Below are 110,543 nucleotides of genomic sequence, written 5' to 3'. Positions count from 1 at the left end.
ATCGCGCGGATGCGGTCGGCGACGACGTCGGCGCGCTCGCCGGTTCCCGGCACGAGGTCGTCGCGCCCGTGCTGCGACGTCCTTCTCATCTTCTGCGTGAGCCTGCCGACCGGAATGGAGCGCAGCACCGACGAGGTGATGCCCTCGGCCGTCCGGAACGGGTCGGCGCCCGGCCGGGGCCGGATCGTCAGCTCGGTCGGCCCGCCGCGTCCCGACCTGGGCCAGCGCAGCGCCACCCGCCACTCCCCGACCTCGAAGGCGGTGGTCAGGTCGGCCGGACGGCCGTCGCCGGCGGACCTCGGTGCCGGGTCGTCCGGCCGCCCCTGCGCGGGGCGGCCGGGCGACTGATGCTCGCGCATGTCGGCTTCACTTTGCTGAGAGGGTCATGTGTTGTCGAGGCGACGTTAACGCAAGTTGATCAAGGGTCAAGGCGGCGCCGAGGGGTCGCGTTCCGTAACGGATCGGCCGCGCTATTGGAGGACCGGGTAATGGCAGCTAGCGGCATTATCCGAACGGGATTACGGCGTCCAAGGTAAAGGTTCCTTTACCTTTGGTTCGAACCCCTCCTCCGCGGCCGGACGGGGCTCAGCGGCCGCCGCCGTGGGAGCAGCGCCCCGAGCCGCCGCACGTCCCGCAGGTGCGGCCGCCGGGGAGCGTGCCGCTCCCCCCGCAGGTCGGGCATCCCGGGCAATCGCACGCCGAGGCGGTGCAGCCGACGATGACGGGAGCGGCGCTGATCGCGATGTCGTCCATGGTGCTGTGGCCTCCTGCGGCGCATGTGCGGTGAACGGGGCGGCGGGGTCTGCCGGCGGCGCGGCCGCCCGCCGGTCGGCGGCGGCAGGCGGCCCCGCGGGGCAGGGCGGTACGCCCTCCCGACGCCATGACGCTCCGTCGATGACGCGCGACTGTCCGTTTATCACCGGGCCGTCACAGAACCTGCCCTCGCGGAAAGCGCCAAGCTGCGGCGGAGGTGGTTGACAAAGGCGGTCGGCGCCCTCGTCCGGTGCCCTGTGGAAGCATGGGCGGGTGGCCGCGGAGGGGACGACCGAGCGGGTGCTGCGGCTGCTGGCGCTGCTGCAGCGCCGGCCGTCCTGGACGGCCGGCGAGCTCGCCGCCGAACTCGGCGTCACGGACCGGTCGGTGCGCCGCGACGTGGAGCGGTTGCGGACGCTCGGCTACCCGGTGCACGCGGCGGCGGGCGTCGGCGGCGGTTACCGGCTCGGTGCGGGCACCCGGCTGCCGCCGCTGCTGCTGGACGACGAGGAGGCGATCGCCACCGCGGTCTCCCTGCGCCTTGCGGCGGGGGAGACGGTCGCGGGCGCGGGCGAGGCGGCGCTGCGGGCGCTGGCCAAGCTCGACCAGGTGATGCCGCCGCGGCTGCGCGCCGAGGTCCGGGCGGTGCACGGCGCCACCGAGACGCTCGTCGGCCCCGGCGTCCAGATCGACGCGGAGCTGCTGGTCACGCTCGCGCGGGCCTGCCGCGACGCCGTCCGGGTGCGGTTCCGCTACGCCCGCCGCGACGGCGCCGAACGCGAGCGGACGGTCGAGCCCGTGCGGATGGTCGCCACCGGCCGCCGCTGGTACCTGATGGCCCGCGACGTCGACCGCAGCGACTGGCGCACCTTCCGGCTGGACCGGATGCGCGACGTGACGGCGACGACCTGGCACTTCCCTCCGGGCGAGCACCCGGACCCGGTCGCCTACGTGCAGCGGGCGGTGGCCGAGGCGCCGTACCGGTATCTCGCGCGGGTGCGGCTGCACGCCCCGTCCGACCGGGTGCGGGAGCTGGTCCCGCCCCAGGTGGGACGCGTCGAGGACGATCGCGACGGGTGGTGCGTGCTCGCCGTCGCCGCCGACGACCTGGAATGGATCGCCGTCCACGTGTCGCGGCTCGGCTTCGAGACGCAGGTGCTGGAGCCGCCGGAGCTGCGCGACGCGGCCGCCCGCCTCGCCCGCCGCCTCGCGGCGATGGCCGAGGTCACCCCCGGCCGGTCCGGTACAGGTGCAGCAGACCGCGGGTGACGGCGCCCGGCGCCGGTCGAGCAGCAGATGGTCGTCCCACCACAGCGACGGGCTCACCGCCAGGAACCTGCGGAACCCCTCCGGCCGGCACACCAATGCCCAGCAGGTGAACAGCCCGCTCAGGGAGAACCCCGCGAGCCCGCGGTCGGACGGGTCGAGTCCGTGCGCCGCCTCAACGTGCGGTGCGATCACGTCGCGGATCAGGTCGAGCATCGCGCCGGCGCCGCCGGTCCCGAAGGGCGTTTCGCCGAGGTGGTAGCCGGGTGCCGCGCTGGTGGGCGTCAGGTCGCGCGGGCGCCGGGTGGCAAGAAGACCGCGGTCGCCGGCCGGGGGAACGACCACCGTGACGTCCCACCGGTCGGTGGGCTCGTCCACGGTGACCAGCGTGTATCGCACCGCGCCCGGCAGCTCCACAGGCGCGGCCGACCACCGCACACCCACGCGGCCACCTCCAGCCAGGGAGCCGTCGACGATATGGCCGTGAAGAGGACCCTGCCAAGGGATAGTGAAGAGCGAGGACGGCGCCCGGACGCCAGGCGATCTCGCAGGAGGACACATGGCAGCGACACGAGTGCTGGTGATCGGTGTCGATCCCGCCAAGCTCGAAGGCTGGGACCCGGAGCCGGTCCAGGCGGCGCTGGCGCGCGGCCGGGCCCGTTTCGAGGAGCGGGGCATCGAGGCCGACTGGTGCCTGGTGGACCTCGACGACGACCCCGAAGGCGCGATCACGGACGCGCTGACCCGCGCCGAGCACGCCTGCGTGGTGATCGGCGGCGGCATCCGCACCCACGAGCCCCTGCTCGACCTGTTCGAGAGGGTCGTCAATCTCGTCCGGCGGCACGCGCCCGGCGCGGCCATCGCCTTCAACACCACCCCCGAAGACTGCGCCGACGCGGCCCAACGCTGGCTCCCCTGACCCCGCCCGCCCGAGCGCGGGATCAAAGGCCGGCGCCGGACGGCCTCGACCCTGTGCCCGCGAACCGGCCCCGCCGAGGGGGCCGGGTTCGGGGAGGGGGTCACGCGCCGGCGGCGAGCTTGAGGGTGAGGACGCCGGCGATGATGGCGGCGAAGGACAGGAGCTTCGGCAGGGTGATCTTCTCCTGGTAGATGAGGGCGCCGAACAGGACGGTGCCGATGGAGCCGATGCCGGTCCAGACGGTGTAGCCGACGCCGACGTCGAGGCTGCGCAGGGCCAGGCTGAGGGTGAAGATGCCGCCGGCGGCGGCGAGCAGGGTCAGCACGGACGGCCACAGGCGGGTGAAGCCGCGGGTGGCGTTGGTGCCGAGCGCGAAGGCGATCTCGAAGACGACGGCGAGCGCGAGGTAGGCCCAGGCCATGGCGGTGTACTCCTTGCGTGAGGGGTGGTCGGGGACGGGTCAGGCGGTGGCGGCGGGGTCGCCGTCGCGGGCGAGCGGGGCGGCGGGGTCGCCGTCGCGGGCGAGCCGGTCGGCGAGCTTGAGGCCGAGGACGCCGCCGATGATCAGGACGAAGGCCAGCGCCTTCCAGACGGTCATGGCCTCGTCGAAGATGACGGTGCCGAGCACGACGGTGCCGACGGAGCCGATGCCGGTCCAGACGGTGTAGCCGACGCCGACGTCCAGGGTCTTGAGCGCCTGGCCGAGGAAGTAGATCCCGCCGGCGGCCGCGGCGGCGGTGAGCAGCGACGGGCCGAGCTCCGTGAAGCCGTGCGTGGCGTTGGTGGCCAGCGCGAAGACGACCTCGAAGACCGAGGCGACGAGCAGGTAGATCCAGGCCATGAGAGGAACCCTCCGATTTATTTGCATGTATATGCAAGTTCTGGCTGGGCAAGAGTATGTATGTACAAGTAAGCTTGCGTCAACCCCGGATCGCGGCGGGCGAGCGATGCCGCCACGATCCCTTGCGCGGAAAGGTGCGTCCCATGCCCGCCATGTCCCAGCCCTCTACGACCGATCTCGGAGCCTCGCCGGACGCGCGGATGTGGGGGCGGGTGCTGGCCCTGCACGCCCGGGTCGAGCAGCGGCTGGGCGCCGCGCTGCAACGCCGGCACGGCCTCGGCCTGTCGGAGTACCGCGCGCTGGCGCTGCTGGCGCAGGCACCCGACGGCGAGCTGCGCATGCAGGAGCTGGCCGGCGGGCTCGGGCTGAACCAGAGCTCGGTGACGCGGCTGGTCGGCCGGCTCGACAGCGCCGGGTTCGGCTACCGCGACCTGTGCCCCGACGACAAGCGCGGCGTGTACACCGTCATCACCGAGGCCGGACGCGCCCGCTACGAGCAGGCGCGCCCCACCTACGAGGAGACCCTCACCGAGGCGCTGGACGAGGACGCCGGCCTCGCCGCCGTCCTGCGCGGCATCACACGGGAGTGATGGGGAGCGAGCGGCGGGGCTGGAAGGCGAAGGCGGAGCCGGTGCTGAAGCGGACGACGGCGACCTCGTCGGGCTCGGGCATCGGCTCGTCGCGGCGGACGACGGTCAGCCGCCATCCGTCGCCGAGGCCGGTGACCTCGACGTCGAGGCACGGGTCCGCGGCGCGGACGACGGCCTGGAGCGGGGTCGTCCAGTCGGGGCCGCACAGGGAGATCCAGGCGCCGTCCTCGTGCGCGGCCGACGGGCGGACGGTCACGGTCGCGCCGTCAACGGAGGCGTCGACGTAGGCCGACGGGTTGAGGAGCGGGTGGACCGCCAGGAGGCGGGCCGCGCCCTCCGCGTCGCCCGGCAGGCCCAGGGCGCGGGCGAGCCGTTCGGCGGCGATGCCGGCGATGCCCACGAGCTGCTTGCGGCGGATCCGGAGCAGCGCGCCGGCGTCGGCGGCCCGCTCGGCGACGGCGAGCGCGAAGGCGTGGTCGAGCAGGTGCATCTGCAGGCACACCTCGTCGGCGATCCGGGCCAGCGCGGAGCGGGAGAACGCGGCGAAGTCCAGGTCGGACAGCAGCGGGCCGGAGTAGTCGGCGAGGCCCTCGTCGGACGGGTCGATCGGCGCGAGGCCGAGGGTCGCGGCGCGGGAGCGCTCGTTGACGGCGAGCAGCGGGGTGCCCTGCGCGTCCGGGTGGGAGTCGTCGATGGTGACCGTCCACGCGCAGTGCGGGTGCCGGTCGGCCGGCCGCCGCGGCGGGCGGTGGAGCGGGCGGACCTGCGCCTTCGGGTTGGTCGCGATCGCGGTCGCGTCGAAGGTCGGGTCCTCGATGTCGTGGCACATGGAGCGGACGTACTCCTCGCCCATCGGCTCGACGTCCATGAGCGCGCCGCAGTGGTCGAGGTGGAACTCGCCGTGCCACCGGTCGTGGACGGTGTAGCGGAAGTCCATGAACTGGGGCGGGGCACCGATGTCGAGCTGGAGGCCCTTGAAGATCGTGGGGATGTCGCCCTTGCCCGGGACCTCGGGGGCGTAGCCGAGCGCCCGCTGCATCCGCCGGGTGTAGATCGGGCTGGACGCCGCCCACTCGTCGATCGCGATCCGCGCCATCTCCTCGCGGCCGAACGCGGAGATGCACCACGCCATTCCGGAGCGGTCGATGAGCTGCCCGATGAGGAGCAACTCGGGGACGATGATCGCGAGTTCCTCCCGGGACAGCCCGGCGTAGCGGCTCGGCGGTATCGCTGACGGGTGGCTCATCTACCGGTCTCCTTGGTGCGCCGTCATGAACGGCGAAAGTGAAATGGGTTCTCGCGGGCGGCGTCAGGGCGCGGTGAGGCCGAGCCGGCCGGCGGTCCTGTCCAGGTACTTCAGCACCGTGCCCTCGTCGGCGTCCGGTACGCCCCAGATCAGTTCGGAGGCGCCGGCGGCGGACCACTCCTCGAGGTCGTCGGGGGTGGGCTTCTTGGCGACGAGGATCCGCACGTCGGGCTCGCCCGCGCGGCCGGCGTCGGCCCACTCCTTGCGCAGCAGCGCGGCCTTCGCGCCGATGCCGGTCTCGATCGGCGTGGTCATCCAGCCGTCGGCGTGGCGGGCGATCCAGGCCATGGTCTTCGGGCCGCCGCCCGCGCCGACGATCACCGGGATCCGTCCCTGCGGCGGCTTGGGGTAGGCCCAGCTCGGCCCGAACGACACGAACTCGCCGTCGTAGGACGCCTCCTCCTGCGTCCACAGGGCCCGCATCGCCTCCAGGTACTCCTTGAGGACGGTGCGGCGCCTGGCGGCGGGGACGTGGTGGTCGGCCAGCTCGTCGGTGTTCCAGCCGAAGCCGGCGCCGATCGTCAGCCGGCCGCCGGACAGGTGGTCGAGGGTCGCGAGCGTCTTGGCGAGCGTGATCGGGTCGGACTCGACCGGCAGCGCGACCGCGGTCGCCAGGCCGATCCGCCGCGTCACCGCGGCGGCGGTCGCCAGCGACACCCACGGGTCGAGGGTGCGCGTGTAGCGGTCGTCGGGCAGGTCCTCGCCGCCGGTCGGGTGCAGCGCGTCGCGGCGCACCGGGATGTGGGTGTGCTCGGGGACGTAGAAGGTGTCGAAGCCGCGCTCCTCGGCGGCCTTCGCGAGGGCCGCCGGGGTGATGCCGCGGTCGGAGGTGAAGAGCACGATTCCGTTGCGCATGGCGTCATGCTAGAACGTGTTCTAGCGATTCTGGAATAGTGACTGGACACATGTCCGCCGAACGGGAGGGGAATCTCGATGGCGGGGCGCCTCCCGGCGGAGAACCAAGAACTCGATCTGGATGCGGCTATTGCCCGGACGCTCGCCCGCGGTTACGGTGGACACATGTCCAGTCAGGTGACCAGTCCCGCGCTGCGGCAGGGTCTCAACGCGCGGCAGGCCGAGACGGTGGAGAACCTCATGGCCGCCGGGCTCGCCGAGCTGCGCGCCGTCGGGCACGAGGCGCTGACGATCCGGACCGTGGCCCAGCGCGCGGGCGTCTCGCCGGCGACCGCCTACACCTACCTCTCGTCCAAGAACCACCTCTTCGCCGAGCTGTTCTGGCGGCACCTCAACGAGGACGGCGGCGGCGCGCCCGCGGGGACCGGCGCGACCGGTCGCCTGCAGGCGACCGTCCGGGCGCTGACGGCCCGGATCGTCGCCGAACCGGAGCTGGCGGCGGCGGTGACCCCGGCGCTGCTCGGCGGCGACCCCGACGTCGCGCGGCTGCGGCTGCGCATCGGCGGGGAGTTCTACGCGCGCTTCGAGGCCGCCCTCGCCGGGCCCCGGACCTCCGGGACGCCCGCCGACCCGGCCGTGCTGGAGGTGCTCGTGCTCACCTTCACCGGCGCGCTGCTCCAGGCGGGCATGGGCCTGCTGACCTATGACCAGATCGCCGACCGGCTCGTCTCCGCCGTGGAAGTGATCATGAGAGGCAACGAATGAGCGCTCCGCGCGACACGGCGGCTCCCGCCGACCTGGTCTTCGACCCCTACGACTACGACTTCCACGAGGACCCGTACCCGCTCTACCGGCGGCTGCGCGAGGAGGCGCCGGTCTTCCACGCCGAGCGGGACGACCTGTGGGTGGTCTCGCGGCACGCCGACGTGTTCGAGGTGCTCCGCGACGACGCGCGGTTCTCCAACCGGATGGGCGTCTCCCTCGACGCGAGCGCGTGGAGCCCCGACGCGCACCGGGTGATGAGCTTCCTCGCCCTCGACGGGCAGCGGCAGACCCGGCTGCGCCGGCTGGTGTCGGCCGCGTTCACGCCGCGCCGGGTCAAGGAGCTCCAGCCGCAGATCCAGCGGCTCACCGAGCAGTACCTGGAGCGGGCCTTCGCGGCCAACGCCGAGCGCGGCGAGGCCGACTGGATCACCGACTTCGCCGGCAAGCTCCCCATGGACGTCATCTCGGAGATGATGGGGGTGCCGCGCGCCGACCGGGACGAGGTCCGCCGCCTGGCCGACCTGGTCGTGCACCGCGAGGACGGCGTCCGCGACGTCCCCCCGGCCGGCATGGAGGCGGCCGGGGAGCTGCTCACCTACTACGCGGCGATGGTGAAGGAGCGCCGGGCCGCGAGCGAGCCGGCCGGGGACCTCACCGCCGCGCTCACCGTCGCCGAGATCGACGGCGACCGGCTCACCGACGGCGAGATCATCGCGTTCCTGTTCCTCATGGTGGTCGCCGGCAACGAGACGACCACCAAGCTGCTCGGCAACGCGCTGTTCCACCTGTCGGCGCACCCCGCGCAGAAGGCCGAGGTGCTCGCCGCGGCCGACGACCCGGCGCCGCTGGTGACGGTGTGGATCGAGGAGACGCTGCGGCACGACACCTCCAGCCAGATGCTCGCCCGCTACGTCGTCGACGACGTGGAGATGCACGGCGTGACGATCCCCGCCGGGTCCAAGGCGCTGATCCTGCTCGGCTCGGCCAACCGCGACGACCGGGTCTTCGCCGACCCGACCGTGTACGACATCCACCGGCCCAAGGACGAGCTCGGCCAGATCCTCAGCTTCGGCTCCGGCAAGCACTTCTGCCTCGGCGCCAACCTCGCCCGGCTGGAGGCCCGCGTCGTGCTGAACGAGCTGGTCCGGCGGGTGGAGGACTTCCACGTGCACGCCGACCGCGCCGTCCGCGTGCACTCCACCAGCGTGCGCGGCTTCGCGCGGCTCCCCGTGAGCTTCACCGAGCGGAAGGGCTGACGGTGGCCAAGAAGTACGAGCATCCCGAACGGCGTCCCGCGGTGATCACGGGCGCGTCGTCGGGCATCGGCGCGGAGACGGCCAAGGCCCTCGCCGCGGCGGGGCACCCGGTCGCGCTCGGAGCGCGCCGGGTCGACGCCCTGGAGGAGATCGCCGCGGCCATCCGCGCCGACGGCGGCGAGGCGGTCGCGCACGCGCTCGACGTCACCGACGACGCCTCGGTGGCCGAGTTCGCCGCGAAGGCCGCCGCCGACCTCGGCGACATCGAGGTCGTGGTCAGCAACGCGGGCCTGGTCGCGCCGGGCGCGACCATCGAGGTCAGCTCCGAGCGCTTCGGACGGGAGATCGACCTCAACCTCGTCGGCGCCCACCGGGTCACGCGGGCGTTCGTGCCCGCGATGGTCGAACGGCGGCGCGGCGACATCGTGTTCGTCTCGTCGGACGTCGCCGTCAAGCCCCGGCCGTTCATGTCCGCCTACTCCGCCGGCAAGTGGGGCCTGGAAGGGATGGTCACCGCGCTGCAGATGGAGCTGGAGGGCACCGGCGTGCGGGCCTCCATCGTCCGCCCGGGGCCGACGTGGAGCGGCATGGGCACCGACTGGGACACCGACGAGGCCGCGTTCGTGCTCAACCAGTGGGTCCGCTTCGGACTCGCCCGCCACCCCCACTTCCTCAAGGCCAGGGCGCACGCGGACGCGATCGCCACGATCGTCGGCGCGCCGCGCGGCGTGCACCTGAGCCTGCTCGACGTCAATCCCGAAGCGCCCGTGGAGGAGAAGCCATGACCGCCACCGAGAGTCATCGGCTCGCCGGGATCCCCGAGGTGAGCACGGTCCTCGACGATCAGAGCCCCGAGGTGCCCGAGATCATCCGCGGCACCGGGCACCTGCCGGAGATGCGGGCCGACCCGATCGGCCTGTTCCACCGCGTCCGGGAGGAGTGCGGCGACGTCGGCCGGTTCCGGCTCGCCGACAAGGACGTCGTGCTGGTCAGCGGCGCCGAGGCGAACGAGATGTTCTTCCGCGCCCCGGACGAGCAGCTCGACCAGGCCGCCGCGTACCCGTTCATGACGCCGATCTTCGGCAAGGGCGTCGTCTTCGACGCCTCGCCGGAGGAGCGCCAGCAGATGCTGAAGAACCAGGCGCTGCGCGGCGACATGATGCGCGGGCACGCGCGGACGATCGAGGCGGAGATCCGCCGGATGGTCGCCGGCTGGGGCGACGAGGGCGAGATCGACCTCCTGGACTTCTTCGCCGAGCTGACCATCTACACCACGTCCGCGTGCCTGGTAGGCAAGCCGTTCCGCGACGAGCTGGACGGCTCGTTCGCGAAGCACTACCACGAGCTGGAGCGCGGCACCGACGCCATCGCCTACGTCGACCCGTACGCCGATATCGACAGCTTCCGGATGCGCGACGCCGCCCGCGAGAAGCTCGTCGCGCTGGTGCAGGGCATCATCGAGCGCCGCAAGGAGCGCGGCAAGGTCCCGCGCGAGGAGCGCGACCTGCTCGACGTCCTGATCTCGCTGGACATGAGCGCCGACCACATCACCGGCATCTTCATCTCGATGATGTTCGCCGGGCACCACACCTCCAGCGGCACCGCGTCGTGGGCGATGATCGAGCTGCTGCGCAACCCGAGGGTGCTCGCGGACGTGGTCGCCGAGCTGGACGCGCTGTACGCCGACGGCACCGAGGTGTCGTTCCAGGCGCTGCGGTCGATCCCGGTGCTGGAGTCGGCGCTGAAGGAGACGCTGCGGCTGCACCCGCCGCTGATCATCCTGATGCGGCTCGTCCGCGAGGACTTCGAGCTGCTCGGGAAGACGATCCCCGCCGGGACGATGCTCGCGGCGTCGCCGCGCGTGTCCAACCGGATCGAGGAGGACTTCCCGAAGGCGGGCGACTTCGATCCCGGCCGCTACATCGATCCCCGGCAGGAGGACCTGCAGAACCGCTGGACCTGGATCCCGTTCGGCGCCGGCCGGCACCGCTGCGTCGGCAACGCGTTCGCGATGATGCAGATGAAGGCGATCTTCTCCGTCGTCCTGCGCGACTTCACCTTCGAGGCCGTCCAGCCCCTGGACTCCTACCAGGACGACTTCACCAAGATGGTGATCCAGCTCAAGCAGCCCTGCCGGGTGAGGTACCGCCGGCGGGCGGGGCGGTGAGCGGCATGCGCGTCGTCGCCGACACCACCATCTGCCAAGGGCACCAGCTCTGCCAGGGAGAGGCGCCCGACGTGTTCGGGTTCGACGAGGAGAACGACGTGGTCGAGATCCTCGACGAGCACCCGGACGAGTCCCGCCGCAAGGACGTGGCCACGGCCGTGAAGTACTGCCCGGCCTTCGCGCTTTCGATCGAAGAGGACTGAGGGGACGACGTGAGTGATGACGGCGGGCTGACCCGCGCCGAGATCGAGGGGTTCTGGGACTCCTGGCTGGCGATCAACCGCGAGGCCGAGCGGACCGGCGACTGGCGGATGATGGCCGAGTGGTACGCCGAGGACGCGACCTACGGCTGGATGTACAGCCCCGACGAGCACTTCATGGCCGTCGGCCGCGACCAGATCCGGGACTGGGCGATCGGCATCGAGATGGACGGCCTCGACGGCTGGCACTACGACTACCAGGTCACGGTCATCGACGAGAAGAAGTCGATGATCGTCGGGTTCTGGAAGCAGCGGTCCGGGGTCACCGACGACGCGACCGGCCGGGAGTTCGAGATCCTCGGCATCGGCGGCTCGTGGTTCGGCGTCGAGCGGCAGACGGCCGGGGCGGACGCCGGCCAGATCAAGATCGCCTGGCAGCGGGACTGGTTCGACATGCCGTCGACCGTCCACACGTTCATGCAGATCATCAACTCCGGCAAGGCGCCCGAGACGCTGCAGAAGCGGATGAAGGTCGCCGGCCACGACGTCCCGGGCCACTACCACTACGACGAGATGCCCTCGACCCTGTGGCCGCCGCCCGTCGAGCGCGGCGACTACATCACGCAGGCGCCGAACGACGCACCGGAGGCGGCACAGTGACCGAGCGCGTTCCGGCCAACCCGCCGGCTCAGCAGTACGTCGACGGCAAGCTCGGCGGCGCGAGCGGCGGGGCGTCCTACCCGATCCTCAACCCGGCGACCGGGCAGGAGATCGGCCGCGCCCCCGACAGCACGGCCGCCGACGTGGACGGCGCGATCGGCGCCGCCCGCCGGGCGTTCGACGAGTCCGGCTGGGCGACCGACCGCGCGCTGCGGATCCGGGTGCTGCGCCAGTTCCACCAGGCGCTGCTCGACAACGCCGACGCGCTGCGGGCGCTCACCATCGCCGAGGCCGGCGCGCCCGCGTTCTTCGTCAACGGCCCGCAGTTCGACACCCCGGTCGAGAGCCTGAAGTGGACGATCGACCTGGCCGAGGGCTACGCGTGGGAGACCGACCTCGGCGTCGGCGTCACGATGGGCATCAAGTCGCGGCGCACCGTGCACCGCGAGGCGGTCGGGGTGGTCGCCGCGATCACGCCGTGGAACTTCCCGAACCAGATCAACCTCGCCAAGATCGGGCCGGCGCTCGCCGCCGGGAACACCGTGGTGCTCAAGCCCGCGCCCGACACCCCGTGGCTGGCGGCCGAGCTGGGACGGCTGTTCGCCGAGCGCACCGACATCCCGGCCGGCGTCTTCAACGTCGTCACGCCCCGCGACAACGAGGTGGCGGCGCTGCTGACCACCGACCCGCGCGTGGACATGGTGTCGTTCACCGGCTCCACCAACACCGGCCGCGCCATCGCCGCCGCCGCGGCGCCGACGCTCAAGCGGGTCTTCCTCGAACTCGGCGGCAAGTCCGCGGCGATCGTGCTGGACGACGCGAACCTGAAGGCCGTCGTCGGCAGCACCGCGTTCGCGGCGTCCGTGCACGCCGGGCAGGGCTGCGCCATCACCACCCGGCTGGTGGTGCCCCGGGCGCGCTACGACGAGGCGGTGGAGATCGCCGCGTCCACGATGGCCTCGCTCGGCGCCAAGGACCCCGCCGACCCCGGCACCATCTGCGGCCCGGTCATCTCGGCGGCGCAGCGCGACCGGGTGACGTCCTACCTCGGCCTGGCCGCCGAGGAGGGCGGACGGTTCGCCACCGGCGGCGGGCTCGCCGAACAGGACGGCGAGCTGGCCGGCGGGTTCTGGGTCCAGCCGACCGTCATCGCCGGGCTGGACAACACCGCCCGGGTCGCCCAGGAGGAGATCTTCGGGCCGGTGCTGACGGTCATCGCGCACGACGGCGACGACGACGCCGTCCGGATCGCCAACGAGTCGCCGTACGGCCTGTCCGGCTCGGTCGACTCCGGCGACCTGGAGCGGGCCAAGGCCGTCGCCGCCCGGATCCGCACCGGCACGGTCGGCGTCAACGGCGGGCTGTGGTTCGGCGCGGACGCGCCGTTCGGCGGCTACAAGCAGTCCGGAATCGGCCGCGAGATGGGCGTGGCCGGGTTCGAGGAGTACCTCGAGACCAAGACCACGGCCGTCCCGGCCTGACCGCCGGCCCACCCCCCACGGATACGGAGAGCAGCAGTGAGCAGGTTCCAGGACAAGGTCGTCATCGTCACCGGCGCGGCCCAGGGGATCGGCGAGGTCTACGCCAAGGGGCTGGCCGCGGAGGGCGCCTCGGTGGTCGTCGCCGACCTCAACGCCGAGGCCGGCGACCAGGTCGCCAAGCAGATCCGGGCCGACGGCGGCAAGGCGCTCTTCGTGCCGGTCGACGTGTCGTCGCCGGAGTCGGCCAAGGCCCTCGCGGACGCGACCGTCGCCGAGTTCGGCGGCATCGACGCGCTGGTCAACAACGCCGCCATCTACGGCGCGATGAAGTTCGACCTGCTGATCAGCGTCGACTGGGACTACTACCGCAAGTTCCTCGACGTGAACCTCAACGGCGCGCTCGTCATGACCCGCGCGGTGTACCGGGAGATGCGCAAGCGCGGCGGCGGCTCGATCGTCAACCAGTCCAGCACCGCCGCCTACCTCTACTCCGGCTTCTACGGGCTGGCGAAGGTCGGCGTGAACGGGCTGACCCAGCAGCTCGCGCACGAGCTCGGCGGGATGAACATCCGGGTCAACGCGGTCGCGCCCGGCCCGACCGACACCGAGGCCACCCGGGTGCAGGCCGGCGACGCGGCCAAGGACCTGGTGAAGAACATGGCGCTCAAGCGGTTCGGGCAGCCCGAGGACATGCTCGGCGCGGTGAAGTTCCTGCTCTCCGACGACGCCTCGTGGGTGACCGGCCAGATCATCGCCGTCGACGGCGGCCAGACCTTCCGGCTCTAGGCGCGGACGGGACGGACGGGAGAGGGAGGGCGAGATGAGCGGCATCGTCCGCGTCGGATTCGTCGGGCTCGGCGACATCGGCAAGCCGATGGCGACCCGGCTCGCCGCGCAGCAGGCGGAGGCCGGGCTCGCGCTCGGCGTGTTCGACCTGGCCACCGCGCCGGTCGAGGAGCTGGTCGCGGCCGGTGCGAAGGCGGCCGGCGGCGTCGGCGCCCTCGCGGCCGGCAGCGACGTGCTGTGCGTCATGGTCAACAACGACCGGCAGGTCCGCTCGGTGCTCGACGAGGTGCTGGCCGCCGACGGCGTGGGCGAGGGGCTCACCGTGGCCGTCCACTCCACCGTGGCGCCAGAGACGCCCGCCGAACTCGAAGAGCTCGCGGCGCGGCGCGGCGTCCGGCTGGTCGACGCGCCGGTCTCCGGCGGCGCGATGGGCGCGGGCACCGGCGAGCTGGCCGTCATGGTCGGCGGCTCGGAGGAGGCGTTCGCGGCGGTGCGTCCGGTGCTGGACGTCCTGGCGAAGAAGGTCGTGCACGCCGGGCCGATCGGCGCGGGCACCCGGTTCAAGCTCGCCCGCAACCTGATGCACTACGTCGCGTTCACCGCGGCGACCGAGGCGCAGCGGCTCGCCGAGGCGGCCGGGCTCGACATCGTCGCGCTGGGCGAGGTCGTCCGGCACACCGACGCGCTCACCGGCGGACCCGGAGCGATCATGTACCGGGACACGACCGCCGAGCTGGAACCGGGCTCGTTCTGGTACACCACGTTCGGCCACCTCCGGCAGCTCGCCGAGAAGGACCTCGACTTCGCGGTCGCGCTGGCCGACGAGCTCGGCGTCGACGTCCCGCTGGCCAGGATCGCGCGCGAACGGCTCGCGCCCGGGCTGGGCTTCTCCGAGGAGCAGGCATGACCGACGACAAGGCCGGCAAGTTCGACGACCTCCCCGAGCTGCGGGCCCGCGGCCTGCGCAAGATGGAGCAGGTCTACGGCTTCGACATGACCGACGGGACCGGCGACTTCTTCCGCTACACCGCCGACCACCTGTTCGGCGACGTCTGGCAGCGGCCCGGCCTGTCCGACCGCGACCGCCGCCTGCTGCTCATCGGCCTGCTCGCCGGGCAGGGCGCCGCCGACGTGCTCGGCATCCAGGTGCCCGCCGCGTACGCCGCCGGCGAGTTCGACGACGACGCGCTGCGCGAGATCGTGGTGTTCCTCTGCCACTACGCGGGCTGGCCGAACGGCGCGCGGCTCAACTCCATCGTCGAGGAGACGATCGCCAAGGCGGCGCGCGCCGCCGCCCGCGCCGCCCGCGCCGCCCGCGCCGCCGAGACGAGCGACTGACCGCGCCCGCCGGCACCCCCCACCCCCCGAGGAGCACCATGGCCATCCGCGTCCTGCACGTCGCGACCGGCAACGTCGGCCGCATCGCGCTGTCCCAGCTGATCGAGGATCCCCGCTTCGAGCTGGCCGGCCTCGTCGTGTCGAACCCGGACAAGGTCGGGCGGGACGCGGGCGAGCTCGCCGGCCTCGGCACGGTCACCGGCGTGGCGGCCACCGCCGACCTGGACGCGGCGCTGGAGGCGCGGCCCGACTGCACGGTCTACTGCGCGCTCGGGGAGACCCGGCTGTTCGAGGCGCTCGCCGACATCGGGACGATCCTCGCCTCGGGCAGCAACGTCGTCGCGTCCTCGCCGGTGCCGCTGATCTACCCCTGGGGGCTGCTGCCGGACCGGATGATCGACCCCGTCGAGGACGCCTGCCGCACCGGCGGGACGAGCCTGTTCGTCACCGGCGTCGACCCCGGCTGGGTCAACGACCTGCTGCCCTTCGCGATCGCCAGCACGTGCCAGCGGGTCGAGCGGGTGGTCTGCTCCGAGATCGCCGACTACGCGACCTACGACGGCGGCCCGGTCATGTTCGACTTCATGGGCTTCGGACGCCCGCTCGACGACCTGCCGCGGATGTTCAAGCCGGGGATCCTCGCGGCGTCCTGGGGCGTCAGCCTGCGGATGATGGCGCGCGGGTTCGGCTTCGAGCTCGACGACATCACCGAGTGGTACGAGCGGGAGCCGGCGCCGGAGGCGTTCGACGTCGCCGCCGGGCACATCCCCGCGGGCGGCGTGGCGGCGATGCGGCTGAAGATCTGCGGCGTCGCCCGGGGCAAAGAGGTGCTGGTCATCGACCACACGACCCGGCTGCGCGGCGACCTGCGCCCCGACTGGCCGCAGCCCGCGCAGGACGGCGGCTCCTACCGGCTGGAGATCACCGGCGAGCCCTCCTACCGCGTCGACGTCTGCCCGACCAGCGCGAAGGGCGACCACAACTACGCGGCGATCGCCGCGGGCGCGGGCCGCATCGTCAACGCGATCCCCGACGTCGTCGCGGCCCCGCCGGGCCTGCGGACCCCGCTCGACCTGCCCTTCAACACCGCCCGCGGCGTCTTCGCGACCGCCCTGGCCGGCTAGCACCCCGACGACAGGAGGACATCGAGATGGGACGTGTGGACGGGAAGATCGCCCTGATCAGCGGGGGCGCGCGCGGCATCGGCGCGGCGAGCGCCCGGGCGCTGGCGGCCGAGGGCGCGAAGGTCGTGCTCGGCGACCTCCTCGACGAGGAGGGCAAGGCCGTCGCCGACGAGCTGGGCGACGCGGCCCGCTACGTGCACCTCGACGTGACCAGCCCGGAGGACTGGACGGCCGCCGTCGAGACCACCGTCCGCGAGTTCGGCGGCCTGAACGTGCTGTTCAACAACGCGGGCATCGCCAACGGCGCGTCGATCAACCGGTTCTCGCTGGAGAAATGGCAGAAGATCATCGACATCAACCTGACCGGCCCGTTCCTCGGGATCCGCGCGGCCACCGACGCGCTGATCGCGGCCGGCGGCGGGTCGATCATCAACACCTCGTCCATCGAGGGGCTGCGCGGCACGTCCTGGGCGCACGGCTACGTGGCCTCCAAATGGGGGCTGCGCGGCCTGACCAAGTCGGTCGCCATGGAGCTCGCGCAGCACGGCGTCCGGGTCAACTCGCTGCACCCGGGCCTGATCCGCACGCCGCTCACCGAGGGCATCCCCGACGACATGATCCCAGTCCCGCTCGGGCGGCCCGGCCTGCCGGAGGACGTCGCGTCGTTCGTGGTCTTCCTCGCCAGCGACGAGTCGTCCTACGCCACCGGGACGGAGTTCGTCATCGACGGCGGCACCGTCAACCAGATCCCGCACAAGTGAACCCGGCGCCCCCGGACGCAGAGATTCGAGACAGGGACCGTTGACCTCCTCCATCCGCTTGGACGCGGGGGATTCCGACCCTCGCGGGTCGGGTTTCCTGCTTCATTGCCGTCTGCCCGCCGGGCTTTCGCCGTTCGGGTCCTACGTCGGCTCCACAGGCCGATACCGCCAGCCCGGCGGCCATGACGTTACGGGCTGCATTGACGTCGCGGTCGTGGACCACACCGCACCTGCACCGCCATTCCCTCACATTGAGGGGCATCGTCTCAGTGACGGTCCGGCAGTGCGAGCACATCTTGGAGGAGGGGAACCATCGGTCGATCACGACGAGTTCGCGGCCGTACCAGTCGGCCTTGTACTCCAGCATCGTCCGCAACTCCCGCCACGCCGCATCCGAGATCGCGCGGGCCAGCGAGTGGTTGCGGACCATGCCTGCGACGTTCAGGTCCTCGATCACGACCACTTGGTTCTCGCGGACGAGCCGAGACGTCAACTTGTGCAGGAAGTCCCGCCGACGGTCGGTGATCCGCGCGTGGATTCGCGCGAGTCTGCGGCGGGCCTTGGCGCGATTCTTCGAGCCCTTGGCCTTGCGGGCCAGGTCTTTCTGGGCCCTGGCGAGGCGTTCCCGATCCCGGCGCTCGTGTCGGGGATTGCTGACCTTTTCCCCGGTCGACAGCGTGACCAGCGACGAGATCCCGGCATCGACCCCCACGGCACGGTTGACAGGGGCGAGGCGTCCGATGGCGTCCTCGCACAGCAAGGACACGAACCACCGGCCCGCGCCATCGCGGGAGACAGTGACCGTGGACGGCACGGCCCCCTCCGGGAGCGGCCTCGACCAGACGATGTCCAGTGGCTCGGCCATCTTCGCCAGCGTCAACCGCCCGTCGCGCCATCGGAACGCCGAACGGGTGTACTCCGCCGAAGCTCGGGACTTCTTCCCCGATTTGAAACGCGGATAGGAGGCGCGTTTGGCGAAGTAGTTGGTGAACGCCGTCTGCAGATGCCGAAGCGCCTGCTGCAACGGCACCGAGGACACCTCGCCCAGGAACGCCAAGTCGACTGTGCGCTTCCAAGCGGTGAGCATCGCGGAGGTCTCCGCATAGGAGACATGGCGCTGCTCGCGGTGCCATGCGCGGGTGCGTTCCTCCAGCGCTCGGTTGTACACCAGTCGGACGCAGCCGAACGTGCGAGACAACTCTGCCACCTGCTGGTCAGTGGGATAGAAGCGGTATCGGAACGCCCGCCTCACCTCCCGCGCCATGAATCACACCCTACGGGTTCCATGTAAGAGAAGGGAGGGAGCGGCGTTTTGTCCCCACCTGAAGGTGGGGGTCTCCGCGCCGCGGCCCCGATGAACGCACATACCTCTCCCGGAACGGCCGTCCCGCAGGTGGTCCCGGCCGCGGACCTGCCCGCCGATGCCGAGCGGTTCGACGTCGTCGTGGTGGGCTTCGGCATCGCCGGCGGCTGCGCCGCGCTGGAGGCCGCGCGCTCCGGGGCGCGGGTGCTGCTGCTGGAGCGCGCCGCCGTGCACGGCGGCACGTCGAGCATGTCGGGCGGCCACTTCTACCTCGGCGGCGGCACCGCCGTGCAGAAGGCCACCGGCCACGACGACACGGCCGAGGCGATGGCGCGCTACCTCATGGCGAGCACGAAGGACCCGGACGAGGAGAAGATCCGGGCCTACTGCGAGGGGTCGGTCGAGCACTTCGACTGGCTGGAGGCGCTGGGCTTCGCGTTCGAGCGGTCCTACTTCCCGGGCAAGGCGGTGATCCAGCCCGGCACCGAGGGGCTGATGTTCACCGGCAACGAGAAGGTGTGGCCGTTCCGCGACGGAATCCCGCCCGCGCCGCGCGGCCACAAGGTGCCGGTGCCGGGCGACACCGAGGGCACCAAGATCGTGATGGACCTGCTGCGCGACCGGGTCGAGGAGGCCGGGGTCGAGGTCCGCTACGAGACCGGCGCGACCAACCTGGTGGTCGGCGAGGACGGCGCGGTCGCCGGCGTCGCCTGGCGCAACTTCGACCGGACGGGCGTGGTCGCCGCCGCCGGAGTCGTGATCGCGGCCGGCGGGTTCGTGATGAACGCGGACATGGTCGCCGCCCACACCCCGGCCCTCGGCGAGAAGCTGTTCACCCTCGGCAGCACCTACGACGACGGGCTCGGCATCCGGCTCGGCCAGTCGGCCGGCGCGGCGCTGGAGCACATGGACGAGCCGTTCATCACCGCGCCGTTCTATCCGCCGTCGTCGCTGGTGAAGGGGCTGATCGTCAACAGGCGCGGCGAGCGGTTCGTGGCCGAGGACAGCTACCACGCGCGCACGTCCTACTACGTGCTCAAGCAGCCGGGCGCGGCGGCGTACCTGATCGCCGACAGCGACCACATGGAAGAGCAGCGGATGCCGCTGGTGCCGTTGAAGGACGGCTACGAGACGATCGAGGAGATGGAGGCCGGCCTGGACCTGCCCGCCGGCTCGCTCGTCCGGACCATGGCGCGCTACAACGAGCACGCCGCACGCGGCGAGGATCCCGATTTCCACAAGCACCCCGACTGGCTGGCGCCGCAGACCAACGGTCCGTGGGGCGTCTACGACCTCACCCTCGGCACCGCCCTGTACGCCGGCTTCACGCTCGGCGGCATGGCCACCACGGTCGACGGCGAGGTGCGGCGGCCCGACGGGTCGGTCATCGCGGGCCTCTACGCGGCCGGGGCGTGCGCGTCCAACATCGCCCAGGACGGCGCAGGCTACTGCTCGGGCACCCAGCTCGGCGAGGGCTCCTTCTTCGGCCGCCGCGCCGGCGTCGCCGCCGCGACGCGCGCCCGCGCCACCTCCCGCTAGGCGCGGCCGCCGGGCCATCGGCGCGCCGGCGGGGTGGCGCGCCGCGGCCCGGGGGAGGGTGCGGCAAGATGAGCGGCATGGGACAAGTCGTGGCGACTGCGGAGAAGACGCTGAACGCGAGCCCGGAACGGGTGCTCGAAGCACTCGGGGACTACACCGGCGTGCGCTCCAGGATGCTGACCGAGCACTACAGCGAGTACGACGTGCGCGAAGGCGGCCAGGGCGCCGGAACGGTGGTGCACTGGAAGCTGGCCGCCACCAGCAAGCGCGTCCGGGACTGCCTGCTCTCGGTGAGCGCCCCCGCCGCGGACACGCTGGTGGAGAAGGACGCCAACTCCTCCATGGTCACGACCTGGACCGTCTCGCCTGCGGGCGGCGGAGCGCGCGTCCAGGTCAGGACGACCTGGGACGGCGCCGGCGGCGTCGGCGGGTTCTTCGAGCGCACCTTCGCCCCGAAGGGCCTGCGCGCCATCTACGACGCGCAGCTGGCGAAGCTGGACGCCGAGCTGGGCGCCTGACGGCCCGCCCCGCGCGGGGCCGCCCGCAGCACGATCATCGGTCTGGACAAACAGCGCCGCCGGTTCTACTTTTATGGCGAATCGCTCTGCGTGACCGATGATGGAGCGGAGGTTCACGGTGTGCTGACGTAATGCCGCCACCCCGGTGGTGGACGTTTCCGGTCCGCAGAAAGCACCCAGACCTCGGGCTCCCACAATGGCTGATGAATCGGCGAATGAACGGCGCTCAACCGTTATCGCTCGCATGCGTGAACTCGCAAGTGCGGTACTTGCAAGGGCGATGCCCGCGAGGGTGAGAACGGCCGGGTGGTCGCATGGCGCGTCGTGAACGCCCGCTGGACCCGGCGGACGGCCCCCTGGAGGCGTTCGCGCACGATCTCCGCGAACTGCGGGCGGCCGCGGGCGAGCCGACGTACCGGCAACTGGCGCAACTGGCGGGCTACAGCGCGTCGACGCTGTCGGAGGCCGCCAGCGGCGCCAGGCTCCCCACCCTCGCGGTCACGCTGGCCTTCGTGGGCGCCTGCTCCGGCGACACCGAGGCGTGGGAGCACCGGTGGAAGGAAGTCCACGACGCCCTGCAGTCCATGGACGACGCGCCGCCGCCCGGCGCGCCGGACGAGGGCGCCGGCAGCCTGGCCACGCAGGAGATCATGCGGGCCGACCTGCCGGACGGAGGCCCGGCCGCTCCCCATCGCGTCCGCCCGGTCGTCATCGGCCCGGTCGCGACCGGGGGCCGGGCCAAGCGGAATATCGCCGCGATCACGGCCGGCTGCCTTCTCGTGGCCGGTTTACTCGTCGTCGGCCTGAACGGTCCCTGGCGCGGAGGTGAAGCAAAGGAATCCTCCGGCTGCCCGTCAATGCCGAAGAATCCGAAGTTCACCGCCACCGCCTACGGTGATGGCGTGCCCGTCCGGTCCGGGGCCGCTCTCGCCCATCCGCCATTGGCCACTTATCCGGCCGGGTGCGTGCTCGGGTTCACGGGTTTCTGCATAGGGCAGAAGGTCACCGACCGGACCGCGGGAATTCCCGACAGCCGCTGGTTCGTCCTGCCCGACGGCCACGTCGTCCCGTCGGCCCTGGTGCACGGCAATCCGCCCACGCAACTGGCCCCCGCCTCCTGCGCCGACGCCCGCCCGGCGCCGAAGCGGATCTCGCTGAAGGCCGTCGGGCCGCCTTCGCCCGACCCGCGCGTGGTCCTCAGCGCGTCGGGACCGCAGGTGCAGATCGCCGGGTTCGCCGCGTACTACGCCGCCGACCCCGGCAGCCCGGACCTGCGCCTGTGGCACCAGATCGGGCTGACCGGGGACTCCGACCCCGCCCTGTCGGTCGCCTGGCGCCCCGACAAGCTCCCCGCCCCCGTCCACGCCGGCGACACCGTCCTCGTCGTGGCCGTGGCCTGCCTCGGCGGCGGCGACTCGGGCCGCGCGGCGTCCCTCGCCTCGCTGAAACTGCCCGGCAAGCGCGACCGCGCCTCGCTGACGCCGCGGTCCGCGACGGTCGACCAGGCCGCGCGCCGCGCCGCCTGCCAATACCCGAGCGCCTCCTGACCGAGCGGCGACCGGCCCGTTGCCGCCGCACCCCGATTCATTGATCCCGGAATCGCGCCCGGTGCGCCGTCCGGCCGCGCCGCCCGTGCACCCCGATCGCCGTCCCGTCCCGCCCGCCGTCCGGTGCCGCCGTCGCGCCCCGGACGAGCGCGGACGCCGCCCGCAGCGCCGATCCCGGAACATGCCTGGCCAGCGCCCGTGTCCGGGCCTGATTGATCCCCGTTCGCGGGTGTGTCGATCAATCAACGGGGCCGGTAGCAAGAGGAACGGCGAGCCGACCGACGGAAGGAAGCACAGCATGAAGATGACGAGGACCCGGGCCGCCATCACGGGGCTGCTCGCGGCCTTCACGGTCTCCGGCGGCCTGGCGTCGGGCGCGGTGCAGGCGTCCGCCACGGTGCAGGCGTCCGCCGCGACGTCCGCCGCCGCCCTGCCGGCCGTGGACATGGAGGCCACCGTCCTGGCCGCCCAGATCGACCCGCGCCGCGCCGACGACACGCTGACCCCCGGCGCGAAGGCGTCCGTCCTGGCCGTCGAACGGGCGCTCCAGGCCCGCAACCTGTTGGACGCCCGCTGGGTCGACGGCTACTTCGGCACCGAGACCGTCTCGGCATACGCGGCCTACCAGCGCTCCCTCGGCTACACCGGGCTGGCCGCGAACGGGATGCCCGGCACGACGTCGCTGACGAAACTCGGGCAGAACCGGTTCACCGTCGCCCACAAGATCGGGCCCGGCGCGAAGGTGCAGCGCAACGGATACACCGTCGACGCCCGCACCCAGGCGATGCTCACGGAGGCCGAGCGCCTGCTCGGCTTCAAGCTCGTCCTGTCGCAGGGCTCCTACAACCCCGGCGGCGACTCGAGCTCCGCGGGCACGCACGACGGCGGCGGCGTCGTCGACATCAGCGTCACCGGGATGTCCGCCGCCACCCGCACCTCCGTCGCCCGCGCGCTGCGCCAGGTCGGCTTCGCCGCCTGGGTCCGCAACCCGAACCAGGGCGACTGGCCGTGGCACGTCCACGCCGCGGCGATCAGCGACACCGACCTGTCCACCCAGGCCCAGCACCAGACCGGCGACTACTACCTCGGCCTGAACGGCCTGGCGAACCGGGGCCCCGACGACGGCCCCCGCATCGCGATCCACACCTGGGAGGAGTACCAGCGCACGCACTGACCGGACGCCCGGACGGCGTCCACCCCCTCGATCAGTGACCCCCACTCCCCGAAAGAGGAGACCATGCAGCTACGCAGGACACTCACCCTCGCCGGCGCCGCGCTGGCCCTCACCGCCCCCTTCCTCGCCACCGGTTCGCCCGCGTCCGCGGCGGCCCGCGACGGAGCCTGCGACAGCGGTGAGTTCTGCTACTACTACAACAGCAACCAGGCCGGTTCGCTCTCCGACTTCACCGGCTCGATCGGCGACTACGGCGCCACCCAGCCGTCCTGCTACGAATTCAAGGGCGCGGGCACCGGCAAGGGCGTCTGCGTGAAGAACAACGCGGCGTCGGTGTGGAACCGCACCAAGTACACGGTGCGGGTCTACTTCAACAGCAACTACGGCGGCTCCCACCAGGACTTCGCGGCCGGGGCGAAGGGCAACCTCAACTCCACGCTGAAGAACAACAACGCCTCGCACATGATCCTCAACGGGTCGGGGCAGGCGCCGACCAACGACTACGACGGCAACGCGCGCGGCTTCGCGCAGAACAACTGCACGGCCTTCGCGGCCTGGCGGATCGCGAGCCGGCTCGGCGTCCCGAACTTCAGCAACTCCTGGAAGACGACCTGGGGCAACGCCGGGACCTGGGACGACGCCGCCCGCCGGGTCGGCGTGACGGTCAACAAGACGCCGTCCGTCGGCGCGATCGCCGTCAACGACGTCCACAAGGTCGGGCACGTCGCCTACGTCAACCGCGTCTACTCCGACGGCTCGTTCGACGTCGAGGAATACAACTGGAACAACCCGCTGCACTACGGCACCCGTTCGCACGTGCACGTGAGCAGCGCCCAGGCCGACTTCCAGTGGATGCTCCACTTCTGAAAGGCGGCCGGACATGACCATCCGCACAAGGGCGATCGGCGCTCTGGCCGCCGCCGCGACGGTGTTCGCGGGAGCGGTGGCGGTGGCGGGCCCGGCGTCCGCAGCCGGCCGTGACGGAGTCTGCGACAGCGGCGAGTTCTGTTACTACTTCAACAGCAACGAAGCCGGTTCGATCTCCGACTTCACCTCGTCCATGGACGACTACGGGACGACCCAGCCGACGTGCTACGAATTCAAGGGCGCGGGCACCGGCAAGGGCGTCTGCGTGAAGAACAACGCGGCCTCGGTGTGGAACCGCACCAAGTACACGGTGCGGGTCTACTTCAACAGCAATTACGCCGGAGCCCACCAGGACTTCGCGGCCGGGGCGAAGGGCAACCTCAACTCCACGCTGAAGAACAACAACGCCTCGCACCAGCTGCTGGTGGCGCAGCCCGGAGGCTGCAAGACCGACGGCACCAACAGCAAGCTGCCGACCTCGATCCTGGTGTACCGGGTCGGCCTCGGACGGGTCGACCGGGTCGATTTCAAGACCTACGTCAAGAACGTCCTGCCCAACGAGTGGGTCTCCAGCTGGCCGAGCGCCTCGCTGGACGCCGGCGCGATGGCCGTCAAGAGCTACGGCTGGTACTGGGCGCTGCACTCGACCCGCAAGACCTCGGGCGGGGCGTGCTACGACGTCCGGGACGACACGGGCGACCAGGTGTACCGCCCGTCGTCGGCCACGTCGTCGACGTCCGCCGCGGTCGACCGCACCTGGTCGACCCGGATGACGCGCAGCGGCAACATCCTGCTGGCGCACTACTGCTCGACCACCACCGCCTGCGGCGCGTGGGTGGACGGGAACTGGATGTCGCAGTACGGCTCGCGTGACCTCGCGAACGCCGGCCAGGACTTCCGGACGATCCTGCGCCACTACTACCGGGACATCGCCCTGTCCTGATCATCGCCCGTCCCGACAGGGGTGCCGGTACGACCTACCGGCACCCCTCCGGCGTCTCCTCGGCCTCCGCCGCGGCCGCGTTGGCGCGGTCGACCTCGGCCATGTGCTCCTCGGCCCAGGCGCGCACGACGGCGAGCGCGCCTTCGAGGGACAGGCCGAGGCCGGTGAGGCGGTAGTGGACGCGCGGCGGCACGGTCGCCTCCACCCGCCGGGCGACCAGGCCGTCGCGCGCCAGGCCCTGCAGGGTCGCCGACAGCATCTTCTGCGAGACGCCCGGCATCCGCCGCCGCAGCTCGGCGAAGCGCACCTCGTCCGGCGCGGCTTCGGCGAGGACCTTGACCGCCATGGACGTCCACTTCGTGCCGATCCGGTCGAGCAGCCGCCGGGTGGGGCAGCCGGGGTCGAACAGGTCGCCGCGCGCCCCTTTCCCGGTTCCGGCCGGTGCCGTGGTCACCTGCGGCTCACCACCTGTCGTCGAAGTGCCGTCTTCCGGCGCGAATCGGAGTCACTTACGCTCCCCAGGTAACCAATGGTAACCATCTTCGGGGGAGACGTCATGTCGCCTGTGTCCGCCCTCTCGCCGCGGCGGGTCGCCGCCAACGGCATCGAGATCAACGTGGCCGTCGGCGGGAGCGGGCCCGCCGTCCTGCTGCTCCACGGTTTCCCGCACACCTGGCGGGTGTGGTCGCGTGTCGTCCCGGACCTCCTGCGGGACCACCGGGTCATCGCCCCCGACCTGCGAGGGCTCGGCGACAGCGACCGGGCGCCCGGCGGGTACGACGCCGCGAACCTCGCCGCCGACGCCGAACGGATCCTGGACGCCCTCGGAGAGGCGTCCGCGGCGGTGGTCGCCATCGACGCCGGCGTCCCGCCCGCCTTCCTGCTGGCGCTGCGGCGGCCCGACCGCGTCCGGCGGCTCGTGCTCATGGAGGCGACGCTCGGGCCGCTGCCCGGCGCCGAGGACTTCTTCGCGGACGGCCCGCCGTGGTGGTTCGGGTTCCACCGTGTCCCCGACCTCGCCGAGACCGTCCTGGCCGGAAATGAGGCCGATTACATCGGCTGGTTCCTCCAGACCGGCACGCGCGGCCGCGGAGTCCCGCGCGATGTCCACGACGACTTCGTCCGCGCCTACACCGGGCGCGACTCGCTGCGCTGCGCGTTCTCCCACTACCGCGCCGCGCCCGACAGCGCGCGGCAGCTCCGGGAGGCCGCCGCCGCGAGCCGGCTCGCGATGCCGGTGATGGCGATCGGCGCGCATCCCGTCGGGGACGCCCTGGAACGGCAACTGCGCCCCGTCGCCGACGACCTGACCGGCCACCTCATCGAGGACTGCGGCCACATCATCCCGCTCGACCGCCCCGAGGAACTGCTCGCCCTCCTGACGCCCTTCCTGGGTGCGCCGCACCCAGTCGGAACGCACCCTGCTCCATGCCCGCCGACCCCCTACACTTCCGTGGGTGGCCGGCTATGACGATCATGACGTGTTCGAGGGCCTGGACGCCTCGGCCCTGCCCGAGCGCCAGCAGCGGATCCTGGCCGCGATCCGGGACTGGGTCGTCCGGCACGGGTACCCGCCGAGCACCCGGCAGCTCGGCGACGCCGTCGGCCTGAGGTCGGCGTCGTCGGTGTCGCGGCACCTGGCGAGCCTGGAGGAGAAGGGCTTCCTGCGCCGGGGCGCCGCCGTGGCCCGCCCGATCGACGTGCGGTCCTTCCTGCGGGACGGCGCGCCGCAGGAGCCCGCCGCCGGCTCGGTGACCGTGCCCGTGGTCGGCGACATCGCCGCCGGCACCCCCATCACGGCCGAGCAGCACGCCGACGACACCCTCGCGCTGCCGCGCGAACTCGTCGGGCGCGGCACCGTCTTCGCGCTGCGGGTCCGCGGCGACTCGATGATCGAGGCCGCGATCTGCGACGGCGACACCGTCGTCGTCCGGCAGCAGCCCGAGGCGCACTCGGGGCAGATCGTCGCCGCGATGATCGACGGAGAGGCCACCGTCAAGGTGTACCGGCGCCGCGGCGGCCACGTCCTCCTCGAGCCCCGCAACCCCGCCTACGAGGTCATCGACGGGGACGACGCCACCGTGCTCGGCATCGTCGTCTCGGTCCTGCGCAGCGTCTGACCCCGCGCGGCCGATCCGCCGCCGCCCGACCGGTTCCTTCCGCCGTGCCGCCGGGTCGGTAGGAGTGACGGAACTCCGACGACCGAAAGCGGGCGATCATGGCGGACACGATGAACGCGACGGACATCCGGCTCGGCGGCCTGGTGCTGGGCAGCGACGACCCGGAACGGCTCAGCGCCTGGTACCGCGAGGCGTTCGCGCCGGACGCCGAGCCGGGCATCGTCCTGATGGTGGGTGGCGGGCGGCTGGTCTTCGACCGCCGCGACGACCTCGAGCCGGCCACGCGGGAGCCCGGCCGGATCCTGATCAACTTCTACGTCGAGGACATCGAGGCGGTCGCGTCCCACCTGAAGTCCATCGGCGTCGAGCGGTGGATCCGGCCGGTCGAGGACTTCGGCCCCGGCCGCGTCGCGACGGTGGAGGACCCGGTCGGCAACTACGTGCAGATCGTCCAGCTCGCCGCCGGGCACTGACGGGCCGGGGAAGAAAGGAAGTCGCCACCATGGCGAGAATCGAGGACAGCTCCCTTCTGATCACCGGGGCCAATCGCGGCATCGGCCGGGCACTGGTCAAGGAGGCCCTGAGAAGGGGCGCTCGGCGGGTCTATGCCGGGACGCGCGTGCCCCTTTCCCATTCCGACGGGCGCGTCATACCCCTGACCCTTGACGTGACCGATGCCGCGCAGATCCAGAAGGCCGCCGAGGAGGTCGAGTCGCTCGACGTCCTCGTCAACAACGCCGGCCTGGCGCTCTACGACGACCTCAGCGACCGCACCGCGCTCGAACGCAGCCTCGCCGTCAACCTCTTCGGCACCCACGGCGTGACGCAGGCGTTCCTGCCGCTGCTGGCCCGCTCCGGCGGAGCCGTCGTCAACAACCTGTCGGTGAACGCGTTCGCGCCTTTGCCGCTCATCCCGGCCTACTCGATCTCGAAGGCGGCCGCGTTCTCCATGACGCAGTCGCTGCGCACCCTCCTGGCCGGACGGGGCGTGAGCGTCCACGCCGTTCTGACCGGGATCGTGGACACCGACATGAGCCGGGGCGTCGAGATCCCGAAGGCGTCCGCGGAATCGGTCGCGGAGGCCATCTTCGACGGACTGGAAAAGGAAGAGGAGGACATCTTCCCCGACCCGATGGCGCAGGCGATGGCCGACAGCTGGCGCAACGGCGCGGCCAAGGCCCTCGAACGCCAGTACGCCGACCTGGCGAAAGCGGAACTCGCCAAGCAATAGGAAGGCGATCGCGTCTCCACGCGCCGATCCTCTGAAGAAAAGCGGGTGACCGCTGTCAGGGGGTCGGCGTGGCCAGGTAGTCGCCGTGCTCCACGTCGTCGAGCAGCGTCGGGTGCGTGGGGGACCAGCCGAGCAGCGCTCGGGTGCGGGCGCTGGAGACGGGGGCGTCGAACCCGTAGACGACGGCCATGAACGGGCTCGGGAAGTGCGCGGCGGCCTCCTCGGGGGTCAGCGAGACCGCGGGCAGGCCGAGCCCGCGGGCGATCGTCTCCGCGATGCTCTTCATCGTGACGCCGCTCTCGGCCGCTCCGTGCAGCACGCTGCCCGCCGGAGCCTTCTCCAGCGCCAGGCGGAACAGGACCGCCGCGTCGCGCCGGTGCACCGCGGGCCACCGGTTGGCGCCGTCGCCGACGTAGGCCGACACGCCGGTCTTGCGGGCGGTGGCGACGAGCATGCCGATGAAGCCGTAGTCGCCGGGGCCGTGGACGGTGGGGGCGAGCCGGACCACGCTCGCGCGCACTCCCCGGCCGGCGAAGTCCAGGCAGGCCCGCTCGCCCGGGATCCGGAAGCCGGCGATCCCGGCCGGGTCGGGCTCGTCGGTCTCGCTGGTCTCCCGGCCGGCCGGCATGACCAGCGTCCCCGAGGTGCTGACGAACGGCCCGCCCGAGCCCGCCAACGCCGCGCCGAGCGTCCCGATCGCGGACGTATCGCGCCTCATCATGTCGTCGGGGTCGGAGAAGTCGCCGCCGAAGGCCATGTGCAGGACGCCGTCGGCGGCCTCGGCGCCGCGGCGCAGGCTGTCGAGGTCGTCCAGGGAACCGCGGTGCGGTGCGGCGCCCAGCGACTCCAGCCGGGCTGCGGCGGCGTCCGAGCGCGCCAGGCCGGTGACGGTGTGGCCGGCCGCGACGAGCTCGGCGACGACGGCGGGGCCGGTTAGGCCGGAACCGCCGGTGACGAAGACGTGCATGGAACTCTCCCGACGTAAGGTCAGTGACTGGCACTACTTAGCGCCAGTCACTGACCTTACACGTAGTGCCAGTCACTGGCGCAACATAACGCCAGTGACTGGCGCGTGCGGTAGCCTCGGGGCGTGCCACGGAGCGGAGCGGAAGCGCGGCGCCGCCTTCAGCAGGCGGCCCTGGAGCTGTACCGGGAACGCGGATTCGACCGGACCACCACGGCCGAGATCGCCGCCAGGGCCGGCGTCAACGAGCGCACGTTCTTCCGTCACTTCCCGGACAAGCGCGAGGTGCTGTTCCACGGCGAAGCCGACCTGCGGGCCGCGCTCATGCAGGCGGTCGCCGAGGCGCCCGACGGCCTTGAGCCACTGGAGGCACTGCTGAGCGCGTTCCAGAAGGCCGGGCGCATCCTCGAGGAGAACCGCCCGTTCTCCGAACCCCGGCTGCAGGTCATCGCCGCGACGCCGGCGCTCCGCGAACGCGAGCTGGCCAAGGCCGCGTCGATGACCGAGGCCGTCGCCGAGGCACTGCGGAAGCGCGGCGTCGCCGACCGCCTGGCCGACTTGGCCGCGCAGACCGGGTGGGCCACCTTCCACCATGGCGTCCAGGCCTGGATCGACGACCCCTCACAGGGCCTGGACGAACATCTCCGCCAAGCCTTCGACGATCTGCGCGCGCTCTCCGCGTCCGCCCCGCCGGCCCGGGAACGTCCCGAAGGCTGACGCCCCGCCCGCGGAACGGATCATGGGGCGGCGGCATGGGCGAGGTGGCCGGGGGTAGCCCCGGCGATGTGGAGTTGCTGCAGGAAGGGCCCTACCGGTTCGAGATCGAGCCGACCGGGGACATGCGCGTCCCGGGCGTGCTGTTCGCCTCGCGGGAGCTGCTGAAGACGGCCGGCAACGCGATCGACCAGGTCGCCAACGTGGCGCAGCTGCCGGGAGTGGTGGACGCCTCGTACGCCATGCCGGACATCCACTGGGGCTACGGCTTCGCCATCGGCGGCGTCGCCGCCACCGACCCGGCGCAGGGAGGGGTCGTCTCGCCCGGCGGAGTCGGGTTCGACATCTCCTGCGGCGTCCGGCTGATGGCCGCCGACCTCGACGCCGCCGACCTGGAACCCGTCCTGGAGAAGCTGATGGACGGGCTCGACCCGGTGATCCCGCGCGGCATGGGCAAGGGCGCGGTCTGGCGGCTGCCCGGACGCCGCGAGCTGGCCGGCATCCTCACCGGCGGATCGCGGTACGCCGTCGAGCAGGGCCACGGGACCGAGCGGGACCTTTTGCGCTGCGAGGACGCCGGCGCGGTCGCCGACGCCGACCCGGACCAGGTCGGCGACCGGGCGCTGGAGCGGGGCGCCGGCCAGGTGGGGAGCCTCGGGTCCGGCAACCACTTCCTGGAGGTGCAGCGGGTCGGCGAGGTCTACGACCCGGAGGCGGCCGAGGCGTTCGGGCTGCGCGCCGGGCAGGTCTGCGTCATGATCCACTGCGGTTCGCGGGGGCTGGGGCACCAGATCTGCACCGACCACGTCCGCGCGATGGAGCGGCAGATGCCGCGGCACGGGATCCGGGTGCCCGACCGGCAGCTCGCCTGCGCGCCGGTCGACTCCGCCGAAGGCCGCGCCTACCTGGGCGCGATGGCCGCGGCCGCCAACTACGGCCGCGCCAACCGGCAGCTGCTCGCCGAGGCCGCCCGCCGCGTGTTCCAGAGGGTCGCCGGCGCCCGGCTCGACCTCGTCTACGACGTCTCCCACAACCTGGCCAAGCTCGAAGAGCACGGCGTGGACGGCGAGCGGCGGACGTTGTGCGTGCACCGCAAGGGCGCCACCCGCGCGCTGCCGCCCGGGCACCCCGACCTTCCGCCCGACCTGCGCGACGCCGGGCAGCCGGTGCTGATCCCCGGCACCATGGGCACCTCGTCCTACGTCCTGGCCGGCATGCCGGGCGGGCCCGCGTTCGCCTCCACCTGCCACGGCGCCGGACGGGTGCAGAGCCGCCACCAGGCCGCCCGCGGCGTCGACGGCAGGCAGCTGCGCGCGTCGATGGAGCGGCAGGGCATCGCGGTGCGGCCGTCGTCGTGGCGCGGGCTGGCGGAGGAGGCGCCGGACGCCTACAAGGACGTGTCCGCCGTCATCGAGGCCAGCGAGGGCGCGGGACTGTGCCGCAAGGTCGCCCGGCTCCTGCCCGTGGGCGTCGTCAAGGGGTGACCCCGGGCCGGTCACACGTCGATCGTCACCGCGCAGAACCAGCCGTCCTCGCCCCGCTCGAAGCACAAATCGTGCAGCGACACCGCCTTGGGCACCGCACCCACGGCCGTCGCCTGCTCGACGTCGCCGACCGTCATTTCGGCAATGAGGCCCGCGTCCGGCGCGCGGGTGATCTCGGCGCCGAGGACGAGGTCTCCGTCCACCTCGAGCCGGTAGATCACCTCGTCCAGGACGGTCACGAGCGCGTCGCCGTCCGGTCCCGGCGGCACCGTCACCCGGACGCGGCGCGACGGCCGGACCCCGGCGGTGTCGGCGAACGACCCCACGAGCCCGGCCACGGCCTCGGCGACGCACCGCTCGCGCGTCGGAGCCCACGCCTCGATCCGCAGGTCGGCGGTGTGCGGCACACCCCGATGTCCCGCCGCGTCCGATGACTCCACCCTGCGCGCCTACCCGCCGCCCCCGGCGGCAACCGCCCGGCGCCCCTCAGCGGTGCCGCGGCATGTACATGATGACGGCCACCCCGGCCAGGCAGACCAGCGCGCCGAGGACGTCCCACCGATCCGGGCGGAACCGGTCCATGACCACGGCCCAGACCAGCGACCCGGCGACGAAGACCCCGCCGTAGGCGGCGAGGATGCGGCCGAAATGCGCGTCGGGCTGGAGCGTCGCGACGAACCCGTAGGCGCCCAGCGCGATGATCCCGGCGCCGGCCCAGCCGAGGCCGCGATGCTCCCGCACGCCCTGCCAGACCAGCCAGGCGCCGCCGATCTCCAGCAGCGCGGCCAGCACGAACAGGGCGAGGGAGCGGACGATGAGCACGGTGAGGAGATCCTTGTCGAAGTCAGGCGAACAGCACTTCGGCCGCGCGGGCGCGGGCGTCGGCGAGACGGGCGGCGAGACGCGGCCGCAGATCGGTCCTGACCTGCGCGCACGCGCCCGACTCCCACACGCCCACGTCTTCGACGGTAGACCTTGGATCCGGCTCGAAGGTCAAGGGCCGCCCGCGAGCCGTTCCGGCCGCCGGGCCTTCGCCGACCGATCTCGGAAATCGGGGATGTCCGAAACAGGGCATCCCGGCCGGGTTCCCCTGGAATTCCTATGATCGGCATGGGGGATCGCCGTGGTCGCCCCGCGACGAGGGAGATCGCCGATGAGCCATCCGCGGATCGACTTCGACCCCTTCGGCGAGCCCCGTCCGGCCGGCACCACCCACGCGATGCTGGACGAACTCCGCGAGCAGTGCCCGGCCTTCCATAGCCCGGCCGCGCACGGATTCTGGGTGCTGACCCGGTACGCCGACATCCTCGCCGCCTATCAGGACACCGCGTCCCACTCCAGCCGGGCCATCGCCGTCATCGACCAGAACCCGTCCTACCAGTGGATCCCGGTCATGCTGGATCCGCCCGAGCACACCACCTGGCGGCGGCTGCTGCGCCCGCTGTTCACCCCGGCCCGCGCCGCCGCGATGGAGGACGCCATCCGGCGGCGGTGCGTCGAACTGATCGACGCCCTGGCGGCCCGGGGCTCGTGCGACTTCGTCACCGACTTCGCCCGCCGCTACCCCACGGCCGTCTTCCTGGAGTTCATGGGGCTGCCGGTCGGCAGGCTGGAGGAGTTCCTGGAGTGGGAGTACGCGATCCTGCACGCGCGCTCGTCGGCGGGGGCCGGACGCGCCGAGGCCATGGGCAAGGTGACCGCCCTGTTCGAGGAGCTGATCGCCGAGCGGCGCCGGGACCCGAGCGACGACGTCGTCAGCGCCGCGATCGCCTTCGAGCCGGACGGCAGGCCCGTCACCGACGGCGAGCTGCTGCAACTGTGCACCCTGCTGTTCCTGGCCGGCCTCGACACCGTCGCCGCGCAGCTGTCGTACTCGTTCTGGCACCTGGCCCGCCATGACGCCGACCGGGCCCGGATCTCGGCGGATCCGGCCGTCATCCCCGACGCCGTCGAGGAACTGCTGCGCGCCTACTCGCTGGTGCTGCCCGCCCGCAAGCTCACCGCGGACGCCACGACCCACGGCTGCCCGATGCACGCGGGCGACATGGTCATGCTGCCGCTCGCGATGGCCAACCGCGATCCCCGCGTTTTCGCCGACCCCCAGACCGTCGACTTCGACCGGACGTCCAACCGGCACATCGCGTTCGGCGCCGGCCCGCACCGCTGCCTCGGCTCCCACCTGGCCCGCCTGGAACTGCGCGTCGCGCTGGAGGAGTGGCACCGCCGCGTCCCCGACTACCGGATCCCCGACGGCGCCCGTCCCACTGAGCACGCCAGCCTCGTCCTCGGCCTGGACACCCTCCCCCTCACCTGGCGGCCGCTCACGGGATGAGGAGGTCGTCCAGTTCGGCCGCGAACAGCCGGGCGGGGTCGAACCTCATCCCGGCGAAGTGGCCGGCGAGTTCCAGGGACAGGACGCCGTGGATCCGGGTCCAGAAGCTCAACGCCCGGTGCACGGCGGCGGGCGGGGCGGGGTGGTCGCCGGCCCACTCCCGGTGCTCGTCCAGGTACGTCTCGAACGGTGTGGCGCGGCCTTCCGGCTCCAGCGCCGTGCAGGCGTCGAGCAGGACCGCCATGATCTCGGACGAGATGGCGGTGGTGTCGTCAGGCGCGTGGTAGCCGGGGACGGGCGTGCCGTAGATGAGGAAGTACCGCTGAGGGTCGTCCAGCGCCCAGGCGCGGATGGCGTGCGCCAGCGCGGCCAGATCGGCGCCCGCGCCGCTGAAGACCGTCTGGAGGTTGCAGACCGACGTGGCGCGCTGGCCGTCCTGGCAGGCTCACGTCGAGACGGCGAAACGCCTCGACAACGGCGCCTTCCGCAAGGGCTCGGTGTTCCGGTGGACGACCCCGGCGCCGCCCACCCCGACCACGCCCGCCACCACCCTGGAGATCACCTCGACCGTCAACCAGCTCAAGCACGAGTCGTGCATCCGCTGGACCGGCCCCGCGATCGGTGACGGACTGCGCATCAACGGCGTGCACGTATGGAACTTCACCAAGGTGAAAGGCGGCGTTCTGGTACGCACCGAAGAGACCCACACCGGTGAACAGGTCGACGCGAACGTGCCACTCGCGACCGAAATCCTCGCCCAGGGGCTCAACACATGGCTGGATGAGTTGAAGATCACCGCGGAGGCGCGCACCTCCGACCGGCCTCGCTGACACGATGGAACGCCGACGCGTCACTCACAGGAGCCTTTTGCAATGCACAAATATGACGTCACCGTGACCACCGCCGCCTCGCCGGAAACCGTCTGGAGGCTGCTGGTCGACGCCACGACCTGGCCGCTGTGGTCCAAGGTGGACGCCCTGGACACGGCACGCTCGGTCGGCCTCGACCCGGGCGGCGACGACGGTGTCGGCGCCGTCCGCGCCTTCCGGACGGGCCGCACCGTGACCGGAGAACGGCTGACGGAAAAGGTCGAGCCACGCCTCCTGGCCTACGAAGACGCGTTCAATTCGTCAATGCGCAACTATCAAGCGCGCATCGAGCTTGAACCGGCACCCAATTCGGGCACGGTCATTCACTGGCACGGCGAGTACGAGACGAGTTGGCTGCTGCGCTGGTTCATGCCGCGCTACCTCCAGAAATTCATGCAGGGCATGGCGGAAGGCCTGGCCCGCTACGCCGAGAACCGCGAGTCGGCGTAGCGGGGGAGTTCGCCCGGCGCGGACGGCCTCGTCGAAGCGGTCGGTGAAGGCGTCGACGTTGGCGTTGCGGATGTCGCGCAGGAACGCCTCGAAGTCGGTGTCCTTGGGGGTGACGTTGGTGGCCGACCGCATGATGAGGCAGCCCGCCGGGTGGGCCGGCACGGTGACGCGGCGGCGCTGTGGGAGGCGTTCGACGAGACGCCCGCATCGACATCATCGTCAACAACGCCGGCATCGGCCGCAGCGCGGACCTGGCCGGACTCACCGAGGAAGGGCACCGGCGGTTCCGCCCTCTGACCGCCGCCCGTGCCCGCGGCCGCCCGGATTCTCGAGCCTCGGGCGCGACTCGGTCCTGGGAGCCGGTGGTCGCCGATGGTTCTGTCAGGCGCGGTCGTGGAGGGTGATCTGGTAGCCGTCGGGGTCGGCGAAGGTGAACGTCCGGCCGAAGGGGCCGTCGATCGGTGCGGAGACGATGGTGTGGCCGTCGGCGGCCAGAGCGTCGTGGATGGCCTGGACGTCGGTGGCGTGGAGCCAGATCGCGGCACCGATGCCCGGCCGGGCGGCGGATGCGAGATCGGTGCCGGGAACGATGTCGCGGAGCGCGAACGCGATCGGCTTGGTCTCGAAGACGACGGCGTGCGGCGGTCCGTTCTGCGAGCGGACGAGGCCGAGGTACCGCTCGTAGAACGCCTGCGAGGCGTCGAGGTCGCGCGCTTGGAGCGAGATGAAGTCGGGGCCGGTGACGGGCATGGCGAAGCTCCTTCGAATATGTGTCAGTTTTCTGACACAGCTCACGGTATGTCAGAATACTGACATGAGTCAAGACGGTGCCGGCGTCGACCTGCGGACGTCCCTGGGCTACCTGCTGAAAGAGGCGTCGAGCGCCCTGCGCGCGGCCATGGAGGAGGTGCTGCGGCCGCTCGGGATGAGCGTGACGCACTACGCCTGCCTCGAGCTGCTGGCCCAGCGGCCGGGCCTGTCGAACTCCGAGCTCGCGCGGGGCGCGTTCGTCACCCGGCAGACGATGAACGTGCTGCTCCAGGCCCTGGAACGGGACGGCTACGTGACCCGGCCAGCGGAGGCGCCGCGCGGGAAGGCCCTTCCCGCGCGGCTCACGCCGCGCGGACGGCGGAGCCTGGAGAAGGCGACCGCGGCGGTCCGGTCCGTCGAGGTCAGGATGCTGTCCGGCATGACCGAGGCCGAGCGGGCGGACGCGTTCCGGATCCTGCAGAGCATGATCCGTTCCCTGCGCGACGGCGACGGCGGCGCCTAGCTCGTCCCGCGGCGTCCCTCACCACGGGACGGTCTCGCCGTGGCGGTCCAGGAAGCGCAGGCTGGGCGCGCCGGCCTGCGCTTCGAGGACGTCGACGACGGCCGGGACGCTCTCCTGCGGGATCAGGGCAGGAGGGCGAGTTTGCCCGTGGTGGCTCGGGCTTCCAGTTCCGCCAGTGCTTTCGGTCCTTCGGCCAGTTCGCAGGTGGTGGGACGGCCGGGGCCGAGCACGCCGTCCGCGAGAAGGCCGGACATCTCGCCCATGACCGCGCCGAAGATCCGCGGTGCGGCCTGGGCCAGAACGCCGATGTTCAGGCCGATGAGGTGCACCTGGTGCTGGTAGACCAGATCCCAGTTGGTGATCGCGGCTTCGCCGCCGGCCAGGCCGTAGACGACCACCCGTCCGGTGACCCGCTTGGCCGCGGCCAGGCTGGCGCCGAGCGTGGCGCCACCGGCCGACTCCAGCACCAGGTCGGCGCCCGCACCGCCGGTCAGCCGCAGGACTTCGGCGGCGAGATCGGGGCTGCTGGAGTCGAGGACGTGGTCGGCGCCCAGTGCCCGGACCACCTCGTGCTTGCCCGGTGAGGCAGCGGCGATCACCGTCGCGCCGTAGTGCTTGGCCATCGTCACCGCGGCCTGCCCGGTCCCGCCGGCCGCGGCGTGGATCAGCACGGTCTGCCCGGCGGTGACACCGCCGAGCGGCTTGAGCGCCGCCAGCGCGGTCGGGCAGTTCACGACCAGGCCCAGCGCCTGCTCGTCGGCCCAGCCGGCGGGCACCGGCATCGCGGCGGCCGCCGGCAGCACCATGTACTCGGCGAACGCGCCGCCTCCGATGCCGACGCCGACGACATGGGCGCCGGGCGCCGGTGCGGTCACTCCCTCGCCGACCGCGACGACTTCACCGGCGCCCTCGATGCCGGCCGTGTACGGCGGCTGCGGGCCGCCCGCGAACGTGCCGCGGGCCTGCGAGATGTCGACGAAGTTGACGCCGGCGGCGACGACCCGGATCAGCACCTCGCCCGGTCCCGGCGCCGGGACCGGCGCGTCGGTGATCAGGCGCAGGTCCCGCGGACCGTCCAGGGACGTCTGCCGCAGGGCGCGCATGGCGGGCGGAGGGCTCATGGCGGTCGGCTCCTCTTTGTTTATCGAACGACAAACAAACCGTCCCATGGCCGTCCGACCCGGGTCAAGGTAAAGTTGATCGAACGACAAACAATTACGGAGACACACCCGGATGGCTACTCGCGGCAGGCCGCGCACCTTCGACCCGGACACCGCGCTGCGCCAGGCGCTGGACGTGTTCTGGGAGCGCGGCTACGAGGGGACCTCCCTCAGCGACCTGGCCCGCGCCATGGGCATCGCCTCGGCCAGCATCTACGCCTGCTTCGGCAGCAAGGAGGAGCTGTTCCGCAAGGTCATGGCGCTGTACGGCGCGACGTCGGGCGAGCCGCCCCGGCGCGCGCTGGGCGAGCAGCCCACCGCGCGCGCCGCGATCCACGCGATGCTGCGCGCCACCGCCGACGAGATCACCCGTTCCGACGCCCCGCACTACTGCATGCTCATCCTTGCCGCGCCGACCGGCGCCGTGGAGAACCACGAGGTCCGGGAGTTCCTGGCCGGTCTGCGGCACGACATGCTCGCCGCCATCAAGGACCGGCTCGCCCGCGGTGTCACGGACGGCGACCTCACCGCGTCCCCCGCCAACCTCGACGCCGTCGCCCGCTACTACACCACCGTGGTGCAGGGCCTCTCCATACAGGCCCGCGACGGCGCCGACCGCGCAGAGCTGGAAGCGGTCATCACCTGCGCGATGGCCGCCTGGGACGCGCTCACGTCGCCGCCGTTACTGCGAGACGTCCACTAGGACCTTGCCGACCGCGCCATTCTCCACCGCCCGGTGCGCGTCGGCGGTGCGGGCGAGCGGAAAGCGGATCAGCGGCAGGCCGTGCTCCTCGCCGACCGGCAGGGCGCCGTCGCGGACGGCGGCGGCGACGTCCTCGGCGGCCGCCGCGCGCACCTGCGGACCGGCGGTGTAAAGGACGAGGAACTGCAAGCGCGTGTTGAGGACCATGTTCTGCAGGACGTCCAGTTCGACCGGCTTGCCACCGTCGTTGGCGTAGGTCGCGATCGTGCCGCGAGTCCGCAGGACGGCCAGGTCCAGGGCCAGGTTCGCGCCGAGCGCCACTTCGGCGACGATGTCGACGCCGTCCGGCGCGATCTCGCGGATCTCGGCGGCCGGATCGCCCTCGCGGTAGTTGACGACGTGGTGGGCGCCGGCGGCGGTGGCCAGCCGGGCCTTGTCCGGGCCGCTGACCGTGCCGATCACGGTGGCGCCGGCCCACCGGGCGAGCTGGATCACCGCATGCCCGACCGCCCCGGCCCCGCCCGCGGCGAGCACCACCCGGCCGTCGAGCGCGCCGGGCCGCAGGCGGCGCGGGCCGTCCTCGGCGACGGTGAGCGCGCGGTGCGCGGTGAGCGCGGGGACGCCGAGCGAGGCGCCGACCTCGAAACCGGCCTCGTCGGGCAGCGGCACGGCCCGGTCGGCGGGCACGACGGTGAACTCGGCGGCGGTGCCGGTGGGACGTCCGGCGGCGGCCATGAACAGCCAGACCCGCTGCCCGACCCGGCTGCGGTCGACCCCCTCGCCGACGGCGTCGATCACGCCGGCGCCGTCCAGGTGCGGGGTGATCTCCGGGAACGCCAGGGGAGCGTCGGCGCGGGCCTGCCGATCGGCCGGGTTGACTCCGGACACGGCGACCCGCACCCGAACCTCGCCGGGGCCGGGTACGGGCGGGTCGCGCTCGACGAGCTGAAGAACGTCGGGGCCGCCGTTGCCGCGATAGACGATCGCTTTCATGATTCCTTCCGATCGGCAGAACAGGGCTTCGATCTCGGCTAACCGATCGGGACATCGTTCGAACGGGACTCGACCGCGTCGAGCGCGGTGCGGTCGGCGTCGCCGAACGTGATCTCGCCCGCCGCCATGTTGGCCTCCAGGTGGGCGGCGTCGGCGGTGCCGGGTATGAGCAGCACGTTCGGGGCGTGGTGCAGCAGCCAGGCGAGGCCGACCTGCGAGGGCGTGGCGCCCAGCGACTCGGCGACGGCATGGACGGTCGGCTCCTCGGTGACCTTCGGGAGCCCGGGGAAGGCCCCGCCAAGCGGGAAGAACGGCACCCAGGCGATGCCCTCGGACGCGCACAACCGCAGCATGTCCTCGTCGTCGCGGGAGACGAGGCTGTAGGCGTTCTGGACGCAGACGACGCCGGCCGGCAGGGCGCGGCGCAGGCCGTCGAGGGTGACGCTGCTCAGGCCGATCGCGCCGATCTTGCCCTCGTCGCGCAGGGCCGTCATCACCGCGAGCTGGTCGTCGAGGTCGACCACCTGGTCGCCCTCGGGACGCAGGCCGGGGCCGCTGTCCAGACGGCGGAGGTTGACGACCGCCAGCCGATCGACGCCGAGGCTGCGCAGGTTGGCCTCGACGCTGGCCCGCAGTTGCTCGGGCCGCTGCGCGATCCGCAACGGGAGGCGCCCGCCCGGATCGGGGTCGGCGCCGACCTTGGTGACGATGAGGACATCGTCTTCGGGACGCACGGCCTTGCGGATCACGGCGTTGGCGAAGCCGAAGCCGTAGAACTCGGCGGTGTCCACATGGTCCACGCCCAGTTCGATCGCGCGGCGCAGCGGCGCGACGGCCTCGTCGCGGCGGTCGTGCAGGCGGGGGAGCTGGGCGGCGCCGTAGCCGATCCGGGACACGGCGCGGCCGGCGAACGCGGCGGTTGAGGTGCTGATGGGAGGGCCTCCTCGATCGGGTGGCACGCCGTCCGTCCGGCGCGCCCGCGGCCACACCGTACAAGCAATGGATGACAGATTTCAATATTTGTCATCGCGATGGCAGCTGACGAACGTACATGGTTTGGGTTCCGTCAGCCGCTGGCGTACGTTCCTCGCTGGGAACGTCCAGCGGCCGGGCACGACGGCTGCGTGCCGCACCGAGGAGGAGGCCTGATGCGCGGGGAGCCGCTCGACGCGGAGACGATCGTGTCGGCGACCGAAGAGGTGCTGCGCCGCCACGGACCGGAGAAGACCACGGTGCTCGACGTCGCGCGGCTGCTGGGAGTGAGCCACGGGAGCGTGTACCGGCACTTCCCGTCCAAGGCCGCGTTGCGCGAGGCCGTGATCCTGTGCTGGCTCGACAGGGTGAGGGAAGAGTTCGTCACCGCGGCGCAAGATTCCGCCCTGCCTCCGCCCGACCGGCTGCGCGGCCTGCTCACCACGATGTTCGCGGTGAAATGGGCGAAGGCGAAGGAGGACCCGGAGCTGTTCGCCACCTTCCGGGTGCTGGCGGCGGAGCACAGCAGCGTGTCGTCCGCCCACGTCGAGTTCCTGCTCGCCCAGGTTCGCGCGATCGTCGCCGACGGCATCGCCGGCGGCGACTTCGAGCCCGGCGACCCGGAGGCGATCGCGCGGGCCGTCTTCAACGCGACCAACCGCTTCCACGACCCGATGCACGCGGCGGAATGGCAGTCCCCAGAGGCCGAAGCCGAGGCCGAGGGGGTCGTCTCGCTCATCCTCGACGGCATCCGGGCCCGGTAGAGACGCCGCAGGCGCGCGTCCGGGGTTCGTCGTCGACGACGAAGGCGTGCCCGGTGGGTTGTCACTCGGGTGCGCAGCCGGACAGCTCTCAAATAGATACCGTTGTTCTTATGAGGTTCCCCGGGAAGCCCGCCGCGCGCCGCCGCCTCGCGGCCGCGCTGGCGGCCTGCACCGTCATGACCGCCCCCGGGCTCGCGCCCGCCCCCGCCGCCGCCGCGCAGACCGCCTACCCGGTGGGCGACCTGGCGACCTCGATCGGCAACTTCCTCTTCAGCCCGGACGCGGCGCCCGGCGCCAACGTCTGGTCGTGCCGCCCGTCCGCCGACCACCCCTACCCGGTGGTGATCGTCCACGGCACGACGTCCAACCTCGGCTCGGCCGGCGCCATGATCGCCCCCACCCTGGCCAACGCGGGGTACTGCGTCTACGGGTTCAACTACGGCGAGACGTCCTCCAGCCTCGGCCACATCTACGGACTCGGCGAGATCGCGGAGTCGGCCCGCACGATGAGCGCGTTCGTCGACCGGGTGCTGGCCGCGACGGGCGCCGCCAAGGTCGACGTGGTCGGCGCCTCGCAGGGCGGGATGATGCCGAACTACTACATCAAGCGGCTCGGCGGCGCGGCCAGGGTGCGCACGATGATCGGCCTCGTCCCGACCAACCACGGCACGACCATGCAGGGCCTGGTCGACATCGGACGCTCATTGCACGTCCTCGGGCTGGTCAACGACGCGTACCGCTTCATCGGCGCCCCCGCCTACCCCGAGCAGGAGGACGGCTCCGACTTCCAGAAGGCGCTGTTCGCCGACGGCGACACCGTCCCCGGCGTCCGCTACCTGACGATCGCGACCTCGCACGACACCACCGTGACCCCGCTGACGAACTCGTTCCTGCACGGCGGCGACTCCACCAACATCCTGCTGCAGGACCTGTGTCCCGACGACCCCGTCAGCCACTCCGGGATCACGCTCGACGGCCCGGTCATGCAGATCATCCTCAACGCCATCGGGCCCGACGAACCGGGCTTCACGCCGACGTGCACCGGCTACGGCCCGAACATCTAGACCGCCACGCCGCGAAGCCGAGCGCGGTGCGCATCAACGGTCACGCCCGCGGTCAGGCGGCGCCGAGGTGGTACCCGGTCGCGTAGGAGCGGTCCTGATCTACGGCGCTCACGTTGTCGGCGCGCCGGCCCTCGGCCGCGTCGCGGGTGGCGAGCAGCACGGTCGTGCCGGCCGCGGAGACGCGCCGCAGCGTCGCCCAGATCCGGTGGATCGTTCCATCGTCCAGGCCGGACGTGGGCTCGTCGAGGAACAGCACGTCCGAGCGGGCCACCATCGCCAGCGACAGGTCGAGCAGCCGCCGCTCGCCGGCCGCCAGCCGCTCGAACCGCACCCCGGCGACCCTCTCCAGGCCGGTCAGCGCGAGCGCCTCGTCCACCGTCAGCGGGTCCAGCGTCCAGCGGCGCCAGCCTTCGACGATCTCGGTGACGGTGAGGCCGGGGAAGAGCCCGCCGTCCCGCCACACCGTGCCGATCCGGAGCGCGCCCCGCTCGGCATAGGGGTCGGCGCCCCGGAGCCGAACCCGTCCGCCGGAGGGTCGGCGTAGGCCGGCCAATGCCTCCAGCAGCAGCGTCTTGCCCGCTCCCTGGCGGCCGAGCAGCGCGTGAACCCCGCCTTCCGGCACCGCCAGCGAGAAGCCCCCGACCGGCCGGCCACCGCCGCTGCTGACGCGCAGGTCGCGTGCCTCGACGACGATTGTGCTCATCCTCGTTCCCCTCGCACCGTGCGGAGTCCGGCCGTCCCGGAGCGCCCGCGTGATACGAGGCTATGGAGGTGACTCGCCAGTAGCCGCCTGAGCTGGGCGGACGTTTGCATTCCGTAAGATCGTCCGGCCGTCCGCGAGCCGACCTAATTGGAAAGACTCTTGACAGTAGTGGCGCGAGCCGTGACCGTGACTAGTGCACGCATCCGCTCCTGATACGCGCGTGCCACGACAACGGCGAACCGAACCCCCCCCACCCCCCGCAGGAGGTTTCCGTTGGTCACCCGCAGATCGTTCCTCGCAGCGGCCGGAACGGCCGCGCTCGCCGTCCCGTTCGGACGCGGCCTGCTCGGCAGCCCGGCGTTGGCGGCCCCGTCGACGTGCGCGCTCACGCTGGCCAATGACGGCTCCGCTCCCGTGAAGGCCTACATCACCGGCCGTGAACAGGGCACCGACCGGCTGATGCTGCTCCGCGCCGACAGCACGCCGTACTACCCGGCATCGCCCTCGGCGCCGCAGACCCCGCTGCCCGTGGACTGCTCGATCCCGGTCGGCGCCGGCGGCGAGACGAACCTCACCCTCGGGCAGATGTACGCCGCGCGCATCTACTTCGTGAAGAACGACTCGCTCGACTTCTACGTCAACCCCGGCCCCGCGCTCGTCGAGCCGGCGTTCGCCAACCCGTCCGACTCCAACTACCTGAAGACCTGGTCGTTCTGCGAGTTCACCTTCAACGCGGCGCAGCTGTTCGCGAACATCTCCTACGTCGACCTGCTCACCGCGCTGCCGATCGGGCTGAACCTCGTCGGCGACTCCGCGCACACGGTCGCGCCTGCGCCCGCCGGCGCGGTGAACGCGGTCGCGGACGCCCTCGTCGCCCAGAGGAACGCGGACGGGCAGCCCTGGGACCAGCTCGTCATCCGCAACAACGGCAGTGTTCTGCGGACGATCGCGCCGCAGGGCTACATGGCGAACAACCCCGGCGCCTTCTCCTCGTACTGGGACGGCTACGTCAACCAGGTCTGGGGCAAGTACGCCGGAACCGACCTCAAGGTAGACATCCAGGGCGGGCGCGGCGTCTTCACCGGACGCGTCAACGGCGGGGTGCTCGCCTTCAACGACGGGAGCACGTTCGCGCGGCCCGCGTCCAAGGACGTCTTCACCTGCAACGACGGGCCGTTCGCCAACAACCCCGGTGACTCCGACATCAGGAAGGGACTGCTCGCGCGCATCGCCGCCGCGTTCAACCGCAGCACCATCCTGAGCAGCGCCGACCAGCCGAACGGCACCCGGGAGTCGGACTACTACAAGGACCCGACCACCAACCACTGGGCGCGGATCGTGCACGCCAACACCCCGATCGGGTACGCCTTCCCGTACGACGACGTCTGTCCCGACGGGCAGCCGGACGTCTCCGGCGCCGCCAGCGACGGCAACCCGCAACACCTCACAGTGACCGTCGGCTAGGACCTGCCTCGCGAGGGGCGGGGAGTGTCCAATTTTAGACAACTTCGAACTTGTGTTCGATATCTTCGTCGCGTCGCTGGGTACTTCTCCGGCAGAGAGTGCGGATCGGTAGACGCAACGCGCTTCTCCGGGCCTGCGGGGCGCGGAAGGCCGTTCCCCATGGCGAACGGTGCGCTCGCGTTGAGCGCCTGCCCGGGTCTTCCTGCCCTCCGGCAGGTTCCCCGGTGCCAGGCGAGAGAGGGAAGGTGATCCGGATGGGCAAGCCTCGGCGTGGTTGGAACTGGCGGAAGGTCGCGGCCTTCGCCGCCCTCGGGCGCTTCGCGCTGGAAGCCGCCCGCATCGCATGGGACTGGCTGAACGAAGAAGACCCCGGCCCGTACCTCTGACGGGGGCGGTCGCCGCCCTGGTCAGAGGTGGCCGGTCGCGTGGGGGCTCGGACCGGTTGCGGACGGAATAACGCTGCCGCGGCGCCCGCTGTAATCATCGACAAAGGACACGAGGGAGAGAACATGGCAACCGAGAGGGCACTGCTCGCGGGCGGCTGTTTCTGGGGGATGGAAGAGCTGTTCCGCCGCCAGCCCGGAGTGGTCTCCACGCGGGTCGGTTACAGCGGCGGTGACGTGCCGAACGCCACCTACCGCAACCACGGGTCCCACGCCGAGACCATCGAGGTCGTCTACGACCCCGACCAGACCGACTTCCGGGCGCTGCTGGAGTTCTTCTTCCAGATCCACGACCCCACGACCGTGAACCGGCAGGGCAACGACATCGGCACGAGCTACCGCTCCGCGATCTTCTACACCTCGGACGAGCAGCGGAAGGTCGCCGAGGACACCATCGCCGACGTCGACGCCTCCGGCCTGTGGCCGGGCAAGGTCGTCACCGAGGTGACCGCCGCCGGCGACTTCTGGGAAGCCGAGCCGGAGCACCAGGACTACCTGCAGAAGTACCCGAACGGGTACACCTGCCACTTCCCCCGCCCCGGCTGGAGGCTGCCCAAGCGGACCGCCGAAGCCTGACACTGCGGGACGGCGCGGGACGGCGCGGGCGTCAGCGCGCGCCGTTCCCGGCGGTGCGCCGGGCGACCTCCTTGGCTAGGAAGGATTCCAGCGGCTCGCCGACGCCGGGATTACCCGCGAGCAGCAGCGGAGTGCCGTCCGCGCCCCTGCCGAAGCAGCCGACGCGACCGGTTTCGACGCCCGTGGCCGGGTCGATGGGGAGCGGGTCGCGCAGGGGCGAGCCTCCTCCCGTCCACATCACCTCCTGGTCGGGGGCCAGTCCCGTCCGGAGCCGCGCCTTGCGGAGCTTCTTGTTGAGCGGCGGGGACTCCGACAAGGGGTACGGGGGAATCAGCGGCTCCTTGCGGCCCATCGGGTACGCGACGCCCTCGGCGTTCAAAGCGAAGGGCCCGAGCGGCCAGCGCCGGTCGATGATCGAGACGCGGCCGGCGAGGACCATCCCCCACAGTTCCAGCCGCTGGTTCACCTTGCCCATTTCCAGGACGGGAACGGACGGGACGCCGGCGTCCCGTAGGTGGCGCGCCGAGGCCGCCAGCAGTTCCCGGATGCGCGCGACGACCTGCTGCCACTCGGGCAGTTCGCCGTACCGCCGCGTGCTCTCGCTCGCTGCACGCGCCGCCGCCTGCTGGTCGAGCCGGCGGCGCTCGGCGGACACCAGATCATCGAAGTCGGACACGTCGCCGTCCTTCCACTGCGCCGGCCTGGGAGCACCGCGCGCACGGCGGCAGGCCCCTAGACGTTCGCACACGCCGTGCGCGCAGGCCAAGACCGGGCTTCCCCGGGAAATACCGGGTTGCGGGGCCGGGTAGGGCGCGGCCCTCGGTGGCCGTCCGGCCGGGAGTGCGAACGAGATCGCTTCCGCGTGCGTCGAAGCGGGTGCCGGGGCTCCCCCTCGCACGAAGGACACTGATGTCGCAGCGGAGATTGAGCCCTGCCGGCGCCCTCGTCACGATCGTGGTCTGGCTCGCCGTCGCCCTCCTCCCCCTGCTCTTCGGCCTCTCGGACGCCCGCCTGGCGTTCGGCCTCACCGGCACGCCCGGCACGGCGACGGTGGAGAGCTGCGCCGAGTACGGCTCGGGAGAGGACGCGCAGACCGAGTGCCGCGGACGCTTCGTCCCGGACGACCGCGGGACGGCCGCCCGCACCGTCGGGCTGCCACCCGAGTCGGACGAGGGCGAGACGTTCCGGGCCCGGCTCCAGCCCGATGGGGAGCGGGCGCGGCCCGCGGACCTCAAGGGCCGCCTGTCCGCGCTGATCCTGCCCGCCCTGGGGCTGCTCTTCCTGGTCCCCATGCCCCTCGGACTGGGCTACCTGCTCACCGACCGCCGGCCGGGGCGAATCCTGCGCTACCTGACGGCGGGCGCGGCGGCGGTGCTGGGCGCCGTCTGCCTCGCGGGCCTGGTCGCCTCCAACCTCTGAAGGCGACCAGGTGACCGTCCGATGGGATGACACGCCTTTTTGCCATGATCGGGCCCGCCTATCTCCATAAGTAAGGCAATATGCGGCTTCCCGGGCGAATTCGTGATCATATGGCTGTGGCGAGCGGCGGCCAGAACTCGCGCAGGGGAGTCGGCGATATGAGGAACAGGGCGCTTCGCGCCGCCGCGGCGATCGCGGTCGCCGCGGCCACAACGGCCGCCGCGTCGACCGGGCACCGCCCGGGGCAGCACCGCGAACCGGGACCGCTCCTGGTGGGCGAGCCGTTCACCGGCGCGAGCGCCGACTCGCGCTTCGTCGGGTACGGATCCGCCTGCCTGACGGGCGCGCCGCGCGGAGCGCCCCCGGCCGAGGCCACGAGCCATCCCCTGGGAGGGTGCCGCCGGGATCCGGCCGGCCCCGTGCCCCCGGGCGACGCGGCGATGCGCGGATATCTGCAGCTCACCGATGCCCACGTCGAAGAGACCGGCGCAGTGCTGTTCGACTCGCCGATCCCCGCCGGGGAAGGGCTGGAGGCCACCTTCGAGCAGTGGCAGTACGGGAACACCACGCCCGCGCCCGCGGACGGGATCTCGTTCTTCCTCACCGACGGAGCCGAACGGCTCACCACGCCGGGCGCCTTCGGCGGGAGCCTCGGCTACGCCCAGAAACTGCCGGACGGCAGCACCGACGGCCAGTTCGTCCCAGGGATCAGCGGTGGATATCTCGGCATCGGGCTCGACGTGCTGGGAGATTACTTCGGCGATGGGGAAAGGCGCGGAAACGGATGCGAACGGCGTTCTCCGGCCGGAACGGTTTTCCGGCGACCCGCTCCGGGCCCCAATGTCGTGAGCGCCCGCGGCCCTGGCAACGGAAATGACGGTTACTGCCTGCTCGCCGCCACGACCGGGAACGCGACGGCCAGAGGCCTCTGGCCGTCGACACTTCCCGGTCGGCTCCATGGCGATTTGAAGACCATGCCTTCCGGTGCGACACCCGAGCGGGCCGAAGAATTGCTGGAGCCGATGAAAAGGACCGTCCGTGTGACGGTGTCGTCCCCGCCGGAGCCGATGGCGACGGTCGGCATCGACTTCCAGGACGGGCGAGGCTTCCGGCAGGTGCTCCGATTCCACGCGCCCGAGCCGGTCCCGGACACTCTCAAGCTCGGCTTCGCCGCGTCCACGGGACCGCTCACCGACGTCCAGCTCATCCGGCACCTCACCGTCCGCGCGGGCGACAGCTGACTGCTCAGCTGACGACCGCGCCGCTGGTCAGGACAGTCGGCGGAGCCGGTAGAAGCAGAGGCCGGTGAGGCCGAGGGTGAGGAGGGCGTAGAGGCCCGCCTCGCACCACTGGAGAGGCCAGAAGCGACCGGGCGGCTGGTAGGTCATCGCCTGCCGGTAGCCGAGCCGGTTGATCTCGGCCGTGCAGGCATCGCGGGTCGGTGCGCCCCCGGACGGCGCGCACGCTCCGGAGGTCAGCGAGACCTTGACGTCGCCGACGGTGCGTCCGGACGCGTCGATGGTGCGCTGCGACAGGATCCACGCGCCGGTCTCGGGCGGCTTGATCCGCAGGCGCACCGAGCCGTCGGCGGTGTCGGCCATGAGCGATTTCAGGTTCGCGCCGGTGATCGCGGTGGTGGTGCGGGTGGGCGGCAGCAGATGGGGCCTGACCAGGAGCGGCACCGCGACCTGGACGGCTGCGAACACGGCCAGGGTCAGGACCATCGCGGGCACCGTCCGGCGGACGAGCATCCCGACCACCACGCCGAGGACGAACGCGAAGGCGGCGTAGCCGACGGGGACGATGTACCGCGCGCCGAACACCAGGGGCGACAGGCGCGGCAGCTCGTCCGCCGCGCTCCTGTCGATGGGGGCCGACCACCAGGTGATCGCCGCGCTGCCCAGCGCGGCGACGGCGGTGGTGGCCAGCCCGACGAGCGCGAGCTTGACGGCGAGCCAGCGGGTGCGCGTGACGCTCTGGTTCCACACCAGCCGGTAGGTGCCGCTCTCCAGTTCGCGGCTGATCAGGGGCGCTCCCCAGAACAGCCCGACCAGGCCGGGCAGCAGCAGCACGACGGCGATGAGCGCGAGGAAGACCGTCTGGTGGTCGTCGAAGAACTGCCCGGTGAACGTCGAGCAGTCGCGTGCGGCCGTGCAGGCGGACCGTCCGGAGGCGTAGTCGTCGGCGAGGCCGGGACCGGTGGCGGCCAGGACGGCCGCCAGCGCGGCGAGCGCGGCGAAGCCCGCCGCCGCCTGGGTACGGAACTGGCGCAGCGTCAACCAGATCATCGCTGGACCTCCAGGGCCGGCCGGGCGCCCGCGTCGCCATCGGGGTTCAGGTAGGCGAGGACGAGGTCTTCGAGGCCGAGGCCGCTGACCGTCCAGGCCGGGTCGTGGATCGGGCCGCGGGACCGGACGATGAGGGTCGTCTGGCGGCCGGTGTGGCTCGCCGAGACGACGTGCTGGTCACCGGGCAGCCGGACCGGGTCGCGGCGCGGGCCGGTGAGGCGGTGGTGGGAGGCCAGCAGCTCGTCGACCTCGCCCGCGATCCGGACCTGGGACGCCACCAGCACGACCAGGTGGTCGCAGGCCCGTTCCAGGTCGGAGACCAGGTGGGAGGAGAGCACGACGCCGAGCCCGTGCTCGGCGACGGCCTCCATCAGGCCCCGCAGGAAGTCGCGGCGGGCGAGCGGGTCGAGCGCGGCGACCGGCTCGTCCAGGATCAGCAGCTCGGGGCGCTTGGCGATGCCGAGGGTGAGGGCGAGCTGGGCGCGCTGGCCGCCCGACAGCCGCCCGGCCCGTTGCGCGGGGTCCAGGCCGAGCCGCTTGATCCGCTCGCGCGCCAGGGCGTCGTCCCATCCGGGGTTGAGGCGGGCGCCCAGGCGCAGGTGCTCCTCGACGCTCAGCCCCGCGTAGACGGGGGTGTCCTGGGCGACGAAACCGACCTTGGCGAGCTGCTCGGGCCCGGTGCCCGGACGGCCGCCGCACACCTCGATCGTGCCCGAGGTCGGGGCGAGCATCCCGGCGGCCAGGTTCAGCAGCGTGCTCTTGCCGGCGCCGTTGGGGCCGACCAGGCCGACCACGCGCCCGGCGGGGATGTCCAGGGTGCAGTCCGACAGCGCCCGGCGGCGCCCGTAGGTCTTGGTGAGCGCGCGGGCGCGCAGGGCGGCGGTCACGCGGTCTCCTCCTGTCCGGCGGCGCGGAACGTCGACATGAACAGGGCCTCGATGCTCTCGTCGTCCAGGCCGGCCCGGCGGGCCTTGGCCAGCCAGCGCCGCAGCTCGGTGCGCAGCGGGCCGTGCGCGGCCAGCGAGGTGTCGGCGAGGGTCGCCGTCACGAACGTGCCGACCCCGGGACGGGCGGCGACCAGGCCCTCGTGCTCCAGCTCGCGGTAGGCCTTCAGCACCGTGTTGGGGTTGATCGCCAGCTGCGCCACGACCTCCTTGACCGTGGGAAGCCGGTCGCGCTCCTTCAGCAGCCCGAGCCGCAGCGCGTGCCGGACCTGCCGGACGAGCTGCTGGTACGGCGGCAGCCCCGAGCCCGGATCCAGATGGAACTCGATCACCATTCCTCCATTTAACTAGTTGCCTAGTACTTTAGAGGTGTGGTGCAGCGCCCTGTCAATCCCGCAGGCACGAAGCTCAGCTGGACAGCCGATCCAGCCATTCCGCCAGTAGCTGCTGTTCACCGGGGCTGAGGGCGTCCTGGTCGGGCAGCGAGGCGCGCAGGGCGCGGGCGGCTCCGGCCGGTCCCACCTACCACCGCCACGTCGCACGCACCGCGACCTCGCTGGCGTCCAGGGCCTGAGCGAGGTCGCGGTGCTTGCCGTCGCGGCGGGGTCAGGGGTGCTCCGGGGCCCGGCGGGGCATCAGGGCGACGAGCGGGATGCTGAGGACGACCAGGCCCAGGACGACGATCAGGCTGATCTCCATGGCGTGGCCGAGTCCCGAGTCCGCGCCATGGAAGAAGATCGAGGTGACCGCGGCCGATCCCAGGCCGGAGGCGAGCTGCTGTATCGAGCTCAGCGAGCCGCTGGCGCTGCCGGCCTCGTCGGGGGTGATGTCGCCCATCGCGACGTCGAAGATCGCGCTGGAGCAGCAGCCGAGCCCGAGACCGATCACGAAGAACGCCGGGGTGAGCGTCCACACGCCGAGGCCGGTGCCCGAGGCGACGACCAGGCCGAGGACCCAGCCGCAGCCGGCCAGCACGATGGCCAGCCCGACGAAGATCAGGGTGCGGCCCAGCTTGGCGAGCAGGCCGCCCATGGCGGCGAACGCGGAGCCGATGATGCCCACGGTCAGCGGCAGCAGCGCCAGCGCCGCGCCGCGCGGCGAGGCGTGCAGGCCCTCCTGAAGGAACAGCGACAGCACGTAGAGCAGGCCGATCGTGGCGGCGAAGATCGCGAGCCCGACGAGCATGCCGGAGGTGAAGCCTCGGTTGCGCAGCAGCGACGGCTTGAGCAGCGGGTCGGCGGCGGTCGTCTGGCGGTGGGCGAACGCGGCGAAGAACGCCACGCCGGCGGCGATCGAGGCGATCGGGACCGTGGTCCAGCCGTTCGTGGAGCCCTCGATCAGGCCGTACAGCAGGCCGAACATCGCGCCGGCGAGCAGGCCCGAGCCCCAGCCGTCGACGACCGCGGAGCGGTCGCCGTCGTCGTGGGGGAGGATCCTGGCGGCCACCGCCAGGCCGATCACGCCCAGCACCACGTTGATCAGGAAGATCGGGCGCCAGGACAGGCCGAACAGGTCGGCGCTGATGATGAACCCGGCCAGTACCGGGCCGCCGATGGTGGCCGTTCCCAGCAGCGGGCCGAACAGGCCGAACGCCTTGGTCAGCATCTCCGGCGAGAACGTCCTGGTCATGATCGCCATGCCCTGGGGGATCAGCAGGGCGCCGAAGGCCCCCTGCGCCACCCGGGCCGCGATCAGCAATGCCGGGTCGGGGGACAGGCCCGCCACCGCCGAGGCGACCGTGAAGCCGGCCATCCCGACGAGGAAGAGCCTGCGCTGGCCGTACTTGTCGCCCAGCCGGCCGCCGACCATGAGCAGCACGCCCATGGCGAGCATGTACGCCGTGCCCAGCCATTTGATCAGGCCCTGGCCGCCATGCAGTTCCGTGGCGATGGTGGGCGCGGCGATGTTGGTGACGGTCGCGTCGATCACGTCCAGGGCGTCGGCGAGCAGCACCAGCGCCAGGATCGCCCACATCAGCCGGGAGGACCTCGGACGGGCCGTCGTCGTCACGGGCGTCGTCATGGTCGTCATCGCGGCACCCGCTTCATGGTCGTCAGGTTCATGTCCTGGTTCCCTGCTCTTCAGGACCGGCCCCTCGTGGGCGGCCTCACACCACTGCTACGAACACCGCCGCCCCGATCCGACACCGCCTCACAACTTTTTTGTTGGAGTCGTCGGCGCCGCCGTCGTACCGCAGGTCAGGAGACGTCCTTTGCCTTCGGAGCCCGGACGAAGCGAGACCCGTCGCCGGCGCGACGGGTCTCGGAGGAATCGGCAGGGCGGTCCGGGGGCGGCGCCGCCGCTGCGGGCGCGGGATGTAGATCGGGAGTTGCGGGCGCTATCGCAGTTGGTCGCGGCGGCGGGTCAGGTAGGCGGTCTCGGCGGTGTTGCCCGCCAGTTCGATGGCCTTGTCGTAGGCCGCGCGTGACTCCCGGCTCTGGCCCAGCCGGCGCAGCAGGTCGGCGCGGGTGGCGTGGTAGGCGTGGTAGTCCGCCAGCTTGTCGTGGAGACGGTCGACGGCTGCCAGCGCCACCTGCGGGCCGTCGAGTTCGGCGACCGCGATGGCCCGGTTGAGGGCGATGATCGGCGAGGGGTCGAGGCGGACGAGCTGGTCGTAGAGGGCGAGGATCTGCGACCAGTCGGTGTCGCGCGCGTCGCGGGCGGAGGTGTGCACGGCGTTGATCGCGGCGAGGATCTGGTAGCGGCCCGGAGCCGTCCCGGCGGCGGCAGCGGCCAGGCGCTCGCGCACCAGCCGGTGGCCTTCGGCGATCAGCGCCGCGTCCCAGGCCCCGCGGTCCTGCTCGACGAGCGTGACCAGCTCGCCGCCGGACGAGACGCGGGCGGTGCGGCGGGCCTCGGTGAGCAGCATCAGCGCCAGCAGCCCGGCCACCTCGCCGTCGTCCGGCAGGAGGGCGCGGATCAGGCGGGTGAGCCGGATCGCCTCGGCGGTCAGGTCGTGCCGGAGGGGATCGGTGTCGGGGCCGGTCGCCAGGTAGCCCTCGTTGAACACCAGGTACAGGACGGCGAGCACGCCGGACACGCGCGCCGGCAGATCCTCGGCGGACGGCACGCGGTAGGGGATGCGGGCCGCCTTGATCTTGGCCTTGGCGCGGGTGATCCGCTGACCCATGGCGCTCTCGGCCACCAGGAAGGCGCGGGAGATCTCCGGCACGGTCAGCCCGCCGACCATCCGCAGCGTCAGCGCCACCCGGGTGTCCATCGCCAGTGCCGGATGGCAGCAGGTGAAGATCAGCCGGAGCCGGTCGTCGTCGATGGCGCCGACGGGCTCGGGCGGGGCGTCGTCGTACACCGTCTGAGCCTCCTTGTGCTTGTCGTCGCGCTTGTTCTCGCGCCGGATCCGGTCGATGGCCTTGCGGTTGGCGGTGGTGGTCAGCCAGGCGCCGGGGTTCGGCGGCACGCCGTCGGCCGGCCACCGCTCGACGGCGGTCGCGAACGCCTCGGCGGCCGCCTCCTCGGCGATGTCGAGGTCACCGAAGCGCCTGGTCAGGGACGCGACCACCCGGGCCCACTCCTCGCGATGGGTCCGGATGACCGCCTCGCGGGCGTCGACGTCGCTCACAGGAACGGTCGCACCTCGATCTTCCGATCGCAGACCTTCGACGCCTCGGTGGCGAGCTTGAGCGCCACGTCCAGATCGGGGGCCTCCCACACCCAGACGCCGGCGAGGTACTCCTTGGACTCCACGAAGGGCCCGTCGCTGAACACCGCCTGCTCGCCCCGGTTGTCGACGACCGTGGCGGCGCCGGTGTCGGCGAGCCCGCCCGCGAAGACCCAGTGGCCCTCGGCCATCAGCCGTTCGTTGAACTCGCTGATGGCGGGCTCCCTGTCGGTGCGGCCGGGATTGCTCTTGTCGTCGATCACGGAAACCAGGTACCGCATCTGAAGATCATCTCCTGTGGTGTCGGGACAGCGTGGTCCGGTGGTCGGGGACGTCAGGCCGCCGGCGCGTACTGCGGGCGCCCGGCCGGCCGGTAGACGTGGATCGCCACGCCCTTGGAGTCGACGCGCGACTCGACCAGGTCGAGCGCGAGATCCCGGCCCGCGTCGGGGAACAGCCGCGCGCCCTGGCCGACGACCACCGGGACGGTGATCAGGACCATCTCGTCGACCAGATCGTTCTCCAGCAGCCATCGGGTCAGGATGCCACTGCCGTGCACCTGGAGCTCGCCGTCCGGCCGGGCCTTCAGCTCTCGGACGGCGGCCGCGACATCTCCGGACAGAACGGTCGTGCCCGACCATCCCGGATCGGTGAGCGTGCTCGACGCCACGTACTTGGGCCGTGCGTTCAGCGCTTCCACGACGCCCTCCCAGCCAGGCGCGTCCTGGACGGTCATGGTCCCCCACGAGCCGGCGAACAGCTCGTAGGTCCGCCGGCCGAACAGGAACGCGTCGGCGCGCCGGTAGGTCTGGTTGATGAACGCCACGGTCTCGCCGTCGCCCTTCCTCCGGGCCCACCCGCCGCGCTGGAACCCGTTCCTGCGGTCCTCGTCCGACGCGTGGCCGTTTCCCTGCATCACTCCGTCGATGGTGACCTGAGTGACGGTCGTCAGCTTCATGATCGCGGTCCCTCTGCTTCGGCGCCGCCCACTGGCAGGCGGCCTCACCTCCGCTACGAACACCCCGGCCCCGATCCGACACCGCCGCCCCAGATTCTTTTGAGAATTTTCCGGGACGCCGGCTGCTGCCCCTACCCCGGCGCCTGCCCGCACCGTCCGGGCCGTCCACGACTCGTGAGCTATCGGGCGGGTGTGTCGGCCGATGGGGCGAGGCCGGTGAATGCGAGGTCGACGATGGCGTTGACGTGCTCGGCGTCGGCTATGCGCGGGGTGAGCAGCCGGCGGTAGTAGGCGGCGCCATAGAGCAGTTCGGTGACGAGGACCGGGTCGGCGTCGGAACGGACCTGTCCCTCGCGCTGCGCCGTTCTTATGCGTTCGGCGGCGGCGCCCGCCAGGTGACCGATGAAGGTGTCCCACAGGGCCCGGTGGAGGTCGGGGTCGTGCTGGGCTTCGCCGATCAGCGCGCGGTAATGCGGAAAGACGCCCGGGTCGCCGAGGATGCGGGAGGCCGCCGCCATCTGCGTCTTGATATCGGCGACGAAGTCACCGGTATCAGGGAAGGACGCGTCCATTTTCCAAGTGGACAGCAGGCCGTCCAACAGCACCGCGGCCTTGGACGGCCACCAGCGGTAGATCGTGTTCTTGCCGACGCCGGCGCGGGCGGCGATGCCCTCGATGCTCAGTTTGCGGTACCCGACCTCCTGGCACAGGTCCATGGCGGCCTTGATGACGGCGTTGGCGGCCTCTTCGCTGCGGCGCTCGGGACGTCTAGGTGACATGCGGACAGCATAGCCCTCAGGCGGCACGGAACGTTCCGTATTGACTGGGCGGTCGGCGGGGTGCATGCTGAGGCGGCACGGAACGATCCGTGCCGCCAGCGAGGGACGAGCCCCATGAAAGTTGAGTTCACCCACGACATCACCTGTGTCTGGTCGGCGCTCGGCTACGCCCGCTTCCGGCGGGCCGCCGAGGAGCACCGGGCGGCCGGCGGCGAACTGGAGGTCGTCTTCAGGCCGTACCGGCCCGCGGTCTCGTCGCCGAGTCGTGGCCATCTCCAGCTCGACCCCGCCGCGCGGGCCGAGCAGATCGCACGGGCAGCGGCGGCGGACGGCCTGGTGGTGAACCTCGGCCGGATCGTCCCCGCCCCTACCGCCCGCGCCCACAGGCTCATCGCGCTGGCGGCCGCGCACGGCACCGCCGAGGACATGGCCGCCCGCCTGTACCGCGCCTACTTCACCGAAGGGCTGGACATCGCCGACGCCGACGTGCTGCGGGGCCTGGCGTCCACGATCGGCGTCCGGTGGGGCAGCGGGATGGACGGCGAGCGGCTCCGCGTGGAATCTGCGCAGCCCGTCCGCGCGTCCGGCCCACAAGTGCCGGTCTTCCGGTTCCCGGACGGAACCGTCCTGGTCGGAGCCGTGTCCCTCGCCGCGCTGCGGAGCGAGCTGAGGCGCGCCGACTCAACGCGCCGCCTTTGCTGGCCAGCACCCGACCGCGCGCCCACCGCAGAACCAGCGCTCTGACCGCCGCCACGCTCCAAGACGAGAGCAGACCCGGTGCCGGCGCCATGTACGCTGGACAGGCCCACGGCGAGACCGGCCATGGCGGCCACGGGGGCCCGGTCTCGTGGGGGATGGCGGCGCGGACGACCCTGCATTGCCTGACCGGTTGCGCCATCGGCGAGGTGCTCGGAATGGTGATCGGGACGGCCTTCGGCTGGTCGAACGCGGCCACGATCGTCGCGGCGGTCGTCCTGGCCTTCGTGTTCGGGTACGCGTTGACGATGCGCGGCGTCCTCAAGGCCGGGCTGTCGGTGCGGGCGGCGTTCGGTGTGGCGCTGGCCGCCGACACGGTGTCGATCCTGGCCATGGAGATCCTGGACAACGCGACCGTGATGGTGATCCCCGGAGCGAGGCCACCGCCCGAGACGTCCTGTTCCCGCCATGAGTCGGTTCTCCTGCACAATGTGGAGAGGACGGAGGTGGCCGTGTGGCCGGATTGGCTGGATCGCTCGAGCGCTCCATCATGGACGTGCTCTGGGCGGCGCCCGGCCCCCTGCGGGTCCGTGAGCTGCTGACCAGGCTGAACGAGAACGCCGACAAGGCGCTCGCCTACAACACCGTGCAGACGGTGGCCGAACGCCTGGCGCAGAAGGGGCTGCTGCAGCGCACGCCGGACGGTCTGGCCTTCCGCTACAGCCCCACCAGGCCCCGCGAGGAGTACGCGGTCGAGCTGATGCTCGACGTGCTCACCGACGCCCCCGACCACGGCGCGATCCTGGCGAGGTTCGCCGAGAGCGTCCCGCCCGAGGACGCCCGGCACCTGCTGGACGTCCTGCGCCGGCGGACCTCCGGTGACAAGACCTGAGGCCGGACCGCATGCTCTTCTCGGTGCTCGCGCTGATCGCGTCGGCGGTCCTGCTGGGCTTCCTCGCCGGGCCGGTGCTCGACCGGCTGCGCCGGCCGGCCGTCGGCCCGGGGACCGCCATCGCCTGCTGGGTTGCGGCCCTGGCGGGAACCTTCATCGCCAACACGGCCGTCCTGGTGGTGGCGCTCATCTCGCCGCCGGGGCCCGGACACGGCCTTTTGGAATGGTTGCGCGACTGCCTGCCCCACCACGGGTATCTGGCCGTCATCATGGCGGCGGCCGCGACTCTCGTCCTGATGACGGCCTGCTGCTCACGGCTGGCGCGGAGCCTTCCGCGGCTCGGCCGTGCCGTGCGCCACCGCCGCCGGCATCGGGAGATGCTGCGCCTGGTCGCCCGGGAGCACAGCCGGCACGCCGACGTCCTGGTGCTCGATCACCCCGTCCCCGTGGCGTACTCCCTTCCCGCGCGCCAGCGCTCGATCGTGGTGAGCACGGGCGCCCAGGAATCGCTCACTGAAGCGGAGCTCGGCGCGGTTCTGGCGCATGAGCGCGCCCACCTGCGCCAGCGTCACCACGCGCTGCTGCTCATGCTCGACCTCGTCCATGCGCTGCTGCCGTGGCTGCCGACGGTCCGGCGCGCGAAGTCGAGGCTGCCGATCCTGCTGGAGATGGCCGCAGACGACGCCGCGGCGAGCGCCTACGGCAGGCGGACGCTGGTGGACGCCTTGTGCCGGCTCTCCGCCGCCCCCGGAGTGGCGGGCGCGCTGGGCGCGGCGGGGGAGTCCGGGCCGGCTGCGCTGGTCGAGCGGGTGCTGCGCCTGGAGGGTTCCGGACCGGTGAAGGCGTCTCGTTCCGCTCGGGTCGCGGCCTGCGCCTTCGCGGCGGCGGCCATCGCAGCGCCGCTCCTCGTGGGTGCCGTGGCGATCGCGGAGCTGTCCACCACCTGCTGAGCGGCTTGTCGGGCTATTGCGTGAAATGTGTGACTTGAGTGGCGCATGAGCGCGCTATCTCCTACGCTCCGTAGGAGGTCATGGTGACGCGCCCCCGCCGGGGGCCGCCGATGGCCGCGCCGAATCCCGCGGACGCCGTCCCGGGAACCGGGGACCCGATCTTCAGGGGTGAATCCGTCCGGCCAGGACGGTAGGGCGACTCCGGCCCGAACCCGTCAGCTGACCCGGTAGGCGGTACTGGAGAGGACGACGCATGCAGCGACGAGCTGCCGGTATCTTGACGTCAGCGCGCCGCCGGATCATCACGAGCACAGCTTGGGCGGCCTCGGTCGTGCTGTCCGTCGGGCTGCTGGCGCCGGCGCCCGCCGAGGCGAAGCCCAAGCCGTCGCGCAAGGAGCTGACGGCCCAGCAGAAGAAGCTCGCCGATGAGGCCGAGAAGCTCAGCGAGCAGTACAACGGGCTGCGGGAACGCCTGCGGCAGGCCCAGAAGGCCGCCTCGGTCGCCAAGGCCAGCGCCGACCGTCAGAAGAAGACGCTGGACGAGGCGCGCGACCGGATGGCGAAGCTCGCCGCGGACGCCTACAAGAACGGCCCGGTCGACCCCGCGATCAGCTTCGTCTCGGCCGGCGATCCGCAGGCCGTGCTCGACCGGTCGGCCGCGCTCAACTACTTCGCCAGCCAGGACAACACGCGCATCGTCCAGCTGCTACAGACCATGCAGGGCGCCGAGCGCGCCCGGAAGGCCGCCGAGGCCCGCGCGAGCCAGGTCCGGCGGCTGACCGACGAGGCGAAGAAGAAGCGCCAGGAACTGCAGACCAAGCTCAAGAAGGTCGAGCGTCAGCTCGGGACCTACACCAGCACCGGCTCACGTCCCGGCTCCATCCCCAACGTCAGCTCCGGAGGCGCTTCGGCCAAGGCGATGGGAGCCGTCAAGGCCGCGCTGAGCCAGCTGGGCGTCCCCTACTCCTGGGGCGGCGGAACCGCGTCCGGCCCGAGCTACGGCACCGCCCAGGGCGCCAACATCAAGGGCTTCGACTGCTCCGGCCTGACCCTCTACGCCTACGCGCAGGTCGGCATCGGCCTCGGCCACTACACCGGCAGCCAGTACAGCGCCGGGACCCACGTGAGCCAGAGCCAGCTCAAGCCCGGTGACCTGGTCTTCTTCTACAGCGACCTGCACCACATGGGCATGTACATCGGCAACGGCAAGATGGTCCACGCCCCGCAGACCGGCGACGTCGTCAAGATCGCTCCGATCGCCGGCCGCCCGTTCGCCGGAGGAGTCCGCGTCGCCTGACCGCCGCGATCAGTCGGTGTCCTGCGGCCGCACCACCTTGAGCGCCGTCCGAAGGGCCTCCCTCTCCTCCGGCGACAGGTCCGACAGGAAGTGCACGAGGGCGGCGGCCTGGTTGTTGCTGGTCGCCAGCGCTTCCCGGCGCGCGTAGGACCACATCCGGTTCATGATCGCGGCTTCCAGGTCACCGAAGCGCGCCATGATCCACCAAGCCTTCCGAGATTCCGCGAGCCGGGCAGCTCGTACTACCGCCGATAGTAGTTGCCGGGCAGGCGCCTACACCGACGGAGGACGCCGGCCCGGATCACGGTTCTGGTCGTGGAAGCCGACGCTCCGTGTACCGGTCGGTCACGGCCTTCCGCGTGCCGGAGCGGGCGGAGCCCGATGGCCCCGCCCGCTCCCCTCTGCGCTACTACTTCTTGAGCATGCTCCGCATCTTCGCGATCTCCGCGGACTGCGACGACACGATCCCCGCGGCCATGCTCTTGGCCTCGGAGGACTGGCCGGCGGACTGCTCGGTCTTGGCCATGGCCACGGCGCCCTCGTGATGCTTGATCATCATTCCCAGGAACGCCTTGTCGAAGGCCGCGCCCTTGGCCGCCTCCAGCCCCTTCATGTCCTTTTCGCTCATCATCCCGTCCATGCCGTGCTGCATGCCGTCCATGCCGCTCATGCCGGGGGAGGGGGCCGAGGCGCCCCAGCCCTTCAGCCAGCCGGACAGCCGCTGGATCTCGGGAGTCTGCGCCTTCTTGATGTCCGCGGCGAGGCTCTTCACCTCGGGCGAGGCCGCGCGGGCGGCCGCGAGATCGGCCATCTCGATCGCCTGCCGGTGGTGCGGGATCATCATCTGCGCGAACATCACGTCCTGGTCGTTGTGCCGGGCCGCCTGACCGCCGCCGGTGGACGGCGATGCGCTCGAGGACATCGAGTGCCCGGCCATCGAGTCGCCGGAGTCGTCGCCGCCTCCGCATGCCGCGAGGGAGACGGCCAGCGCGGCCGGTACGGCGACGAGCGCCAGTGCACGCTTCATGGTGATGGAACCTTTCGTGTTGAGGTCTGTGTCATTGCAGGTCGTGGCGCCGCGTAGGCGTCGGCGACCTGTCACAGCCTCAGCACGGACAGGTAGTGGAGGGACGGCCTTGGCGGCGGCCGTCCGACCGGAAGGACGTGCATTCTGGCGAGCGCGAACGCGAGCGCGGCCACTGCCGGCGCCGAACGCCGGAACAGGACGCTGACGAGCCCGAGCAGCAGGAGCATCGCCAGGAACGCCAGGCAGACCTGCCCGCCAGGATGGTCCTGATGGTGATCATCCGGCTGGTTCGTGCCGGGCGGGTGGTGCGGCGCCATCGAATGCGAGGGTGCGGCGTCGTGGACGGTAGCCGCCGACGTCAGCGGCAGGCCGGTCATCTGGCTCGGGTTCGGGGAGGCTTGCAGCCCGTGCATCGCCAGCACGCCGAGAAGCAGGAGCAGGGCGAAGGACAGCAGGAACAACCGTCCCGGCCGGAACCGCCGGGACGGCACGAGGCGCCGCACCCTTCTTCTCACCATGGCCTGCCTACCCCAAGGTCGCCGACCGTTCCTCGGGCTCCCGGTTGTGAGTCCCAGGGAATGAGGGACGGCCGGCGACCGGCTTGGACGTGGCCCCTACCGTCGCCCGGCCATGGTGCGGCCGGCGGCGTCGGACCAGATCGGTGCCAGTTCGGCGTGCAACGTGTCCCAGAAAGCCAGCTCCTTGTCCTCTTGGAGAGTCGAGACCCTGCTCCAGAACTCGCGCTCCTCGGCCTCGGCGGCGACCGCGGCGGAGATCGCCGGCATGAGGGCGGTCCCGGCCTCGGCGGCGTCCAGGTCGGCGGGCGTGAGGTCGGCGGGCAGCGCGACCGGCCTCTTGTGGTGCCTGCCGCGCCTGCGCACGCGGACGGGAGCCTCGGTCGGGACTCTGGCGGCCATCGCCTTCCCGGTCGTCAGGGCGGCGGTCCCGCACACCGCGACGGCCAGAAGCCCGCCCAGCAGCGCCTCGGGCTGGACGACCTGATGATCTCCAGCCGCCTTCGGAGCGGTGTGCTGGGAGGTGACGGCGTCGCCGGGCCGGGGCCCTTCGGCCGCGTTGGCCGCGGTCACGGGCGCCGCGTGCTTGGCGACGTAGGTCTTCTCGCCGCCCCCGGTAATGGTGTCGGGAAGCGACTTGCCGGCGACCTTCACCTTGCCGGGGTATCCGTAGCCGACGACGTCGCCGAGGTCGCGGGTCTGCCGCTTGAGGTAGACGCCGTCGGTGTTGGCCTCGATCGTGTGGAGCTTGGAGCCCTTGACGCTCTCCACCAGCCCGACATGCTCGATGGAGCCGATGTCCTTGGAGCCGGACCAGGAGAAGAAGACCAGCGCGCCCGGCTCGGGCTTGGTTCCCCAGGCGTCGTGCTTCTCGAACCACGTGGCGTGGTCGACGGTGGAGGCGAACTCGCCCACCCAGTCCTGGACGCCGAGCTCGGCGGCGGCCCAGGTGAGGAACATGTCGCACCACGGGGCGGTGGAGTAGTAGCCGTCACCGTCCTCGTAGGTCTTGCCGTACCAGCTGCCGTACTTGGTATAGCCGCCCGCTTTCTCGCGGTAGCCGAGCTCCTTCTCGGCCACGTCGAGCAGCTTCGCACCTACGGGATCCATCGGTTCTCCTTGACTCCGCCTGCCGGGTTAGCTGACGGGTTCGGGCCAGGAGCAGCCCTACCGCGCGTGGCGGATTCACCCCAGGAACCTGGGTCCCCGGCTCCCTCGGTGCTGGCACTGGCGCGCCGCGCGGGATTCGGCGGTCGGGGCAACGGCACGATACGGCGGACACCGTCACCTCCGACGCGTCGTAGGAGATGATAGGCGATCCTGGACGCAGCCCGGCATCGAGGCTGCGAAAGGAGAAACAGACGCATCATCCGCCGTGGCCGGCTTCTCTCCGGGGCTTCGGTCGCGCCGGTCTTCTTGCGTCATGCGTTCGGGGGGAAGTGCCTGGTGGTGACGGCGGCTGCGGCGAGGAGCGCGGCCATGACCGTCGCGGCGCACGTCACGGCGAACGCGGCGGACGGGCCGTGCGCGCCGGCCAGCCGGCCCGCGAGGACGGTGCCGATCGCCTGCGGGACGATGATCCCGGCCACCAGGACGGACATCGCCTCCCCCATGCGGCTGCGGGGCACCGTCCGTTCGGCGAGGCCGAACAGGGTGACGACGTACGGGGCGATCGGCAGCCCGATCAGCGCCATCGCCAGGGTGAGGCCGGGCATGCCGTGCACCGCGAGCAGCGGCACCGTCGCCGCGACCAGGCCGAGAGCGGTCAGTTTGAGCCGCGCTGTGAGGTCGATCCGTCCCGGGAAGACCGTCACGGCCAGGCCTGCCGCCGCGCTCACCCCGCCCATCAGCCCGTACAGCAGCCCGGCCCCCTCCGGGTGCCCGAGTTGCTCGGTCAACGCGGCCAGCCCGATCTGCACCGACCCGTAGAAGACGCCCTGTGCGGCCATCCCGGCGCACAAGATCACCAGCCCGCCCGACAGCAGCGGCGTCCGGTCGCGGGTGAGGCCCCCGCCCGCCCTCCCCGACGCCACTGGACGGCCGGCGGGATGCAGCGCGAACGGGACGCCGCACCCGGCGACCAGCACGGCCGCCAGCAGCATCCCCGCCGCCGGATCGACGAGCGCGGCCAGCACGCCCGCGATCGCCGGTCCCACGGTGAAGGAGATCTCGTCGAGAGTGCCGTCCCCCGACAGCGCGGCCGCGACCAGCCGCCGCTCGTCGCGATGCCCGCGGATCAGCGTGAGCCACCGCGTCCGCGACAGCGGCCCGATCTGCGGCGTCACGGCCCCCGCGCATCCGGCGCACGCGGCCTGGACGGCGAGCGGCCGGTCCGACAGCGCGGCGGCGACGAGCAGGACGATGGCCACCGCATTGAGCACCGAGGCGATGGAGACGACGAGACGCTGCCCCCGCCGGTCGGACAGCCGGCCGACCACGGGACCGCCCACCGCCTGGCCCAGCGCGAGCACGCCCGACACCGTCCCCGCCGCCGTGACGCTGCCGCTGTTCTCGCTGACCAGCATCAGGGTGCCGATCGGGCAGATCGCGGCGGGGAGCCGTCCCAGCACCGACAACACGGGCAACCGGACACCCGAAAGCGCCAGCAGATCACCGAAGCGCGTCCCGAAGACCACGAACCCCTCCGCCGCCGGTGGGGAACCGACGTCACCCGTCCGGCCCGGAGCCCGGACCGACGCAATTCACCGAATCACCGCCTCGCCGAACGCCAATTCGGAATGATCAACACGGTATAAAGCGCACGCGAGCATCGGCAATTGTTGCAACCGCAGATATCTCAGGTCCTTATCGGAAAGCGAGTAGGAGCATCCTCCAAGCGCTGCCGGTGGCGGCCGGCCGATGAGTTTCCGCCTGCGGCAAGGTCTACCGGACATGATGACAACGAGAGTGTTGAGCGTGTCGGTGCCCGTGGCCGACCAGGACGCCGCGTTGAAGTTCTACACCGAGGTGCTGGGGTGTGAGCTTCGCACTGACATGGAGGTCTGGCCGGGGGCGCGGATGGTCGAGGTCGTCCCGCCGGGGTCGAGCGTCTCCCTGCTGTTGCTGCCACCCGACAGCCAGATTCCGGTCGCGATCCGATTGGGCACCTCCGATGCCCAGCAGGCCCACGTCAAGATCGGTGAAAGCGGTGCGACCCTGCACAACGACGAAGTGGTCCGGATGCAGGGCGTGCCGCCGATGTTCTCCTTCGCCGACCCCGACGGCAACGGCCTCGTCTACATCGAGGACGCCGACGAAAGCCAAGGGCGCTGAGCCCGGCAACGCGAAAGGAGCAGGACATGGCAGAGCCCCGGCCCTTGGACATCACCTTCACCGCTCAGCTGGGAAAGGTTCGCCCAGGGGACACCTGGATCTGCGTCCAACTGCCGGGCTCGGCGGAGATCTTTCACACCCGCGGCCTGGTCAAGGTGGCCGGCACCGTCGATGGGCAGGCCTTCACCGGGGCTTTCATGGCCCTGGGAGACGGTACGCACAAACTCCCGGTCGCCGCGTCCATCCGCAAGGCCATCGGCAAGAACGAGGGCGATGAGGTCGAAGTCCATCTCACCGAAAGGTTGAACTGACACCGCCTCGGGTCATTTCGCCAGGCGGGTGCCGCGGCGCCAGATGGTGCGGGTGTTGAGGGTGTCGCTGATGTCGCTGGTCGGGTCGCCGTCGACCAGCAGGAGGTCGGCGCGGAGCCCCTCGGCGACGCGGCCCCGGTCGCTGAGGCGGAAGCGGCGGGCCGTGGTCGCCGTGGCCGCTCGCAAGGCTCGCGAGGGGGTGAGGCCGGCGGCCACGAGGTACTGCAGTTCGTGGTGCAGGCTCGCTCCGTGCGCCAGACCCCCGAAGAACGTCTCGGGCATGGAGACGTCGGTGCCGGCCAGCACGTCGACACCGGCGGCGTCCAGGGCGCGCACGGTGTCGTACACGTCGTCGAGCTTGCCCTGCGGGTAGCGGTTGTAGCTGGAGCGCAGGGTCTTGTCCCACTTGTCGTCGAGGCGGGCGGCGACCCGGGGGTCGTCGGCGAGTGCGCTGCCGGTGATCCCCATCATCGAGGCGTTGAGGCTGATGCAGGGAATGACGAACATGCCCGCGCCCTTGATGAGGTCGATGATCTCGGCGGTGTGCGGCTGGTCCATGAACACATGGGTGAGGCCGTCGACGCCCGCTTCGGCGGCCATCCTGGTGGCCTCCACGGTCAGCGCGTGGGCCACGGTGAGGGCACCGTACTTCTTGGCCTCCGCCACACCGGCGTTCACGGTGGCCTGGTCGAGCGACGGCAGCCCGGGATGTCCCTCCACGCTGCCGTCGTCGATCATGAACTTGATGAAGTCGGAACCCCGGGCGAGGAGCTGGGGGACGAAGGCGGCCGCCTCCTCCGGAGTGGTGGAGAACGGCATCAGGGGCATCACCGGCGGAAGGCCCCACTTCGGCCGGAATCCTTCGGGCATCAGCTCGCTCGGGTGACCGCCGGGCGGGGTGATGGCGAAGCCGGAGGAACGCACGTCGGCCACGGTGTCGTCGTCGGTGATGAGCCCCCGGTTCTCCCGGGTGTTCATTCCCTGCATCTCCAGCTCGGTCGTCACCCCGAACCGCAGGGCGAGCGCCAGGGAGCCTGGGGCGGAGTGGACGTGGGCGTCGATGAGCCCCGGCAGCAGCGTGGCGCCCCTGCCGTCGACCATCTCGGCGTCCGGGGGAGCATCGCCGCCGACCTGGACGATCCGTGCGCCGTCGATGACCACGGTCTGCACGCCGAGGGCCTTCTCCCCGTCGAAGACCCGGGCGTCGGTGATCGCGGTGAGTGTCATGGCAGTCCGCCTCGTTCCCTCGCTCGTGGCATTTACATACCTAATGCTATGTACTTGCATGCGGGTATGCAAATGGGCGGGTGCGGCCTACACTCAGGCGCATGAGCAGCGCGACCTCCTCTGAGCGGCCCCCCGACGACCTGGTGCTGGACCAGATCGGCCCGGCGCTGTCACGTCTGCGACGACGCGCACCGGCTTCGAGCAAGGACCTCTCCCGCAATCTCGTCCTCAACGTGATCGCCGATGCACCGGGCGAGACGACCGTCGGTGGCCTCGCTGCCGAGATGGGCGTCGCCCAGCCGGTGGCCAGCCGGACCGTCGCCGCCTGCATAGAGGAGGGGCTGCTGCGCCGTGCGGCGTCCCAGTCCGACGGACGCCGCACCGTGCTCGAACTCACCGAGCGCGGCGAGGCCGAACGCAAGCGCTTCGCCGCCGAACAGCGAAAAGCGTTCCAGGAGATCACCGCTGCCTGGTCGCCGGAGGAACAGATCCAGTTCGCGCGCCTCCTGGTCCGCTACGGCGCCGACGCCTCCGCATGGTCCAGGAAGCAGACCGCAAGACACGACTGAACAAGCCGAAAGCAGACCAAGCCCACCGCGCTCGTCATCCACCGATTGAGCTCGCGGCGTGACGTCTCTACGGAGTGACCGCGCCGGTTGTCACCGAGTTGCCTACCGGCACCGCGGAATTTGCGGTCGGCCACCTATCTGAAGATCTGGAATACAGGACACAGTTCGGGACATCGATTCTGCCTTCCACCCCCCCCGGAGAGCCGATGCATCCCGTCTCGTCCGCCGCCAGGAGAGCGCTCGTCGCCGCCTCGACGCTGCCTCTGGCCTCCGCATTCGCCGCCGCCGTGCTCGCCGCGCCCGCCCACGCCGCCGATCCGGCGCCGGGGTCCGTCCCGCCCGACCAGGACCCGTTCTACGCCGCGCCCGCGAACATCGGCACGTACGCGCCGGGCCAGGTCGTCGGCACCCGCAAGATCACGCCGAAGATCGCCGACCTGGACGGCAAGGCCGACGCGTGGCAGGTGTCCTACCGGAGCAACGACTCGCACATGGCGCCGCAACTGGACGTCACCAGCCTGATCGTCCCGAAGAAGGCGTGGACGGGGACGGGCGCCCGGCCGATCGTGTCGGTGCAGGCCCCCGAGGACTCCACCGGGACGCAGTGCAGCCCCTCCTACGGCCTGGCCTCCGGGGACGCCGTCGCCGGCATGGGCGCCCTGCTGTCCGGATCGATGCTCGACAAGGGCTGGGCGGTCGCCATGCCCGACCACGAAGGCCCCAAGTCGGTGTTCATGGCCGGCCCGCAGACCGCGTACGCCGTGCTCGACGGCATCCGCGCGGTGAAGAGCCTCACCAATATCTCCGGTCTCGGCAAGGACAATCCGTGGGCGCTGAACGGCTATTCCGGCGGCGCGCAGGCCACCGGTTGGGCCGCGCAGATGCAACCGTCCTACGCACCGGAGATAGAACTGAAGGGCGCCGCAATGGGCGGCACCCCGGCAGACCCGGAGGCGGTGGCGCGGTCCCTTGATGGCGGAGTTTTCTCGGGCTTCGAAGCCGCTGCCGCCACGAGCCTCGCGACCGAATACCCGGAGATGGACATCGGCCCGCTGATGAACGATGAGGGACGCAAAGCGCTTCAGGAAGCCAAGGGAAAGTGCCTGACGGATCTGCTGACCCGATTCGCGTTCAAGAAGCTGTCGCAGTACAGCACGGTGCCGGACCCGCTGTCCGTGCCGCGCGTCCAAGCCGTCCTGAAGGCCAACACAATGGGCGGTGCCGCGCCGAAGACGCCGGTCTTCAACTACCACGCGAACACCGACGAGATCGTCCCGGTCGGGCAGGCCGACAAACTCACCAAGGACTGGTGCGCCAAGGGCGCCACCGTGCAGACCGTCCGCGACTGGGTCGGCGAGCACGCCCTGGAGATGGTGACCAGGAACGGTGACGTCATGACCTTCCTGACGGACCGCTTCGCCGGCCAGCCCCCCAAGAACACCTGCTGAACCCCGGCCACCACCGCGGTGCGCGAAGCCTGCCACGGCCACCTGAAAGACGACGCCACCATCCGTGCCGGCCTCCACCACGCCAAAGCGGGAGCCGACACGTGATCTTCCGCGCCCGACAAGGACTTTGTAACCGCTGAGCAGGAAGGAAGAACGGCATCGGATCGCGTGAGGTTAGGCGGCAGGCCGCCGGGTATGCGCCGGTGACGGGTCAGGATGTTGCCCGGGGGAGGCGGCCGATCCCGGCCCGCAACCGTGGTCATCGACCGCATTCTGGCTCGGCGTTTCCGGGCAGTCCGGAGCGATCACGGTGCCATACCAGCAGGCAGGACGCAGACCCAGCTGATCACCAGAAGAAGGGCAGCACGATGGCGAGCGACGAGACCGGGCAGGTCACCGGAACCAAGGACAAGGACTACAACATCATCTGGTTCGCCGAGGCGTGCCTGAGTAACGCGCTGCGCCTGGAGACCTACATCGCCGACGCCGAACGCGACGGCGACCAGGAACTGGCCGACTTCTTCCGCCGCGCGCAAAACGAAAGCCGAAAGGGCGCCGAGCAGGCCAAGGGCCTTCTCCGGCAACGCCTGACCAGCTGAACCGGCAGGCCCACCGCCGGCCCTGACCACCTCCCGAAGACGACCGGCAGGGCCGGCATTCGCCCGTAAAAAGCGGCCTCTCAGCGCAGATCGTCCCGGTAACGCGGGGATGGGATGCACCCGCCATCGGGTTGAGCCGCACACGCGGTAAACCTGACGCCCGGCCAGGGCTGCACTCTGAACGTCATTCCATGCCGAGTTGTCCGCATGAAACCCCGTTCCCGTGCAGCCCCATGGCGCCGTGTGTGGCGGCGGAAATTCTAAGCTCGGGCCCGGCGGAACGGGAGGCGCGCTGCCGCATTCGGCGGCGCTGAGCCGGGAAGGACGGGTCCGCCGGTTTGATCGGTGAGCAGGGCGTGACTGGGTGTGGCCGGAATCGATGTTCCAGCGCTACCCAGCGGCGCGATACGTTGCCACTCGGGCGCTGAGAGGTCGGGATACGCCGGGTGGGCTGGGCGCGACGCATCAGACGGGGCGCAGCGCCGGCGGCTTTTCCATCGAAAGTACGCGGCTCTTCTCGACGCGTTTCTGGTAGGTCACCGCCGTGAGTGCCGCGGTAATGACCGCCGTGCCGACCTGTCTTCATCGCGATGGCGCCGGTCCGCTGTCGTTGCATCTGGCCGCCAGCGTCTGGCTGTCGGGCGTGACTGCATTGATTGGTTCGTCCGCGTCTAGCGGCAACGTTTGTCGATGAGTTTGGGGCAACACCTCTGTTCGTCCGGTTGCCGTGTTCATGAGTTCTGGCAACACCTCAAGGCTTGCGGTGGGGTGGCGGGCCGCCGTTGAGGTGGCCTCGGCCTCAGCGCAGGAGGCGGTTCACCATCTGCTCGATGAGGTCGTCGATCGGGTAGGGCTCCAGGAGGGCGGGGGCGGTGAGGTCGTCCACGAGCAGTCCGGACATGGCGAAGTAGAGCAGGGCGACGCCGGTGCGGTCGCCGGGCAGTCCGGCGTTGACGTGGTAGTCGACGATCTCCCGGTTCTCCGCGGTGAGAAAGCCGCTGAGCTCGGCGTTCAGGTCGGCGCGGCGGGTGGCCTCAAGGCGCAGTTCCAGCATGGCGAGGTTGCCGGCGCGGTCGTTGCGCATCCGGGTCAGCAGCTGGCGCATGAGTTCGGCGACCAGCTCGTGCGACGGTGCCTGCTTCATCGTCTCGGCGAGCGCCTCGGGATCGGGCGTGAGGCGCTCGCGGGTGCGGCGCATCACCTGGGCCAGCAGCTCGTCCCGGTTGGCGAAGTAGTTGGAGGCGGTGCCGGTGGGTACGCCCGCCTGCTTGTCGATCGCGCGCAGCGTCAGGCCGCGTGAGCCCTCCCGGGCCAGGACGTCGATGGCGGCGTCCAGGAGCGCGGTGCGCCGGGCCGGGTTCTGCCGCATGGGAAACCTCCACGAAGAACACTTGACACCACTGCAAGTGAAGTACTAACTTCAAATCACTCCATGCACAGTACTACGATTGCAGTCTTCCGAAGGGCGTCTTCTTGCGAAAGCTCGTGTACTACATCGCCACCACCCTCGACGGCTTCATCGCCGGCCCGGACGGCGCCGACCCCAGCGGCCCGGACGGCTTCTGGCCCATCCCCGCCGACTACATCGAGCACCTCGTCGCCCACTATCCCGAGACCTTGCCCGGACCGGCCCGCACGGCGCTGTCGGTCACGGCCGAGGGCACCCACTTCGACACCGTCGTGGAAGGACGCCGGTGCTATGAGATCGGGCTGAAGGCCGGGCTCACCAACGCCTATCCGCATCTGCGGCACCTGGTCTTCTCCCGGACCCTCACCGAGAGCCCGGACCCTGCCGTCGAACTTCTCTCCACCGATCCCACCGAGAAGGTCCGGGAACTCAAGCGCGAGGACGGCAAGGACATCTGGCTGGTCGGCGGTGGCGAACTCGCCGGCGCCCTGTACGGCGAGATCGACCGGCTCATTCTGAAGATGGGCCCGCTGACCATCGGCACCGGCATCCCGCTGTTCTCCCGCACGGCCGCCTTCGACCCGCGCACCTGGGAACTGACCGACCACACCGTGCTCGCCAGCGGCGCCGCCTTCCTCACCTACGACCGGCTCGCCGACCTCAGCGAAACCGGCCGCGACACCGGCCAGTGAGGTCCCCTGGGGGCAAACCGACGCCGGCTCCGACAGAACCGACATTCAACTCATCTGTCCCTGATGCAACCGCCGCCGCGCAACGAACCGAAGGACCAACGTTCATGATCTTCACCCAGGCGGAGCTCGACTACCTGGCCACGCAGCACATCGGACGGCTGGCCACCGTCTCGCCCGACGGGCAGGTGCAGAACAACCCGACCAACTTCTTCGTCGACGCCGACACCGGCACGGTCGTCATCGGCGGCGGCGCGCTGGGCGCGTCCAAGAAGTTCCGGAACGTCCAGCGGGGCAGCACGGTCGCCTTCGTCGTGGACGACCTGGCGACGGTCGACCCGTGGGCGCCCCGGGGCATCGAGATCCGAGGCACCGCGGTGGCGCTGACCGACCAGGACCCGCCCCGGCCCGGCCTATCCCGAGAAATCATCAAGATCAACCCGACCAAGATCGTCACCTGGGGGCTGGACGGACCCCGCACGAGCCGCGCCGTGTGAAGTCCCGCGCCGGGGGAGCTGCCGTCCGAACCGCACCCCAGCCCGCCCTTCACTCATGGCCCTTGACATCACCACCCCGACGATCCCGCGGCAGTCACTCAAACCGGTGAACAAACGGTCCTGCTTCTCACGGTCGCGATCACATTGATGATGCTGGACGCCTTACGGGCCGAGCCGGTCCCTGAACATGCTCGCCTGATCCATGGCTCCCGTCATCGTGGTGGTGCAACTCGTCGCGTTCGGGACTGACCCACGCCGATGGGACCTCCTGTGGGCTCCTGCCTCAGTTCTCACGGTCGCCGGGTGGTCAATGGCCGAGGGCCTGTCCAAGCGGGTTCACCGGACCTTGCGACGTCTATGCGATCGTGTCGTCCTGACGGGCGCGCCAGGCATCGACGAGTTGTCGGGGAACTCGATCGTCTGGCTCGCCATTGGGCAAGGGCTCCGGGGCGGGGGCCCTGGTGGCGTTCATAGCGACGGGACCGTGGGTCGAGTGGACGTCGGCGTCCAGGCCCGCGAAGACACGGAAAAACAGCTCAACGCGCTGATCCAGTGGGTCGAGACCCTGGAGCGCACCCATATCCGCCCGACCTTTCCCGAGTACTCCGGGGACCCCTGATGGTCGCGCACGCGATCGCGGTGCACCGCTGCGCCGAACTGGTTGATCGTTGACCGGGTACGCCATGCGTGGCGTACTGAGGCGTGCCGCCACCGCGGTCGAGCGGGTCAACCTGCGGATCCGGACCCTACTCACACTCGCGCATATGGTGCGCTGCGACGAGATCTCGATCCGCCTCGGACCCCGCCACGACGAGCGCCAGAGCAAAGAGTGCCTGCTGGTCGCCTGCCTGGACGCACTCACCTGGCGCGCGAGATCGCGTTGCGGGCCAACGCGGGGATGGTCGTCGGGTCAGGCTGTCGCTGGGTTGGGCGGCATCCAGGGCCCCGAACTCGGACCCCAACGCGCTTGAGCTGGACGTCTACTTCTGAAGCGGTGCAACCCGGCTGGATCCGGTGTCCAGACGTCGGTTAGATGACACACCTGGCCGACTTGCTTAACTATGCACGATCTTGTCGTTACTGTCGTACCCCAGGGTCGGCGACGCGGTCACCGGAGGTAACGATGCGGTCCGGACGATGGATGCTCGTCGCCTGGCTGATCATCGGAGCGCTCGCTGCGGGACAGCGCCACTACTACACCCAATACGACGGCAGCTGCGCCAAATCCGCCACCATCGGAATCACCCTGGTCTCCGGTCCGCTCAACTACATCGGTCTCAACCCCACCGCTTCCTGCAAGGCTCCCGAACCGAGCAAGTGACGCGTCGGGCTCCCCGACCGTGTCATCGTGAGGCCTTCTAACGGCATCAATGAGGCCGTCGATCCGTACGACCAGGCACTGACATGGCGCTGTGTCTGCCGAAAACTACGTCCATGCAGGTGGGACGTGCAGGGAGTGGGCTCCGGCGCGGGGTTTGATCAGTCGCAGGGATGTGCCGCGACGAGGCGGTCGTCGCGCGATGATGTGCGGCTGTGCTCCGCTCGGCGCAAGGATGCTGAGAGTTGGTGTTGCGGCATGAGATCGCTGCGCTGAAGCGTCAGCTGGGCGGGAAGAGGGTGCGGTTCACTGCGGCGGATGCGGTTGGTGGTGCGGCCGGACATGGGCTTGCGCCGGCACCGCCCGGGCCGGGTTGCTGCGTTCCCAGGCCGGGGCGCTTCTGGCGTGTGACTTCCTAAAGACCCTCTCCGGCGTCCGCATGTACGTGTCGGCGGTCATCGGGCACCGCACCCGTCGTGTCCGCGTTCTGGGCACTACCGCCTACCCGACCGCCTCACGAGTGACGCAGGCGGTGCGGAACCTGGTCATGGACATGGAGGACCCTGCGCGGACGTAGTTTCGGCAACTTCCGCGATCGCAGCGAGAAGCGCGCATGGCCCGATGTCGAGTCCGCGCGCCCTACGGCGAGGTCAGGGTGGCCATTACGCGATCCGGTTCCCAGTGGGCGCGGAACGAGGTGATCAGGCCATCGTCATCGACCGTGTAGACGGTCAGGCAGTCGATCGTCATGGTGGTCCCACCGTCCAGCGTCGCGGTGATGGTGACGACGTTGGCGCAGGCGGAACCGTTGGCGAACGAGTCGCTCACCCGGAAGTGAAACTTCCGCACGCGGGCGATGTTCTCGTCCCAGAACCGCTCGATACCGTCCGGCCCCCGGCGCCCCTTGCCCTCGGGATCGAGCATCGAGGGGCCGACGGGGTCCTCGATGACGGCGTCCGGGGCGAACAGCGCGAGCCATTCCTGCTTGCGCCCGCCGGCGGCCGCGGCCATCGCCGCGCGCACCGCCCGGCGCGCGGGGTGGTCGCCGTCCGGCGCGTCCCAAGTGACTGCGGTCATGACGCAAACTGTAACGTGTTCTCGTTTCCGGTCAACGGCCTCCACCGTTCCGTCAGGCAGCTGCCCTGACGCACCGGCCGCTGCGCCCGCGCCCTGGGGCGGCAGCGTCGCAGCCGCCCGCGTACGCGCCGACCATCACGTCTGCGCGGAAGACGAACGCCGGGGGCTGCGCGTGAGCTTGTGGCTTCCTCCTCGTCGACGGTTCGCCTGACCTGGGCGAACCGCGTTTCAGCGTGTGCGGTGCCGGCGCCGCCGTGGTGGTTGTCCCCCGTCCGAGCTACCCGTGAATGTCCACCATGCGGGGATGATGCCCGACCAGCCGGATCCATAGCGTTCTCTCCGTGGCCGCGCCATTCCGGTCGGCGCGAAATCTTCACTGGAGGACATCGTGTTTCGCATGCTCAAGAAGACCGTTGTGGCCGCCGTTTGCTGCGCGGTGGCGGGGGCGGGCCTCACCGGCTGCGACGACGACTCCGGCGCATTCCACAACGGCCTGCTCGCCGGGACCAAGAAGATCAACGTCGCGGGCTATTCGGTGAACGTGTCCTGCACGGGGGACGCGATGGAGGGCAAGCCGGTCATCATGCTGATGCCCGGCCTGGGCGACGGAATGGACAAGATGGCCGCTCTCCAGAAAACGCTGAGCGAGAAGAACTGGGTCTGCATCTACGACCGGCTCGGCGAGGGCAAGAGCGACAAGCCGAGGGGACCGCAGACCATCGCCGACTCGGGGAAGGTCCTGACCGCGGTGCTCGCCCGGGTCACCGCCGGCCGTCCGGTCGTCCTGGCCGGGCACTCGCTCGGCGGGATGATCGCCGCCAGGTACGCGCCCGATCATCGCGACATGGTCAAGGGACTTGTCCTGATGGACGCGACGACGCCGAACTCGGTCGCCGACGTCACGAAGGGGATCCCCGCGTCCGCGACCGGCCCCGCAGCCCAGCTGCGCGCGCAGACTCTGGCGGTCGACGCGGGGAACAACCCGGAAAAGCTCGCCATCGCCGATGGGCAGGTCCGCTCCGCCGGGAACATTCCGGTGGAGGTCATCCAGCACGGGAAGAAGTATCTCGCGGCGGTTTCCGGGTACGGGCCGCGTCTGGAGCGGGACTGGTCGGCGGGCCAGCGCAAGTGGCTCGCGATCTCCAGCCGCAGCAAGCTGAGTACCGCAACGAACAGCCAGCACTACATCTACGTCGACCAGCCCGCGATCGCCGTCCAGGCCATCCAGCGCGTCGCCGCGCAGGTCAAGTGACCGGGAGGGCGGCGCCCCCAGGCCGGGCGCCGCCCGACTCCGCGTGGGAGACCACCATCTGCCAGCTAGAGGACGTCGCGTACGCGGCGTCCAAGGGGCGTTGCCCCAGCTCGCCAAGGTCCTCGCCGTCGAGGGCGGCCCGCCGGGCATCGTCCCGCTCCAGCTTTGTGACCGGTGCCGACAGAGGCTTCATCGCCGCCTGAGCCCACGTACGGAAGTCCGGTCGAACCCACGAGATTAGCCACTCCGACGTCGGTTGGGTTCAGCCGGATACGACGGCCAGGTTGAGGACGTGAAGTGGTTCACTCATTTTCCAGCCCGGACCTGGGCGCCGACATCACCGCGATGGTCGACTGGCTGCGCGTCGACCTGCGTCTGTGCGTCGAGCCCATCGTCGGCGACGACACCTGGCTGCGTGGACTTATCGCCTGGTACGAGCGGCATGGGTTCCGGTCGGAGCCGGTCATCGGCAAACGGTATGAGTTTCATTTAACGCAGCACGGTGTAGCGGTGCTGTATCGCGTTGATCATTCCGCGTGCCCGACCGGGCCACCGTCCGCGGCTGGCACAAAGCGGGGGAGACGGGTCGGGTTGATGTTGGCGGGTTCGTCGAAGGTGGCCCGTTCGTAGGATTTGGCCCAGGTCAGGTCCGCATCGGACAGTTGTCCGGTGGCCAGGCCGGTGATCAACCGCTAGCCGTATGCGGTGTTGTCGTGCGAGGTCAGGATGTCTTGAGCTGCCGAGCGTCCGACCGCTCCATCGCCCAGCCCGAAAAAGGTTTGAATACGCCCAGACCTGAAAACGCTCGAACCGTCGCCCTTAATGTCATCGTCACCAGAGGCATCCCTAAGGCTAACCGTGTGCCACTATCTCACTCGCGAATGGACCGGCCCCGCCGAATGGTGTCCATTCTACGCGGGTGTCAGCGTCTGGTCCTACTAGCTCAGAGCCTAGACGGCCGATTGACGGGTCCTCGCCGCGCACTGCGGAGAGGACTCGTCAATCGGTTGCCGACTTACACGGTCACCTTCGTGTTCGAAGGGCCTGGTTCTGCTTCAGGAATTTCAGGGCGACGGGATCGATTTCTCCTGGCTTCTTCGGAACGGGCAGGGTCCAGCGTTGAGCGGCGGACCCGTTGCACGTGTACAGTTGCAATTTGGTCCACTCCACAGTTGAGCTACCGGGAATGTCGAGGCACTTGCCCGAAATCGGGTTGAGCAGGGAACCGTTGGCTCCGCGCTTCCAGACCTGATTGGCTGCACCCGTGCACTTGTACAGGATTATCTTGGCCTTGTCGGCGGTCGAGGCTCCCTGAATGTCGAGACAGCCGTTTTCGAATACCCCGTGTATGGGACCGTCGGGCTCAATTGTCCACGGGTCCGGAGGGCCGACCTGGCCGCAGTCACCGGTTGACACGATCCAGGTCGTTGACACTTCCGGGTCGGTGGTGATGCACCTCTGGGCTGTGAGGTTGGCGCGGATCACTCCCGTGGGCCGACTGTTGGTGTCCCACAGTTTCGCGGTTCCGTCGACGATGGCGATGTTTCCGTCGTCTTGACAGCGGAGGAAGGCGTTGGGGTGTCCTGCCGTTTTCGAGGCCCATTTTATGGCGCCGGTCTTGTCGCGCATCACCAGATTTCCGTCGGACTGGAACCACGTCTCCCAGCCTTCCGCGGCACCTTCTGAGCCGCTACGCCATCCGTCGGAGGCCATGAACTCGCCGGTGTACCAGTACATCTTGGTTCTGGTATCAGGGCTGACGCAGGCGTAGCCAAGGGTGTTGCCGAGATGGAAGTTCGCCTTCGCAGCGATCTGCGCTGAGGTGCCGGAGCGCCACAGCATCGTGTTTCCGTCGCGGATGAGCACGTCACCGTCGTTCTGACAGAACAGTTGGGCGTTCGAGTGGCCGTTGGTCTGCGAATACCATGTTTGTTGGTTGCCATTCCAGACAACCAGGTTTCCGTCGCCGTGGAAGTGAACCCTGTCTCCGGCCGAGTACCAGTTCAGAGTCCTGCCGCGTGGTTTGCCGTTGATGTCATAGACGCCCAGATAACCACCGCTCCACATCAACCGCATCTGGTTGTCGATGGACGTGCACAGCGGCGTGGGCTGAGCCTTGCTGCGGTACTCCAATTCTGTTTGCGCGTGAATGACAGGACCGGTGCCGGACTGCCACAGGAACTTGCCGTCGCTGTCGACGATCGACACGCCCCAGTCGTCATCGCACACCAGCCGTGCACCCGGATGGCCGCTGGTATTGCTTGCCCATTGTGCCTGGTCGCCCTTCCAGACGACGAGATTGCCGTCGTGGTGGAAGTGCAGGTACTCGCTGCCCGGGTTGTCGGTGATGGGGGCGCCGCGGGTGTGGCCGCCCCGGTCCAGGACCGACAGGTACCGTCCGTCCCAGCGCAGTCGGCCGCCATTCTTGTTGGTGCACATGTATCCGGTCGGCTTGATCCAGCGGTCGGCCGAGGCGGGAAGAGATGTGCGGTCGGTGGAGGAGGCGATCCAGGAGGCCAGGTCGTCGACGCGGGTCTCGGTGGCTCCTGCCGTGGCGGTTTCGGGCGCGCCGACACAGCCGCGCAGTCCGGTGGTGCGGTGAACGGCGACGAGTTCGGGCTTGCCGTCGCGTTCCCGGAACGTCGGGCCGCCCGCGTCGCCCTTGCAGACTGGGGCCCTGTCACCGTCTCCGGTCACAGCGAACGTGTCGGCGGTGGGCGTTCCAGCGGTGACGGCGGTGGTGTGCGCGGTGTCGGGAACCCACGTGTCGGTCGTACGGCCGTAGCCGGTGGCGCTGAGCTTCTCGCCGGCCGTGGGTGCGGCGCCGATCGCGATCGGCGGGATGTTGTAGATCCAGGCGTCGAACTCGAGGAGGACAAGGTCTCGGTCGGGGTGTTCCACCATGTCAGTGACCTGGGCGCGGACACCACCGGTCTGGGTGAGATCTACGGCTCCAACGGTCACTACGGTCTTGTCGGACGGCAGCTTCTGGGGGCCGGCGGCGCTCAGCTTGACGCGAGGCGCCTTGAGGCCGTTCGACTTTGCGCGGACGCCCGGTGCGGGGAAGCAGGACTTGGCGGTCAGCACCCAGTTGGCGGCGACCAGCGCCCCAGAACAGGAACGTTGTGAGCCGACCTGTACGCGGGCGACGAAGGTCTGGCTGCCCGAGGGGACGGCATCGCCGTTGACGGCCTGGGCCGGAGCGGTGGTCAGCGCACCGGCCGCGACGGCGGCAGCGGCCGTGGCGGCGGCGGTGGCGAGAGCGAGGCGACCTGCGGCACGAGACAGGATTCTCATGCCTTGGCCCGCAGTTCGATAAGGGTCTCGGGGGGAAGGTTGGGGTCGCTTCCTTCGCCGACCGGGGTCCACTCGTTCTTGGTGATGTCGTAGGTCTTGGTCTCACCCTGTTCAGTGGTGAGCTTGGCCTTGACCTGGTGTTCGTCGCCCTTGATGAGGTACGCCTCGGGGATCTTCACGGTGACGAACGCCTCCGTGCCCGGCCAGGTGCGGGCCTTGAAACAGATGAGACCTTGGGTGTTGCTGCGGACCTGGATCAGGCCGTCCGGGCCGCAGTCGGTAAGGACGATCAGGCCGTTCCCGGCGATGACGGTGATCCCTCGGTCTTGTTCGATCTTGTCGGCGTCGGGGTAGGCGCCGTCCTCCACGGCGGGGACCTCTTCACCGGCTTGGAGCGCACCAGGTGCCGTCCGGGGAGTCGGCGCAGCCGTAGCCGCGGCGGCGTGCACCGCCCAACCGCCGGCCAAAACGAGGGTTGCCACGAGGGCCGTCAACCAGGGCATTGCCGATCTGAGGCAAAATCGACTGCTCACAGATAGCCTTCCGGGATTTTGATATCGAACATTGCGAGATTCTTTGCATCGCTCACTGTAGAAGTCAAGATCAGTAACTATGGCCAGATACGGCCAGTGGCGGATGACGGCGATTAACGAACTCGAGTAGCTCGAGGTCAGTCGCCGGAAGATCATCAATCCGTGATCCCCTGAACGCTTTCAGGTGTGGGTGCCCCTCTTGAATCGCGATCATCGCGGGGTTTCACTCTGGGCATCGGAGCAGCTTTCCCATCGCGCCCCGAGCGTGGCTCCAGTCAGGTCCCCCCTGCGTTCCCCACGCTTGGAGCACCCTGTGACGCCCATCCGCTCCCGTCTGCTCATCCATCCGCTGACTTGCCGAGCGGTCCGGCTGGTCGCCGCGATCCTCGCGGTGACGTTGCTCATCGGACTGTCGCCTGCCGTTCCGGCGACCGCGTCTCGGCGCGACGACCCGCCCATTACCGAGCAGCGTGCCCAGATTGTCGCGTTGCTCAAGGACGGCGGACCGAACGTTTCCCGGCAGGCCGAGGCAGCCCTGCTCGGCACCGATGGCGACGTCCGGGAGTTCGTTGCGACAGGTGCCAAGGCCGCGACCGACGAGGATATGCGCGCCAGCACCGAGCAGATCCTGGCGGCCGGTGGCCGCAATGTGCGGCGTGCCGCCCAAGCCGCGCTGGACGGCGGCCCGGACCAGGTCAAGGCGTTCCTGGCAGGCGGTTGGAAAGCGCCGTGGGAAGAGGACATCCGAGTCAAGATCAGCCAAGTCCTCGCGGCGGCGACCGGCCGCAACGTTCACGACGCCGCGAGCAAGGCATTGGACGGCACCGCCGACGACCAGGAGAAGTTCCTGGACACCGGCTACCAGGAAGCCCAGGACAAGGACGACCGGCTGAAGGTCGCCCAGCTCTCGGCCTCTGGCGGCCCGACTGTCAAGTTGACGGCCAGCCGCGCGCTGGACGGCACCATCGAGGACGTCCGCGAGTACCTGCGCCAGGGCTACGAGGTCGCCGCCGCCCGGGACGCCGAGACCGACGCGGTCTCGCAGCTGGCAGCACTCGCCGACGATGCGGGCAAACGCGCGGCGCTGCAGACCCAGGCCGCGCAGGAAGCCTCCGACCGGGCCGTTCAGGCCGCGGACCTAGCCAAGAAGGCCGCCGACCAGGCCGCTCAGGAGACCAAGGCCGCCAAGAACTCCGGTGTCAAGGCCGCCGCCGCTGCCGGCCGGGCGGCCGCTGCTGCGCGGCGTGCCGCCGAGGCCTCCAAGGTGGCGCTCGACGCAGCCGACGACGCCAACCGTGCCGCCCGGATCGCCTCGAGCGCGGCGTCACGTGCCGCGACCGCCGCTTCCCTTGCCGGACAGGCCGCAGCCAAGGCCAATCAGGCCGCCCAAGCCGCGCACGCCGATGCCGGCCAAGCAGCCAGCGCCCGCAAAGCCGCCGAGAACGCCCGCAACGTCGCCGCCGGAGCTCGCACCGCAGCCAAGGCCGCCGCCGCGGCCGCCGCGGCGGCGACCGCGGCGGGGGACGCCGCCGTCGCCGCCGCCAACGCCGGTGCGCACGCCAACGAGGCCGCCGGATACGCCAACCAGGCCGGCTCGTATGCCAATGAAGCCGGAGCCAGCGCCACCGAAGCTCAGCAGGCTGCCGCCTACGCCCAGCGCCGCGCGCAAGTGGCCATCCGGGCGGCCAACAAGGTGGTGACCCTGGCGAACGACTCGGCCAACGCCGCCCGCCAAGCGGAGAAGTACGCCAACGACTCGGCCGACCATGCCGAACGGGCCGCAGCCGCCGCCGAGGATGCGGCCGCGCATGCCGGGGCGGCCAAGGGCAACGCTCAGATCGCCACGCAGCACGCCAACGCGGCCAGTGAGGCGGCGACCCAGGCGAACAACGCCGCCGTCCAGGCCCAGAAGATCCACGAGATCGCCACCGCCGCCGACGCCGCCCGGCTCGCTTCCTGGCAGGACCAGAACGTCGCCGACGCCGAAGACGCCCTGGCCGCCGACAACGAACGCAAGGCCAACGAGAAATGGCGGGCCGGCCTGCAAGAGCAGTTCCAGGCCGAGACCAACCGCCTGATCACCGAGGCCCGCGCGACCGGCACCCCCCGCGGCACCGTCGTTCTCGACGGCCGCAAGATCGCGCTCCGGCTGATCGGCACCGGCGGCTCGTTCGTGCAGGCGGCGTCCGAGGACGCGCTGTCCGGCACCGACGACGACGTGATCGAGTTCGTCACCGCCGGCCTGGAGACCGCCACCGACCAGGACGACCGCGCCAGCCTCGACCACATCGCCGCCCTCGCCGACGCCGACGGTAAAACCGCGCTGCGCGACGCTGCCCACCAGGCCGCCACCGGCGACCACACCCAGGTGGTCGCGTTCTTGACCACGGGCCAGTACGCGCTCCAAATCGACGACTACCGGGCACAGACCAGGCAGCTCGCTGCCGACGGCGGCCCGAAGGTCAAGAAGGCCGCTGAAGACGCACTGGCAGCCGATACCCCTCAGGCGCTGCACGACTTCCTCCAAACCGATCAGTACACCGCCCGCGAGAACGATGACCGCCTCGCCATCGCGCAGATGCAGACCGGAGCGGGCCCCGAATTCAAGGCCGCGTCCCAGGCCGCCCTGTCCGGCCCCGCCACCTACGTCCGGAACTTCGTCGAAGTCGGGCAGTACCAGGCGCGCCAACGTGATGCGGACGCCGCCACCCACGAAGCGGAAATCAGCACCTACATCGCCAACGCGCGTCGTACCGCCGCCACGGCCGGACAGAACGCCGCCGAAGCACAAGCGGTCGCCGCCAAGGCCCGCGGAGCGGCTGCTGAGGCCGACGCCCAATCCAAAAGGGCCATAGCATTCGCGGCGCAGGCCGCCGGCTACGCCGCCGACGCTCGCGTCTCCGCAGCGGACGCCGACACGGCGGCCGCTCGCGCCGCGCAGTCGGCCAAGTCCGCCGCTGCCGCAGCCGACCGCGCCAGCGCAGCCGCCCGATCGGCCGCCAAGTCCGCCGCCCGCGCCGCAGTCTCCGCTGACCAGGCCCGCGCCTACGCCGACGAGGCCTACCAGGCGGCCATGCGAGCGCGCGCCGACGCCATCCAAGCCGGAAAAGACGCCGCGGCCGCAGCCCGCGCCGCCACCGACGCCGCCCGCATCGCCGAAGAAAAGAGACGCCAAGAGGAAGCGCAGCACAGAAACGATTACAGCGGGGGCCTGCCCGTCGGCGAGGGCGTCGACCCCGACATCGACTACAGCGATATTCGCAACGACGAAGACGTTCTCAGCGCTGAAAACGAATCCCTCGTCGCCCCGTATCGCGAGGCGAACATCAACGCCAACCGCAGCGTCATGGACCTCGTCGTCTCAATGGGCGGTCAATTCCTTCTTGACGTGATCGGGTGGACCGACGCGGAGGCATGCTTCACCAAGGGCGACATTGCCGGATGCCTGTTCACCGCCCTCAACGCCCTGGGACCACTCAAGCTGCTTGCCCTGGGCGGCAAGCTTCCCCGGCTCGGTAAGACGATCTGGCGGATCGCCGAGGGCGTACGAGGTTTCCAGAGCACGGTGCGCGCCGCACGGGACATCCTGCGGCGCTCAAGGACGGTCATCGACGAGATCCTCCGCTATCTGCGAAACCCCTGCGGCCCCAACAGCTTCACCGCCGGGACCAAAGTCCTGATGGCCGACGGCACGGGTAAACCCATCGAAGCAGTCAACGTTGGAGATCGGGTCCAATCCACCGATCCGGCAACAGGGCGGACAGGCCCGCAACCGGTGACCGCGCTGATCACCGGCAGCGGTCTCAAGTCCTTCACCGGCGTCACCGTACGGAGCAACGGTCTACCGGGGGCAATCGGCCTGACCGGAACCGTCCAAGCCACGAGCGGACACCCATTCTGGATTGATAAGCCCGGTCACTGGCGCGATGCCAGGGAACTGCGGCCAGGCGACCAGGTGCGACGCCCCGACGGACATTACGTCACCATCACCGCAACTCACCCTTGGACAGCGAAACGGAACGTCTACAACCTCTCCATCCGTGGCTACCACACCTTCTATGTCCTCGCCGGTGGCGTCGCCATCCTCGTCCACAACTCCGGTGGCGCCAAGTTCTGCAAGCTCGGGCAGGCGGGCGAGGCAGCCGTCAGCCGGCACATGGGCGGTGTCGCCAAAAACACCACAGTGTACCGTGTCGTCGGCCGGGACCGTATCCCGGACTTCGTAACCCCGACGATCATCGGCGAATCGAAGAACGTCGCCTGGCTCGGCGGTCGCCGCCTGGAGACCCAGCTGGAAGACTATCTGGAGCTGGCGAGGCAACAGGGCAAGGAGCTCCACATCTTCGTCCGGGCGAACGGGGGCACCAAACTGAGCGAGAGAATGTCATGGTTCATTCATGACGCCTACCCCGAGGTCAAGATCTTCGAGATCATCGTCTAGGTTCACAGGTTGATGTCCCCGCAGAGAAGGGCGGCCGGTGAGTCCGCGAGAAGAGGGCTCCGCGCGCGAGAGCCACAAGCAGACGGTCGAACGGATCCTCAACGCACCGGGCGTTCTCGGCGCGCTTGAAGCCGAGGCGGCGAAGAACCCCAGGGTCATGGAGGCTCGGCGGCTGTACATGGCGGCCGCCCGTGAACTGCTCGCCGAGATCCAACCACTGGTTCCCGACCTCCAGAAGATGGGGTACCAGCTCGAGAGCGTCGGAGACCTCTACCAACGTGTCGTTTTCACCCTGGACGAGCAAGGGAACGTAGTGTCCCGGCGTCGCATCGACTACCGGGCAGCCGTCCCGGTCCTCGTGGAATGGCTGCCGAAGGTCACGTACTATCCGCTCGCCGACGATATCGTGCGAGCGCTGTCGTTCGGCTTCGCGAAAAAGCAGGCTCGCCCGGTCTTCTTACGGCTGTTCCGTGACCCGCCCCATGTGGAGGATCCGCAGTTCCCCGAGGTCGCCTCGCAAAGGCGGAAAGATCTTCGAGTGGTGCTCGGGCAGGCGCTCGGGCAGTTCGCTGATCCTACGATGGCCGACGATCTCATCGAACTCGCCAGAGACCGATCCTGCGGCGAGGCGCGAGCGTCCCTCGTGAACCCCGGGCTCGCCAAGACAAAAGACGAGCGAGTGCCTGAAATTTTGGTGGATTTGCTCAACGACCCGGCGGTGGCGTCTTTTGCCGTGCAGGGGCTTGGCAGAATCCGATACCTGCCGGCCCGCCCCCAGATCGAAGCGGCCTTGGACAGTAGTGATATTAATGTTCGAGACCAGGCCAGGAGAGCGCTCAAGCGCCTTGATGACCAGTGAGTGAGTCGAGGGTATCGCGTTCTTGTTGGGCGTGGAGTTGAGACCTCATGGCCGACGAAGCATCCCGTTGGAGCCCTCCTTTGCCGCCGGAACGTGAATGCCCGCCCGAGGAAGATCGCATCAGGTGACATCATTATCTCGACTGACCCCTAGAACTCGAGAGTCACCTTGAGTAATGAAATCGAGGTATTCGGTACAAACCCGGTCGGCGAAGAACGGTTCACCGCCGCACTCCCCGGCATCGGTCTGCATGCCGAAGGCGTGTTCCCCTTCATCACCGTTAGCCGGACCGCCCGTGGTCGGATGCGGCGCGCGTTCAGTGTCGAAGGTCCCTTTCCGGTCGAGCCGCCTGACCTGCCCGCTGAGGTTGCTGCACGCCTGCTGGGCTCACGGTCATGTACGCGATTGCAGTGAAGGGAACCGGGCAAACCGAGATCACCATCGCCATCAAAGCCGTCCGTGCACTCGCCCGATCGGGTGGCGGAGTATACGACCGGCAACGTGACCAGCTGATTTGACCGCGAGCCTCCCGTCGACGGTTCACTCCGTCCAAGGCCGAACGGATCGACACGCTGGAAATCCAGTGGTTTGTTCGCCGCGAGGACATGGTGCCCGGCATCGCCGCTGCGATCGTGGACGCGTGCGGAGACTGGCTGCCCGAAGCGATGCCGGTCCCGGTTCGGTGACTGCGAGCCGCTCCCACACCGCTTTACCGAATGCGGCTTCGTCGCCGATTGGAGCGCGGCAGCGACCCTGTGTTGGTCGACGACCCACCCATGTCTGGGGGGCGGGATGTCCGACCTCGGCGCAGCTCTCAAGCTTCCAAGAGGTGTCCACCAGACGCCGCACCCGGTCGGGCGGTTCGAGTTGACCGTCGATCTACGTGCCTTGGACGATCCGGGCTGGCGACGGAAGTGACCATAGCGTTCTCCCGGCTGGCCGAGCTGTCCGGCGCGTTCTTCGGCGTTCTTCGCACAAGCCGCCGTCGCGCGCGCTTGGGGATACGGCGGCGTTACCCGTGGGCGGACGGCGCCACCAGAACTTCCAAGCAGGGTCACCCGGGCGAGGGCATGGCAAGGGCCTTTGCCGCACCCGGTCTGGCTGGCCTGGTACGGCGAGCTGTACCGACCGCTGGTCGAACCATTCACGGGCGAAGACTGGACACAACGTCCGGGCGGATTGCTACGTCGAGACGGTGAACACCCTGATGATGCGCAACCCGTCGAATGGCACCCCAAGCTCGAAGTTCCGGAGACGCTGCGATAGCCGCCCTGTTAAGGCGAGCTCCCCTCGCAGCACGGACTGAGGCGTGTCATGACGGTAGCGGTAGTGAACCCTGCGGCAAGCAAGGACTGCAGTAGTCCACCGTGGTGAGGGTGCCCGCGGCGCAGCCGATGTCCTACTCTCGCTTCCCGGCGCGCATTGTGACCGAATGCAACCCGGTGCGTGCCGCCGAGCTACCCTCGAGCCGACATGAGGGCGAAGCAAGGCGAACTGCGGCGGACCAGTCGGACGATCTTCCGTTTTTTCTGTTCAGGGGTGGTGGTTCGCGTGAAACTCGAACCCACAACCGACGGATTAAAAGTCCGGAACCCTCGTATCGGAGCGGCGCTCTCAGTGAGAGTCTGTGCCGACCCTCGGACACCGCTGATCATCTATCCAGCGATCTCCACGGCGTCCGCTCCGCCCTGGCCGCTCAAAGGCCGCCCCCCTCCGTCCTGACCGACCCCATCACTCTGTGGACCTGGCTTCCGGGCACACCCCGGCCCCGGCCCTCGTCCAAACGGGTGTGGACCGCCTCAACGACATCTACGTCGCGATCGGCACCACCGGCACAAGACCTCACCGGATTTCGTACAGCCACCGCACCGCACAGGACACGCGCCGGCTGCTGGAAAGCCCGGCGGCTCCCCACCGGGTCGCTGACTACGACTTGACCTAGTGCGGTGACCACGAACGTTCACCGGGTCGTGTGACACGCCGGGCCGGGGCCGGGATGTGGGAGTTGATCGGCTTCACCCTCGATAACGACAGGTTGTTGTCGAGCGAGAGGCGGGCTGGTGGCAGAACCGGTCAGAGCACGGCGGTTGACCGAGGACGAGGGACGCCGACTGCAGCAGATCATCCGGCGGGGCAGGCACGAATCGATCCGGGTCCGCCGGGCGATGATCATCCAGGCATCGGCGGCCGGAACACCGGCCCCGGCAATCGCCCGCCTGGTCGCTGCCCATGAGGACACCGTCCGGGATGTGATCCACGACTTCAACCAGCGGGGACTGGCCTGCCTGGACCCTGACTGGGCGGGAGGCCGTCCCCGCCGCATCTCGGGCGATGACATCGCGTTCATCATCCAGACGGCCACCACGCGCCCGACCAAGCTCGGCCGGCCGTTCACCTGCTGGAGCGTACGCAAACTCGCCGACCACCTCGCCGGCCACAGCGAGCGCGAGATCAAGATCGGGCGGGAGCGGCTGCGGCAGCTCCTGCACGAGCATGGGGTCACCTTTCAGCGCACCCGCACGTGGAAGACCTCCAACGATCCAGACTTCGACGCCAAGCTGGACCGGATCGAGGAGGTCACGAGCCGGTTCCCGGACCGGTGTTTCGCCTTCGACCAGTTCGGGCCGCTGTCGATCCGTCCCTGCCACGGTTCGGGCTGGGCAAGGCGAAGCCGACCGGACCGGTTGCCTGCGACCTACCACCGCACTCACGGTGTCCGCTACTTCCACGGCTGCTACTCGCTCGGCGATGACACCCTGTGGGGCGTCACCCGCCGCCGCAAGCGCGGCGCCAACACTCTGGCGGCGCTGAAGTCCATCCGCGCCACCCGCCCGGACGGCGCCCCCATCTACGTCATCCTGGACAACCTGTCGGCGAACAAGACCCCGCAGATCAGAGCGTGGGCGGCCCGCAACAACGTCGAGCTGTGCCTCACTCCCGCCTACGCCTCGTGGGCCAACCCGATCGAAGCGCAGTTCGGGCCGCTGCGGACCTTCGTGATGGGCAACTCCAACCATCCCAACCACACCGTGCTGGCGTGGGAGATCCAGGCCTACCTGCGCTGGCGCAACGCCAACGCCCGCCACCCCGACGTGCTGGCCGCCCAGCGCCGCGAACGCGCCCGCGTCCGCAGCGAACGCAGGCAGCACTGGGGACAACCCCGCCCCAAGGCAGCATGACCAGACCCGGCAAACGTTCGTGGTCACCGCACTAGGGTGTGGTCCTCGCCTCTTTGGGCATCAAGGCCGCCCACCAACTTGTCCAGCGGATGCTCGGTTCTCTGGTGCTTCAGCTGGAACTCTGCCACTCGCTCCGCGTCTATCTCGCCGCGAACGGCAACGCCTCCGCCACGGCCCGTGCTCTCTACCTGCACCGAAACGCGATCTTGAGTCGGCTGGCCCGAGCCGGGTGCCTTCTTCATCAACCGCTGACCGGTCATACGCTCAACACGGCCCTCGCTCTGGAGATCCTCTACTGGTTCGGCCTATCCGACGTGCCTTGCGGTCCGGCGGCCTATAGGAGTCGCCTCAGACGGGAAGGCCCGGTTCAGCGCAGTAGTCCGCGGCGGGGCCCGAGTGAAGCGCTCGCCACAGCGTCAACTGGCGGAGGGTCATTGTCATGGTGGTGTGGGATGGCGGGGTGTTGTCGCTGAGCGCGGCTTTCGTCACCTCCGGCGGCGCTTCTGGTGGCGGTGCTTGGAGGTGGAGCGCTGTTGGGGTGGCTTCTTCGGGGTGGGCTGTTGGCGGGGATTGCGGCCGCGGGAGCTGTTGGGGGTGCGGCCGCGGACGATGCCGATCAGTTCCTCCATGAGGTCGGACGTATCAGCATCGAGCCAGGCCAGGCCGATCTGGGACTGAGGAGCGTCGGTCACGGTTCGGTAGGTGAGGTCTTTGCGGTGGTGGAGGCGGGCCAGAGACTGCGGGAGCAGCAGGACGCCGGCTCCCGACGCCACCAACTCGATCGCGCCGGCGGTGCTCTCAGGACGGGTGAAGGCAGGCTGCCCGGGACGATCGTCCCAGGTCAAGACATCGTCGAGTGGTTCGAAGACGTCCTCGTCGGCGAGGTCGGCGAGCTCCACCTCCTCCACTGCGGCCACCGCGTGGTCCTTTGGCACCACGACCACGGTCGTCTCCAGGTACAGCGGGATCACATGGAGGGCCTCGCGGTCGACGGGCAGGCGTACGAACGCCGCGTCCACGCCACCGTTCCGCAGCAGGGGGACGACCTCGGTCGCCGGCGTCTGCAGCAGGCGAAGCGGCACCTCCCGGACCCGCTCGGCCCACACCCCGGCCCACTTCGCGGGCGTCACCCCCGGCACGTAGGCCAGCCGGAACTCACCATCGGTCACTCCGCCACCCTAGTCGCGTCCAGGCAGTTCCCTCTCGCTGGCTACCCTTGAGGCCATGGGCACGTCCAAAGCAAAGACCCCGCAGACCATGAAGTCCGCGACCGCGGCCAAGAAGCTGGGGATCCTGCTGTCGGCAGCACCCGCCGAGTTCCAGGAAGGTCCCGTCTCCCGGGACGAATTGAACGCGCTCCAAGCCGACCCGCCCTCATGGCTGGTGAACCTGCGTCGTGAGGGCCCGCACCCCCGCCAGGTCGTCGCCGCCAAGCTCCGCGTCTCCGTCTCAGGTCTGGCCCGCGCCGGCATCACGGGCCCCCTCACCACGGCCGAGATCGAGAATTTGAAGGCCGAAAGGCCCGACTGGCTGGAACGCGAGCAGGCCGTCCAAGCCGAAGTCCGCAAGGAGGAACTCCGCCTCAAGCAGCAGCGCGCCAAGGCCTGACTCACGTGATACCCCGGCCGCCCGCGCCGCGGCCCCGCTGCTCGCGATGTAGGCCGCGTTGGTCGATTGGAGACGGGCGGCGGCACACATCGAGCCTGACTTTTGGTGCAGGGTCAGGTTCCCGGCTGTGGGGGTGAGGGTGCCCAGCGGTCTGCCAGCATCCTGAAGCTGGGCACATCATCGAGCGATATCGAGTATTCGTAGGTCCGCTCATAGCCGATGCCGCTGATGCGCCACTCGTCGTCCGCGCAGCGCCGATACGTCTCCTCGTAGAAGGCGGATCCGCGGATCAGCACCCGGAACGCCTTGGCGATGACGGTGTCCTCCAGGCACCAGGTGCCCTCGGCCTTGTCGCCGTCGACCCGGATCTCGGGTTGGCCCGCGAAGTGCACCGTGGTGATCTCGGGACCGAGGTTGCCGCGCATGTAGTCGACGATGGCATTGCGGCCTTCCAGGCGCAGTGGCCCGCCGACCGCGCGGGTCCCGTAGGCGCCCAGGGCGTCCTCGGTGAGGGTGTCGGCGAACCCGTCCCAGTCCTTCAGGTCCAGGCAGCGCAGATAGCGGTACTTCACCTGACGGATCTCTTCCAGGGCGTTCAGATCCATGCGACGTAGCTTGCTCGACTTCGCCGCCATTGACAAGAACGCGTTCTAATTTCCGAGGTGTCCGTCCCGCTCGGCGTTCGGCACGTCGGCCGGTTCCCGGTGCGGGTCGTCAGACGGGTTCAGGTTCCGGTGGCGGCGGGCGGCCCCATCAGCCAGCTGCCGGGCGCGTTGGGGTCGTCGCTGAGGTAGTACTCGCGCATCGCGATCCGGAACTCCTCGTGATCGAGAGCGCCGTCGTGGTCGCGGTCCAGGTGGGCGAAGGCTTCGGCGGCCATGTCCAGGTCCAGGCCGACGCCGGCGTAGAACCTCTGGAACTCCTCCAGGGAGACGTCGCCGCTGCCGTCGGTGTCGACGGTCTCCACCATGACGTTGACGATCGGGAGCATGATCTCGTCGAACCGGTCGTCGTCGAGGGCGCTCATCGCGGCCACCCACTCCTGCACGGTGATCTGCTCGTTCCCGCCCGACACCGCGTCCCACCAATGGTCGAAGGCGTCTTTGAGGGCTGCGCGCTGCCGTGAATCGGCGTTCATCATGTCGGCCATGTTCGCGCTGGTGGCAGCGAAGTCCGCCGCGGAGGCGACGGTGTCACCGTCTGCGTCGAACGCCGCGAAGATCGCCCTGAGCTTCCAGCCCTGCACCTGCGCCTCGACCACGATTCCTCCAGTCATCTCGTTATGCAATTACGTGATCACACAGGGTTAATTTTCTCATTGTGGAGGCTGGAGAGGATGGCACCTTAAAGGGATAACGCCCTTGCCCCACGGCTCTCGGCGCTGTCTGCGCCGGTCCTAGCCCTTCGGGGTTTCGGCATGCCGGTGAAGCCGCGCGCAGGTCATCTGTCGCTGGCGGCGGCCGGGCGGTGGTCGAGCTCACCGCGCAGCAGGGTGTTCTCGCCGCGTTCCAGGGGAATCCTCAACGAGGACGAACATGCTGCATGATCTGCGCGGACGTAGTCTTCGACAGGTGCAGGGCTGCGGTGCCGCCTCGGTAACTCCCGGCAGCGGGGTCGGCCAGGACGAACTCCCGGCTCATCCCATCACGCGGTCGCAGGGACAGCCGAATCCTGGAGCATTGTTAGGAACTGACCACGCGTAAATGCGCAGAGGCGGCTGACTGCGGCCTTCGCACGGCCGGCTCCGCTCATCGTGGATCTGTGCTGGGCTGATCGGCTGCGGCGTCGAGGTCGCCGACGAGCGCATCCGGCGCACGCATGCGCCAGGCGTCGGTGATGAGCTCTTCCAGGCGGTCGAGGTCCACTTCGCCCAGCCACAGCATGACCAGAGGCATCCCGTCGTAGGCGGGTGTGGTGAAGAAGCGTTCCGGCTCACCGAGCAGCAACGCCTGCTTTTCTGCCTCGTCGCCGACGTACAGTACGGCGATGTCGGTCCGGATGACGCGCGGCCTACCTGGTCTGCGCTCGGGGTAGGACCAGACGAACCCTTTGCCTCCGACCCGGAAATCGAAGCCGTCGCTGTCGATCTCGACCACGTGAGGTAGCGCGAGTGCCAACCGGCGGACGTCTTCGGCGTCAGCCATCTTGGTCGCTCCCAGACACCGGTTTCCGCACACGTGCAGGCTATCGGCCCACAAACCGCGAAAGGGCCCGAGGTAGCCGGAACTGCCGCAGCCGCTCCGTCCCGGAGCCCAGGCCGGGGCATTGCGCGGTTCGTGGCACGGCTCGCTTGTTGGGGTGGCCGGGTGGCTTCGGGCGTATGCGGAGCGGTCTGCTGACGACGGGTTCGCCGCACCGTAGGCACCTGCCTCGCGGCCGTCAGCGCCGGGGCCAGGTCGCCCGCCAGGGCCACGGTGTCGTCCGTGTCACGGTGCTGGTCGTCCTCGGGGAAGCGGCCGTTGTCTTGGTGGCCTCCTATTGCTGCCAGTGTCAGGGGTCTGCGACCAGACGAACACCGTGGTCGCGCCCGTCCGGCGGATCGCCGCGGCCAGCGCGGACGCCGGGACCCGCGCCCCCAGCATGAGGCGGGGCGCGGCGCCGGGCCGTCCCCTGACGCCTCCCCCATACTCCTGCCATATCCGGCTGACCAGCTCCAACAGTATTGTCAGCGGGACGGGCGGCAGCGTCTGCGAGCCGCGCTCTCACCGGCTCATGCGGACGCTGCGGGAACGACCGCCGGGCGCGTGGCGCGCAGCGAATACATCAGCGGCACCCGCGGACGGCCCGCCGGAAGCCGGTAGATCCTGCCGTGCCGCTCCAGCGACCGGAACCGCTCGAACAGCGTGTGGTCGTGTTCGTGCAGGAAGTCGATGCGCAGCCCCGCCGCGGCGAGCGCGCTGACGATCTCGCCGAGACCGTGCTGGAACTGCACGGACCGGGTGTGGCGCGTGTTCTGGTCGCCGTCGGTGTAGGTGCCGGGCTTGTCCCAGACCTGCGGCGACCTGTCGAAGTAGTCGTAGGTGACGGTCGAGCCGTCCGTGAAATCCAGGACCTCGGTGAACGGATGGAATTCGCTGAGGTGAAGGAACCCGCCCGGTTCCAGCAGTTCCGCGACGACCCGCGCCCAGCGGTCCATGTCCGGAAGCCATCCCAGCGCCCCGAGCCCGGTATAGACGATCTCGTAGGTCTCGCCCAGCGCCTCGACCGCGTCATACACGTCGGCCTGCACGAACCGCGCCGGGATAGCGCACTCGGCCGCTATCCCGTCCGCGGTCTCGATGGCGGCCCCGGAGAAATCGAGCCCGGTCGCCCTTGCGCCGAGCCGCGCCCACGACAGCGTGTCGAGCCCGAAATGGCACTGCAGATGCACCAGCCGCCGGCCGGCCACCGGCCCCACCTCGGCGACCTCGAAGTCGCGCAGAGCCGTCCCGCCGGCCTTGAACCCGGCGACGTCGTAGAACTCGCTGGCCGCATGGATCGCGACCCGCTCGTCCCACAAAGCGCGATTCAGTTCCCGGTAGTCCGCATCCGCCACGCGAGCAGGGTAATCACCCGCAGCGGCCGCCGGCCATATAGCGTTCAAGAACGCCGTCCGGTGGCGGTCAGTCGGGGACGGTGAGCCAGCAGACCTCGGTGAAGCCCTTGTCCTCCAGCTCGGCGACCACGCGTTCGAAGCGCGCCGGATCGAGGCCGTCCAGGTTCTGCGCGATCACGTCCCGGTACAGCAGGTCCGGGACGATCAGGGCGAGGTCGCGTGCCGGGTTCGCCTTCAGCGCCTCCCGGATCGGCGGGGAGTCGAGGATCCGGTGCACGGCGATGGAGGCGTCCCCGACGTACCCGTTCGGGGCGGGCTTCACCAGGCCGCGGTGCAGCGCCGCGCGCAGCCGCACCCGCGCCTGCTCCCCGAGGTCGCGGTTCGTCCGGCGGACGGCGGCGCGCAGCCCGGCGACCAGGCCGGGGACGACCTTCGTCTCGTCGATCCCCGGCGGGAAGGCCAGGAACCGGCCGTCGCCCTGCTCCTGCGCCGGGACGGACGAGGGGTCGACGCCCGCCTCCCGCAGCGCCGCGTCCAGGACGGCGAGCAGCCGCCGCTGGGTGCGCTCGGCGGCGCCGATGCCGTGCCGGCTGTAGCGCTCCACATCGGCGGCCAGGCAGAGCCGGACCGCCGCGCCCCCGCCGTCCGGTCCGGGCAGCGGCACCGCGAACCGGGGCTGGACGTCGAAGGTGTACGCCGCGCGGTGCGTGGTGAACTCGAACACGGTCCGCGCGATCTCCACCTCCGCGCTGAGCGTGCCGGCCAGCTCCGCGAGCCCCTCGGGGACGTCGAGCAGGGCGCTCACCAGGTAGGACCGGCCGTCCAGCGCCCGCCCCTGCGGGTCGCGGTAGGCGCAGCCGAACCGGTGCGTCTGCAGGCCGGAGACGCGGACCGCGACACGCCCGCCGCCCGGCCGGAACCGGCCGGTCCACGGCGCCGCCGGCGGCTCCGGACGCACCCGCCGCGCGATGGCCCGCTCGTCGGCGAGGGTGACGCGGAACCGCGCGGCCGTGTACCGGCGGCGGCCGCCCAGCTCGTCCAGGTCGAAGGCGAAGACGGCCTCCACGGCGCGGCCGCGGCCGCGCGGCACGTCGTCCACCGGATACAGCAGCGGGCTGCCGAAGCTGACGCCCGACTCGCGGACGTGGCGGACGTCGCCCGGACCGTAGTGCTCGTCCTCGGAGTACAGCGGGGCGTGGCCGAGGACGTCGGCGGACGGCAGCGGCGCGAGCCCGTGCAGCTCGGCGATGTACTCAGGCATGGTCCCTCTCCTCGGTTCGACGGGACGGCGGGATGGTGGGGCTCGACGGGGTACCGCGCGCGGACCGCCACGAGACGGTGCGCGGCGGGGCGCCCTCGCGGGCCAGGCCGGTCTCGAGCCGCCGCAGGTCCCCGCGCTGGGGGACGCCGACGACCTGCAGGCCGTCCCCGTCCGGGAAGACCTCCAGCGGGGCCGGGTCGGCCTCACGGTCCAGATGCTCGGTGTAGCGGCGGCGGCCGAGGCCGGTGAGCGGCAGCAGCGACTGGTTCGCCGAGCCGCGCCACACCAGCCGGGTCGGCCGGGCGGCGTCGTAACGTCCGGTGATGACGGCGTCGGCGTGCCGGAGCACCGCCGCGCCGATCCGCAGCGCCTCATCCGTCTCGTAGCCGGTGTACACCAGGACGTCCGCGGCGTGACGCAGAGCGGGGCGCAGGGCGGCGAGCAGGGCGGCCAGCGCCGGAGCCTGGTCGAGCGGCTCACCGCCGGACACCGTGACCCCGTCCGCGCCGCGCGCCAGCAGGCCCCGGCAGGCGGCGCCGAGCGCGGTCACCGGCAGCGCGGTCCCGCCGCCCGGGTCCCAGGTGTCCCGCGACATGCATCCCGCGCAGGCCAGGCCGCAGCCCTGCACCCAGATCACCAGCCTGCGCCCCGGACCGAGCACCGTCACCGGATGGACGATCCGGCTGACGCGCAGCACCGGCTCCTCCTGCGCGCACGGCGCCCTCACGGCGCGCCGCCGTCCCCGCCCGCGGGCGGCTCGTCGAGGTACGCGGAGACGGCCTGCGTGGTGGTGGGCCTGCCGATGCCGAGCGCCACGGCGTCCAGGTAGACCTTCTCGGCGGCGAGGTGCTCCTGCGTGATCGCGGTCCTGCGCTCCTGCGCCTCGTGCCAGTGCGCGCGGAGCTGCTCCTCCTCCGGGACCAGCGTCGAGTCCCGCGTCCTCGACTCCTCCGACGTCGCCTCCAGGAACAGCGCCTGGGCACGCTCGCTGACCCGGACGGCGGCGCGGTAGGCGGCGACCGCGGGGTGCTCCTCCGCCATGCCGAGGGTGAACGCGATCAGCCCGGACAGCAGCAGGATGATCGCGAAGACGGCGGTCATCGCGATGTGCCCGTGCTGCAGGCCGAGCTGGTGCACACCGCCGATGTCCTGGCCGGTCTCCGGGTCCCTGCGGGGGACGAGCAGCACCTGCTGGCGCAGCCAGCCGAGCGCGAGCGCCCCCACCGCCCACAGCACCATCGTGGCCGCCACCAGGACCGGCGCGATCCGCTCCACCGGCATGAGGTGCCGGTGGCGGAACAGCCGGCCCGCCAGGTGCGGCGCGGCGACCATGCCGAGCGCGACCGGCAGCGTGTAGGCCCAGGTCAACCAGTCGTCGGCGCCGTGCAGGTGCAGGAAGATGTCGTGGTAGATCGGCACCTCCACCGCGATCAGCGCCACGAGGATGTACCGCTTGTACCGCTCCGGCATCGGCATGGCGAAGGGCGAGCCGTCCGCCGGACCCATCCAGCCGAGCCGGCGCCGCCCGCCGCGCGTGACGGGCGCCGCGTCCGCCTTCTCCCGGTCGCCGGGGGCGGGGGCCGGTCGCTCGCCGCCCAGTCCGGGATCCGCGGATCCCAGGTTGGGCGGGCCGTGCGGGTCGGCGTTCCGCACGGTGTCGCCGGCGTCCCCGGCGTCCCCGGCGTCCCCGGCGTCTGCTGTGGCCGTCGGGTCGTCCGGGTCGTCGTCGGGGACGTCCGCGTCGTCCCATCCCGGACGGTCCGGCGGCATGTGCTGCCCGGCGAGCACGTCGAGGCCCGCCAGCGTGATGTCCTCCCGCTCGTAGGCGCGGTCGCGCCGGCGCAGCGCCTGGTCCAGGCGGGCCTGCGCGGTGGCGGCCGCGTGCCGCTCGTCGCGGCGCTGGTGGCGGACCTGCCCGAGGATGGCGCGCGCCGCCGCGAACGCGCTCGCGGCGTTCGACGCGACGGCCTGCTCGCGCTCGTGCCGGAGGCGCTCCAGGTACGGCAGCCGCGTTCGCGGCGCGAACGACCACTCGTCGTACTCGCGGGCCGTGGCGGCGCGCGCGCCGTCCAGCATCGCGCGGCCCTGCACGCCCGGCGGGACGACGGCGGGGGGCGGCGCGCCCGGCGCGGCGGTGCCGGCGGCGGCGGTCTCGGGGTCGGGGGCCTCCCGCCGCCTGCGGCGGCGCGGAGCGGATTGTGGGGCGGCCATGCTGTCCTCCGGGGTCAGTCGTACTTCACGGTGGGGTGTCCGGCGGTGGCGAACAGCTGCGTCCAGAAGGCGTTGAGCCCCACGGACTGCCGCGTGTCCTTCAGCGTCCGCCCGCGGTCGGTGATCTCCAGCGCCGTCCCGCCGAGGTCCGGGACGCGGCCCTTGAACGGGCCGTCGAGGATCGCGCGCCGCTTCGCCGCGGTGCTCAGGTCGGCGTGGGTGAGGTCGACCGTCCGGTCGGTCTGCAGCATGTCGCTGACCACGAGGACGTGGTAGGTGCCCTTGCCGTCCGGCCGCTGGTCCGCGGCGCGGGCGAGCGCGCCCAGCACGTCCGACTTGGGACGCCCGGCGTGCAGGCAGGCCAGCACGGCGTGCGCGTCCTTGAGGGCCCGGCTCTGCCGCCCGGCGCGGATCGCCTCCTTGTCGGTGCCCGCGCCGAGGTCGGGATCGAGGTCGAGGTCCTTGTGCGAGCAGACCGAGCCGCGGGAGTCGGTGTCGAGCGGGACGTAGGTGAGCGTCTTGCACTTGTTGGCACGCAGGAAGCCGGGGAGCAGCTCGGTGACGCGCTTGTCGGCGTCGAAGTTCTGCCCGGACGCGGAGCCGTCGACGACGACGCCGCACGGCGCCGAGTAGGAGTCGTGGCCGGGGTCGCAGCCGGGGACGCCGAGCGCGGTCGCGACGAGCACGACCCCGGCGGCGGCGCAGACGCGCTCGCGGTGGTGGAACCGGACGGATGCCCGGACTCGCATGGTCAGCCTCCTGTCTCGGGCTCGGGGGTCCCGTAGAAGTAGCGAAGGATCTCCAGCGCGCGGGCCAGCGGCCCGAAGCGGTAGCCGGACGCGTCGTCGCCGGTGAAGACGTCGGGCAGCCGGATCAGGAACTCCTCGGGGTGCTCCCAGCGGGAGTCGAGCGCGAGGGGCTCGGGCTTCCACGCCGCCGCGTCGAACGGGACCTGCCGGCCCTCGCCGCCGGTCATCAGCGGCGGCTTCGCCCTGCCCCGCCGGATCGCGCGCAGCCGCCGGTGCCACCGCTCGACGACCTTCCAGTGGCAGCAGAGCAGCTGGTTGGCCTCCGCGGCCGCCCCGGCCACGACCGAGCGCTGCGGCTGGACGGCGTTCGCCCACCGGCCGAGCGCGCTCTGCAGCCGGCCGAGGTGGCGTTTGTCGAGCGTGCCGGCCTCGTGGTGGTAGACGACGTCGGTCGCGCGGCCCATCAGCTCCTCGACGAGCCGGTCGTGCCGGCGCTGCGCCTCGGCGGCGTACTTCTCCGACACCACCGCGACCCTGGCCTGCAGCTCCTCCCGGTAGCCGGGGCGGGCCGGCCGCACCCGGCCGGACCCGTCCAGCGTGGCGGGCAGCTCGGGCAGCCCGCGGCGGGCGTCCTTCCAGCCCTCGCGGCGTGCCCGGAACCGGTCGGTCCAGTGGGCCGCCGCCGCCCGGAACTCCTCGTGCGCCCTCGCGCTCCGGCTGTCCATTCGCATGCGCTGTCCCGCCTTGGGGGAAATTTCCTGAAGGGGTAGCGAAATGCTTATCACCCACACCTTGATCGCCGCAAACGACATATTTACATGGAAAGAGCGAGAGTCTGCGTACCGATACTCGTTCCATGGACTCGGCCGCTTTCCATGGAACGGGACGTGGTGCAGGGAACCTGCTGTGAGCTGCGGAACCTGGGCCGCCTCGGGCGCGCGGACGGAGCGGCCGGCGCTATTCCATGTGAAGTGCCGAGTTTCATGGAATGTGCCCGATGTGGCGGAAAAATTGTGCATGCCGGGCGAATAGGATAAGAGTGGGAGTCGCCGGCCGCCGCACGCGTGGCCCGGAAAGGAGAAACGGGCCATGACCGAGCCGCCGCCCCCGACCCGGCGCCGGCCGGGCGAACCCGTCCCCGGTCCGCAAGCGACCCGGCGGCGCGGCGGCGGGACGGCGCCGCTCCAGCCGGAGACGGTCCCGCCCGCGCTGCTGACCCGGTTCCGCGAGGTGTCGCCGCTCTCCCTGGCCGGCGGCGAGGCCGACGTCTTCCGCGCCGTGGCGGACGACGGCGAATACGTGCTGAAGCTCTACCGCGGCGAGATCAGGCCCGAGCCGAAGGTGTGGGAGGCGCTGCAGGCCGACAAGTCGCCCCGGCTGCCGCGGCTGCTCGACTGCGGCGTCGAGGGCGGCCGCGCGTACGAGATCCACGACTACGTGCCCGGCGGCACCCTCCACGACCTGATCCGGCGCACCCCCGGCGGGCTCCCCCTGGAGACCGTCGAGGAGGTGGTGCGCCAGCTCGCCGGCGCGCTCCGCGAGCTGCACGGGCTCGGCATCCCGCACCGCGACCTCAAACCGCAGAACGTCCTGGTCCGCGGCGAGGACCCCCTCAACCTCGTGCTCGCCGACTTCGGGATGTCGGTGCACCTCGGCGGCCGGTCCCAGGCGCGCACCAGGTCCGGGTCGCGGACGACCCTGTACGCCGCGCCCGAGCTGTTCAACGGGCTGGTCTCCGCGGCCGGCGACTGGTGGTCGCTCGGGATGCTCGTCCTGGAGGCGGCGGCGGGCGAGCACCCCTTCGCGGGCATGGACGAGGACAACGCCGGAGACCAGATCATCGCCGGCAACATCCCCCTGCCCGACGACCTCGACCCGCGCGTCCGGTGGCTGTGCGAGGGGCTGATCGTGCACAGCAGGGACGCGCGCTGGGACGCCGAGGAGGTCGGGGCCTGGCTCGCCGGCGACCCGCCGCGGCCTCCCCGCGACCGCGGCCCCGTCTCGGCGCCGCAGCGCCGCGAGCTGCGCTTCAACGGCACGCCCTACACGGAACGGTTCACGCTCGCGCACGACCTGACCCGCAACTGGGGGCTAGGCGTCCAGCGGTTCTTCGAGCCGATGGCCGAACCGTGGGCCGAGCTGCGCCGCTGGCTCGCCCAGTTCGACGACCCGGACGGCGAGGACACGAGCGAGCGGCTCGCCGTCCGGCTGGAGCGGTCGGGCCTTCCCGGGAACGTGAACCTGCTGCTCCTGCTGCGCTGGCTCGACCACGGCCGGACGGTCGTCTACCGGGGCGAGCCCCTCTCCATGACCGACCTGCCCGACTTCGCCAGGCGGGCGATGGACGGCGACGGGACGGCGGCGCAGCTCCGTGAGATCGTCGACGACCTGTGGGACCACGGCCTGCTCCGCGAGTTGGACGCCGAACCGGGATGCGCCGGCTTCGCCCAGGTCGACCGGCGCTGGCGGTGGGAGACCGAACGCTGGACCGTCGTGGCCGCCCGGCTCGCCGGCGACCATCCCGAGGTGCGGGACGTCCTGGCCAGGTGGAGCGGGCCGCGGCAGCGGGCGTACCTGCTGTGGCTGGCCGGCGATCCCGGCGCGGTCGGCGAGCTGCGCGCGCATCTGGACCGGGAGCGGTCACGGGTGCACCGGGTGCTGAGGCGCGCCAACGCCCGGCTCGACTGGTTCGACGAGATCCTCGCCAAGGCGCACGAGCCCGCCGGGGTGCTGGCCGCGTACGCGGTGAGCTGGCAGGCGCGCGCGGAGGTGGAGCGGCTGCGCCGCCAGGCCGACCGCCGCGACCAGCGCGTGCGCGAGTGGAACCGGGTGGAGCGCTGGCGCCGCCTGGACCGTCCGGTCGCGCTCGGCTGGGCGGGCGCGGCGATGGCCGTGGTGCTCATCGCCTGGACGCTGCTGCTGTTGCTCAGCACGGCGTTCAACGCGCGGGTGGAGATCGCGTCGCCGGTGGCGCTGCTGCAGGCCTGGATCTTCATGGTGGTCACGCTGGCGCTGCAGGCGGGCGCCGAACTCTGGCTGGCCGCGGTGATCGGCGCCCCCTACCATCCGCGCTTCTCGCTGATGCTGGGCGTCGGGAGGGTCTTCCGCGACGTCGGCGGCCGGTTCGCGACCAGGGGGACGCTCGGGTTCGCCGTTGTGGCGGGGACGACGCTGGCGCTGATCGGGGTGACCGTGGCGGCGCCGTTCCTGCTCCCGCTGATCGTGCTCCCGGCGCATGTCGCGTGGGTGCACGTCCGCTACCGGCGCTGGCAGGAGGAGTACCTGCGGCGCCGCTCCACGGCCGTCGGCCCGGACGGCGCCGCCGCACGGGGGTCGGCCGCCGGGCGGGACGGCCCGCGCGCGCCGTCCGGCCGTCCGGCCCAGGCGAAGGGGACACGATGAGCAACGGGAAGATCTTCGCGCCGATGTATGCGCAGCAGGCGGTGCCGTCGGCGGTGTCGCAGGCCGGCCTGACCCACGCGGCGGGCGGCTCCGTCGCGCATTCGGCGGGCGCCGCAGCCGCGCAGACCGGGCACGCGGCCGCGACCGCGGGGATGCACGGGCTGGCCACCGCCGCGACCGTCGCGGGCACCGCGGTGCTCGCGGTCGGGCTCGCCGCGACCGCGGTCGTGATGACGCGGGCCGCCATGGGCGGGCTGCGGGACTTCGGGGAGAGCATCGTCGAAGACGCGGCGCAGTGGGAGCAGCAGTGCGCGGCCGCGCAGGAATGGCAGCAGGCGGTGCTGGCCGTCGTGGACGTCAACGCGCGGATCGCCGTGCTGCGCGCCGCCGGGAGCCGGCTCGACGGCGGCCCCGGGCCGGACCTGCCCGGCCCGCTCGACCCGGCGGGCCGCGCGGTCGCCGAGCTGCGCCGCTGGTGCGCGGAGACCGAGCGGCGGCTCGAGGAGGCCGAGCGGCGGCAGGCGGGCCGGGTCATCGACGCCGGGATGGGCGAGCTGGCCAGGCGCGGGACGTGGCGCGCGGACGCCGCGGCGGACGGGCTGGCCCGCTGGGCGGAGCAGGCGCGGCGGTGGGAGGCGGAGTCCGCGCGGGTCGAGGCGCTGGCGGCGGCGTCCGGGCGCGGCGGCGAGGGCGGCGACCGCGAGAAGACCGCCGCGACGGTCGACCGGATCCTCGGCCGCACCCTGCCGAAGGCGTCGCCGGAGGAGGCGGCGACCCTGCTGGAGGCCGCCGGGAAGGCGCTGTCCACGTGCAACGCGGCGGCGGCGTCCTCGTGGCTCGGCGAGCTGCGGGCGCGCGAGCAGCAGGTGGACGCCGCCGTCCGCCGGCGGCGCGCGGACATCGAGGACGCTACCCGCTTCCTGGCGGGGCTGCGCCTCGACCGGATCTCGCCCGAGCTGTACCCGGCCGGGCTCACCGCACCGTTCGCGGACGTCGCGGAGCGGCTCGAAGCCGTCGCGGCGGGCCGCGAACCGCTCACGTCCGAGCTGCGCATGCGGGCCGAGGACGCCGTCCTGCACATGCAGGACATCGCCGACCAGAGCCTCGTCGCCGAGACGCTCGCGGCGGCCTGCACTCGGCTCGGCTACCGGGTGCGCCGCGGCGAGGGAGCCGCCCTGATGAGCCTCACCCTCCCCGAGTGGGACGGCGACGAGGTGCGGTTCGAGCTGGCGGAGGGGCAGGTCGTCGCCACGTTCGGCGACGGCCCTGTGGGCGACCCGGCGACGGTCGTGGACGCGGCGCGGCTGCGGCGGTGGCGCGACGACTTCGACCGCGTGTGCGGCGACGTCAAGGCGCTCGGGCTGGAGATGACCCTGCTCGGCGTCGTGGAACCGCACGGCACGGCGGCCGACACCGCCGCACCCGCCGGGAAGGGCCGACGCGGCGACGAGGAGGGCCGCGGCAGGAAGCGGCCGCAGGCCAAGGAGAGGAAGCGGCCACGATGACCACGACGACACCGGACACGCCCCCGATCCCCGGGCCGGGGGTGCGCATCGACAAACAGGAGGGAGGACGTCCCGCGCCCTTCGACGGCTGGCCCGCCTTCATCCGCGAGTTCGAGAGCACCCTCGCGGTCCACTCGCAGTTCGTGTTACACGGCAACCTGCGCGACTGGTTCCTTGTCCCCGGCCGCGACGGCGGTTTCACCGTGGTCCCGCTGGCCTCGCTCGTCTGGCGGGTCCTGGAGCGGTACGGCTACAGCTGCCTCGTCGTCTACGACCAGGTGGACGGCTTCACGCTGTTCCCGAGGACGGACGGCGACCCGCGGCGCGCGCAGGAGCGGCAGGCCGTCGAGCGGCTCCTCGACGGATCCGGTGCGAAGAAGGAGGCGGGAGGCGACAAGGACGGCCCGCTCGCCCAGCTGTACGAGCGGATCAAGGCCGTCACCCAGCACCCGGAGCTGCGGATCGGGCTCGTCGTGGACTACGCGTCCCGGCTGGTCCGCGACCCCACCGAGCTGTCCCCGGCCGAGCAGGACTTCTTCGTCGGCTGCCTGAAGCTGTCGGAGACCGCGCCCCGCAAGGGCGGCTTCGAGAACCGGCCGAGCCCGCTGTACAACCCGGTGGTCTGGCTGGTGCAGAGCGACCGCGACCTGCCGGCGTGGCTGGGCGACGGGAACGTCCGGGTCCGGAACATCGCGGTGCCGTCCCCCGACCTGGGGGAGCGGGAGAAGACGGCGCGGCTGCTGGTCGGGCGGATGCCGGGCGCCCGCGAGGAGGCCGGGAACGGCGCGCTGACCGGGCGGGCGGCCGCGGCCGCGAAGGAGTTCGCGGCCGCGGCCGAGGGGCTGACCCTGGCGGCGATGGGGGAGGTCACGAAGCTGGTCGCCGACCGGGGGACGGGGCCGTCCAGCCTGCCCGAGGCCGTCCGCACCTACAAGCTGGGCGTGCTGGACAACCCGTGGCGGCGCGGCTACCTGCTGGACCGCATCCGGCAGGCCGAGACGGAGCTGCCCGCGCGGGTGATCGGCCAGGAGCGCGCGGTGGCGGGGACGCTGGACGTGCTGAAGCGCGCGGTGCTCGGGCTGACCGGCGCGCAGGCCCGGCGGTCGGTGGACCGCCCTCGCGGGACGCTGTTCTTCGCGGGGCCGACCGGGGTGGGCAAGACGGAGCTGGCGAAGGCGATCGCCGCGCTGCTGTTCGGGGACGAGTCGGCGTACCTGCGCTTCGACATGAGCGAGTTCTCCGCCGAGCACGCCGCGGACCGGCTGGTCGGCGCGCCGCCCGGTTATGTCGGGTACGAGGCGGGCGGGGAGCTGACCAACGCGGTCCGGCAGGACCCGTTCCGGGTGGTGCTGTTCGACGAGATCGAGAAGGCCCATCCGCGGCTGCTGGACAAGTTCCTGCAGATCCTGGAGGACGGCCGGCTCACCGACGCGCGGGGGAACACCACCTACTTCTCCGAGACGATCCTCATCTTCACGTCCAACCTCGGCATCCAGGAGTGGGACCCGCAGCGCGAGGTCCGCATCGTCAAGGTCACCCCCGACCAGCCGTACGAGGAGGTGATCGAGCTGGTGACGGAGGGCGTCCAAAAACACTTCAACCTGGTCCTCGGCCGTCCCGAGCTGCTGAACCGGCTGGGCGGCAACATCCTGGTGTTCGACTTCATCCGCCCGGAGCCCGCGCGGCGGATCTGCGACAACGCGCTCGGCAATGTGCTGCGGCTCGTGGGCAAGGAGCTCGGGCAGACGTTGACGATCGGCGAGCGGGCGAGCCACGACCTGCTCGGCTGGTGCACCGAGGATCTCGCGAACGGGGGCCGCGGGATCCTCAACGCGGTGGAGACGGGGTTCGTCAACCCGCTGGCGCGGGCGCTGTTCGACCGGCGCCGCCTGGAGCCGGGCGGGCGGCTGACCGTGACCGCCGTCCACCGCGACCCGCCGTCCGTGGAGCTGCGATGAACGAGCTGGTCTGCGCCAACTGCGGTGCCGCCGCGACAGACGATGTCACGTGTCCGGAGTGCGGCAGCATCGCCGACTACCGGGTGTCGGACGCACCCGCCGCGACGGCCTCGCATGACGTCACGGCCGCGCAGGCAGGCACCGAGGCACCGGGCGGCGGAGATCCGGCGGGACGGCCAGCGCCGCAGGCACCCGGTCCCGAGCCCGCACCGCGAGCGGGGAACGCGGCCACGGCGACCCTTTCGGTACTCAACCTCGCCTACGTGTTCACCACGGGGGAGAAGGTCTCCGTCCCGCCCGGCGGCTCCTCGCTGCTGGGCCGCGACCCGGAGTTCTCGGAGGCGGCGCGGTTCCTGGAGAAGGACGGCCTGGTGTCGCGGCGGCACGCCACGATCGGCCTGGACGAGGACGGCACCCCGTGGATCCGCGACGAGTACTCCCTCAACGGCACGTTCGTGAACGGCGAGCGGATGCCCGCCGGCGACCGCAGGACCCTCCGGCACGAGGACAAGGTCCGGATCGGCGACGTGCTCATGACGATCGTGCGTGAGGCCCCGCCCGGAGGAGGACGGCGATGACAGGCTCCTGGAACACCGGCGACTTTTCGGACGCCGCGATCGCCGCGCTCCGCGCGCGGCTCGCGTCGGCGGCCCCCGGCGACCGGCCGGACGCGCTGGCCGCGCTCGGCCGGGCGCTGTCGAAGAGCGCGTCGTTCGGCGCCGGCGACGCCCCGGACGCGGCGGACCGCGCGGCGGAGGCGATCGCCCTCTACCGCGAGGGCGTCGCCTGCGTGCCGCCGGACGACGCGCGCTTGCCGGCGCTGCGGTTCGAGCTGGGGAACCTGCTCGCGATCCGCTACCTGCGGGTGGCGGGCGCCGAGGCGGACCGCGACGAGGCGATCGACCTGTTCGAGCAGTGTCTCGCCGACGATCCGGACGCCGTGCGGCCCAAGCCCGAGACGGAGCCGGAGACGGGGGCGTGGTCGGCGGGTTGGCGGTTGCAGACCGCCGGGGTGTGGCTCGGCGTCCTGCTGATGTTCCGCGTGCTGCGGCTGCCCGTCCCGCTCGGTGAGCGCCCGCCCGACCTGTACGACCTCGCGCCGCTGATGACGGGCCTGTCGGCCATCGACTCCCCGGACGTGCAGCGGGCCGTGGCCGTCCTCACCAGGTTCGCCGACGCGGACGACATCGACCCGGAGCTGGGCCGGGTGGCGGTGGTGCTGCGGGCCGTCGCGGTGCTGTTCCAGGTGTACAACACCGCCGAGGAGGACGACGTCGACCTGTCGCGGGCGATGGCGCTGCTGGACCAGGCGGGCGAGCGCCTCGACGAGGGCGACCCGGGCCACCGCGAGGTCGTCGGGCTCTCGGTGTTCCTGGAGGCCGACGCGCGCCGGGAGCGCGGCGAGCAGGGGCCGCCCGACCCGCGGATGGTGGCCGACCTCGAACGCGCCATCGAGCTGGAGCCGGGCGACATGCTGAAGGCGGCGCTGGAGATGCAGCTCGGCGCGGCGCGGATGCAGTCGTGGCTGCGCACCGGCGACCCGGCCGACCTGGCGGAGGGCCCCGAGCTGGTCGAGCGGGCGCACGAGCACATGCGGGCGCGCGGCGACGACCACCCCCTGTACGAGGACGGCCTGCGCTGGCTCGCCGGGCTGACGATGGGGGTGACCGCGTTCCAGCCGACCCCCGGCGGCGTGGAGAAGGTGATCTCGCTCGCGGAGCAGGTGCGCGCCCGCCGGGACCCCGGCGACCGCGACGGGCGGGCCAAGGACACCTACCTGCTCGGCATGGCGACGATGCTGAAGGCCGCGCTGACGGGCGGGCAGGACGACTGGACGCGCGCGTCGCGGCTGCTGGAGACGGCCCTGCGCGACATCCGCGACGAGGATCCGCTCGCCGTCACGATGCTGACGACGTACGGGTCGGTGCTGCTGGACCGGCACACGCGGCGCGGCGGGATCGAGGAGGCCGAGGCCGCGCGGCGCTACCTGGAGCGGGCGGAGGTGATCTGCCGGACGCGGCGTCCGCCGGACGGCGACGAGTTCGAGTGGCGGACCGTCCAGGGCCTGCTGGGCGCGGTGACCGCGACCTGCGCGTGGCGGGACGGCGACGAGGACGGGCTGCGGCGGGCGGTCGAGAACCTGCGGGAGGCGCAGCGGGCGCTGCCGGGGACCTACCCGTGGCGGTCGCGGCTCGACATGGAGCTGGGCCGGGCGCTGATGCGGCAGGCCGACGTGCTTCTGCGGGCGGGCGCCGGGGAGGCGCTGGACGCGGCGCGCGAGGGCGCCGCGCTGCTGGCGGCCGCGATGGACGCCGACGCGATCGACGCCGGCAACCGGCAGGCGCTGAGGGCCGTCGGCGGGCTCGCCCGCGTGCTGGACGGGGTGCTGGAGCGCGATCTGGCCGCGATGGACGAGGGGATCGCGCGGCTCGGCGAGGCGGCGGCGGTCCCGGAGGTGCTGCACGGCCAGCGGGCGGGCGTGCTGTGGTCGCTCGGGGCCGCGCATCTCGTCCGGTCCCGGATGGACTCGGAGGGCCTGCACCGGGGGGCGGACGGCCCGGCGGACGCGGCGAGCGCGGCCGATCACCGCGAGCTGGGCGTGGCGCGGCTGGAGCAGGCGGCGGGGCTGCTGGCCGCCGAGCCGGCGAGCCCGATGACGGGCCGTGTCCTGTGGGAGCTGGCGGGCGCCTACCGGGGCCGGGGCGAGGACGGGGACGCGGCGCTGGCGATCTCGGCGGGGTTCGGGGCGCTGCGGGCGCGGATCGGGGACGTCCTGCTGCAGACGGGGGTGGAGTACGGGCTCGCCACGGCGCGGGGCGTCGCGGAGATGGCGCAGCGGGTGGCGCGGTGGTGCGTCGCGGAGGGCCGGGCGGCGGACGCGGCGGAGGCCGTGGAGCTGGGCCGGGGACTGGTGCTGTACGCGGCGACGTCCGCGACGGCGGTGTCGGAGCTCCTGCGCGGCCGCGGGTTCACCGGACTCGCGGATGAGTGGGACGAGCAGGGGGCGGTGGACGCGGGGCCGCCGCCCCCGCACGAACCGGCGGGGGCGGGCGGCGCGGCGCAGGCGGCCGCGGCGCTGGCCGGTCCGCTGCTGGACCCGCAGGTGCCGGGGGACCTGCGGCAGCGGGTGTTGGACGCGCTGCACCGCGCCGGGGACGCGGCCGCGCTGACGGCGGCGCCGGAGCCGGCGCGGGTGGCCGCCGCGCTCGCCGCCGTCGGCGCCGACCTGCTGGTGTACCTCGTGCCGGGGGAGGGCGGCGAGCCGGGGCTGCTGCTGGTCGCCGACCGGGCCGGGGTGGTGCGGGTGGTGGCCGCGCCGGCGCTGCGTCTCGACGACGAGCGGGCCGCCGCGTACGTGGGGTTGCCCGGCGTGGCGGGCGACGGCGCCGACTGGCGGGACGCGCTCGACGCGGTGGGCGCGTGGGCGTGGTCGGCGGCGTTCGAGCCGCTGCTCGCCGACGCCGGGGAGCGCGGCATCGCGGGGGCGCCGCGCGTCGTGCTCGTCCCGTGCGGTGCGCTGGGCGGCATCCCCTGGCAGGTCGCGTACCGGACGGGCGCGGACGGCGGGCGCGGCTACGCCTGCCGGGAGTTCGTGCTGTCGTACGCCGCGTCGGCGCGGCAGTTCGTGACCGCGGCCGGGCGGCGGCGCCGCGACCCGCTCGAGGATCCGGTGTTCGTCGCCGACCCGACCGGCGAGCTGAAGACCACGGCGGAACTCACCCACGTCCTGCGCCACGTGTTCTACCCGGACGCGCGCGGGCTGGGCCGCACCCGCCGTCCGGGCGAGCCGTCCGCGACCCCGGAGGAGGTCCGCGCGCACGTGCCCGGACGGCGCGCGCCCGGCGCGTCGATGCTGCAGCTGACCTGCCACGGGGTGACGACCGCGTCGGCGGCCGGGTCGCATGTGAAGCTCGTGGACGCGGCCGGCGACCCCGCGCAGCTGCGCGCGGACGAGCTGCTGCGCCGCTCGCACCGGCGCGAGCCGGACGCGCCCGGCGGCCTGGTGGTGCTGTCGACCTGCGTCAGCGACGTGACCCCGGCTGACCACGACGAGGCGCTCACGCTCGCGACGTCGTTCCAGACGGCGGGGGCGGCCGCGGTGGTCGGGTCGCGGTGGCGGGTGGCCGGGAGCGTGACGCCGCTGCTGATGTTCATGTTCCACCGGGCGCTCGTCCTGGACGGCGCGGACCCGGTGGACGCGCTGCGCGCGGCGCAGCTGTGGATGCTGGACCCGGACCGGCCGATCCCGCCGGAGATGCCGGAGGACTACGCCTGGGACGCCGGGCGGCTGGATCTGGCCGATCCGGTGTCGTGGGGGGCGTTCACCCACCAGGGCAACTGATCCGCGGCAGCCCGGTGGGGCCGCCCGCCGGTGTGCGGGCGGCCCCACCGGGCCGCCGGGTTCACGGCCAGTCGTCGTCGCCACCGCCGAATGCGCGCCACGGGGTCATCGCGTCCTCCTTCGCAAACCGTGCGAATTGGTCGAACGGCGCTATCGTGGCGCGGTCCCGGCGGGCGGACCCCGGACCAGTACGGGATTCGGAAACCGAATCGGCGTCGGCGCCGGTGCCGGTTTAGGGATGACCGCATCGCGTGTTTGCGGACAGATGTTCGCCGCCTCGCCCGTTTCCGCTCCGCAGAAACACGGCAAAGCTTCAAAATGTCGCTTCAAATGTGTCATGCGGGCAATACTGGTGCCCTGAGGAGCGATGAGGCTGGGGGATATGGCGACACCGCAGGATCTCGAGACGACCACCGCCGGCGCCTGGTTCGAGGGGTTCGCGCGCCGCTCCGGGGAGGCGAGGAACCACTGGGACACGAAGGTCGCGTACTACGAGGCCACCCGGCGCGCGCTGACAGATCATCCCGGGCGCCCGCTGAGCCACAACGAGATTTTCGAGGCACTCGCGTGCGCACCGGTGAAATCGACCTACTATCAGGTGGCGGGCAATAACGCGAAGAATCCTCTGATTGGCTGGTACGCCAAAGCGGGGGAACGCGGCGCCGCCATCGCGCGCGCCTTCGCACCCCCGAAAGGGCCGTGGCCGGTGCCCGTCCACGAGCTGGTGAACGAGGCGAAGGCGTGGACGTACTGGCGCGGCCGCCCCGGCTGGCTGGAGAGCCTGCGCCGCCTCGGCCGGACCGGCGACGTCGGCGGCACCGTCATGACGCGGACGCTGCTCGGCGTCGTGGCCGAATGGGCCGTGTCCGAGCCCGCCCTCGCGTCCGCGCTGGACGACGGCCCGCCGGTGTGCGCCGTCGAGGATCTGCTGGTCATCCGGAACTGGGAGCCGACCGTGGAGCAGGCCCGCGGCGTCCTGCGCCAGGTCGTGCGGGACGCGGCGCGGCTCGGCGAGGTGAACGGCTACGTCATCGACGGCGCCGAGGCGCGGCTGGAGGGGCCGCGGATGCCCGACCACCGGGAGCTGCAGGCCCGGCTGTCCAACGCGATCATGGAGATCCAGGACAGCGCACCCGGCATGCCCCCGCGGATCCGGCTGCGGATCGTCGCCCTCATGCGCGACGCGGTCGACGAACTCGCCGCCTACGCGGCCGAGCACGACGGGGAGGGCGATGCCTGAGACCACCCGGGCGCGGCTGCGCGTCCGGCTGCGCTCGCTGATCGCCGCCGAGGCCCCCGGCGCCCTGTACGCCGACCTGCTGGCGGACGCGGCCAGGGCGCTCGGCCCCGGCGACCCGCTGCTGCTCGACATCCGCTGCCACCAGGAGATCGCCGCGAGCCGGGGCCGGGCGCCGCGCGCGTCGCTGGAGGCGTGGACGGCGCTGCGCGACGCTGCCGCGCGCGCCCTGCCGGAGACCGACCGCACGTTCGCCGAGATCGAGTCCCAGCACGTCCGGCTGCTGCGGATCTACGGCGAGTTCGGCGCGCTGGACGAGATCGTCCGGCGGCGCACGCGCCGGCTGGAGCTGCTGGCCGCGGACGGCGCGAACGAGGACGGCGCCAACGAGGACATGGCCGGCCGCGCCCGCACCGATCTGAGCGTCGCGCTCGTCGACCGCGGCCGGTTCGGGCGCCTCGACCCGCTGGTGGCCGACCCCAGACCCGAGGAGGACCTGCGGGAGGCGTGGGACCTGGCCGCCGCGGAGACCGGGCGGCGCGCCGCCGCGTTCGCGCCCGACCACCCGTTCACCTGGCACGCGCGGTCCGTCGCCTGCGCCGCGCAGGTGTCGCTCGCCCTGCACCGCGGGAAGGAGGCGGAGTTGGACGCGGCGCTCGAGACGACCGACGCGCAGGTCGACCACCTCCGCCGGAGCCGGTACCGCCACGACGCGCTCATGCGGGCACGGCTGCGGCGCGCCGAGGTGCTCGACGCCCTGGGCAGGCACCAGGACGCCGAGCGGGAGGCGAGGTTCGTCAGCGACCAGTGGCTGCACCGCGTCGAGGGGTTCGACCCCGGCCACGCCCTGCTCGTGCTGGCCCGGACGCAGGCTGCGCGCTCCCCGGCGGACGCGCTCGGCAACGCCGAGCTTGCCCTGGAGTACCGGCGCAAGGAGTTCCCCGAGCGCGGGCACCGGGTCGCCGAGGCAAGCGAGCTGGTCGAGGCGCTGCGGGGCGCGTCAGCACGCTGACGCCGCGTGCCGCCGCAGCGCCTCGATGTCCAGGATCGTGATGCCCCGGTAGCGGGTGCGGACGGCCCCGGCGCGGCGCAGCAGCCGCAGCGCCTTGCCGACGGCGTCCTCGCGCGCCCCGATCAGCATGCCCAGCTCCGCCTGCGAGAGCCGGATGCCGACCTCCCAGACGCCGTCGCGCCACCGGCCGTGCCGCCGCACCAGCTCGTCCAGCACGCGCGCGAGCCGGGTCGGGACGTCCGCGGCGACGAAGTCGAGCCGCCGGTCGTTGGCCCAGTCGAGCCGGTCGGTGACCATCCTGGCCAGCGACGCCCAGGCGTCCGGGTACCGCAGCAGCAGCCGGTTGAACGTCGTCCACGGGAAGACCCGGACGGTCATCGCGGTGCAGGCGGTGACGGTGGCCGACCGGGTGCCGTGCCGCAGCCCGGCGCCCTCGCCCACCACGTCCCCGGCGAACCGGAAGCCGAGCAGGATCTCGGTGCCGTTCTCGGCGGCGCACACCACCTTGACGCACGCGGTCGCCCGGGGCGTGGCCGACTCCAGCAGGTACACCTCGGTGCGCGGTTCGGCCTGGCGGACGAGCACGGTGCCGGCCGCGACCGGGCGGGGCCGTCCCGCCGCCAGCATCTCCGCCCGGACGTCCGGGGGGAGCCGGTCCATGAGGGTGCCCGGCAGCCAGGTCGCGAGGTTCGGCGACATCGTGTTCTCCGGCGCATGCGTGGCGGGCTTCCGAGTATCGCCCACCGGCCGCCGCGGGCCAACGCTGTCCTGCCGAAAACCTCGTCCGCGCAGGTCAAGCGGCATGCTCGTACTATGGAGGATTCCGCCCAGCCGTTGCCTTCTTCGGATGTTCAGGTGGGCGATCCGGTCTGTTTCGTTGATCGGCGGAGGCAGCGGCTGCAACGGGCGTGCATTGGCTATATGGCAGAACGCTCGGCTGCCGGGTCGATACCGGCGTCGTTGAGGATCTCCCAGACGGTGGAGGCCGCGACCTTGACTCCGAGCACCAGCAGTTCGCCGTGCACCCGCCGGTAGCCCCAGCCCGGGTTCCCGCACCAGACGCAGCACCAGCAGCCGGACGGAGCGGACGGTGGGCGGCCGGCCCGGCCGCTTGGGTCTGGACC

At 71.3% G+C, this 110,543-nt stretch carries 116 protein-coding genes and 2 riboswitches (2 of these 118 cut by a window edge); of the genes, 68 read left to right on the top strand and 48 right to left on the bottom strand.

Annotated elements, in window-relative coordinates; genetic code table 11:
* Together QP089_RS12635 and QP089_RS12630 are read right to left on the bottom strand one after the other, a co-directional pair.
* Nucleotides 1–359, bottom strand: the 5' portion of a protein-coding gene (locus tag QP089_RS12635) for a hypothetical protein (protein WP_285911730.1). Its footprint begins 265 nt before the window's first position; 359 of the gene's 624 nt are visible here — the first part of the coding sequence; it begins with the start codon at nt 357–359; its stop codon lies beyond the left edge, outside the window.
* A gap of 226 nt (nt 360–585) precedes the next feature.
* Nucleotides 586–753, bottom strand: a complete 168-nt coding sequence (locus tag QP089_RS12630; RefSeq protein WP_285911729.1) for a hypothetical protein — start codon at nt 751–753, stop codon at nt 586–588.
* 273 nt (nt 754–1,026) lie between these two features.
* Between QP089_RS12630 and QP089_RS12625 the strand changes: the two genes are divergently transcribed.
* Together QP089_RS12625 and QP089_RS12620 are read left to right on the top strand one after the other, a co-directional pair.
* Entirely contained in the window at nt 1,027–2,022 is a 996-nt protein-coding gene (locus tag QP089_RS12625; RefSeq protein ID WP_285911728.1) for a helix-turn-helix transcriptional regulator, read from the top strand.
* A gap of 556 nt (nt 2,023–2,578) precedes the next feature.
* A complete protein-coding gene (locus QP089_RS12620) occupies nt 2,579–2,938 on the top strand; it encodes a hypothetical protein (protein ID WP_285911727.1) in 360 nt (119 codons plus the stop codon).
* Between the two features lie 100 nt (nt 2,939–3,038).
* On the opposite strand, the gene QP089_RS12615 is transcribed toward QP089_RS12620, so the two are convergent.
* Both QP089_RS12615 and QP089_RS12610 read right to left on the bottom strand, forming a co-directional pair.
* Entirely contained in the window at nt 3,039–3,359 is a 321-nt protein-coding gene (locus QP089_RS12615; protein ID WP_285911726.1) for a DMT family transporter, read from the bottom strand.
* A 39-nt stretch (nt 3,360–3,398) separates the two neighbouring features.
* Nucleotides 3,399–3,779, bottom strand: coding sequence for a DMT family transporter (locus QP089_RS12610; RefSeq protein ID WP_285911725.1), 381 nt, complete (start codon nt 3,777–3,779; stop codon nt 3,399–3,401).
* 143 nt (nt 3,780–3,922) lie between these two features.
* Between QP089_RS12610 and QP089_RS12605 the strand changes: the two genes are divergently transcribed.
* Nucleotides 3,923–4,369: a MarR family winged helix-turn-helix transcriptional regulator gene (locus QP089_RS12605; RefSeq protein ID WP_285911724.1), complete on the top strand. Its 447-nt coding sequence runs from the start codon at nt 3,923–3,925 to the stop codon at nt 4,367–4,369.
* Here the strand turns inward: QP089_RS12605 and QP089_RS12600 are convergent.
* Nucleotides 4,356–5,615, bottom strand: coding sequence for a hypothetical protein (locus tag QP089_RS12600; protein ID WP_285911723.1), 1,260 nt, complete (start codon nt 5,613–5,615; stop codon nt 4,356–4,358). The two genes, QP089_RS12605 and QP089_RS12600, sit on opposite strands and share 14 nt — an antisense overlap.
* 63 nt (nt 5,616–5,678) lie before the next feature.
* Nucleotides 5,679–6,530 carry an LLM class F420-dependent oxidoreductase gene (locus QP089_RS12595; protein ID WP_285911722.1) on the bottom strand — a complete coding sequence of 284 codons (852 nt, stop codon included), beginning with the start codon at nt 6,528–6,530 and terminating at the stop codon, nt 5,679–5,681.
* Nucleotides 6,531–6,695: 165 nt separating this feature from the next.
* Between QP089_RS12595 and QP089_RS12590 the strand changes: the two genes are divergently transcribed.
* The 12 genes from QP089_RS12590 to QP089_RS12535 are packed head-to-tail and all read left to right on the top strand — an operon-like array spanning nt 6,696 to nt 17,068.
* A complete protein-coding gene (locus QP089_RS12590) occupies nt 6,696–7,295 on the top strand; it encodes a TetR/AcrR family transcriptional regulator (protein WP_285911721.1) in 600 nt (199 codons plus the stop codon).
* On the top strand, nt 7,292–8,551 hold the full coding sequence (locus QP089_RS12585; protein WP_285911720.1) for a cytochrome P450: 1,260 nt from the start codon (nt 7,292–7,294) through the stop codon (nt 8,549–8,551). Before QP089_RS12590 ends, QP089_RS12585 begins: the two co-directional genes overlap by 4 nt.
* Before the next feature lie 2 nt (nt 8,552–8,553).
* On the top strand, nt 8,554–9,336 hold the full coding sequence (locus QP089_RS12580) for an SDR family oxidoreductase (RefSeq protein WP_285911719.1): 783 nt from the start codon (nt 8,554–8,556) through the stop codon (nt 9,334–9,336).
* Nucleotides 9,333–10,718 carry a cytochrome P450 gene (locus QP089_RS12575; protein WP_285911718.1) on the top strand — a complete coding sequence of 462 codons (1,386 nt, stop codon included), beginning with the start codon at nt 9,333–9,335 and terminating at the stop codon, nt 10,716–10,718. Before QP089_RS12580 ends, QP089_RS12575 begins: the two co-directional genes overlap by 4 nt.
* 5 nt (nt 10,719–10,723) lie before the next feature.
* Entirely contained in the window at nt 10,724–10,921 is a 198-nt protein-coding gene (locus tag QP089_RS12570) for a ferredoxin (protein ID WP_285911717.1), read from the top strand.
* Nucleotides 10,922–10,930: 9 nt separating this feature from the next.
* Nucleotides 10,931–11,578, top strand: coding sequence for a hypothetical protein (locus QP089_RS12565; RefSeq protein ID WP_285911716.1), 648 nt, complete (start codon nt 10,931–10,933; stop codon nt 11,576–11,578).
* Nucleotides 11,575–13,059 carry an aldehyde dehydrogenase gene (locus QP089_RS12560; RefSeq protein WP_285911715.1) on the top strand — a complete coding sequence of 495 codons (1,485 nt, stop codon included), beginning with the start codon at nt 11,575–11,577 and terminating at the stop codon, nt 13,057–13,059. The genes QP089_RS12565 and QP089_RS12560 overlap by 4 nt, the downstream gene beginning before the upstream one ends.
* A gap of 36 nt (nt 13,060–13,095) precedes the next feature.
* On the top strand, nt 13,096–13,845 hold the full coding sequence (locus QP089_RS12555; protein ID WP_285911714.1) for an SDR family oxidoreductase: 750 nt from the start codon (nt 13,096–13,098) through the stop codon (nt 13,843–13,845).
* A 34-nt stretch (nt 13,846–13,879) separates the two neighbouring features.
* Nucleotides 13,880–14,752, top strand: coding sequence for an NAD(P)-dependent oxidoreductase (locus QP089_RS12550; protein ID WP_285911713.1), 873 nt, complete (start codon nt 13,880–13,882; stop codon nt 14,750–14,752).
* Nucleotides 14,749–15,183, top strand: coding sequence for a carboxymuconolactone decarboxylase family protein (locus tag QP089_RS12545; protein ID WP_285911712.1), 435 nt, complete (start codon nt 14,749–14,751; stop codon nt 15,181–15,183). The genes QP089_RS12550 and QP089_RS12545 overlap by 4 nt, the downstream gene beginning before the upstream one ends.
* Before the next feature lie 38 nt (nt 15,184–15,221).
* Nucleotides 15,222–16,307, top strand: a complete 1,086-nt coding sequence (locus tag QP089_RS12540) for an NAD(P)H-dependent amine dehydrogenase family protein (RefSeq protein WP_285911711.1) — start codon at nt 15,222–15,224, stop codon at nt 16,305–16,307.
* A 26-nt stretch (nt 16,308–16,333) separates the two neighbouring features.
* Entirely contained in the window at nt 16,334–17,068 is a 735-nt protein-coding gene (locus tag QP089_RS12535) for a glucose 1-dehydrogenase (RefSeq protein ID WP_285911710.1), read from the top strand.
* Here the strand turns inward: QP089_RS12535 and QP089_RS12530 are convergent.
* A complete protein-coding gene (locus QP089_RS12530) occupies nt 17,046–18,332 on the bottom strand; it encodes an RNA-guided endonuclease InsQ/TnpB family protein (protein WP_285911709.1) in 1,287 nt (428 codons plus the stop codon). The two genes, QP089_RS12535 and QP089_RS12530, sit on opposite strands and share 23 nt — an antisense overlap.
* A 90-nt stretch (nt 18,333–18,422) precedes the next feature.
* Between QP089_RS12530 and QP089_RS12525 the strand changes: the two genes are divergently transcribed.
* The 6 genes from QP089_RS12525 (at nt 18,423) to QP089_RS12500 (ending at nt 24,959) form a co-directional block, all read left to right on the top strand.
* The gene (locus QP089_RS12525; RefSeq protein WP_285911708.1) at nt 18,423–19,910 is read left to right on the top strand and encodes an FAD-binding protein; all 1,488 of its coding nucleotides are present in this window, start codon (nt 18,423–18,425) and stop codon (nt 19,908–19,910) included.
* 77 nt (nt 19,911–19,987) lie between these two features.
* A complete protein-coding gene (locus tag QP089_RS12520) occupies nt 19,988–20,428 on the top strand; it encodes an SRPBCC family protein (RefSeq protein WP_285911707.1) in 441 nt (146 codons plus the stop codon).
* A 314-nt stretch (nt 20,429–20,742) separates the two neighbouring features.
* The gene (locus QP089_RS12515) at nt 20,743–21,975 is read left to right on the top strand and encodes a helix-turn-helix domain-containing protein (RefSeq protein ID WP_285911706.1); all 1,233 of its coding nucleotides are present in this window, start codon (nt 20,743–20,745) and stop codon (nt 21,973–21,975) included.
* 298 nt (nt 21,976–22,273) lie between these two features.
* Nucleotides 22,274–23,149 (top strand): peptidoglycan-binding domain-containing protein, encoded by an 876-nt coding sequence (locus QP089_RS12510; protein ID WP_285911705.1) that lies wholly within the window; start codon nt 22,274–22,276, stop codon nt 23,147–23,149.
* A 63-nt stretch (nt 23,150–23,212) separates the two neighbouring features.
* On the top strand, nt 23,213–24,016 hold the full coding sequence (locus QP089_RS12505) for a CHAP domain-containing protein (RefSeq protein ID WP_285911704.1): 804 nt from the start codon (nt 23,213–23,215) through the stop codon (nt 24,014–24,016).
* Nucleotides 24,017–24,029: 13 nt separating this feature from the next.
* Complete coding sequence (locus QP089_RS12500) at nt 24,030–24,959, top strand: peptidase inhibitor family I36 protein (protein WP_285911703.1); 930 nt, start codon at nt 24,030–24,032, stop codon at nt 24,957–24,959.
* A gap of 34 nt (nt 24,960–24,993) precedes the next feature.
* Here the strand turns inward: QP089_RS12500 and QP089_RS12495 are convergent, their stop codons facing one another.
* Nucleotides 24,994–25,413 (bottom strand): winged helix-turn-helix transcriptional regulator, encoded by a 420-nt coding sequence (locus tag QP089_RS12495; protein WP_285911702.1) that lies wholly within the window; start codon nt 25,411–25,413, stop codon nt 24,994–24,996.
* A 102-nt stretch (nt 25,414–25,515) separates the two neighbouring features.
* Between QP089_RS12495 and QP089_RS12490 the strand changes: the two genes are divergently transcribed.
* The 4 genes from QP089_RS12490 (at nt 25,516) to QP089_RS12475 (ending at nt 28,310) form a co-directional block, all read left to right on the top strand.
* The gene (locus QP089_RS12490) at nt 25,516–26,430 is read left to right on the top strand and encodes an alpha/beta fold hydrolase (protein WP_285911701.1); all 915 of its coding nucleotides are present in this window, start codon (nt 25,516–25,518) and stop codon (nt 26,428–26,430) included.
* Entirely contained in the window at nt 26,417–27,079 is a 663-nt protein-coding gene (lexA, locus tag QP089_RS12485) for a transcriptional repressor LexA (protein WP_285911700.1), read from the top strand. Before QP089_RS12490 ends, lexA begins: the two co-directional genes overlap by 14 nt.
* 110 nt (nt 27,080–27,189) lie before the next feature.
* Nucleotides 27,190–27,552 carry a VOC family protein gene (locus tag QP089_RS12480; protein WP_285911699.1) on the top strand — a complete coding sequence of 121 codons (363 nt, stop codon included), beginning with the start codon at nt 27,190–27,192 and terminating at the stop codon, nt 27,550–27,552.
* A 29-nt stretch (nt 27,553–27,581) separates the two neighbouring features.
* Nucleotides 27,582–28,310 carry an SDR family NAD(P)-dependent oxidoreductase gene (locus QP089_RS12475; RefSeq protein ID WP_285911698.1) on the top strand — a complete coding sequence of 243 codons (729 nt, stop codon included), beginning with the start codon at nt 27,582–27,584 and terminating at the stop codon, nt 28,308–28,310.
* Between the two features lie 55 nt (nt 28,311–28,365).
* Here the strand turns inward: QP089_RS12475 and QP089_RS12470 are convergent, their stop codons facing one another.
* The gene (locus tag QP089_RS12470) at nt 28,366–29,277 is read right to left on the bottom strand and encodes an SDR family oxidoreductase (protein WP_285911697.1); all 912 of its coding nucleotides are present in this window, start codon (nt 29,275–29,277) and stop codon (nt 28,366–28,368) included.
* 123 nt (nt 29,278–29,400) lie between these two features.
* Here QP089_RS12470 and QP089_RS12465 point away from each other — a divergent pair, with 123 nt between their 5' ends.
* Nucleotides 29,401–29,991 carry a TetR family transcriptional regulator gene (locus QP089_RS12465; protein WP_285911696.1) on the top strand — a complete coding sequence of 197 codons (591 nt, stop codon included), beginning with the start codon at nt 29,401–29,403 and terminating at the stop codon, nt 29,989–29,991.
* Between the two features lie 68 nt (nt 29,992–30,059).
* Entirely contained in the window at nt 30,060–31,472 is a 1,413-nt protein-coding gene (locus QP089_RS12460) for an RtcB family protein (RefSeq protein WP_285911695.1), read from the top strand.
* Nucleotides 31,473–31,483: 11 nt separating this feature from the next.
* Here the strand turns inward: QP089_RS12460 and QP089_RS12455 are convergent, their stop codons facing one another.
* Nucleotides 31,484–31,912, bottom strand: a complete 429-nt coding sequence (locus QP089_RS12455; protein WP_285911694.1) for an archease — start codon at nt 31,910–31,912, stop codon at nt 31,484–31,486.
* 46 nt (nt 31,913–31,958) lie between these two features.
* Nucleotides 31,959–32,294 (bottom strand): YnfA family protein, encoded by a 336-nt coding sequence (locus QP089_RS12450; RefSeq protein WP_285911693.1) that lies wholly within the window; start codon nt 32,292–32,294, stop codon nt 31,959–31,961.
* A gap of 331 nt (nt 32,295–32,625) precedes the next feature.
* Between QP089_RS12450 and QP089_RS12445 the strand changes: the two genes are divergently transcribed.
* On the top strand, nt 32,626–33,804 hold the full coding sequence (locus QP089_RS12445) for a cytochrome P450 (protein ID WP_285911692.1): 1,179 nt from the start codon (nt 32,626–32,628) through the stop codon (nt 33,802–33,804).
* On the opposite strand, the gene QP089_RS12440 is transcribed toward QP089_RS12445, so the two are convergent.
* Nucleotides 33,794–34,168: a TetR-like C-terminal domain-containing protein gene (locus QP089_RS12440; RefSeq protein ID WP_285911990.1), complete on the bottom strand. Its 375-nt coding sequence runs from the start codon at nt 34,166–34,168 to the stop codon at nt 33,794–33,796. The two genes, QP089_RS12445 and QP089_RS12440, sit on opposite strands and share 11 nt — an antisense overlap.
* On the opposite strand from QP089_RS12440, the gene QP089_RS12435 reads away from it, so the two are divergent.
* Both QP089_RS12435 and QP089_RS12430 read left to right on the top strand, forming a co-directional pair.
* Entirely contained in the window at nt 34,155–34,634 is a 480-nt protein-coding gene (locus QP089_RS12435; protein WP_285911691.1) for an SRPBCC family protein, read from the top strand. The two genes, QP089_RS12440 and QP089_RS12435, sit on opposite strands and share 14 nt — an antisense overlap.
* 42 nt (nt 34,635–34,676) lie before the next feature.
* A complete protein-coding gene (locus QP089_RS12430; RefSeq protein ID WP_285911690.1) occupies nt 34,677–35,123 on the top strand; it encodes an SRPBCC family protein in 447 nt (148 codons plus the stop codon).
* Nucleotides 35,124–35,504: 381 nt separating this feature from the next.
* Here the strand turns inward: QP089_RS12430 and QP089_RS12425 are convergent, their stop codons facing one another.
* The gene (locus QP089_RS12425) at nt 35,505–35,873 is read right to left on the bottom strand and encodes a VOC family protein (RefSeq protein WP_285911689.1); all 369 of its coding nucleotides are present in this window, start codon (nt 35,871–35,873) and stop codon (nt 35,505–35,507) included.
* A gap of 64 nt (nt 35,874–35,937) precedes the next feature.
* Between QP089_RS12425 and QP089_RS12420 the strand changes: the two genes are divergently transcribed.
* A complete protein-coding gene (locus QP089_RS12420; protein ID WP_285911688.1) occupies nt 35,938–36,396 on the top strand; it encodes a MarR family winged helix-turn-helix transcriptional regulator in 459 nt (152 codons plus the stop codon).
* A gap of 122 nt (nt 36,397–36,518) precedes the next feature.
* On the opposite strand, the gene QP089_RS12415 is transcribed toward QP089_RS12420, so the two are convergent.
* Nucleotides 36,519–37,517, bottom strand: coding sequence for a zinc-binding dehydrogenase (locus QP089_RS12415; protein ID WP_285911687.1), 999 nt, complete (start codon nt 37,515–37,517; stop codon nt 36,519–36,521).
* 112 nt (nt 37,518–37,629) lie between these two features.
* On the opposite strand from QP089_RS12415, the gene QP089_RS12410 reads away from it, so the two are divergent.
* Nucleotides 37,630–38,259 (top strand): TetR/AcrR family transcriptional regulator, encoded by a 630-nt coding sequence (locus tag QP089_RS12410; RefSeq protein WP_285911686.1) that lies wholly within the window; start codon nt 37,630–37,632, stop codon nt 38,257–38,259.
* Here the strand turns inward: QP089_RS12410 and QP089_RS12405 are convergent.
* The gene (locus QP089_RS12405) at nt 38,239–39,252 is read right to left on the bottom strand and encodes an NADPH:quinone reductase (protein WP_285911685.1); all 1,014 of its coding nucleotides are present in this window, start codon (nt 39,250–39,252) and stop codon (nt 38,239–38,241) included. The two genes, QP089_RS12410 and QP089_RS12405, sit on opposite strands and share 21 nt — an antisense overlap.
* A gap of 38 nt (nt 39,253–39,290) precedes the next feature.
* Nucleotides 39,291–40,211 carry an aldo/keto reductase gene (locus tag QP089_RS12400; RefSeq protein WP_285911684.1) on the bottom strand — a complete coding sequence of 307 codons (921 nt, stop codon included), beginning with the start codon at nt 40,209–40,211 and terminating at the stop codon, nt 39,291–39,293.
* A 189-nt stretch (nt 40,212–40,400) separates the two neighbouring features.
* Here QP089_RS12400 and QP089_RS12395 point away from each other — a divergent pair, with 189 nt between their 5' ends.
* Nucleotides 40,401–40,988 (top strand): TetR/AcrR family transcriptional regulator, encoded by a 588-nt coding sequence (locus QP089_RS12395; protein WP_285911683.1) that lies wholly within the window; start codon nt 40,401–40,403, stop codon nt 40,986–40,988.
* A gap of 110 nt (nt 40,989–41,098) precedes the next feature.
* Nucleotides 41,099–42,052 carry an esterase/lipase family protein gene (locus tag QP089_RS12390; protein WP_285911682.1) on the top strand — a complete coding sequence of 318 codons (954 nt, stop codon included), beginning with the start codon at nt 41,099–41,101 and terminating at the stop codon, nt 42,050–42,052.
* Between the two features lie 52 nt (nt 42,053–42,104).
* Here QP089_RS12390 and QP089_RS12385 read toward each other — a convergent pair whose 3' ends face one another.
* Nucleotides 42,105–42,755 carry an ATP-binding cassette domain-containing protein gene (locus tag QP089_RS12385; RefSeq protein ID WP_285911681.1) on the bottom strand — a complete coding sequence of 217 codons (651 nt, stop codon included), beginning with the start codon at nt 42,753–42,755 and terminating at the stop codon, nt 42,105–42,107.
* Between the two features lie 273 nt (nt 42,756–43,028).
* Between QP089_RS12385 and QP089_RS12380 the strand changes: the two genes are divergently transcribed.
* The 3 genes from QP089_RS12380 (at nt 43,029) to msrA (ending at nt 45,238) form a co-directional block, all read left to right on the top strand.
* The gene (locus QP089_RS12380; RefSeq protein ID WP_285911680.1) at nt 43,029–44,219 is read left to right on the top strand and encodes a glycoside hydrolase family 64 protein; all 1,191 of its coding nucleotides are present in this window, start codon (nt 43,029–43,031) and stop codon (nt 44,217–44,219) included.
* A 254-nt stretch (nt 44,220–44,473) separates the two neighbouring features.
* Nucleotides 44,474–44,605 (top strand): hypothetical protein, encoded by a 132-nt coding sequence (locus QP089_RS12375; RefSeq protein ID WP_285911679.1) that lies wholly within the window; start codon nt 44,474–44,476, stop codon nt 44,603–44,605.
* A 123-nt stretch (nt 44,606–44,728) separates the two neighbouring features.
* Complete coding sequence (gene msrA / locus QP089_RS12370; protein ID WP_285911678.1) at nt 44,729–45,238, top strand: peptide-methionine (S)-S-oxide reductase MsrA; 510 nt, start codon at nt 44,729–44,731, stop codon at nt 45,236–45,238.
* A gap of 31 nt (nt 45,239–45,269) precedes the next feature.
* Here msrA and QP089_RS12365 read toward each other — a convergent pair whose 3' ends face one another.
* Nucleotides 45,270–45,914, bottom strand: a complete 645-nt coding sequence (locus QP089_RS12365; protein ID WP_285911677.1) for a hypothetical protein — start codon at nt 45,912–45,914, stop codon at nt 45,270–45,272.
* 233 nt (nt 45,915–46,147) lie between these two features.
* Here QP089_RS12365 and QP089_RS12360 point away from each other — a divergent pair, with 233 nt between their 5' ends.
* Together QP089_RS12360 and QP089_RS12355 are read left to right on the top strand one after the other, a co-directional pair.
* Nucleotides 46,148–46,657, top strand: coding sequence for a hypothetical protein (locus QP089_RS12360; RefSeq protein WP_285911676.1), 510 nt, complete (start codon nt 46,148–46,150; stop codon nt 46,655–46,657).
* 158 nt (nt 46,658–46,815) lie between these two features.
* Entirely contained in the window at nt 46,816–47,898 is a 1,083-nt protein-coding gene (locus QP089_RS12355; RefSeq protein ID WP_285911675.1) for an L-type lectin family protein, read from the top strand.
* Between the two features lie 27 nt (nt 47,899–47,925).
* Here QP089_RS12355 and QP089_RS12350 read toward each other — a convergent pair whose 3' ends face one another.
* The 8 genes from QP089_RS12350 to QP089_RS12315 all read right to left on the bottom strand — a co-directional run bounded on the left by QP089_RS12350 (nt 47,926) and on the right by QP089_RS12315 (nt 55,245).
* Nucleotides 47,926–48,945, bottom strand: a complete 1,020-nt coding sequence (locus QP089_RS12350) for an ABC-2 membrane transporter-related protein (protein WP_285911674.1) — start codon at nt 48,943–48,945, stop codon at nt 47,926–47,928.
* Nucleotides 48,942–49,832, bottom strand: a complete 891-nt coding sequence (locus tag QP089_RS12345) for an ABC transporter ATP-binding protein (protein ID WP_285911673.1) — start codon at nt 49,830–49,832, stop codon at nt 48,942–48,944. The genes QP089_RS12350 and QP089_RS12345 overlap by 4 nt, the downstream gene beginning before the upstream one ends.
* Nucleotides 49,829–50,224, bottom strand: coding sequence for a GntR family transcriptional regulator (locus QP089_RS12340; protein WP_446474025.1), 396 nt, complete (start codon nt 50,222–50,224; stop codon nt 49,829–49,831). Before QP089_RS12340 ends, QP089_RS12345 begins: the two co-directional genes overlap by 4 nt.
* 271 nt (nt 50,225–50,495) lie before the next feature.
* Nucleotides 50,496–51,920 (bottom strand): MFS transporter, encoded by a 1,425-nt coding sequence (locus QP089_RS12335; protein WP_285911672.1) that lies wholly within the window; start codon nt 51,918–51,920, stop codon nt 50,496–50,498.
* A gap of 307 nt (nt 51,921–52,227) precedes the next feature.
* On the bottom strand, nt 52,228–53,469 hold the full coding sequence (locus tag QP089_RS12330; RefSeq protein WP_285911671.1) for an RNA polymerase sigma factor: 1,242 nt from the start codon (nt 53,467–53,469) through the stop codon (nt 52,228–52,230).
* The gene (locus QP089_RS12325) at nt 53,466–53,789 is read right to left on the bottom strand and encodes a YciI family protein (RefSeq protein ID WP_285911670.1); all 324 of its coding nucleotides are present in this window, start codon (nt 53,787–53,789) and stop codon (nt 53,466–53,468) included. The genes QP089_RS12330 and QP089_RS12325 overlap by 4 nt, the downstream gene beginning before the upstream one ends.
* A 53-nt stretch (nt 53,790–53,842) precedes the next feature.
* Nucleotides 53,843–54,466 carry a dihydrofolate reductase family protein gene (locus QP089_RS12320; protein ID WP_285911669.1) on the bottom strand — a complete coding sequence of 208 codons (624 nt, stop codon included), beginning with the start codon at nt 54,464–54,466 and terminating at the stop codon, nt 53,843–53,845.
* Nucleotides 54,467–54,645: 179 nt separating this feature from the next.
* The gene (locus QP089_RS12315) at nt 54,646–55,245 is read right to left on the bottom strand and encodes a TetR/AcrR family transcriptional regulator (protein ID WP_285911668.1); all 600 of its coding nucleotides are present in this window, start codon (nt 55,243–55,245) and stop codon (nt 54,646–54,648) included.
* Nucleotides 55,246–55,359: 114 nt separating this feature from the next.
* Here QP089_RS12315 and QP089_RS12310 point away from each other — a divergent pair, with 114 nt between their 5' ends.
* The 5 genes from QP089_RS12310 to QP089_RS12290 all read left to right on the top strand — a co-directional run bounded on the left by QP089_RS12310 (nt 55,360) and on the right by QP089_RS12290 (nt 59,080).
* Nucleotides 55,360–55,989: a DsbA family oxidoreductase gene (locus QP089_RS12310; protein ID WP_285911667.1), complete on the top strand. Its 630-nt coding sequence runs from the start codon at nt 55,360–55,362 to the stop codon at nt 55,987–55,989.
* Nucleotides 55,990–56,033: 44 nt separating this feature from the next.
* A complete protein-coding gene (locus QP089_RS12305) occupies nt 56,034–56,543 on the top strand; it encodes a DUF4396 domain-containing protein (protein ID WP_285911666.1) in 510 nt (169 codons plus the stop codon).
* Entirely contained in the window at nt 56,492–56,833 is a 342-nt protein-coding gene (locus QP089_RS12300; protein ID WP_285911665.1) for a BlaI/MecI/CopY family transcriptional regulator, read from the top strand. The genes QP089_RS12305 and QP089_RS12300 overlap by 52 nt, the downstream gene beginning before the upstream one ends.
* Before the next feature lie 11 nt (nt 56,834–56,844).
* Nucleotides 56,845–57,783 carry a M56 family metallopeptidase gene (locus QP089_RS12295; RefSeq protein WP_285911664.1) on the top strand — a complete coding sequence of 313 codons (939 nt, stop codon included), beginning with the start codon at nt 56,845–56,847 and terminating at the stop codon, nt 57,781–57,783.
* Between the two features lie 107 nt (nt 57,784–57,890).
* A riboswitch (cyclic di-AMP (ydaO/yuaA leader) is annotated at nt 57,891–58,033 on the top strand.
* A 27-nt stretch (nt 58,034–58,060) separates the two neighbouring features.
* On the top strand, nt 58,061–59,080 hold the full coding sequence (locus QP089_RS12290; protein WP_285911663.1) for an NlpC/P60 family protein: 1,020 nt from the start codon (nt 58,061–58,063) through the stop codon (nt 59,078–59,080).
* A gap of 9 nt (nt 59,081–59,089) precedes the next feature.
* Here the strand turns inward: QP089_RS12290 and QP089_RS12285 are convergent, their stop codons facing one another.
* The 5 genes from QP089_RS12285 to QP089_RS12265 form a co-directional block, all read right to left on the bottom strand.
* Nucleotides 59,090–59,278 carry a hypothetical protein gene (locus tag QP089_RS12285; protein WP_285911662.1) on the bottom strand — a complete coding sequence of 63 codons (189 nt, stop codon included), beginning with the start codon at nt 59,276–59,278 and terminating at the stop codon, nt 59,090–59,092.
* Nucleotides 59,279–59,489: 211 nt separating this feature from the next.
* Nucleotides 59,490–60,107 (bottom strand): DUF305 domain-containing protein, encoded by a 618-nt coding sequence (locus QP089_RS12280; protein ID WP_285911661.1) that lies wholly within the window; start codon nt 60,105–60,107, stop codon nt 59,490–59,492.
* Nucleotides 60,108–60,178: 71 nt separating this feature from the next.
* A complete protein-coding gene (locus tag QP089_RS12275) occupies nt 60,179–60,625 on the bottom strand; it encodes a DUF6153 family protein (protein ID WP_285911660.1) in 447 nt (148 codons plus the stop codon).
* Between the two features lie 96 nt (nt 60,626–60,721).
* The gene (locus tag QP089_RS12270) at nt 60,722–61,732 is read right to left on the bottom strand and encodes a CHAP domain-containing protein (RefSeq protein ID WP_285911659.1); all 1,011 of its coding nucleotides are present in this window, start codon (nt 61,730–61,732) and stop codon (nt 60,722–60,724) included.
* Nucleotide 61,733: 1 nt separating this feature from the next.
* Nucleotides 61,734–61,884, bottom strand: a riboswitch (cyclic di-AMP (ydaO/yuaA leader).
* 159 nt (nt 61,885–62,043) lie between these two features.
* Complete coding sequence (locus QP089_RS12265; protein WP_285911658.1) at nt 62,044–63,258, bottom strand: MFS transporter; 1,215 nt, start codon at nt 63,256–63,258, stop codon at nt 62,044–62,046.
* A 280-nt stretch (nt 63,259–63,538) separates the two neighbouring features.
* On the opposite strand from QP089_RS12265, the gene QP089_RS12260 reads away from it, so the two are divergent.
* Together QP089_RS12260 and QP089_RS12255 are read left to right on the top strand one after the other, a co-directional pair.
* Nucleotides 63,539–63,895, top strand: coding sequence for a VOC family protein (locus tag QP089_RS12260; RefSeq protein ID WP_285911657.1), 357 nt, complete (start codon nt 63,539–63,541; stop codon nt 63,893–63,895).
* Nucleotides 63,896–63,921: 26 nt separating this feature from the next.
* Nucleotides 63,922–64,206: a DUF1905 domain-containing protein gene (locus QP089_RS12255; RefSeq protein ID WP_285911656.1), complete on the top strand. Its 285-nt coding sequence runs from the start codon at nt 63,922–63,924 to the stop codon at nt 64,204–64,206.
* A gap of 12 nt (nt 64,207–64,218) precedes the next feature.
* On the opposite strand, the gene QP089_RS12250 is transcribed toward QP089_RS12255, so the two are convergent.
* Nucleotides 64,219–65,433 (bottom strand): amidohydrolase family protein, encoded by a 1,215-nt coding sequence (locus QP089_RS12250; RefSeq protein ID WP_285911655.1) that lies wholly within the window; start codon nt 65,431–65,433, stop codon nt 64,219–64,221.
* A 101-nt stretch (nt 65,434–65,534) separates the two neighbouring features.
* Between QP089_RS12250 and QP089_RS12245 the strand changes: the two genes are divergently transcribed.
* The 3 genes from QP089_RS12245 (at nt 65,535) to QP089_RS12235 (ending at nt 68,049) form a co-directional block, all read left to right on the top strand.
* On the top strand, nt 65,535–66,002 hold the full coding sequence (locus tag QP089_RS12245; protein ID WP_285911654.1) for a MarR family winged helix-turn-helix transcriptional regulator: 468 nt from the start codon (nt 65,535–65,537) through the stop codon (nt 66,000–66,002).
* 74 nt (nt 66,003–66,076) lie between these two features.
* Nucleotides 66,077–67,450 (top strand): lipase family protein, encoded by a 1,374-nt coding sequence (locus QP089_RS12240; protein ID WP_285911653.1) that lies wholly within the window; start codon nt 66,077–66,079, stop codon nt 67,448–67,450.
* A gap of 368 nt (nt 67,451–67,818) precedes the next feature.
* Entirely contained in the window at nt 67,819–68,049 is a 231-nt protein-coding gene (locus tag QP089_RS12235; protein ID WP_285911652.1) for a hypothetical protein, read from the top strand.
* A gap of 799 nt (nt 68,050–68,848) precedes the next feature.
* Here QP089_RS12235 and QP089_RS12230 read toward each other — a convergent pair.
* Complete coding sequence (locus QP089_RS12230) at nt 68,849–69,418, bottom strand: TetR/AcrR family transcriptional regulator (RefSeq protein ID WP_285911651.1); 570 nt, start codon at nt 69,416–69,418, stop codon at nt 68,849–68,851.
* A 104-nt stretch (nt 69,419–69,522) separates the two neighbouring features.
* Here QP089_RS12230 and QP089_RS12225 point away from each other — a divergent pair, with 104 nt between their 5' ends.
* The 4 genes from QP089_RS12225 (at nt 69,523) to QP089_RS12210 (ending at nt 71,964) form a co-directional block, all read left to right on the top strand.
* On the top strand, nt 69,523–70,149 hold the full coding sequence (locus tag QP089_RS12225) for a dihydrofolate reductase family protein (RefSeq protein ID WP_285911650.1): 627 nt from the start codon (nt 69,523–69,525) through the stop codon (nt 70,147–70,149).
* A 104-nt stretch (nt 70,150–70,253) separates the two neighbouring features.
* Nucleotides 70,254–70,643: a PPOX class F420-dependent oxidoreductase gene (locus QP089_RS12220; protein WP_285911649.1), complete on the top strand. Its 390-nt coding sequence runs from the start codon at nt 70,254–70,256 to the stop codon at nt 70,641–70,643.
* 493 nt (nt 70,644–71,136) lie between these two features.
* Nucleotides 71,137–71,262 carry a hypothetical protein gene (locus QP089_RS12215; protein ID WP_285911648.1) on the top strand — a complete coding sequence of 42 codons (126 nt, stop codon included), beginning with the start codon at nt 71,137–71,139 and terminating at the stop codon, nt 71,260–71,262.
* Nucleotides 71,263–71,784: 522 nt separating this feature from the next.
* On the top strand, nt 71,785–71,964 hold the full coding sequence (locus tag QP089_RS12210; RefSeq protein ID WP_285911647.1) for a hypothetical protein: 180 nt from the start codon (nt 71,785–71,787) through the stop codon (nt 71,962–71,964).
* A 636-nt stretch (nt 71,965–72,600) separates the two neighbouring features.
* Here the strand turns inward: QP089_RS12210 and QP089_RS12205 are convergent.
* On the bottom strand, nt 72,601–73,038 hold the full coding sequence (locus QP089_RS12205; protein WP_285911646.1) for a nuclear transport factor 2 family protein: 438 nt from the start codon (nt 73,036–73,038) through the stop codon (nt 72,601–72,603).
* A 397-nt stretch (nt 73,039–73,435) separates the two neighbouring features.
* On the opposite strand from QP089_RS12205, the gene QP089_RS12200 reads away from it, so the two are divergent.
* Together QP089_RS12200 and QP089_RS12195 are read left to right on the top strand one after the other, a co-directional pair.
* Complete coding sequence (locus tag QP089_RS12200) at nt 73,436–74,290, top strand: alpha/beta fold hydrolase (RefSeq protein ID WP_353070575.1); 855 nt, start codon at nt 73,436–73,438, stop codon at nt 74,288–74,290.
* A gap of 297 nt (nt 74,291–74,587) precedes the next feature.
* Entirely contained in the window at nt 74,588–74,920 is a 333-nt protein-coding gene (locus tag QP089_RS12195) for a hypothetical protein (protein WP_285911644.1), read from the top strand.
* A gap of 393 nt (nt 74,921–75,313) precedes the next feature.
* On the opposite strand, the gene QP089_RS12190 is transcribed toward QP089_RS12195, so the two are convergent.
* Together QP089_RS12190 and QP089_RS12185 are read right to left on the bottom strand one after the other, a co-directional pair.
* Nucleotides 75,314–77,587 carry a ricin-type beta-trefoil lectin domain protein gene (locus QP089_RS12190; RefSeq protein ID WP_285911643.1) on the bottom strand — a complete coding sequence of 758 codons (2,274 nt, stop codon included), beginning with the start codon at nt 77,585–77,587 and terminating at the stop codon, nt 75,314–75,316.
* The gene (locus QP089_RS12185) at nt 77,584–77,955 is read right to left on the bottom strand and encodes a hypothetical protein (protein ID WP_285911642.1); all 372 of its coding nucleotides are present in this window, start codon (nt 77,953–77,955) and stop codon (nt 77,584–77,586) included. The genes QP089_RS12190 and QP089_RS12185 overlap by 4 nt, the downstream gene beginning before the upstream one ends.
* A 478-nt stretch (nt 77,956–78,433) precedes the next feature.
* Here QP089_RS12185 and QP089_RS12180 point away from each other — a divergent pair, with 478 nt between their 5' ends.
* The 5 genes from QP089_RS12180 to QP089_RS48790 all read left to right on the top strand — a co-directional run bounded on the left by QP089_RS12180 (nt 78,434) and on the right by QP089_RS48790 (nt 87,072).
* Nucleotides 78,434–82,561: a polymorphic toxin-type HINT domain-containing protein gene (locus QP089_RS12180; protein ID WP_285911641.1), complete on the top strand. Its 4,128-nt coding sequence runs from the start codon at nt 78,434–78,436 to the stop codon at nt 82,559–82,561.
* Nucleotides 82,562–82,598: 37 nt separating this feature from the next.
* The gene (locus QP089_RS12175; protein WP_285911640.1) at nt 82,599–83,420 is read left to right on the top strand and encodes a HEAT repeat domain-containing protein; all 822 of its coding nucleotides are present in this window, start codon (nt 82,599–82,601) and stop codon (nt 83,418–83,420) included.
* Nucleotides 83,421–83,588: 168 nt separating this feature from the next.
* On the top strand, nt 83,589–83,834 hold the full coding sequence (locus QP089_RS12170) for a hypothetical protein (RefSeq protein ID WP_285911639.1): 246 nt from the start codon (nt 83,589–83,591) through the stop codon (nt 83,832–83,834).
* Nucleotides 83,835–85,480: 1,646 nt separating this feature from the next.
* A complete protein-coding gene (locus tag QP089_RS12165) occupies nt 85,481–86,599 on the top strand; it encodes an IS630 family transposase (protein ID WP_353070574.1) in 1,119 nt (372 codons plus the stop codon).
* A gap of 89 nt (nt 86,600–86,688) precedes the next feature.
* A complete protein-coding gene (locus QP089_RS48790) occupies nt 86,689–87,072 on the top strand; it encodes a helix-turn-helix domain-containing protein (RefSeq protein ID WP_353070580.1) in 384 nt (127 codons plus the stop codon).
* Between the two features lie 12 nt (nt 87,073–87,084).
* On the opposite strand, the gene QP089_RS12160 is transcribed toward QP089_RS48790, so the two are convergent.
* The gene (locus QP089_RS12160; RefSeq protein ID WP_285911637.1) at nt 87,085–87,768 is read right to left on the bottom strand and encodes a LysR family transcriptional regulator substrate-binding protein; all 684 of its coding nucleotides are present in this window, start codon (nt 87,766–87,768) and stop codon (nt 87,085–87,087) included.
* Nucleotides 87,769–87,823: 55 nt separating this feature from the next.
* Here QP089_RS12160 and QP089_RS12155 point away from each other — a divergent pair, with 55 nt between their 5' ends.
* Entirely contained in the window at nt 87,824–88,207 is a 384-nt protein-coding gene (locus QP089_RS12155; protein WP_285911636.1) for a DUF5997 family protein, read from the top strand.
* 113 nt (nt 88,208–88,320) lie between these two features.
* Here the strand turns inward: QP089_RS12155 and QP089_RS12150 are convergent, their stop codons facing one another.
* From QP089_RS12150 to QP089_RS12110, 9 genes are all read right to left on the bottom strand, one after another.
* A complete protein-coding gene (locus tag QP089_RS12150) occupies nt 88,321–88,812 on the bottom strand; it encodes a nuclear transport factor 2 family protein (protein WP_285911635.1) in 492 nt (163 codons plus the stop codon).
* Nucleotides 88,813–88,931: 119 nt separating this feature from the next.
* Complete coding sequence (locus QP089_RS12145) at nt 88,932–89,483, bottom strand: EF-hand domain-containing protein (RefSeq protein ID WP_285911634.1); 552 nt, start codon at nt 89,481–89,483, stop codon at nt 88,932–88,934.
* A gap of 472 nt (nt 89,484–89,955) precedes the next feature.
* On the bottom strand, nt 89,956–90,351 hold the full coding sequence (locus tag QP089_RS12140; RefSeq protein ID WP_285911633.1) for an MmcQ/YjbR family DNA-binding protein: 396 nt from the start codon (nt 90,349–90,351) through the stop codon (nt 89,956–89,958).
* 566 nt (nt 90,352–90,917) lie between these two features.
* Nucleotides 90,918–91,742 carry a class I SAM-dependent methyltransferase gene (locus QP089_RS12135; RefSeq protein WP_285911632.1) on the bottom strand — a complete coding sequence of 275 codons (825 nt, stop codon included), beginning with the start codon at nt 91,740–91,742 and terminating at the stop codon, nt 90,918–90,920.
* 67 nt (nt 91,743–91,809) lie between these two features.
* On the bottom strand, nt 91,810–93,003 hold the full coding sequence (locus tag QP089_RS12130; protein ID WP_285911631.1) for a hypothetical protein: 1,194 nt from the start codon (nt 93,001–93,003) through the stop codon (nt 91,810–91,812).
* Entirely contained in the window at nt 92,996–93,730 is a 735-nt protein-coding gene (locus QP089_RS12125; protein WP_285911630.1) for a 4Fe-4S single cluster domain-containing protein, read from the bottom strand. Before QP089_RS12125 ends, QP089_RS12130 begins: the two co-directional genes overlap by 8 nt.
* Nucleotides 93,727–95,214: a hypothetical protein gene (locus QP089_RS12120; RefSeq protein ID WP_285911629.1), complete on the bottom strand. Its 1,488-nt coding sequence runs from the start codon at nt 95,212–95,214 to the stop codon at nt 93,727–93,729. Before QP089_RS12120 ends, QP089_RS12125 begins: the two co-directional genes overlap by 4 nt.
* Before the next feature lie 14 nt (nt 95,215–95,228).
* Nucleotides 95,229–95,963 (bottom strand): hypothetical protein, encoded by a 735-nt coding sequence (locus tag QP089_RS12115; protein ID WP_285911628.1) that lies wholly within the window; start codon nt 95,961–95,963, stop codon nt 95,229–95,231.
* 2 nt (nt 95,964–95,965) lie between these two features.
* Nucleotides 95,966–96,694: a hypothetical protein gene (locus QP089_RS12110; RefSeq protein WP_285911627.1), complete on the bottom strand. Its 729-nt coding sequence runs from the start codon at nt 96,692–96,694 to the stop codon at nt 95,966–95,968.
* 358 nt (nt 96,695–97,052) lie between these two features.
* Here QP089_RS12110 and QP089_RS12105 point away from each other — a divergent pair, with 358 nt between their 5' ends.
* The 7 genes from QP089_RS12105 (at nt 97,053) to QP089_RS12075 (ending at nt 109,419) form a co-directional block, all read left to right on the top strand.
* The gene (locus tag QP089_RS12105) at nt 97,053–99,365 is read left to right on the top strand and encodes a serine/threonine-protein kinase (protein WP_285911626.1); all 2,313 of its coding nucleotides are present in this window, start codon (nt 97,053–97,055) and stop codon (nt 99,363–99,365) included.
* Nucleotides 99,362–100,870, top strand: coding sequence for a hypothetical protein (locus QP089_RS12100; RefSeq protein ID WP_285911625.1), 1,509 nt, complete (start codon nt 99,362–99,364; stop codon nt 100,868–100,870). Before QP089_RS12105 ends, QP089_RS12100 begins: the two co-directional genes overlap by 4 nt.
* Nucleotides 100,867–102,828: an AAA family ATPase gene (locus tag QP089_RS12095; RefSeq protein ID WP_285911624.1), complete on the top strand. Its 1,962-nt coding sequence runs from the start codon at nt 100,867–100,869 to the stop codon at nt 102,826–102,828. Before QP089_RS12100 ends, QP089_RS12095 begins: the two co-directional genes overlap by 4 nt.
* A complete protein-coding gene (locus tag QP089_RS12090) occupies nt 102,825–103,406 on the top strand; it encodes an FHA domain-containing protein (protein WP_285911623.1) in 582 nt (193 codons plus the stop codon). Before QP089_RS12095 ends, QP089_RS12090 begins: the two co-directional genes overlap by 4 nt.
* The gene (locus QP089_RS12085) at nt 103,403–107,170 is read left to right on the top strand and encodes a CHAT domain-containing protein (protein ID WP_285911622.1); all 3,768 of its coding nucleotides are present in this window, start codon (nt 103,403–103,405) and stop codon (nt 107,168–107,170) included. Before QP089_RS12090 ends, QP089_RS12085 begins: the two co-directional genes overlap by 4 nt.
* Before the next feature lie 382 nt (nt 107,171–107,552).
* The gene (locus tag QP089_RS12080) at nt 107,553–108,410 is read left to right on the top strand and encodes a hypothetical protein (protein ID WP_285911621.1); all 858 of its coding nucleotides are present in this window, start codon (nt 107,553–107,555) and stop codon (nt 108,408–108,410) included.
* Nucleotides 108,403–109,419, top strand: a complete 1,017-nt coding sequence (locus tag QP089_RS12075; protein WP_285911620.1) for a hypothetical protein — start codon at nt 108,403–108,405, stop codon at nt 109,417–109,419. The genes QP089_RS12080 and QP089_RS12075 overlap by 8 nt, the downstream gene beginning before the upstream one ends.
* Here the strand turns inward: QP089_RS12075 and QP089_RS12070 are convergent.
* A complete protein-coding gene (locus tag QP089_RS12070; RefSeq protein WP_285911619.1) occupies nt 109,408–110,118 on the bottom strand; it encodes a Crp/Fnr family transcriptional regulator in 711 nt (236 codons plus the stop codon). The genes QP089_RS12075 and QP089_RS12070 overlap by 12 nt on opposite strands.
* A 218-nt stretch (nt 110,119–110,336) precedes the next feature.
* A protein-coding gene (locus tag QP089_RS12065) for a hypothetical protein (protein ID WP_285911618.1) crosses the window boundary here: on the bottom strand, nt 110,337–110,543 show its 3' portion. It continues 9 nt past the right edge of the window; the window shows 207 of its 216 coding nt (coding positions 10–216); the start codon falls outside the window, past its right edge; it ends in the stop codon at nt 110,337–110,339.

The organism is Actinomadura opuntiae (assembly GCF_030283205.1).
Classification (GTDB): Bacteria; Actinomycetota; Actinomycetes; order Streptosporangiales; family Streptosporangiaceae; genus Spirillospora.
This window is presented reverse-complemented; position numbering and strand designations above follow the sequence as displayed.

What these genes read in the sequence shown, in the direction of transcription:
- QP089_RS12500 (WP_285911703.1), top strand. Translation starts at nt 24,030, where the DNA reads ATGACCATCCGCACAAGGGCGATCGGCGCTCTGGCCGCCGCCGCGACG.
- QP089_RS12090 (WP_285911623.1), top strand. Translation starts at nt 102,825, where the DNA reads ATGAACGAGCTGGTCTGCGCCAACTGCGGTGCCGCCGCGACAGACGAT.
- QP089_RS12115 (WP_285911628.1), bottom strand. Translation starts at nt 95,963, where the DNA reads ATGCGAGTCCGGGCATCCGTCCGGTTCCACCACCGCGAGCGCGTCTGC.
- QP089_RS12150 (WP_285911635.1), bottom strand. Translation starts at nt 88,812, where the DNA reads ATGGATCTGAACGCCCTGGAAGAGATCCGTCAGGTGAAGTACCGCTAT.
- QP089_RS12230 (WP_285911651.1), bottom strand. Translation starts at nt 69,418, where the DNA reads ATGCGGCAGAACCCGGCCCGGCGCACCGCGCTCCTGGACGCCGCCATC.
- QP089_RS12525 (WP_285911708.1), top strand. Translation starts at nt 18,423, where the DNA reads ATGAACGCACATACCTCTCCCGGAACGGCCGTCCCGCAGGTGGTCCCG.
- QP089_RS12325 (WP_285911670.1), bottom strand. Translation starts at nt 53,789, where the DNA reads ATGCGGTACCTGGTTTCCGTGATCGACGACAAGAGCAATCCCGGCCGC.
- QP089_RS12105 (WP_285911626.1), top strand. Translation starts at nt 97,053, where the DNA reads ATGACCGAGCCGCCGCCCCCGACCCGGCGCCGGCCGGGCGAACCCGTC.
- QP089_RS12595 (WP_285911722.1), bottom strand. Translation starts at nt 6,530, where the DNA reads ATGCGCAACGGAATCGTGCTCTTCACCTCCGACCGCGGCATCACCCCG.
- QP089_RS12075 (WP_285911620.1), top strand. Translation starts at nt 108,403, where the DNA reads ATGCCTGAGACCACCCGGGCGCGGCTGCGCGTCCGGCTGCGCTCGCTG.
- QP089_RS12340 (WP_446474025.1), bottom strand. Translation starts at nt 50,224, where the DNA reads ATGGTGATCGAGTTCCATCTGGATCCGGGCTCGGGGCTGCCGCCGTAC.
- QP089_RS12410 (WP_285911686.1), top strand. Translation starts at nt 37,630, where the DNA reads ATGGCTACTCGCGGCAGGCCGCGCACCTTCGACCCGGACACCGCGCTG.
- QP089_RS12510 (WP_285911705.1), top strand. Translation starts at nt 22,274, where the DNA reads ATGAAGATGACGAGGACCCGGGCCGCCATCACGGGGCTGCTCGCGGCC.
- QP089_RS12480 (WP_285911699.1), top strand. Translation starts at nt 27,190, where the DNA reads ATGAACGCGACGGACATCCGGCTCGGCGGCCTGGTGCTGGGCAGCGAC.
- QP089_RS12220 (WP_285911649.1), top strand. Translation starts at nt 70,254, where the DNA reads ATGATCTTCACCCAGGCGGAGCTCGACTACCTGGCCACGCAGCACATC.
- QP089_RS12285 (WP_285911662.1), bottom strand. Translation starts at nt 59,278, where the DNA reads ATGGCGCGCTTCGGTGACCTGGAAGCCGCGATCATGAACCGGATGTGG.
- QP089_RS12140 (WP_285911633.1), bottom strand. Translation starts at nt 90,351, where the DNA reads ATGGCTGACGCCGAAGACGTCCGCCGGTTGGCACTCGCGCTACCTCAC.
- QP089_RS12095 (WP_285911624.1), top strand. Translation starts at nt 100,867, where the DNA reads ATGACCACGACGACACCGGACACGCCCCCGATCCCCGGGCCGGGGGTG.
- QP089_RS12490 (WP_285911701.1), top strand. Translation starts at nt 25,516, where the DNA reads ATGTCGCCTGTGTCCGCCCTCTCGCCGCGGCGGGTCGCCGCCAACGGC.
- QP089_RS12605 (WP_285911724.1), top strand. Translation starts at nt 3,923, where the DNA reads ATGCCCGCCATGTCCCAGCCCTCTACGACCGATCTCGGAGCCTCGCCG.
- QP089_RS12320 (WP_285911669.1), bottom strand. Translation starts at nt 54,466, where the DNA reads ATGAAGCTGACGACCGTCACTCAGGTCACCATCGACGGAGTGATGCAG.
- QP089_RS12405 (WP_285911685.1), bottom strand. Translation starts at nt 39,252, where the DNA reads ATGAAAGCGATCGTCTATCGCGGCAACGGCGGCCCCGACGTTCTTCAG.
- QP089_RS12520 (WP_285911707.1), top strand. Translation starts at nt 19,988, where the DNA reads ATGGGACAAGTCGTGGCGACTGCGGAGAAGACGCTGAACGCGAGCCCG.
- QP089_RS12190 (WP_285911643.1), bottom strand. Translation starts at nt 77,587, where the DNA reads ATGAGAATCCTGTCTCGTGCCGCAGGTCGCCTCGCTCTCGCCACCGCC.
- QP089_RS12145 (WP_285911634.1), bottom strand. Translation starts at nt 89,483, where the DNA reads ATGACTGGAGGAATCGTGGTCGAGGCGCAGGTGCAGGGCTGGAAGCTC.
- QP089_RS12295 (WP_285911664.1), top strand. Translation starts at nt 56,845, where the DNA reads ATGCTCTTCTCGGTGCTCGCGCTGATCGCGTCGGCGGTCCTGCTGGGC.
- QP089_RS12515 (WP_285911706.1), top strand. Translation starts at nt 20,743, where the DNA reads ATGGCGCGTCGTGAACGCCCGCTGGACCCGGCGGACGGCCCCCTGGAG.
- QP089_RS12615 (WP_285911726.1), bottom strand. Translation starts at nt 3,359, where the DNA reads ATGGCCTGGGCCTACCTCGCGCTCGCCGTCGTCTTCGAGATCGCCTTC.
- QP089_RS12250 (WP_285911655.1), bottom strand. Translation starts at nt 65,433, where the DNA reads ATGACACTCACCGCGATCACCGACGCCCGGGTCTTCGACGGGGAGAAG.
- QP089_RS12430 (WP_285911690.1), top strand. Translation starts at nt 34,677, where the DNA reads ATGCACAAATATGACGTCACCGTGACCACCGCCGCCTCGCCGGAAACC.
- QP089_RS12155 (WP_285911636.1), top strand. Translation starts at nt 87,824, where the DNA reads ATGGGCACGTCCAAAGCAAAGACCCCGCAGACCATGAAGTCCGCGACC.
- QP089_RS48790 (WP_353070580.1), top strand. Translation starts at nt 86,689, where the DNA reads ATGCTCGGTTCTCTGGTGCTTCAGCTGGAACTCTGCCACTCGCTCCGC.
- QP089_RS12575 (WP_285911718.1), top strand. Translation starts at nt 9,333, where the DNA reads ATGACCGCCACCGAGAGTCATCGGCTCGCCGGGATCCCCGAGGTGAGC.
- QP089_RS12350 (WP_285911674.1), bottom strand. Translation starts at nt 48,945, where the DNA reads ATGATCTGGTTGACGCTGCGCCAGTTCCGTACCCAGGCGGCGGCGGGC.
- QP089_RS12335 (WP_285911672.1), bottom strand. Translation starts at nt 51,920, where the DNA reads ATGACGACCATGACGACGCCCGTGACGACGACGGCCCGTCCGAGGTCC.
- QP089_RS12355 (WP_285911675.1), top strand. Translation starts at nt 46,816, where the DNA reads ATGAGGAACAGGGCGCTTCGCGCCGCCGCGGCGATCGCGGTCGCCGCG.
- QP089_RS12630 (WP_285911729.1), bottom strand. Translation starts at nt 753, where the DNA reads ATGGACGACATCGCGATCAGCGCCGCTCCCGTCATCGTCGGCTGCACC.
- QP089_RS12120 (WP_285911629.1), bottom strand. Translation starts at nt 95,214, where the DNA reads ATGGCCGCCCCACAATCCGCTCCGCGCCGCCGCAGGCGGCGGGAGGCC.
- QP089_RS12475 (WP_285911698.1), top strand. Translation starts at nt 27,582, where the DNA reads ATGGCGAGAATCGAGGACAGCTCCCTTCTGATCACCGGGGCCAATCGC.
- QP089_RS12415 (WP_285911687.1), bottom strand. Translation starts at nt 37,517, where the DNA reads ATGAGCCCTCCGCCCGCCATGCGCGCCCTGCGGCAGACGTCCCTGGAC.
- QP089_RS12545 (WP_285911712.1), top strand. Translation starts at nt 14,749, where the DNA reads ATGACCGACGACAAGGCCGGCAAGTTCGACGACCTCCCCGAGCTGCGG.
- QP089_RS12085 (WP_285911622.1), top strand. Translation starts at nt 103,403, where the DNA reads ATGACAGGCTCCTGGAACACCGGCGACTTTTCGGACGCCGCGATCGCC.
- msrA (WP_285911678.1), top strand. Translation starts at nt 44,729, where the DNA reads ATGGCAACCGAGAGGGCACTGCTCGCGGGCGGCTGTTTCTGGGGGATG.
- QP089_RS12590 (WP_285911721.1), top strand. Translation starts at nt 6,696, where the DNA reads ATGTCCAGTCAGGTGACCAGTCCCGCGCTGCGGCAGGGTCTCAACGCG.
- QP089_RS12310 (WP_285911667.1), top strand. Translation starts at nt 55,360, where the DNA reads ATGAAAGTTGAGTTCACCCACGACATCACCTGTGTCTGGTCGGCGCTC.
- QP089_RS12470 (WP_285911697.1), bottom strand. Translation starts at nt 29,277, where the DNA reads ATGCACGTCTTCGTCACCGGCGGTTCCGGCCTAACCGGCCCCGCCGTC.
- QP089_RS12530 (WP_285911709.1), bottom strand. Translation starts at nt 18,332, where the DNA reads ATGGCGCGGGAGGTGAGGCGGGCGTTCCGATACCGCTTCTATCCCACT.
- QP089_RS12245 (WP_285911654.1), top strand. Translation starts at nt 65,535, where the DNA reads ATGAGCAGCGCGACCTCCTCTGAGCGGCCCCCCGACGACCTGGTGCTG.
- QP089_RS12205 (WP_285911646.1), bottom strand. Translation starts at nt 73,038, where the DNA reads ATGACCGCAGTCACTTGGGACGCGCCGGACGGCGACCACCCCGCGCGC.
- QP089_RS12110 (WP_285911627.1), bottom strand. Translation starts at nt 96,694, where the DNA reads ATGCGAATGGACAGCCGGAGCGCGAGGGCGCACGAGGAGTTCCGGGCG.
- QP089_RS12610 (WP_285911725.1), bottom strand. Translation starts at nt 3,779, where the DNA reads ATGGCCTGGATCTACCTGCTCGTCGCCTCGGTCTTCGAGGTCGTCTTC.
- QP089_RS12385 (WP_285911681.1), bottom strand. Translation starts at nt 42,755, where the DNA reads ATGAGCACAATCGTCGTCGAGGCACGCGACCTGCGCGTCAGCAGCGGC.
- QP089_RS12300 (WP_285911665.1), top strand. Translation starts at nt 56,492, where the DNA reads ATGGACGTGCTCTGGGCGGCGCCCGGCCCCCTGCGGGTCCGTGAGCTG.
- QP089_RS12600 (WP_285911723.1), bottom strand. Translation starts at nt 5,615, where the DNA reads ATGAGCCACCCGTCAGCGATACCGCCGAGCCGCTACGCCGGGCTGTCC.
- QP089_RS12305 (WP_285911666.1), top strand. Translation starts at nt 56,034, where the DNA reads ATGTACGCTGGACAGGCCCACGGCGAGACCGGCCATGGCGGCCACGGG.
- QP089_RS12540 (WP_285911711.1), top strand. Translation starts at nt 15,222, where the DNA reads ATGGCCATCCGCGTCCTGCACGTCGCGACCGGCAACGTCGGCCGCATC.
- QP089_RS12585 (WP_285911720.1), top strand. Translation starts at nt 7,292, where the DNA reads ATGAGCGCTCCGCGCGACACGGCGGCTCCCGCCGACCTGGTCTTCGAC.
- QP089_RS12315 (WP_285911668.1), bottom strand. Translation starts at nt 55,245, where the DNA reads ATGTCACCTAGACGTCCCGAGCGCCGCAGCGAAGAGGCCGCCAACGCC.
- QP089_RS12390 (WP_285911682.1), top strand. Translation starts at nt 41,099, where the DNA reads ATGAGGTTCCCCGGGAAGCCCGCCGCGCGCCGCCGCCTCGCGGCCGCG.
- QP089_RS12080 (WP_285911621.1), top strand. Translation starts at nt 107,553, where the DNA reads ATGGCGACACCGCAGGATCTCGAGACGACCACCGCCGGCGCCTGGTTC.
- QP089_RS12620 (WP_285911727.1), top strand. Translation starts at nt 2,579, where the DNA reads ATGGCAGCGACACGAGTGCTGGTGATCGGTGTCGATCCCGCCAAGCTC.
- QP089_RS12130 (WP_285911631.1), bottom strand. Translation starts at nt 93,003, where the DNA reads ATGCCTGAGTACATCGCCGAGCTGCACGGGCTCGCGCCGCTGCCGTCC.
- QP089_RS12280 (WP_285911661.1), bottom strand. Translation starts at nt 60,107, where the DNA reads ATGAAGCGTGCACTGGCGCTCGTCGCCGTACCGGCCGCGCTGGCCGTC.
- QP089_RS12235 (WP_285911652.1), top strand. Translation starts at nt 67,819, where the DNA reads ATGGCGAGCGACGAGACCGGGCAGGTCACCGGAACCAAGGACAAGGAC.
- QP089_RS12420 (WP_285911688.1), top strand. Translation starts at nt 35,938, where the DNA reads ATGAGTCAAGACGGTGCCGGCGTCGACCTGCGGACGTCCCTGGGCTAC.
- QP089_RS12100 (WP_285911625.1), top strand. Translation starts at nt 99,362, where the DNA reads ATGAGCAACGGGAAGATCTTCGCGCCGATGTATGCGCAGCAGGCGGTG.
- QP089_RS12505 (WP_285911704.1), top strand. Translation starts at nt 23,213, where the DNA reads ATGCAGCTACGCAGGACACTCACCCTCGCCGGCGCCGCGCTGGCCCTC.
- QP089_RS12550 (WP_285911713.1), top strand. Translation starts at nt 13,880, where the DNA reads ATGAGCGGCATCGTCCGCGTCGGATTCGTCGGGCTCGGCGACATCGGC.
- QP089_RS12535 (WP_285911710.1), top strand. Translation starts at nt 16,334, where the DNA reads ATGGGACGTGTGGACGGGAAGATCGCCCTGATCAGCGGGGGCGCGCGC.
- QP089_RS12360 (WP_285911676.1), top strand. Translation starts at nt 46,148, where the DNA reads ATGTCGCAGCGGAGATTGAGCCCTGCCGGCGCCCTCGTCACGATCGTG.
- QP089_RS12070 (WP_285911619.1), bottom strand. Translation starts at nt 110,118, where the DNA reads ATGTCGCCGAACCTCGCGACCTGGCTGCCGGGCACCCTCATGGACCGG.
- QP089_RS12200 (WP_353070575.1), top strand. Translation starts at nt 73,436, where the DNA reads ATGCTCAAGAAGACCGTTGTGGCCGCCGTTTGCTGCGCGGTGGCGGGG.
- QP089_RS12570 (WP_285911717.1), top strand. Translation starts at nt 10,724, where the DNA reads ATGCGCGTCGTCGCCGACACCACCATCTGCCAAGGGCACCAGCTCTGC.
- QP089_RS12255 (WP_285911656.1), top strand. Translation starts at nt 63,922, where the DNA reads ATGGCAGAGCCCCGGCCCTTGGACATCACCTTCACCGCTCAGCTGGGA.
- QP089_RS12395 (WP_285911683.1), top strand. Translation starts at nt 40,401, where the DNA reads ATGCGCGGGGAGCCGCTCGACGCGGAGACGATCGTGTCGGCGACCGAA.
- QP089_RS12275 (WP_285911660.1), bottom strand. Translation starts at nt 60,625, where the DNA reads ATGGTGAGAAGAAGGGTGCGGCGCCTCGTGCCGTCCCGGCGGTTCCGG.
- QP089_RS12210 (WP_285911647.1), top strand. Translation starts at nt 71,785, where the DNA reads ATGCTCGTCGCCTGGCTGATCATCGGAGCGCTCGCTGCGGGACAGCGC.
- QP089_RS12435 (WP_285911691.1), top strand. Translation starts at nt 34,155, where the DNA reads ATGGCGTGCGCCAGCGCGGCCAGATCGGCGCCCGCGCCGCTGAAGACC.
- QP089_RS12270 (WP_285911659.1), bottom strand. Translation starts at nt 61,732, where the DNA reads ATGGATCCCGTAGGTGCGAAGCTGCTCGACGTGGCCGAGAAGGAGCTC.
- QP089_RS12375 (WP_285911679.1), top strand. Translation starts at nt 44,474, where the DNA reads ATGGGCAAGCCTCGGCGTGGTTGGAACTGGCGGAAGGTCGCGGCCTTC.
- QP089_RS12425 (WP_285911689.1), bottom strand. Translation starts at nt 35,873, where the DNA reads ATGCCCGTCACCGGCCCCGACTTCATCTCGCTCCAAGCGCGCGACCTC.
- QP089_RS12445 (WP_285911692.1), top strand. Translation starts at nt 32,626, where the DNA reads ATGAGCCATCCGCGGATCGACTTCGACCCCTTCGGCGAGCCCCGTCCG.